Annotated in this window: 122 protein-coding genes, 1 other RNA gene and 2 riboswitches (1 of these 125 running past the window's edge); of the genes, 14 read left to right on the top strand and 109 right to left on the bottom strand. The window is 49.8% G+C overall.

The window, feature by feature from the left end:
• The 6 genes from ACZ5FK_RS02015 to ACZ5FK_RS01990 form a co-directional block, all read right to left on the bottom strand.
• Positions 1-867, bottom strand: the 5' portion of a protein-coding gene (locus tag ACZ5FK_RS02015) for a Y-family DNA polymerase (RefSeq protein WP_464806249.1). The gene continues 384 nt to the left of window position 1, outside the view; only the first 867 of its 1,251 coding nucleotides appear in the window; its start codon is at positions 865-867; the stop codon falls past the left edge of the window.
• Between the two features lie 31 nt (positions 868-898).
• Positions 899-2,881 carry an IS1182 family transposase gene (locus tag ACZ5FK_RS02010; protein WP_464806248.1) on the bottom strand — a complete coding sequence of 661 codons (1,983 nt, stop codon included), beginning with the start codon at positions 2,879-2,881 and terminating at the stop codon, positions 899-901.
• Between the two features lie 205 nt (positions 2,882-3,086).
• Positions 3,087-3,317 (bottom strand): hypothetical protein, encoded by a 231-nt coding sequence (locus ACZ5FK_RS02005; protein WP_464806247.1) that lies wholly within the window; start codon positions 3,315-3,317, stop codon positions 3,087-3,089.
• 145 nt (positions 3,318-3,462) lie between these two features.
• On the bottom strand, positions 3,463-4,251 hold the full coding sequence (locus tag ACZ5FK_RS02000; RefSeq protein WP_464806246.1) for a DUF6612 family protein: 789 nt from the start codon (positions 4,249-4,251) through the stop codon (positions 3,463-3,465).
• A 98-nt stretch (positions 4,252-4,349) separates the two neighbouring features.
• A complete protein-coding gene (gene menC, locus ACZ5FK_RS01995) occupies positions 4,350-5,462 on the bottom strand; it encodes an o-succinylbenzoate synthase (RefSeq protein ID WP_464806245.1) in 1,113 nt (370 codons plus the stop codon).
• Positions 5,452-5,634 (bottom strand): hypothetical protein, encoded by a 183-nt coding sequence (locus tag ACZ5FK_RS01990; RefSeq protein WP_464806244.1) that lies wholly within the window; start codon positions 5,632-5,634, stop codon positions 5,452-5,454. Before ACZ5FK_RS01990 ends, menC begins: the two co-directional genes overlap by 11 nt.
• A 107-nt stretch (positions 5,635-5,741) precedes the next feature.
• On the opposite strand from ACZ5FK_RS01990, the gene ACZ5FK_RS01985 reads away from it, so the two are divergent.
• The gene (locus ACZ5FK_RS01985; protein ID WP_464806243.1) at positions 5,742-6,290 is read left to right on the top strand and encodes a 3H domain-containing protein; all 549 of its coding nucleotides are present in this window, start codon (positions 5,742-5,744) and stop codon (positions 6,288-6,290) included.
• A 22-nt stretch (positions 6,291-6,312) separates the two neighbouring features.
• Here the strand turns inward: ACZ5FK_RS01985 and ACZ5FK_RS01980 are convergent, their stop codons facing one another.
• Together ACZ5FK_RS01980 and ACZ5FK_RS01975 are read right to left on the bottom strand one after the other, a co-directional pair.
• Entirely contained in the window at positions 6,313-6,693 is a 381-nt protein-coding gene (locus ACZ5FK_RS01980) for a hypothetical protein (protein WP_464806242.1), read from the bottom strand.
• Positions 6,674-7,312 (bottom strand): HD domain-containing protein, encoded by a 639-nt coding sequence (locus ACZ5FK_RS01975; protein WP_464806241.1) that lies wholly within the window; start codon positions 7,310-7,312, stop codon positions 6,674-6,676. The genes ACZ5FK_RS01980 and ACZ5FK_RS01975 overlap by 20 nt, the downstream gene beginning before the upstream one ends.
• 137 nt (positions 7,313-7,449) lie before the next feature.
• Here ACZ5FK_RS01975 and ACZ5FK_RS01970 point away from each other — a divergent pair, with 137 nt between their 5' ends.
• A complete protein-coding gene (locus ACZ5FK_RS01970; RefSeq protein ID WP_464806240.1) occupies positions 7,450-7,659 on the top strand; it encodes a cold-shock protein in 210 nt (69 codons plus the stop codon).
• A 55-nt stretch (positions 7,660-7,714) separates the two neighbouring features.
• Here the strand turns inward: ACZ5FK_RS01970 and ACZ5FK_RS01965 are convergent, their stop codons facing one another.
• The gene (locus ACZ5FK_RS01965; protein WP_464806239.1) at positions 7,715-7,903 is read right to left on the bottom strand and encodes a zinc-finger domain-containing protein; all 189 of its coding nucleotides are present in this window, start codon (positions 7,901-7,903) and stop codon (positions 7,715-7,717) included.
• 121 nt (positions 7,904-8,024) lie between these two features.
• Here ACZ5FK_RS01965 and ACZ5FK_RS01960 point away from each other — a divergent pair, with 121 nt between their 5' ends.
• Positions 8,025-8,408, top strand: coding sequence for a reverse transcriptase-like protein (locus ACZ5FK_RS01960; RefSeq protein ID WP_464806238.1), 384 nt, complete (start codon positions 8,025-8,027; stop codon positions 8,406-8,408).
• A gap of 58 nt (positions 8,409-8,466) precedes the next feature.
• On the opposite strand, the gene ACZ5FK_RS01955 is transcribed toward ACZ5FK_RS01960, so the two are convergent.
• From ACZ5FK_RS01955 to ACZ5FK_RS01940, 4 genes are all read right to left on the bottom strand, one after another.
• The gene (locus tag ACZ5FK_RS01955; RefSeq protein ID WP_464806237.1) at positions 8,467-9,054 is read right to left on the bottom strand and encodes a metallophosphoesterase family protein; all 588 of its coding nucleotides are present in this window, start codon (positions 9,052-9,054) and stop codon (positions 8,467-8,469) included.
• A gap of 7 nt (positions 9,055-9,061) precedes the next feature.
• On the bottom strand, positions 9,062-9,877 hold the full coding sequence (locus ACZ5FK_RS01950) for a sulfurtransferase (protein WP_464806236.1): 816 nt from the start codon (positions 9,875-9,877) through the stop codon (positions 9,062-9,064).
• Positions 9,878-9,893: 16 nt separating this feature from the next.
• On the bottom strand, positions 9,894-13,475 hold the full coding sequence (locus ACZ5FK_RS01945; RefSeq protein WP_464806235.1) for a dynamin family protein: 3,582 nt from the start codon (positions 13,473-13,475) through the stop codon (positions 9,894-9,896).
• 145 nt (positions 13,476-13,620) lie between these two features.
• The gene (locus tag ACZ5FK_RS01940) at positions 13,621-14,004 is read right to left on the bottom strand and encodes a hypothetical protein (RefSeq protein WP_464806234.1); all 384 of its coding nucleotides are present in this window, start codon (positions 14,002-14,004) and stop codon (positions 13,621-13,623) included.
• Between the two features lie 134 nt (positions 14,005-14,138).
• Here ACZ5FK_RS01940 and ACZ5FK_RS01935 point away from each other — a divergent pair, with 134 nt between their 5' ends.
• A complete protein-coding gene (locus ACZ5FK_RS01935; RefSeq protein WP_464806233.1) occupies positions 14,139-14,597 on the top strand; it encodes a chemotaxis protein CheX in 459 nt (152 codons plus the stop codon).
• Positions 14,598-14,683: 86 nt separating this feature from the next.
• Here the strand turns inward: ACZ5FK_RS01935 and ACZ5FK_RS01930 are convergent, their stop codons facing one another.
• From ACZ5FK_RS01930 to ACZ5FK_RS01890, 9 genes are all read right to left on the bottom strand, one after another.
• Positions 14,684-15,037 (bottom strand): DUF2200 domain-containing protein, encoded by a 354-nt coding sequence (locus tag ACZ5FK_RS01930; RefSeq protein WP_464806232.1) that lies wholly within the window; start codon positions 15,035-15,037, stop codon positions 14,684-14,686.
• A 451-nt stretch (positions 15,038-15,488) separates the two neighbouring features.
• A complete protein-coding gene (locus tag ACZ5FK_RS01925; RefSeq protein WP_464806231.1) occupies positions 15,489-15,827 on the bottom strand; it encodes a hypothetical protein in 339 nt (112 codons plus the stop codon).
• A 446-nt stretch (positions 15,828-16,273) separates the two neighbouring features.
• The gene (locus ACZ5FK_RS01920) at positions 16,274-18,181 is read right to left on the bottom strand and encodes an ATP-dependent DNA helicase (RefSeq protein ID WP_464806230.1); all 1,908 of its coding nucleotides are present in this window, start codon (positions 18,179-18,181) and stop codon (positions 16,274-16,276) included.
• A 99-nt stretch (positions 18,182-18,280) separates the two neighbouring features.
• Positions 18,281-19,408, bottom strand: a complete 1,128-nt coding sequence (locus ACZ5FK_RS01915; protein ID WP_464806229.1) for a THUMP domain-containing class I SAM-dependent RNA methyltransferase — start codon at positions 19,406-19,408, stop codon at positions 18,281-18,283.
• Between the two features lie 139 nt (positions 19,409-19,547).
• Positions 19,548-19,933: RNase P RNA component class B (gene rnpB, locus ACZ5FK_RS01910), an RNA gene on the bottom strand.
• A gap of 59 nt (positions 19,934-19,992) precedes the next feature.
• The gene (gene gpsB, locus ACZ5FK_RS01905; protein WP_464806228.1) at positions 19,993-20,283 is read right to left on the bottom strand and encodes a cell division regulator GpsB; all 291 of its coding nucleotides are present in this window, start codon (positions 20,281-20,283) and stop codon (positions 19,993-19,995) included.
• Positions 20,284-20,355: 72 nt separating this feature from the next.
• The gene (locus tag ACZ5FK_RS01900) at positions 20,356-21,648 is read right to left on the bottom strand and encodes a ribonuclease H-like domain-containing protein (protein WP_464806227.1); all 1,293 of its coding nucleotides are present in this window, start codon (positions 21,646-21,648) and stop codon (positions 20,356-20,358) included.
• A 313-nt stretch (positions 21,649-21,961) separates the two neighbouring features.
• Entirely contained in the window at positions 21,962-23,401 is a 1,440-nt protein-coding gene (locus ACZ5FK_RS01895) for a DHA2 family efflux MFS transporter permease subunit (protein ID WP_464806226.1), read from the bottom strand.
• 192 nt (positions 23,402-23,593) lie between these two features.
• Positions 23,594-23,911 carry a DUF3889 domain-containing protein gene (locus ACZ5FK_RS01890; protein WP_464806225.1) on the bottom strand — a complete coding sequence of 106 codons (318 nt, stop codon included), beginning with the start codon at positions 23,909-23,911 and terminating at the stop codon, positions 23,594-23,596.
• A gap of 140 nt (positions 23,912-24,051) precedes the next feature.
• Between ACZ5FK_RS01890 and ACZ5FK_RS01885 the strand changes: the two genes are divergently transcribed.
• Positions 24,052-24,216 (top strand): hypothetical protein, encoded by a 165-nt coding sequence (locus tag ACZ5FK_RS01885; RefSeq protein WP_464806224.1) that lies wholly within the window; start codon positions 24,052-24,054, stop codon positions 24,214-24,216.
• 41 nt (positions 24,217-24,257) lie between these two features.
• Here the strand turns inward: ACZ5FK_RS01885 and ACZ5FK_RS01880 are convergent, their stop codons facing one another.
• The 3 genes from ACZ5FK_RS01880 to ACZ5FK_RS01870 all read right to left on the bottom strand — a co-directional run bounded on the left by ACZ5FK_RS01880 (position 24,258) and on the right by ACZ5FK_RS01870 (position 27,250).
• Positions 24,258-24,455, bottom strand: a complete 198-nt coding sequence (locus ACZ5FK_RS01880) for a hypothetical protein (protein ID WP_464806223.1) — start codon at positions 24,453-24,455, stop codon at positions 24,258-24,260.
• 165 nt (positions 24,456-24,620) lie between these two features.
• Positions 24,621-26,888, bottom strand: coding sequence for a DEAD/DEAH box helicase (locus ACZ5FK_RS01875; RefSeq protein WP_464806222.1), 2,268 nt, complete (start codon positions 26,886-26,888; stop codon positions 24,621-24,623).
• The gene (locus ACZ5FK_RS01870; protein WP_464806221.1) at positions 26,885-27,250 is read right to left on the bottom strand and encodes a YppE family protein; all 366 of its coding nucleotides are present in this window, start codon (positions 27,248-27,250) and stop codon (positions 26,885-26,887) included. Before ACZ5FK_RS01870 ends, ACZ5FK_RS01875 begins: the two co-directional genes overlap by 4 nt.
• A 216-nt stretch (positions 27,251-27,466) precedes the next feature.
• Here ACZ5FK_RS01870 and recU point away from each other — a divergent pair, with 216 nt between their 5' ends.
• Positions 27,467-28,105 (top strand): Holliday junction resolvase RecU, encoded by a 639-nt coding sequence (recU, locus tag ACZ5FK_RS01865; protein ID WP_464806220.1) that lies wholly within the window; start codon positions 27,467-27,469, stop codon positions 28,103-28,105.
• Positions 28,102-30,858, top strand: coding sequence for a PBP1A family penicillin-binding protein (locus ACZ5FK_RS01860; RefSeq protein ID WP_464806219.1), 2,757 nt, complete (start codon positions 28,102-28,104; stop codon positions 30,856-30,858). The genes recU and ACZ5FK_RS01860 overlap by 4 nt, the downstream gene beginning before the upstream one ends.
• Before the next feature lie 82 nt (positions 30,859-30,940).
• Here ACZ5FK_RS01860 and ACZ5FK_RS01855 read toward each other — a convergent pair whose 3' ends face one another.
• The 15 genes from ACZ5FK_RS01855 to ACZ5FK_RS01785 all read right to left on the bottom strand — a co-directional run bounded on the left by ACZ5FK_RS01855 (position 30,941) and on the right by ACZ5FK_RS01785 (position 45,584).
• Positions 30,941-31,237, bottom strand: coding sequence for a YpoC family protein (locus ACZ5FK_RS01855; protein WP_464806218.1), 297 nt, complete (start codon positions 31,235-31,237; stop codon positions 30,941-30,943).
• Positions 31,227-31,880, bottom strand: coding sequence for an endonuclease III (gene nth, locus ACZ5FK_RS01850; protein ID WP_464806217.1), 654 nt, complete (start codon positions 31,878-31,880; stop codon positions 31,227-31,229). Before nth ends, ACZ5FK_RS01855 begins: the two co-directional genes overlap by 11 nt.
• Before the next feature lie 8 nt (positions 31,881-31,888).
• Positions 31,889-32,596, bottom strand: coding sequence for a DnaD domain-containing protein (locus tag ACZ5FK_RS01845; protein ID WP_464806216.1), 708 nt, complete (start codon positions 32,594-32,596; stop codon positions 31,889-31,891).
• 24 nt (positions 32,597-32,620) lie between these two features.
• Complete coding sequence (gene asnS, locus ACZ5FK_RS01840; protein ID WP_464806215.1) at positions 32,621-33,916, bottom strand: asparagine--tRNA ligase; 1,296 nt, start codon at positions 33,914-33,916, stop codon at positions 32,621-32,623.
• Between the two features lie 107 nt (positions 33,917-34,023).
• On the bottom strand, positions 34,024-35,214 hold the full coding sequence (locus tag ACZ5FK_RS01835; protein WP_464806214.1) for a pyridoxal phosphate-dependent aminotransferase: 1,191 nt from the start codon (positions 35,212-35,214) through the stop codon (positions 34,024-34,026).
• A 26-nt stretch (positions 35,215-35,240) separates the two neighbouring features.
• Complete coding sequence (locus tag ACZ5FK_RS01830) at positions 35,241-35,720, bottom strand: cell wall elongation regulator TseB-like domain-containing protein (RefSeq protein ID WP_464806213.1); 480 nt, start codon at positions 35,718-35,720, stop codon at positions 35,241-35,243.
• A 56-nt stretch (positions 35,721-35,776) separates the two neighbouring features.
• Positions 35,777-38,551, bottom strand: a complete 2,775-nt coding sequence (gene dinG / locus ACZ5FK_RS01825) for an ATP-dependent DNA helicase DinG (protein ID WP_464806212.1) — start codon at positions 38,549-38,551, stop codon at positions 35,777-35,779.
• A gap of 239 nt (positions 38,552-38,790) precedes the next feature.
• The gene (gene panD / locus ACZ5FK_RS01820; RefSeq protein ID WP_464806211.1) at positions 38,791-39,171 is read right to left on the bottom strand and encodes an aspartate 1-decarboxylase; all 381 of its coding nucleotides are present in this window, start codon (positions 39,169-39,171) and stop codon (positions 38,791-38,793) included.
• 5 nt (positions 39,172-39,176) lie between these two features.
• Entirely contained in the window at positions 39,177-40,022 is an 846-nt protein-coding gene (gene panC, locus ACZ5FK_RS01815; protein ID WP_464806210.1) for a pantoate--beta-alanine ligase, read from the bottom strand.
• A 5-nt stretch (positions 40,023-40,027) separates the two neighbouring features.
• Positions 40,028-40,858 carry a 3-methyl-2-oxobutanoate hydroxymethyltransferase gene (gene panB, locus ACZ5FK_RS01810; protein ID WP_464806209.1) on the bottom strand — a complete coding sequence of 277 codons (831 nt, stop codon included), beginning with the start codon at positions 40,856-40,858 and terminating at the stop codon, positions 40,028-40,030.
• A gap of 263 nt (positions 40,859-41,121) precedes the next feature.
• Complete coding sequence (locus ACZ5FK_RS01805; RefSeq protein ID WP_464806208.1) at positions 41,122-42,108, bottom strand: biotin--[acetyl-CoA-carboxylase] ligase; 987 nt, start codon at positions 42,106-42,108, stop codon at positions 41,122-41,124.
• The gene (locus ACZ5FK_RS01800; protein ID WP_464806207.1) at positions 42,086-43,279 is read right to left on the bottom strand and encodes a CCA tRNA nucleotidyltransferase; all 1,194 of its coding nucleotides are present in this window, start codon (positions 43,277-43,279) and stop codon (positions 42,086-42,088) included. The genes ACZ5FK_RS01805 and ACZ5FK_RS01800 overlap by 23 nt, the downstream gene beginning before the upstream one ends.
• On the bottom strand, positions 43,276-44,412 hold the full coding sequence (bshA, locus tag ACZ5FK_RS01795; RefSeq protein ID WP_464806206.1) for an N-acetyl-alpha-D-glucosaminyl L-malate synthase BshA: 1,137 nt from the start codon (positions 44,410-44,412) through the stop codon (positions 43,276-43,278). Before bshA ends, ACZ5FK_RS01800 begins: the two co-directional genes overlap by 4 nt.
• Before the next feature lie 36 nt (positions 44,413-44,448).
• On the bottom strand, positions 44,449-45,246 hold the full coding sequence (gene dapB, locus ACZ5FK_RS01790) for a 4-hydroxy-tetrahydrodipicolinate reductase (RefSeq protein ID WP_464806205.1): 798 nt from the start codon (positions 45,244-45,246) through the stop codon (positions 44,449-44,451).
• Positions 45,243-45,584, bottom strand: a complete 342-nt coding sequence (locus ACZ5FK_RS01785) for a nucleotide pyrophosphohydrolase (RefSeq protein WP_464806204.1) — start codon at positions 45,582-45,584, stop codon at positions 45,243-45,245. The genes dapB and ACZ5FK_RS01785 overlap by 4 nt, the downstream gene beginning before the upstream one ends.
• Before the next feature lie 110 nt (positions 45,585-45,694).
• Between ACZ5FK_RS01785 and ACZ5FK_RS01780 the strand changes: the two genes are divergently transcribed.
• Positions 45,695-46,567: a YitT family protein gene (locus tag ACZ5FK_RS01780; protein WP_464806203.1), complete on the top strand. Its 873-nt coding sequence runs from the start codon at positions 45,695-45,697 to the stop codon at positions 46,565-46,567.
• Positions 46,568-46,613: 46 nt separating this feature from the next.
• Here ACZ5FK_RS01780 and ACZ5FK_RS01775 read toward each other — a convergent pair whose 3' ends face one another.
• From ACZ5FK_RS01775 to ACZ5FK_RS01585, 39 genes are all read right to left on the bottom strand, one after another.
• On the bottom strand, positions 46,614-47,282 hold the full coding sequence (locus ACZ5FK_RS01775; protein WP_464806202.1) for a zinc metallopeptidase: 669 nt from the start codon (positions 47,280-47,282) through the stop codon (positions 46,614-46,616).
• 62 nt (positions 47,283-47,344) lie between these two features.
• A complete protein-coding gene (lhaT, locus tag ACZ5FK_RS01770; protein ID WP_464806201.1) occupies positions 47,345-47,932 on the bottom strand; it encodes a lipoprotein heptaprenylglyceryl N-acetyltransferase LhaT in 588 nt (195 codons plus the stop codon).
• Positions 47,933-48,036: 104 nt separating this feature from the next.
• Complete coding sequence (locus tag ACZ5FK_RS01765) at positions 48,037-48,804, bottom strand: c-type cytochrome (protein WP_464806200.1); 768 nt, start codon at positions 48,802-48,804, stop codon at positions 48,037-48,039.
• Between the two features lie 42 nt (positions 48,805-48,846).
• Positions 48,847-49,521 carry a menaquinol-cytochrome c reductase cytochrome b subunit gene (gene qcrB / locus ACZ5FK_RS01760; protein WP_184206442.1) on the bottom strand — a complete coding sequence of 225 codons (675 nt, stop codon included), beginning with the start codon at positions 49,519-49,521 and terminating at the stop codon, positions 48,847-48,849.
• Positions 49,522-49,543: 22 nt separating this feature from the next.
• Entirely contained in the window at positions 49,544-50,047 is a 504-nt protein-coding gene (locus ACZ5FK_RS01755) for a Rieske 2Fe-2S domain-containing protein (protein ID WP_464807338.1), read from the bottom strand.
• A gap of 222 nt (positions 50,048-50,269) precedes the next feature.
• Positions 50,270-50,719 carry a YpiF family protein gene (locus ACZ5FK_RS01750; RefSeq protein WP_464806199.1) on the bottom strand — a complete coding sequence of 150 codons (450 nt, stop codon included), beginning with the start codon at positions 50,717-50,719 and terminating at the stop codon, positions 50,270-50,272.
• A 139-nt stretch (positions 50,720-50,858) separates the two neighbouring features.
• Positions 50,859-51,410 (bottom strand): ReoY family proteolytic degradation factor, encoded by a 552-nt coding sequence (locus ACZ5FK_RS01745; protein WP_464806198.1) that lies wholly within the window; start codon positions 51,408-51,410, stop codon positions 50,859-50,861.
• 1 nt (position 51,411) lies between these two features.
• Entirely contained in the window at positions 51,412-52,668 is a 1,257-nt protein-coding gene (locus ACZ5FK_RS01740) for a tetratricopeptide repeat protein (protein ID WP_464806197.1), read from the bottom strand.
• A 46-nt stretch (positions 52,669-52,714) separates the two neighbouring features.
• Positions 52,715-54,010 (bottom strand): 3-phosphoshikimate 1-carboxyvinyltransferase, encoded by a 1,296-nt coding sequence (aroA, locus tag ACZ5FK_RS01735; protein WP_464806196.1) that lies wholly within the window; start codon positions 54,008-54,010, stop codon positions 52,715-52,717.
• A 16-nt stretch (positions 54,011-54,026) separates the two neighbouring features.
• Positions 54,027-55,139: a prephenate dehydrogenase gene (locus ACZ5FK_RS01730; RefSeq protein ID WP_464806195.1), complete on the bottom strand. Its 1,113-nt coding sequence runs from the start codon at positions 55,137-55,139 to the stop codon at positions 54,027-54,029.
• Complete coding sequence (hisC, locus tag ACZ5FK_RS01725) at positions 55,129-56,232, bottom strand: histidinol-phosphate transaminase (protein WP_464806194.1); 1,104 nt, start codon at positions 56,230-56,232, stop codon at positions 55,129-55,131. Before hisC ends, ACZ5FK_RS01730 begins: the two co-directional genes overlap by 11 nt.
• 26 nt (positions 56,233-56,258) lie before the next feature.
• Complete coding sequence (aroH, locus tag ACZ5FK_RS01720; protein WP_464806193.1) at positions 56,259-56,624, bottom strand: chorismate mutase; 366 nt, start codon at positions 56,622-56,624, stop codon at positions 56,259-56,261.
• Positions 56,587-57,723: a 3-dehydroquinate synthase gene (gene aroB, locus ACZ5FK_RS01715; RefSeq protein WP_464806192.1), complete on the bottom strand. Its 1,137-nt coding sequence runs from the start codon at positions 57,721-57,723 to the stop codon at positions 56,587-56,589. Before aroB ends, aroH begins: the two co-directional genes overlap by 38 nt.
• A 2-nt stretch (positions 57,724-57,725) precedes the next feature.
• Positions 57,726-58,907 (bottom strand): chorismate synthase, encoded by a 1,182-nt coding sequence (gene aroC / locus ACZ5FK_RS01710; protein ID WP_464806191.1) that lies wholly within the window; start codon positions 58,905-58,907, stop codon positions 57,726-57,728.
• A gap of 127 nt (positions 58,908-59,034) precedes the next feature.
• Entirely contained in the window at positions 59,035-59,805 is a 771-nt protein-coding gene (locus tag ACZ5FK_RS01705; protein WP_464806190.1) for a CheR family methyltransferase, read from the bottom strand.
• 167 nt (positions 59,806-59,972) lie between these two features.
• Entirely contained in the window at positions 59,973-60,419 is a 447-nt protein-coding gene (gene ndk / locus ACZ5FK_RS01700; RefSeq protein ID WP_464806189.1) for a nucleoside-diphosphate kinase, read from the bottom strand.
• 95 nt (positions 60,420-60,514) lie between these two features.
• Positions 60,515-61,489, bottom strand: coding sequence for a polyprenyl synthetase family protein (locus ACZ5FK_RS01695; protein ID WP_464806188.1), 975 nt, complete (start codon positions 61,487-61,489; stop codon positions 60,515-60,517).
• A gap of 25 nt (positions 61,490-61,514) precedes the next feature.
• Positions 61,515-62,210 (bottom strand): demethylmenaquinone methyltransferase, encoded by a 696-nt coding sequence (locus tag ACZ5FK_RS01690; protein ID WP_464806187.1) that lies wholly within the window; start codon positions 62,208-62,210, stop codon positions 61,515-61,517.
• A 6-nt stretch (positions 62,211-62,216) separates the two neighbouring features.
• Positions 62,217-62,960, bottom strand: a complete 744-nt coding sequence (locus ACZ5FK_RS01685) for a heptaprenyl diphosphate synthase component 1 (RefSeq protein ID WP_464806186.1) — start codon at positions 62,958-62,960, stop codon at positions 62,217-62,219.
• Between the two features lie 46 nt (positions 62,961-63,006).
• Positions 63,007-63,228 (bottom strand): trp RNA-binding attenuation protein MtrB, encoded by a 222-nt coding sequence (mtrB, locus tag ACZ5FK_RS01680; protein WP_464806185.1) that lies wholly within the window; start codon positions 63,226-63,228, stop codon positions 63,007-63,009.
• A 67-nt stretch (positions 63,229-63,295) separates the two neighbouring features.
• The gene (gene folE, locus ACZ5FK_RS01675) at positions 63,296-63,862 is read right to left on the bottom strand and encodes a GTP cyclohydrolase I FolE (RefSeq protein ID WP_464806184.1); all 567 of its coding nucleotides are present in this window, start codon (positions 63,860-63,862) and stop codon (positions 63,296-63,298) included.
• Between the two features lie 175 nt (positions 63,863-64,037).
• A complete protein-coding gene (locus ACZ5FK_RS01670; RefSeq protein ID WP_464806183.1) occupies positions 64,038-64,310 on the bottom strand; it encodes an HU family DNA-binding protein in 273 nt (90 codons plus the stop codon).
• A 198-nt stretch (positions 64,311-64,508) separates the two neighbouring features.
• Entirely contained in the window at positions 64,509-65,987 is a 1,479-nt protein-coding gene (gene spoIVA / locus ACZ5FK_RS01665; protein WP_464806182.1) for a stage IV sporulation protein A, read from the bottom strand.
• Positions 65,988-66,080: 93 nt separating this feature from the next.
• Positions 66,081-66,803 carry a hypothetical protein gene (locus ACZ5FK_RS01660; RefSeq protein WP_464806181.1) on the bottom strand — a complete coding sequence of 241 codons (723 nt, stop codon included), beginning with the start codon at positions 66,801-66,803 and terminating at the stop codon, positions 66,081-66,083.
• Positions 66,800-66,988, bottom strand: a complete 189-nt coding sequence (locus ACZ5FK_RS01655; protein WP_464807337.1) for a DUF2768 domain-containing protein — start codon at positions 66,986-66,988, stop codon at positions 66,800-66,802. The genes ACZ5FK_RS01660 and ACZ5FK_RS01655 overlap by 4 nt, the downstream gene beginning before the upstream one ends.
• Positions 66,989-67,131: 143 nt before the next feature.
• On the bottom strand, positions 67,132-68,148 hold the full coding sequence (locus ACZ5FK_RS01650; RefSeq protein ID WP_464806180.1) for an NAD(P)H-dependent glycerol-3-phosphate dehydrogenase: 1,017 nt from the start codon (positions 68,146-68,148) through the stop codon (positions 67,132-67,134).
• 20 nt (positions 68,149-68,168) lie between these two features.
• A complete protein-coding gene (der, locus tag ACZ5FK_RS01645; RefSeq protein ID WP_464806179.1) occupies positions 68,169-69,479 on the bottom strand; it encodes a ribosome biogenesis GTPase Der in 1,311 nt (436 codons plus the stop codon).
• 94 nt (positions 69,480-69,573) lie between these two features.
• Positions 69,574-70,713 carry a 30S ribosomal protein S1 gene (gene rpsA / locus ACZ5FK_RS01640; protein WP_464806178.1) on the bottom strand — a complete coding sequence of 380 codons (1,140 nt, stop codon included), beginning with the start codon at positions 70,711-70,713 and terminating at the stop codon, positions 69,574-69,576.
• A gap of 112 nt (positions 70,714-70,825) precedes the next feature.
• Positions 70,826-71,407 carry a lysophospholipid acyltransferase family protein gene (locus tag ACZ5FK_RS01635; RefSeq protein ID WP_464806177.1) on the bottom strand — a complete coding sequence of 194 codons (582 nt, stop codon included), beginning with the start codon at positions 71,405-71,407 and terminating at the stop codon, positions 70,826-70,828.
• Positions 71,404-72,081, bottom strand: a complete 678-nt coding sequence (gene cmk / locus ACZ5FK_RS01630) for a (d)CMP kinase (RefSeq protein WP_464806176.1) — start codon at positions 72,079-72,081, stop codon at positions 71,404-71,406. Before cmk ends, ACZ5FK_RS01635 begins: the two co-directional genes overlap by 4 nt.
• A gap of 102 nt (positions 72,082-72,183) precedes the next feature.
• Complete coding sequence (locus ACZ5FK_RS01625; protein WP_464806175.1) at positions 72,184-72,825, bottom strand: flagellar brake protein; 642 nt, start codon at positions 72,823-72,825, stop codon at positions 72,184-72,186.
• 80 nt (positions 72,826-72,905) lie between these two features.
• Complete coding sequence (locus ACZ5FK_RS01620) at positions 72,906-74,192, bottom strand: PepSY1/2 domain-containing protein (RefSeq protein ID WP_464806174.1); 1,287 nt, start codon at positions 74,190-74,192, stop codon at positions 72,906-72,908.
• A gap of 48 nt (positions 74,193-74,240) precedes the next feature.
• On the bottom strand, positions 74,241-74,975 hold the full coding sequence (sleB, locus tag ACZ5FK_RS01615) for a spore cortex-lytic enzyme (RefSeq protein ID WP_464807336.1): 735 nt from the start codon (positions 74,973-74,975) through the stop codon (positions 74,241-74,243).
• 183 nt (positions 74,976-75,158) lie between these two features.
• Positions 75,159-75,842, bottom strand: coding sequence for a glutamic-type intramembrane protease PrsW (gene prsW / locus ACZ5FK_RS01610; RefSeq protein ID WP_464806173.1), 684 nt, complete (start codon positions 75,840-75,842; stop codon positions 75,159-75,161).
• Between the two features lie 123 nt (positions 75,843-75,965).
• A complete protein-coding gene (locus tag ACZ5FK_RS01605) occupies positions 75,966-76,934 on the bottom strand; it encodes a YpdA family putative bacillithiol disulfide reductase (protein ID WP_464806172.1) in 969 nt (322 codons plus the stop codon).
• A 30-nt stretch (positions 76,935-76,964) separates the two neighbouring features.
• A complete protein-coding gene (locus ACZ5FK_RS01600) occupies positions 76,965-77,738 on the bottom strand; it encodes a metallophosphoesterase (protein WP_464806171.1) in 774 nt (257 codons plus the stop codon).
• Between the two features lie 93 nt (positions 77,739-77,831).
• Entirely contained in the window at positions 77,832-78,605 is a 774-nt protein-coding gene (locus ACZ5FK_RS01595; protein WP_464806170.1) for a LysM peptidoglycan-binding domain-containing protein, read from the bottom strand.
• A 79-nt stretch (positions 78,606-78,684) separates the two neighbouring features.
• On the bottom strand, positions 78,685-80,118 hold the full coding sequence (locus ACZ5FK_RS01590) for a RecQ family ATP-dependent DNA helicase (RefSeq protein WP_464806169.1): 1,434 nt from the start codon (positions 80,116-80,118) through the stop codon (positions 78,685-78,687).
• Positions 80,115-81,155, bottom strand: a complete 1,041-nt coding sequence (locus ACZ5FK_RS01585) for a YpbB family protein (protein ID WP_464806168.1) — start codon at positions 81,153-81,155, stop codon at positions 80,115-80,117. Before ACZ5FK_RS01585 ends, ACZ5FK_RS01590 begins: the two co-directional genes overlap by 4 nt.
• 105 nt (positions 81,156-81,260) lie before the next feature.
• Between ACZ5FK_RS01585 and ACZ5FK_RS01580 the strand changes: the two genes are divergently transcribed.
• The gene (locus ACZ5FK_RS01580; protein ID WP_464806167.1) at positions 81,261-81,515 is read left to right on the top strand and encodes a ferredoxin; all 255 of its coding nucleotides are present in this window, start codon (positions 81,261-81,263) and stop codon (positions 81,513-81,515) included.
• A gap of 52 nt (positions 81,516-81,567) precedes the next feature.
• Here ACZ5FK_RS01580 and ACZ5FK_RS01575 read toward each other — a convergent pair whose 3' ends face one another.
• The 12 genes from ACZ5FK_RS01575 to ACZ5FK_RS01520 form a co-directional block, all read right to left on the bottom strand.
• The gene (locus ACZ5FK_RS01575) at positions 81,568-82,149 is read right to left on the bottom strand and encodes an ECF transporter S component (protein ID WP_464806166.1); all 582 of its coding nucleotides are present in this window, start codon (positions 82,147-82,149) and stop codon (positions 81,568-81,570) included.
• A gap of 203 nt (positions 82,150-82,352) precedes the next feature.
• Positions 82,353-82,483, bottom strand: a riboswitch (FMN riboswitch).
• A 79-nt stretch (positions 82,484-82,562) separates the two neighbouring features.
• On the bottom strand, positions 82,563-83,768 hold the full coding sequence (locus ACZ5FK_RS01570; RefSeq protein ID WP_464806165.1) for a hypothetical protein: 1,206 nt from the start codon (positions 83,766-83,768) through the stop codon (positions 82,563-82,565).
• Positions 83,769-84,296, bottom strand: coding sequence for an RNA polymerase sigma factor SigX (locus ACZ5FK_RS01565; RefSeq protein ID WP_464806164.1), 528 nt, complete (start codon positions 84,294-84,296; stop codon positions 83,769-83,771).
• Positions 84,297-84,359: 63 nt separating this feature from the next.
• A complete protein-coding gene (locus ACZ5FK_RS01560; protein ID WP_464806163.1) occupies positions 84,360-86,141 on the bottom strand; it encodes an ATP-binding protein in 1,782 nt (593 codons plus the stop codon).
• Between the two features lie 172 nt (positions 86,142-86,313).
• Positions 86,314-87,069, bottom strand: a complete 756-nt coding sequence (locus ACZ5FK_RS01555; protein WP_464806162.1) for a response regulator transcription factor — start codon at positions 87,067-87,069, stop codon at positions 86,314-86,316.
• A gap of 133 nt (positions 87,070-87,202) precedes the next feature.
• Positions 87,203-88,387, bottom strand: coding sequence for a c-type cytochrome biogenesis protein CcsB (ccsB, locus tag ACZ5FK_RS01550; RefSeq protein ID WP_464806161.1), 1,185 nt, complete (start codon positions 88,385-88,387; stop codon positions 87,203-87,205).
• The gene (locus ACZ5FK_RS01545) at positions 88,384-90,048 is read right to left on the bottom strand and encodes a cytochrome c biogenesis ResB family protein (RefSeq protein ID WP_464806160.1); all 1,665 of its coding nucleotides are present in this window, start codon (positions 90,046-90,048) and stop codon (positions 88,384-88,386) included. The genes ccsB and ACZ5FK_RS01545 overlap by 4 nt, the downstream gene beginning before the upstream one ends.
• Positions 90,049-90,060: 12 nt before the next feature.
• Positions 90,061-90,594 (bottom strand): thiol-disulfide oxidoreductase ResA, encoded by a 534-nt coding sequence (gene resA, locus ACZ5FK_RS01540; RefSeq protein ID WP_464806159.1) that lies wholly within the window; start codon positions 90,592-90,594, stop codon positions 90,061-90,063.
• Between the two features lie 96 nt (positions 90,595-90,690).
• Complete coding sequence (locus tag ACZ5FK_RS01535) at positions 90,691-91,422, bottom strand: pseudouridine synthase (RefSeq protein WP_464806158.1); 732 nt, start codon at positions 91,420-91,422, stop codon at positions 90,691-90,693.
• A gap of 188 nt (positions 91,423-91,610) precedes the next feature.
• A complete protein-coding gene (locus ACZ5FK_RS01530) occupies positions 91,611-92,609 on the bottom strand; it encodes a D-alanyl-D-alanine carboxypeptidase family protein (RefSeq protein WP_464806157.1) in 999 nt (332 codons plus the stop codon).
• Positions 92,606-93,220 (bottom strand): SMC-Scp complex subunit ScpB, encoded by a 615-nt coding sequence (gene scpB / locus ACZ5FK_RS01525; RefSeq protein WP_464806156.1) that lies wholly within the window; start codon positions 93,218-93,220, stop codon positions 92,606-92,608. Before scpB ends, ACZ5FK_RS01530 begins: the two co-directional genes overlap by 4 nt.
• Entirely contained in the window at positions 93,207-93,971 is a 765-nt protein-coding gene (locus tag ACZ5FK_RS01520; RefSeq protein WP_464806155.1) for a segregation/condensation protein A, read from the bottom strand. The genes scpB and ACZ5FK_RS01520 overlap by 14 nt, the downstream gene beginning before the upstream one ends.
• A gap of 54 nt (positions 93,972-94,025) precedes the next feature.
• On the opposite strand from ACZ5FK_RS01520, the gene ACZ5FK_RS01515 reads away from it, so the two are divergent.
• Positions 94,026-94,538: a DUF309 domain-containing protein gene (locus ACZ5FK_RS01515; protein WP_464806154.1), complete on the top strand. Its 513-nt coding sequence runs from the start codon at positions 94,026-94,028 to the stop codon at positions 94,536-94,538.
• Here the strand turns inward: ACZ5FK_RS01515 and ACZ5FK_RS01510 are convergent.
• From ACZ5FK_RS01510 to ACZ5FK_RS01455, 12 genes are all read right to left on the bottom strand, one after another.
• Positions 94,535-94,897, bottom strand: a complete 363-nt coding sequence (locus ACZ5FK_RS01510; RefSeq protein WP_464807335.1) for a GNAT family N-acetyltransferase — start codon at positions 94,895-94,897, stop codon at positions 94,535-94,537. The two genes, ACZ5FK_RS01515 and ACZ5FK_RS01510, sit on opposite strands and share 4 nt — an antisense overlap.
• Positions 94,898-95,085: 188 nt before the next feature.
• Complete coding sequence (gene lysA, locus ACZ5FK_RS01505; RefSeq protein WP_464806153.1) at positions 95,086-96,414, bottom strand: diaminopimelate decarboxylase; 1,329 nt, start codon at positions 96,412-96,414, stop codon at positions 95,086-95,088.
• 81 nt (positions 96,415-96,495) lie between these two features.
• Entirely contained in the window at positions 96,496-97,950 is a 1,455-nt protein-coding gene (locus tag ACZ5FK_RS01500; protein ID WP_464806152.1) for a spore germination protein, read from the bottom strand.
• A 4-nt stretch (positions 97,951-97,954) separates the two neighbouring features.
• The gene (locus ACZ5FK_RS01495) at positions 97,955-98,752 is read right to left on the bottom strand and encodes a SigF/SigG family RNA polymerase sporulation sigma factor (protein WP_464806151.1); all 798 of its coding nucleotides are present in this window, start codon (positions 98,750-98,752) and stop codon (positions 97,955-97,957) included.
• Positions 98,753-98,755: 3 nt separating this feature from the next.
• On the bottom strand, positions 98,756-99,202 hold the full coding sequence (gene spoIIAB, locus ACZ5FK_RS01490; RefSeq protein ID WP_464806150.1) for an anti-sigma F factor: 447 nt from the start codon (positions 99,200-99,202) through the stop codon (positions 98,756-98,758).
• Positions 99,192-99,542, bottom strand: coding sequence for an STAS domain-containing protein (locus ACZ5FK_RS01485; RefSeq protein WP_464806149.1), 351 nt, complete (start codon positions 99,540-99,542; stop codon positions 99,192-99,194). Before ACZ5FK_RS01485 ends, spoIIAB begins: the two co-directional genes overlap by 11 nt.
• Positions 99,543-99,782: 240 nt before the next feature.
• Positions 99,783-101,087 (bottom strand): pyrimidine-nucleoside phosphorylase, encoded by a 1,305-nt coding sequence (locus tag ACZ5FK_RS01480; RefSeq protein ID WP_464807334.1) that lies wholly within the window; start codon positions 101,085-101,087, stop codon positions 99,783-99,785.
• A gap of 10 nt (positions 101,088-101,097) precedes the next feature.
• A complete protein-coding gene (gene deoB / locus ACZ5FK_RS01475; RefSeq protein WP_464806148.1) occupies positions 101,098-102,291 on the bottom strand; it encodes a phosphopentomutase in 1,194 nt (397 codons plus the stop codon).
• 97 nt (positions 102,292-102,388) lie between these two features.
• Entirely contained in the window at positions 102,389-103,282 is an 894-nt protein-coding gene (gene xerD, locus ACZ5FK_RS01470; protein ID WP_464807333.1) for a site-specific tyrosine recombinase XerD, read from the bottom strand.
• A 111-nt stretch (positions 103,283-103,393) separates the two neighbouring features.
• On the bottom strand, positions 103,394-103,852 hold the full coding sequence (gene fur / locus ACZ5FK_RS01465) for a ferric iron uptake transcriptional regulator (protein WP_464806147.1): 459 nt from the start codon (positions 103,850-103,852) through the stop codon (positions 103,394-103,396).
• Positions 103,853-103,938: 86 nt separating this feature from the next.
• The gene (locus tag ACZ5FK_RS01460) at positions 103,939-104,454 is read right to left on the bottom strand and encodes a hypothetical protein (protein ID WP_464806146.1); all 516 of its coding nucleotides are present in this window, start codon (positions 104,452-104,454) and stop codon (positions 103,939-103,941) included.
• A 61-nt stretch (positions 104,455-104,515) separates the two neighbouring features.
• Positions 104,516-105,049, bottom strand: coding sequence for an NUDIX hydrolase (locus tag ACZ5FK_RS01455; protein WP_464806145.1), 534 nt, complete (start codon positions 105,047-105,049; stop codon positions 104,516-104,518).
• A 112-nt stretch (positions 105,050-105,161) separates the two neighbouring features.
• On the opposite strand from ACZ5FK_RS01455, the gene ACZ5FK_RS01450 reads away from it, so the two are divergent.
• Complete coding sequence (locus ACZ5FK_RS01450) at positions 105,162-106,067, top strand: aldo/keto reductase (protein ID WP_464806144.1); 906 nt, start codon at positions 105,162-105,164, stop codon at positions 106,065-106,067.
• Between the two features lie 124 nt (positions 106,068-106,191).
• Positions 106,192-106,407, top strand: coding sequence for a hypothetical protein (locus tag ACZ5FK_RS01445; RefSeq protein WP_464806143.1), 216 nt, complete (start codon positions 106,192-106,194; stop codon positions 106,405-106,407).
• 56 nt (positions 106,408-106,463) lie between these two features.
• Here the strand turns inward: ACZ5FK_RS01445 and ACZ5FK_RS01440 are convergent, their stop codons facing one another.
• On the bottom strand, positions 106,464-107,783 hold the full coding sequence (locus ACZ5FK_RS01440; protein WP_464806142.1) for a nucleobase:cation symporter-2 family protein: 1,320 nt from the start codon (positions 107,781-107,783) through the stop codon (positions 106,464-106,466).
• On the bottom strand, positions 107,780-108,367 hold the full coding sequence (locus ACZ5FK_RS01435) for a xanthine phosphoribosyltransferase (protein WP_464806141.1): 588 nt from the start codon (positions 108,365-108,367) through the stop codon (positions 107,780-107,782). The genes ACZ5FK_RS01440 and ACZ5FK_RS01435 overlap by 4 nt, the downstream gene beginning before the upstream one ends.
• Before the next feature lie 144 nt (positions 108,368-108,511).
• Positions 108,512-108,613, bottom strand: a riboswitch (purine riboswitch).
• 274 nt (positions 108,614-108,887) lie between these two features.
• Between ACZ5FK_RS01435 and ACZ5FK_RS01430 the strand changes: the two genes are divergently transcribed.
• On the top strand, positions 108,888-109,190 hold the full coding sequence (locus ACZ5FK_RS01430; protein WP_464806140.1) for a KGG domain-containing protein: 303 nt from the start codon (positions 108,888-108,890) through the stop codon (positions 109,188-109,190).
• 63 nt (positions 109,191-109,253) lie between these two features.
• On the opposite strand, the gene ACZ5FK_RS01425 is transcribed toward ACZ5FK_RS01430, so the two are convergent.
• Entirely contained in the window at positions 109,254-110,024 is a 771-nt protein-coding gene (locus ACZ5FK_RS01425; RefSeq protein WP_464806139.1) for an exodeoxyribonuclease III, read from the bottom strand.
• 25 nt (positions 110,025-110,049) lie between these two features.
• Positions 110,050-111,165 (bottom strand): NAD(P)/FAD-dependent oxidoreductase, encoded by a 1,116-nt coding sequence (locus tag ACZ5FK_RS01420; RefSeq protein WP_464807332.1) that lies wholly within the window; start codon positions 111,163-111,165, stop codon positions 110,050-110,052.
• 183 nt (positions 111,166-111,348) lie between these two features.
• Here ACZ5FK_RS01420 and ACZ5FK_RS01415 point away from each other — a divergent pair, with 183 nt between their 5' ends.
• The gene (locus tag ACZ5FK_RS01415; protein WP_464806138.1) at positions 111,349-112,443 is read left to right on the top strand and encodes a branched-chain amino acid aminotransferase; all 1,095 of its coding nucleotides are present in this window, start codon (positions 111,349-111,351) and stop codon (positions 112,441-112,443) included.
• Positions 112,444-112,478: 35 nt separating this feature from the next.
• Here ACZ5FK_RS01415 and ACZ5FK_RS01410 read toward each other — a convergent pair whose 3' ends face one another.
• Positions 112,479-112,580, bottom strand: a complete 102-nt coding sequence (locus ACZ5FK_RS01410; protein WP_464807331.1) for a Spo0E family sporulation regulatory protein-aspartic acid phosphatase — start codon at positions 112,578-112,580, stop codon at positions 112,479-112,481.
• Between the two features lie 198 nt (positions 112,581-112,778).
• Positions 112,779-113,480, bottom strand: a complete 702-nt coding sequence (locus ACZ5FK_RS01405; protein WP_464806137.1) for a YhcN/YlaJ family sporulation lipoprotein — start codon at positions 113,478-113,480, stop codon at positions 112,779-112,781.
• Positions 113,481-113,500 lie beyond the last annotated feature (20 nt).

Below are 113,500 nucleotides of genomic sequence, written 5' to 3'. Positions count from 1 at the left end.
TTCGCGCGCACGCATGGCGACATCCTCGCACATTTCAAGCAGGACGGCGAGGATCTCCTCGCGCTTTTCATAATCGCGGAACAGCACCTGCCCTTTGCCGAAGCTCACTTGGCCTTCGACGAGCGGAGGCGTGCCGACATCAGAAAAGTCAAGCCCGTGGGCATGGTGGTAAAGCTGGTTGCCCATGATACCGAATTTCTCTTCCAGCTGCTCGAGTGGTGCGCGGGCGAGGTCACCGACAGAGAAGATGCCCATATTGTTAAGTTTTTTCTCAAGACGGCTGCCAATCCCCCACATTTTGCTGAGGGGAGCGACAGGCCACAGTTTTTCGGGAACGTCTTCGTAGGTCCACCGGGCGACGCCCTTCTTTTTCGCCTCGAGATCGAGCGCCAGCTTCGCGAGCAGCATATTCGGTCCGATGCCGCAGGCGGATGGCAGCTGAAATTGATCGGCCAATTCGTCCTGGATGCGCCGCACGGTCTCTTCAGGCGGTCCCCATAACCGCTCCGTGCCCGTCAGATCGACGAAACTCTCGTCGATGCTATACACGTGGATCGCCTCTTTCGGCACATAATTGTTCAAGTGGCGGGTGATTGCCATGGAAATATCAAGGTAGAATTGCATCTTCGGCTCGATCAGCCGGATTTCATCCGGCACTTCGAACAGCCGCATGCCGGTCCTGATGCCGTAGCGCTCTTTCAGCGGCGGCGAGGCTGCCAGGATGACACCGCCCTTGCGCTCTTTATTCCCCACGACGGCAATCGGCGTCTCCATTACATCAAGCCCTTCGATTGCAGCCGCACAGCTTGCGTAAAAACTCCGCATGTCCAGGCAGATGATCGTCCGGTCCGGCAGCTTGTCATGCATATCGCATCCCTCCTGATCAAGAACAATTGTTCTATTCCCAGTATACCCAGAACACATGTTCATAATCAACGTTGACTTTTTCCAGTTGTGTAAGAAGTGGAATAGAGATGCATTGTTTTCCAAAGAAAAAGGGGCTGTCCAATAAGTCCCTAAAATAAAACAGGTGGAGAAAAACGAATCGTTTTTCTCCACCTGTTTTTGGTTTTCCATCCGGTCCTCCTGAAAGCGGCTGGCGGATGCCAGCCACTTTCAGGAAGTTGTGGGCCAGTGCCACGATCCCGAATTCCGCGTTGACCTTCTCGAGGCCTCGCAAGAGAAATCCGCGGAACGACCGATTGCCCTTGATATGACCGAACACACTTTCGACCTCCACTTTCCGTTTGGCGTAGATGTCTTTGTTCGTCTCACATTCAAGGGCTGTCTTGGCTTTCGCTTTTATTTCTTCGTAGATTGGATTCCAATGGACCTGCCGGTTGCCTTTCGCTTTTGTACACTGCGCTTTAAGAGGACAGTCGGCACAATCTTCACATTCATAGATCTTATAGCTCTGCACAAGGCCGGATGCATTCTTCCTGTCCTGGTATTTCTTGAAGGGGACACGGCGTCCCTGCGGACAGATGAACTGGTCGGCCGCTTCCTCGTAGGTCCAGTTCTTCGCATTCTTGATGTCTTTTTTGTACTTCCGCGTCTGCTCCTTCAGATACGTGGAATAGGGGATCAGGAAGTCGAAACGGGATTCCTTCTCCTCGCCGATGGCGTATAGATAATTCTCTTCACTGCCATAGCCGGCATCGGCCACCACACGTGTCGGCATCGGAAGCCGGGATGCCGCAAGTTTCTCAAGATGCGGGACGAAACAGCGGGTATCGGTCGGCCGTTGATGTATCGTATAGAACACGATGAACTGATTCTCGGTCGCCATCTGTACATTATAGCCAGGCTTCAGCTGGCCGTTCTTCATATGGTCCTCTTTCATCCGCATGAACGTGGCGTCCGGGTCCGTTGTCGAGAAGCTGTTGCGATCACCGAAGAGGTCATGATGACGGGCATACTTCTGTAGACGCGGCAGGAAATCTTCCCGGATCAGTTTGGCTGGCTTCCGTAGGAGACTGCGTCGACTGCGAAGCGCTTTGCGATCGGGGACCGACTCTGTCTTCTCAATTTCCGCTGTCAGGATGTCCACCTGTTCCTCCAGTCTTTCCGCCAGCTGCTGGAGCTCTTCCGGTTTCGCTTCTTCCTTGGGGAATTCGCCAAGTTCCATGCCCTCTGCCTGCGCGATTTCATGGATGGACGCGAGTGTCTCCTGGATCTTCTCCTTCAGTTTCCCTTCGTACCGCTCTGTCGACTTCTTCCAGACGAACGAATACTTATTGGCATTGGCCTCCATCTTGGTGCCGTCCAGGAAATAGTTCTCCATTGTGATATAGTTCTCCTCGATCAGCTTTAGGATCATCGTCTCGAATAACTCATCCATCATCGCGGCCATGCGTACACTCCGAAACTCATTGAGCGTCCGGAAGTCGGGTGTCTGACAGGCGGCCAGCCACATGGCAGGCAGGTTCTCCTGGATCAGCGTCTCGATTTTGCGGCTGGAGTAGACTTTCTGGGAATAGGCGTAGAGGATGACCTTAAGCATCATCTTCGGGTGGAAGGGGCTTCTCCCTCCACCGGAGTAATAGGCGAAAAGCTGCTCGTCCGGGATGGATTCGATCATCTCATCGACCACTCGCGCGACATGATGTGCCGGAATAAGTCCCTCGACATCGAAGATGGCGAATGCCTGACGGTTATTGTAGGGTTTGAACGTCCGTGTACGTACGCTTGATTGCGGGGAAATAGGTTCTGTCTCTTCAATGGAAAAGTGGAGTTGTTTTGTGGTATACTCATCACAAGTAATCTTCGGGTTACACATAAGAATCGTCCTTTCTTTGATGGGTTGTGGTGACTTCATCTTACTAGAAAGGGCGATTTTTTTGTAGTCTTTTACACGGGTCGCCAGTTGCTTGGAGTGCAAGGCGGCGACTCCTTGGGGATCAGCGTGTCAGGTGAGACCCCGCAGGAGCGCAGCGACGAGGAGGCTCACCGCACGCCCCCAGGAACGCGTCCGCCTGGAACGGAAAGCAACGGGTTCGGAGAGCTCTCGTCGGGTAATCGTTTCAACAAGAAAAGGGCTGCCACAGAAACTCAGTTTTCACTGACTTTCTGGACAGCCCCGTTCATTAAGATGATGTTTTAACAACGTTGCGCTGAAATTGCGGCAGGATGAACGCAAGCGCATTCAGCAAGAGTGTAACCGATAGAAGTACAAATGCAGCAAATACTGTAGCCTGCATCGTATCCATCAAAGCTGACCAGTCCTCAATCGTCACGAGATGATGGGCGTAGGCCAATTGAAAAAATAACGAGACGGCACATGCAGTGATGCTGGCAGCGGAAAGAAAAATCCGCATGCCGGACTGCCCCTGATGCAGGCGGATGAGTATGACGACTGGCAGGATCCAGGCAAGAAGACCTAACACGAAACTGCCGACATTGAGCCAACCGATTAGAGACGCCCCCCTTTAAACCATGGAATGCCGCGGCAGCTGGATTTGCCTATGGCATGATGCTTTCAGGAACCGTGAAATCATCCACATCATTGAAATAGCTATAGACTGCATTCATCTTCTGGCGGGCGCGGTATGAATTGCCGCCTTTGTAGGATGTCATGTCCGCTGACATTTTGAAGCTTGTGACATAGTTCGTCTTTTTATTGAATGTGATGACGAGCTCCATTTTATCGACAAGGCGGAAGCCATCCACCGCGGGTCCGATGTCCGGGATCTGTTCCTTGAATTCCTCCACCTCATGGCGGTCAAGATTCAGATGAAGCGCATAGCCGTATTCGATCGGCTTTAGTTCAAAATCATCGATGAATGGTTCGAAGATGGTTAGATCGAGTGCAGGCACGGTGCGGTCGACAAGCGTGCCGAACAATTCCTCAAGCGAGCCGGACGGACTCTCTTCCCACTTCTTCGAATGCTCGTCGTTGACGAAGACGCGATCATCCTTCTTATACAATTGCCCTTTGTACGGTGCAATGCCGCGCGGCTGGATGACAAGATCGCCTTTGATCTTCTGCGGTTTCAGGAACGCATCGATCTGCATATCATATTTTGTTTTTTCCTTCTCCGGATTCTCCAGATCCCCGTCGATGACGGTCACTTTATAATCATCATAGACGACATGTGAATGGACCGCCTCAAGCGATTCCTCTGTTGCCGTTTTCGATTTCTCAAGCAGGCGGGCAGGCGTCAGCTTCTCCTCCGTCTTGCCTGTCTGACTGCAGGCCGCTAGCGCAAGGACGAGTGCGCCTGCTGCGGCCAGTTGTATAATCTTTTTCACTTGTAAACTCCCTCTCCTCAAAAACCTATGTTCATTCTACTGGAAATGAACCGCTCTATCAATGGTAGGACGGCAATCAGAGGGATTTGTTGCGTCTTTCATTTGTTTCGGACTGTCCACTGTTCGACTGTGAACCGATCAATCAACGAAAAATCGGGTGCAAAGCCGATGCCTGGCCCTCTTGGCACTTTGATATACCCTTCTTCCACGATGACTTCAGGTTTGATGATGTCTTCATGCCAGTAATGGGCGGAGCCTCCGATGTCGCCAGGCAGTGTGAAGCCCGGGAGAGAAGCAAGCGCAATATTCTGCGCCCTTCCGATTCCCGCTTCCAGCATGCCGCCGCACCAGACGGGGATCCCTTGTTCCCGGCAAAGATCATGAATGCGCTTTGCCTCCGATAAGCCGCCGACACGGCCCGTCTTGATGTTAATGATGCGGGCGGCTCCGATCTCAATCGCTTTTCGGACATCGCCAAGGGAATGGATGCTTTCGTCCAGGCAGATCGGTGTTTCGATTTCCCGCTGCAGCGTCGCATGGTCGATGATATCGTCATGCGCAAGCGGCTGTTCAATCATCATCAGATTGAATTCATCAAACCGCTTGAGAAGCTCAAGATCTTCAAGCGTATAGGCAGAATTTGCATCCGCCATGAGCGCGATATCCGGGAAGGCTGCGCGCACATCCCGGAGCACGCTGACATCCCTGCCCGGCTTGATCTTCACTTTAATCCGCTTGTAGCCTTCCTTCAGATGCCTGCGGATTGCCTCGTTCAGCGCATCCGGATTGTCCTGAATTCCAATGCTGATGCCGGCTTCGACTGCCTGCCGCGTGCCGCCGAGTGCTTCGGACAGCGATATGCCGTTTCGCTTCGCATACAGATCCCACAGCGCCCCTTCAATTGACGCTTTCGCCATGCGATTGCCCCGGATCCGGCTGAACAGCTTGCCGGCATCATCCGGATGATCCAGCTCTTCCCCCACAACTAGCGGCAGGAGGAAATCGTTCAGCATATGCATTGTCGTACTGACCGTCTCTTCCGTGTACCAGGGTGCCTCAAACGCTACAGATTCGCCGTAGCCGATATTTCCCAGCTCGTCCTTCACCGCAAGGAGCAGAAACGGCTTGTCTTGCACCGTCCCGAAACTTGTCAAGAACGGATGCTTCAGACGCATGACGAGACGGCGGACTGTCACTTCCTCAATGCGCATGGGCCGCCCCCGCGATGGCGCACCAGCCGGAAGAATCTTCCCGTTCGCCGGCCTGGAGGCCCGTAATCTCTTCATAGAGCCATTTCGCTAATGTGACGAACGCAAGTCCTGCTGGAGCGCATTTATCTTTCGGATGTACAATCCGTTCGATGATCAGTTCCGAATGAGTCATGGATGAAGCCCCCTTTTTGAATTGGTTCGTTCCATTATACACATATTGCTGGTTCACCGCAGGAATGGCCATCTATGCTACAATGAAGAAAAAAGGAGGGATGGGCTATGGCAACCGAGCAGCAGGCCGGCCGGAAAATGACAGGTGAGGAACGCCGGAAATTCCTCCTGGAACAATTGCAAAACTCGCCGACACCGCTCACCGGCAAGGAACTTGGCGAATTGGCTGACGTCAGCCGGCAGGTGATCGTAGGAGATATCACCTTGCTGAAAGCGAAAGCGGCGCCGATCCTTGCGACGAGCCAAGGGTATATGTACATGCATGAAGACGCAGCACGAAAAACGGAGCGCATCCTCGTCTGCCGGCATGCTCCGGGAGATACAGAAGAGGAGCTGAACATCCTGGTCGATCACGGCTTGACGGTAAAAGACGTTAAAGTCGAGCATCCCGTCTACGGCGACTTGAATGCCTCCATCATGGTGAGCAATCGCCGGGATGTGAAAGAGTTTCTTCGAAGGGTCGATGAAGCGAATGCCGTCTATCTCGCGAACCTGTCCGAAGATGGTATTCATATGCATACGGTAGAAGCGGAATCGGACAAGCAGATCGAGGACGCGATGGAAGAATTAAAAAAAGCAGGCATCCTCGTGGAATGAGGATGCCCGTTTACAGAGTACTCTATAATTCAAGCTCTATCAGTGCCAGTTCAAACGCTTTAATCCGCCTTTCAAGCAGCGTTCGTTGCGGGCTTCTTTCTGCTGATTTCTCAACCATTTTCCGCAAAGACGGAAGCAAGTCCAATAAAAGCGCGTGTGCACATTCTTGCTCTTCTGCTGAATAGGGCGACGGGACATTCCGCCATGCTCTCTCCAACCCCGCGGCACCAACACGCAAGGCGAGCAGCCGCTTTTCCACAACAATCGCATTGGCACCCTTGCTTTTCATTTGTTCATATGCTTTTTCAGTTTTCCGTATGGCTGATTGAAAGGCACGCAGCGATTCATTCTGTAGATCTTCTTTCATTTGCTGTCGTTGCCCCTTAGTCAATTGAAAATCCAACCTCTCGATTTAGTTGTGCCAGGAAGTCCACCATGAAATCATGCCGGTCTTTCGCCATGAGCTTCCCTTCCTCTGTGACCATCAGATCCTTCAGCAATAGCAGTTTCTCATAAAAATGAGTCACGGATGCAGTCCCTTTTCCCCGGTATTCCGCCTCGGTCATGTTCGTGCGGACCGTCTCCTCTTTGTCATAAAGTTTCCGTCCCTTAGCGCCGCCGAATGCGAACGCTCTCGCGATGCCGATGGCGCCGATCGCATCCAACCGGTCAGCATCCCGTACAATGGCACCTTCAATCGACGTCAATTCTTTTGACTGGCCGCCGCTGAACGAAACGCTGTCGATTGCCGATTGGACTTTCTGGATTGTTTTTTGATCTGCTCCAAGCCGCGCCAGCAGATGTGAGGGCGTCTCGGATTGTTCTGTCCGGTATTTCGGGTCGTCGATGTCATGGAGCAGGACGGCGAGCCTGACAATATCACTGTGAGCCTCAGGAAGTGTGATGAGGATTGCTTCCGCGTTCCGCATGACCCGCTCAATATGGTCAAAATCATGGCTCGCGTCAAAGCGGCCATAGATAGCGCGCACTTCCAGTTCACATTGTTTCAGCAAATCATTCATTTTAATTCCCCCGATGCAATATAATAAATTTTCAAGTCAATCCGACTTTTCATTGACCTTGTTTGTCGATTCATGTATAGTTAGGACATCCATGCACAAAATGGAAGGGATAGCGAAACGCCGAGGGAGGAATGGTCATGTACCAAGGTAAGGTGAAATGGTTCAGCAATGAGAAAGGGTATGGATTCATCGAAACGGATTCCGGAGAAGACGTATTTGTCCACTACACAGGAATTATTGCGGAAGGTTTTAAGACCTTGGATGAAGGACAGGCGGTTTCATTCGAAATCATCGAAGGCAACCGGGGCCCCCAAGCGGCGAGTGTGTTGAAAATCGAAAACGCGTAACAAGAGCTTTCCCGCCGAATGCATTTTCAGGCGGGTTTTATTATATGCAGAACCATCATTCGGTGTATTTATTCATTTCGTTTCCGAGGAAACGCAAGTGCTCGCCGATTGTGCAGCCCTCGATACAGAACTGGTGGGCTTTCGCCTTGCCATGTTCTTTTGCTAGCTGTTGCTTGACGAAACAGCCCTCGCAATACTCATCGAGCATCTCATTGATCTCAGTGATGACTGTTAATTTATTCATACGTACCTCCACCTGTGCAGCCTATGGACTGCCAGTTTTGTGTCATTTTCTTGATTTAGTATGTCCTTCATTTTAGTATGGTTTCATAAGGAATGCAACTTGAAGGAAGAGGAGTGTTTCAATGATCGAATTGTATGTGGACGGCGCGAGTGCGGGCAATCCGGGGCCGAGCGGGATTGGAATATACATAAAGGGCGAAGGCCATGCGGTGAAGTTTTCAGAGCCGATTGAGCCGACGGATAATCATACTGCGGAGTTCATTGCGCTTCTCAGGGGCCTGCAGGAAACAGCAAAACTGACAAACGGGATTGTGTCAGTGCGTTCTGATTCGAAAGCCGTCGTCATGGCAGTCGAAAAAGAATTTGCACGAAATGACGTACACAAGGCATACCTGAAGGAAATCTTACAAATCGCCGAAGGATTTGATTACTTTTTCATAAAATGGATACCCGATTCAGAAAACAAAGCGGCGGATATGCTGGCGCGGCAGGCGATCCGGCGGTGACAAATGAATACAAACAACCCGCCAATAGTAATTGCAATACTGGCGGGTTGTTTGTATTTTAGTCCGCTTTCATGAACCGGACTGTTTGTGCGAGACTGTCATACAGCACCCATTCACGGTTGTCGATGACAGAGCCGACATTGACGAGGGTCCGTCCGCCCCCTATTTCATACTGCGCGCCAAAGACCGGTGTCTCAGGCATTGCGCTGCGATATAGCTCTGATCGGTGCGTATGGCCGAAGAAGACGAGTTGTCTGTCTGCCGGCAAGAGGTTCCATGGATTCTCACCATAATTCCACTGATGGCCGTGGATGACCAGCGCGCCCTCTGCTTCCATCTTTTCTGGAAGCTGCGTCAGTTTTTCGCGAAGCGGATCATCTGTCTCCGTGATGTAGACAATTCGTTCTTCCTGATTGCCGCGTATAGATGGGAAATCGATCAGCGGCCCAAGTTCATCCGGCAAAAGCATGACGTCTTCCATGGCAGTGAATTTGTGGTCTGTGATGTTTTTCTTGCTGATGATGCATTCATACAAGTCGCCTGTCCCGAGCAGCTTTGCACCAGGCGCCGTCATTTTGATCTGCCAAAGGACGGCGGAGAGGTCCGGGACACTTGAATGAATATCTCCTAGAAATGCATATTCCACTGGAAGGTCACTCCCCTGTACTGACGTCTTCTGTCGAGATCCAATCACTGTAGCTGCCAACATATAAACGGACATTGTCATATCCTGCATGTTTCAGCAAGGCGTACAGTGGAGAGGCCGTTACGCCGCTGCCGCAGTAAACGGCAACTTCCTCTCCGGGCTTCACTACAGATGCCAGCTCTTGTTTCACACTGTCATCCAAGCGGAACCGCTGACCGTCCTTCAATTGTTCCCAATCAAAGTTCCGGGCTCCGGGAATATGGCCTGCTACAGGATCGAGCGGCTCCATGTCGCCGCGATAGCGTTCTGCTGCCCGTGCATCCAGAAGCACATGCCCTGTATTGCCTTGTACTGTGTCTTTTACAAACTCCTTTGAGGCGTATAGCTGTTCATTCCATATAGGCGTTACATCAGAGCGAACTGGAGCAGGACTCGGCGATCCGGCTGGAAACCCGGCCTTTTTCAGCGCATCAAATCCATCCGCCGCTATGAAAGCTTTCGTGAATCCCGCATACTGCAGCATCCACCAGGCGCGTGCCGCAAATGGACTGCCACCGTCATCATAAACGACGATTTCGTCATCCAACTGCAGCCCGCTATTACGAAGCAGTTCTGTCAACGCTTCTTTGTCAGGCATTGGGTGCCGGCCGGAAGCCTTCGTCATATCCGACAAGTCCTGTTCCAGATCCCAGTACACAGCACCGTTGATATGCTCGGCATCATACGCCCGTCTCCCTGCGCTGCTGTCGTTCAGTGCAAACCGCGCATCAATCCACTTGACGTCTTTCCCTTTCAGTTCTTCCGAATTCATGAACACCTTCATGCCCGCAATTCCCCTTTCACTTAATAATTGAATAGATATCGCGCCATTCTTCGAGCTGTTCGTTGCCGGACAAAAGTGAACGCTCCGACTCGATTTGCTGCAGGCCGCCGTTCAATAGGTGCTGACGCAGCCCTTCCGCTTCCGAAGCGATCCAGTTTTCTGCCCAGCGGTCCATCCGTTCCTTCTCATTTCCAAGATAGTCTGACGCATCGGCTTTGAGGAGCTCCTCAAGTGCATCACCGAGCTTTACACGCTCCCCTTTTTCGAAGAAAGCTTTCTGGTTGCGGAACAGTTTGTTGACGGACCTGTAGCGCGATGGATCGGAAAACGGCTGCTGGAATGACAGCATATCCGCTTCCTTCGGCTCATATGGCGGCAGTTGGATGGAAGCGTCCTCTTCGGCAAGTTTCCTTCCTTCGATGCGCTCACGTTCTTTCAGCTGCTTTTTCAAGAAATTCAGCATGCGCAAATTCGTCACTTTGAGCTCTTGCGAAATATCGAAACCAAGCATCGCGACCGTCTCTTCAAGTGCAAGCTTCAGGGCGGTATCCGCGGGGTGTTTCGCGAATACGGACGGGCTGTACCCTTCCTTCAGGAAATCGCCGTAACGAAGGAATACGCGCTGCAGCAAATAGAAGATCAATTCATTCAGCTCGCTTCGCGCCGCACGCTCGATCACCTCGGAGAATCCATTCGCATACCTTTCCCGGATATCCCGCTCGAGTCGGTCCAATTCCTGCATCCGCTCAGCTTTCCTGGAACGGTTTGTTTCCACGCGGTCAATGAGTGCAGCGAGACGGCTCACCGTCTTTTCGGTCTCTTCGCTGAGCGCAGTGCTCGCAATCCCTTTCAAGTCGTGGTCAAGGAACCGGAAGAAGCGCGTCTCGAAGTCTCCCATGGACGGGTCCGTTGCGCCCTGCTGTTTCGATTCAAGCGCCTTGAGGCTGGAGATGCCATAGACACGCGGATGACGGATGCCGAACGCTGTAAGTTCGCCCGCGACAAATGATTTCACAGCTTCAGCTTCCTCATCGTCCGTAGCGAGGTCGATTGCGTTCACGATGAAGAACATCTTGTCGAGTTCGAACGCATCCTTCACCCGGCCTAGCTGGATGAGGAATTCCCGGTCTGCACGTGCGAATGCGTGATTATAATAGGTGATGAACAGGATGGCATCCGCATTGCGGATATATTCAAACGCGACATCTGTATGCCTTGCATTGATCGAATCGGCTCCCGGCGTATCAACAAGCGTGATGCCGCGCCGCGTGAGCGGACAGTCGAAATAGAAGTCGATCGCATGTACGAAGCAGCTTCTTTCTTCATTCGCTACGAATTTCGTGAATTCATCTTCCGGCACATTGAACGTCTCGCCGAGTCTCTTGCCAAGCAATTCATAACCGCTCGCAAATGCTTTGATGAACGTCTTATGGATATGAAGGCTTTCTTCCGCTAGATCTTTTTCAATAGCGGCAGGCGCTTTATCAAAAGCTTCCGTGATGGAACCTACAGGAATGTCGAGGGCCCCGAAAGAAAACGCCAAGTCTTCGAACATTTGCGTCTCCGTCTTCAAATGGATATCTGCTGTCCGGTCCTCTTTGCCGCCGGAAACAGGCTTAATGCGGTTGATGGCAGCAGTCGTCGGGTTCGGCGATACGGGCAGCACACGGTCGCCCATAAGTGCATTCGAGAAGGATGACTTCCCTGCGCTGAACGCACCGAACAACGCGACGGTGAATTCCTGGTCTGTCAGCCGGTCCGCTTTAGTCCGCATATAATCGGCCGCTTCCAGAAATCCAGGGATTGCCTCCACCTCGGCAGCGACAAACCGCGCCCGCTCGATGACGACGGATTCCTCAGGATGATCCGCTGAGTCTGTTTCTAAAGATGATGAGTCTTCGATTGTGACAGCGCCGGCTTCTTCTCCATCCGACGCTTCATATTCCATCCTCTTCAGTTCAGGCTTTTGGCTCCACTTCCCTTGCAGCGTATCCGCCTGTTTCAAGAGCTGGGGAGACGGGGCTTCCATCTCCTTCTGCGTCCTCTGTATCATAGATTTGATGTCGTCGACCTGGCCGATTGCAGCCACTTTTTCATCCAGGATACGGATCGCCTGCATGAGCGGTTCAGCTTTTTCATTGCCGGAAGAGGCGGCGAGCTTCGTCATTTCTTCTTTCCAAGGATCGGTCATCTTGCGGTAAATGGCATGGATAGCGCCCCGCATCTGTTCCGAGACATTCAGGACCGTATCGCCCGTCACCGTATCAGTTGCCGGCAGAACTGCGTCTACTTCTTCGAATGGCAATGACAGTTCCATATTGTCAATATCGATTGCCCGTTCGTCTGTCAGCAATCCCGCATTTTTCAGGGAAGTCTTCATCAACAATTTCAAGTGAGTGACAATTTGCAGGGTCACCGTCTCTGCAAGCTGCTCGAAAAACTGTTTTTTCCTGCGGGCTTTCTCCTCCGCTGTCTTTTTAGCGCCGAAAAGAATGCCGACCTTGAAGCGCGGCGATTTGGATTCCAAATAGGACGTAAGAAGTTCACGAACTTCAAACGGTGTGATGGTGGCGTTATCAAGCAGCTTCTGTCGATCGTTTGCAAAACGGAGTGCAAACTCGTCGCCTGATAAAAGTGCAAGCTCTTGGCTCCGTTCCTCGGCCTCTTCCTTCAGTGCGGCACCTTGCTCCCATTCTTCATCAGACACAACGGCAGAATATGTATTTTTTCGTTCCATCAATTCGTCGTTCAGGTAACGGAGATGCTCGTCCATGAGCTGGCGCAATGAATTGCCCGCATTCTCAGCAAGCCGGCCCTCCATTTCTCTTGTTGCAGTTTCGACGATCTGTTTCACTTTCGGAAAATCGTTATTTGGATTTGCCGGGTCGCGCAGCGATGTATAAAAGATCCCTTTTGGCTTGACGCCCCATAAAGCGAACGATTCCTCAACGGAGCGCTTGAACGCGTCGAACGGCAACTCCTGGTCACGATGCTTATCGATCTGATTGATGATCAGGTAGACGTTTTCGTTATACTTCATCAATTCCTTCGTGAACGTAAAGTTCAATTCCGATTGGACATGATTATAGTCCATCGTATAAAAGACGAGGTCTGCTAAATGCAGCGCAGACTCGGTTGAAAGCCGATGTGCGTCATCCGTCGAGTCGACGCCCGGTGTATCCATGACCGTTATGCCTTCCGGCAGCTCGGACCCCGCGTGACCGATATCGACGGAAGCAATCGATCTGCCGTCTTTGCTGAATGCTTTAATGGCATCGGAGAAATCCTTGCCCTCATATAAAAAAGACTCCCCGTCCGCCTGGTGGATGATGGCATAGTCGGTGTCCGCCTTTTTCACTTTAACGATATTGGCACTTGTCGGAATGGGGCCCGATGGCAATAGATCAGTTCCGACAAGGGCATTGATCATCGACGATTTGCCTGCGGAAAAATGACCTGCGAAGCCGATGGTGAATTCCTTATCATGAAGTTTACGGGCAAGCAGGCGCGCTTTTGCAAACCGTTCCCCGTCGTCATTCTCTCTGAACAGCGTTCCGTAGACCGCCGCTTGTTCTATGTATTCTTGTACGTCTGGCATATTCTTCGATCCTTCCTTGCAGTCTGCCCCTATCATACCATTTTTCGAATGGCAGGATGTGATTACTTTTGAAAAATGTTGGCTTGCCTTAGTTGAAGACTTCAATTCATTGAAGGGAAACAAAAAACGGAACGCCATTGCCCTTTCAATGCATTCCGTCCATCAGTGATATGAAATAGGATTCAATGTCCTCAGGCAATTCCTCGATCGCATGGATTTTCAGGACATGTGTGCCTGGAGTAGTCAGTACGACATATGTTTTGCCCGTGTACTCAAAAAGTGAGAATTGGCTGAGCCCGACAGCAGAATGCTCTCTCATGTAAGCTAAATCATCTTCGTTGAAAGATCCTGTATCACCAGTCAGGAATTGTTTGGCAACCTGTTCGAGATTGTCTGCAAAAGTTACAGTCTGATACAGTTCAAGCGTATTTTTCGGCTTTACAAAGGCATGTTCAAATGTACGGTACAGAGTTATGGCCAGTATCATGACGAGCAGTACGTTCACGGCCTTTATGGTCCATTTTTTCATCCCAATTCCTCCATTCCAATCAACAAGTCTATTTTCTTATCAAACTTTTAAAATCTCCTACTTTTTATATACATCTAGTAATCCTATATGCTATCATAGGACTAACAGAATGATCCGAAAGGCAGGAATATGAGATGGAACCCGCAACAAAAACGATTCAACAGATACTGAATGGCGCCATCACATCCCTGACAAATGTGCTGCCGATGCGGTTTGACGTGCTGGCTCCGATTCTCGTCACCCAGCCGTATGAACAGAAAGAGCTTGGCGTCCTGATTGGCCTTGTTGGTGACGCATCGGGACGATTAATCATCGATACTACTTTGGAAGTCGTCAGTTCGGTCGGCGAAGCGATGTTCGGAATGGCCATCGAGGGTGAAATGGTTGAGTCGTTCGCCGGAGAACTCGGCAACATGGTGGCCGGTAATTTGTGCATTGTCATGGAGAAAGAGGAAACGGTCATCGACATTTCGCCGCCGACAGTGATGAAAGGCGAAACAAAAATTTACGGATTCCAGCATGCATTCAAACTGCCGATCCGGTTTGAGAACGGCACGATGCTGAATGTGCTGCTTGCATTGGACGAAAAGTAAGAGGGAAAGCCGCCTGCAGTCCGGCGGTTTTTCTTTTGCTTTTTAACATTTGGCGCTGGCATTCAATTTGCCGCCCCTGGCTCTCCTTAGGATTCACGCAGTATCTTTTCCATTGCCTTCCCTTTAGCCAGCTCATCAACAAGTTTATCCAAATAACGGATCTCCTGCATTAACGGCTCTTCGATCTCCTCTACCCGGACGCCGCAGACGACCCCCTTGATCAAGGAGCGCGAAGGATTCATAGCCGGAGCCTGGGCAAAAAAGGTTTCCATATCAGATCCGTTATTCTGCTGCTGCTCAATTTCCTCCCGTCCATAGCCGGTCAGCCAGCAAATGATCTCATCGACTTCCGATTTTGTCCGGCCTTTCCGTTCCGCTTTCGCAACGTAAAGCGGATATACTTTTGCAAAACTCATAGAAAAGATTTTATGGCTGCTCATATTTTCTCCTTGCCTTCTTGGATAAATTGATTTTGTCTACGACTGGCAGCCTTGCATCAGACTGCCTCTTTTACAGATCTCCACTTTTTGTAATTGTTGGCAATTTCAAGCACGTTGATTGCTAGCACTAGCCAAAAAAACGGGTTTTCAAATGAGATTCCTGTCTGAGAAACGCCTCCCAGCATGCTAAACACAAAGATGACAGTAAGCAGATATACACATATGCCAAGTTGCCATCGGAATATGCTGAAGGAGTCCTTATCTGATCGGTTGCCTCTCAACCTAAAAACTAAAATGAGCAGCATGCTTCCAATCAAGACTGACTTCGGCAAAGATAATATGCTTTGCCATGCTGGAAAAAAATTATACGCCAGCAGCAAGGTGAATAGCGTGAGTGAAAGTCCTGTCAAAACTCGTTGTTTCATCGTTTGCTCAATCCCTTCCTGAAAGGTTAACCGATATACTGCCTAATAAGCCACATCATGCCTACCAGCAGTCCTAATAAGCTTGCTTTGATGTTCGACGGGTGGTTCTTCTTATTGGCCCGGAAGAACAAAAAGATGAACAGGAAGCCGAACGGAAACCATAGAGTGAAACTGGTATGTTCTGTTGAGTGCGTGTACAGGGGTCCCATATAAGTGCTGACAAAGAAATATAGGAAAACCCGGAAACGGTGAGTTCCCGCCTGTTTGCTCCACTTGATCAGCAGATAAGTCACCGCCGAGATGCAAATCAGGACCGGAACAGAAGGCAAAAGGAGCGACACCCCATTTCCCATACTGATCTCCATCCTGCCACCACCCCTTTCTATCAACCCTTCCATGACACTTGTTATATGTCTATTCAGTATATCTCGAATGTCCATACAATGCTATGACTTCATAGATTTTTCAATGGATTTAGAAAAACACTATGGGCTGTCCAGAAAGCACAAAATTTATTGCAAGGATTTGAAGAAATATTTTTTCAAGAGGATATAAAAATCGCCAGAAACGGACGACTCCTGCGGGGACAACACGAGTCTCAAGACCCCGCAGCGAAAGCCGTTACGTAGAACGGCTTTTGCGAGCAAAAGCGGAGCGTTGGGAGCACAGAGAGGATGCCTTAATTTCTGAACAAACCTCAGAAATACGGCAAATCGGACCCTGCGCTGTCCAATTGGCTTGAGCCGTGCCCGCGGAAAGCGTGCCGGTTCTGGCGATTTTTGTCTTTTAGAACAACTCTATGGCGTTTCCATCATACAGTCAATTCGACTTTCACAGGGAAGACTTTTTCAATTTCAGGCAACAATTCGGATTGTCCCGGCTCCATGAACACATGAACAGTTCCATAATCCTCAGATGTGCGGATCAGTCTGCCCGCCCCTTGGCGAAGGCGCAGCAGCATGAACGGCAGGTCGACTTCCCGGAAAGGATCGGCTGCGTGATTTCTGCGTGCTTCGAAAAGCGGATCATGGGGCGGAAATGGCAAGTCGTAGATGATGACACGTGTGAGCGAATCATTCGGGATGTCAAGCCCTTCCCAAAGATGGTAGGAACAAAGGACATTGATCTTTTTCTGCTGGAACTCGCGGATGACCGACGACAGTTCACGGTCCCCTTCAAAAGCAATCCCTTCCGGCTCCTCAAGCAAACTCGCCCGGAATTCATTCATCGACCGCTCGGAATTGAAAAGGATCAATGTCTGTTCTCCGCTCTTCAGCATTTCTTGTGTACGTTCCGCCTTTTCTTCAGGCGATATAGCGGCGGCACAGATCTCCATCACTTCTTCATAGTCAAACGGAGATTCAACTGAGAACGATGAGAAGTCGTCGATACCAAGACTGTCTTTGAGATAAGAGAAATCCTTGCCGACTGATAAGGTTGCGGATGAGAAGATGATCGGCATTTTTCTCGTGAACAGGTTCTCTTTCAATATATCGGTCACCAGCCGCGGCATAATGACTAAAGTCCATTCGCCGTCACGATTTTCAAGCCAATCGACCGCATCGCTTCTGTTCGTAAAGAGCTCCATAGAATAGATATATTGTTCGAGATACTCCTCGACCATTTTCAGATCATAATCCGGAATCGTATACATTTCGCTTTCAAAAACGAACTCCTCCAGCAATGCATTCGAAAGGACGATCGTTTCCTTGCCGACTTGCACGAGATCATCCACTTTCTCGATTTTCATCCGTTCTTCCTCGCCAGAAGCGTGTTTCTTCAGCAACGTGAAGAAATCGTTATGGGCATCGACAAGTCTTTCCATCAGCTGCAGCGTCTCCTCGCGGACGCCATCCACCATAACGCGCTCCAGCAGATCCAGCAACGTGCTGTTTTGCACTTCATAGGTGAGGGCGCGCTGCGCTGAATACTCGAGCAGGTGTCCCTCGTCGAAAACAATCATCGAAACATCCGGCAGTAACGGCAGATGTCCTTGGCGCTGGCGGGAGTCCTTCGTCCAAATATGCTCCATGAAAAAGTCATGGGAACAGATCAGAAGATCAGCGGTCTCACGATTTGCTTTCCGGTGGATGATCTGGCCGCAGCGATTACGGAGATCGCACGCTTCGCAGTGCATGGCCGGATGGAAGTTGACCGCACTCCACTCCGCGTCGCTGATCGCCGGGTAGTCCGAACGTTCACCGTACGGATGCATCTCCTGCATGGATTTCGCCGTATTTTTCACGAATGACGGCAAGCTCTCATCTATGTCGTACATATAGTCATCGCCGACCGTATCAACCGCTTCTTCAAGCCTTTTAATGCAAAGGTACTGGCTGCGCGCTTTTGCAAGCCGCACATCGATATCGAGTCCAAGCGCATCACTGATCTTCCGGATGTCGCCTTCTTCCTTGACGAGCTGGTCGATCAGCGTCTCGTCAGCACAAGAGATGAGGGCCGGCTTTCCGGTATATCGGGCATATGCCACAGCAGGCAGAAGATAGGCGATCGTCTTGCCGGTTCCGACTCCCGCTTCCGCGAGCAGCACGTTTTTCTCCTTGAGCGCCTGCTCGATCTGAAAGGACATGAAGATCTGTTCATCTCTGCAATCAAACCCCTTGTCGGGAAGCTCGTCATACAGGACATCCCCGACCCAGTCGCTTAATGATTCGTAGAAGGACTTCTCTTTTGATAATGAAAATGGTATTTTCCTGCTCATTGCCTACCCCTTTCTAGTGCACACAAAAGGAAGAGGCATTGGCCTCCTCCGCTAAAATGTTGATAATGATTTATTTTGTAATTCAGCTGCCTTCAGGCTTTACATCTTCTTCCCCCAAAACTGGAAGAGATCCGTCCGGATGTAGCCGTTGTATAGTTTCCGTTTTTTGGTCGCCTTCTTGCCATACATTTCTTCAAAGTTTTCAAGGGATGAAAGAAGATAAACCGACCACGATGGATGGCCTTCCATTATATGCCCGATAATGCGGGTTAACGCCTCAGCTTCCTCAATTTCACCGAGCCGTTCTCCGTACGGCGGATTGCCAAGAAGGACACCGTTGAGCCCCTCTATGGCAAGGTCGCGCACGTCGCTCTGCTGGAATGTGATCAAGTCCATGAAACCTGCTTCCACTGCGTTTTGCGCGGCGACTTTCACCATCCGGGCATCTACGTCATAGCCTTTGATATCCAGCGGCTGGTCGTAATTTGCAAGATCTTCCGCTTCCTGTTTCACCTGGTCCCACACGCCGGAACTCATGAATGGCCAGCTCTCGCTGGAAAACTCCCGGTTGTATCCAGGAGCTATGTTCTGGCCGATCATGGCCGCTTCGATCGGGATCGTGCCCGAACCGCAGAACGGATCGACGAAGGGTCGGTCGGGATTCCAGCGGGTCAACTTGACAAGCGCTGCAGCGAGCGTCTCTTTCAGCGGTGCATCGCCTTGTCCCGTACGGTAGCCGCGTTTATGGAGACCTGCGCCGCTTGTATCAATGGTAAGCGTCACTTTATCTTTCAAAATGGAAACTTCAATTTTAAAAAGAGGGCCTGATTCATCAAGGAAGCCTGTCCGCCCATATGCCGTTTTCAGCCGCTCGACAATCGCCTTCTTCGCAATCGCCTGGCAATCCGGAACACTGTACAATGTCGATTTGACGGATTTACCCGCGACCGGGAATGCCGCATCGACAGGCAGATAGCGCTCCCACTCGATGTTCTTCGTTCCCTCGAATAGTTCATCGAACGTGCGCGCAGTGAATTCGCCTGCAACAAGGCGCACGCGGTCAGCTACGCGGAGCCACATATTGGTGCGGGCAATCGCTTTTTCATCGCCTGCGAAATAGATCTTCCCATTTTCAGTCCTCGTGTCGTAGCCGAGCGCTTTCACTTCATCTGCGACAACCGATTCCAGTCCAGCCGCACTTGTCGCGACTAGGTTGTATGTGCTCATATTGTTTCTCCCACTTTCGTTTAAGACGGCTGAAAGCCCGTCCCTAGTATGTACATGCAAGCTTATTTTTCATTCATAATGAAGAAATGCCCTCCGTTAGCAAGGAGGGCATCTAGTTTACGCGATTAGCCATAGAATATTCGATAAGCCATGTTTTGTTCCCGTGTACTCAAACGGCTCGCGCCTCGTACTTAGGGTGGTAATCATCTATCTACAGACAGTTGTCTGTCCCTTCGTCCGTTCAATTCCTTCCGAAGAGCGCCCCTACCATAATTTGGGTTTCTCGCTCGTGGGGTTTACCTCGTTCCACCCGCTCCGTTTCCAAAGCGGCTCCGTCACTGTGGCACTTTTCAGGGAATGTCATCCATATCCGGCAAACCGGACGTAGGATTTCTTCCCGCCGTCAGCGCACTTGGCGCTGCCCAGGCTTATTTTTTCGCCTGGCACGAACACTACGGCCGTCTCAGGACCGTGCGAGCATGGACTTTCCTCTACAACCCGAAGTTGCAGCGATTACCTGAAGTCTTCATATGGTTTAATCAGTATACCTGTTTTATCGACAAATTTCAATGGTATTGCCTGGTTTACTCGTACAATTTACTGCCGAAAACATGCTTCTCCAAGTTGGAAATGCGCTTCAAGATATCAAAGTTCGTGGTCCCCTGACTTTGAGCAGCCGGCCGTTTCTGGGCCGATTCCAGCTCTTCTTTCAGTTTCTCATTCTCCGCGCGCAGCTCAGCGATCGTCTTCTTGAACGCTTCATAGTCCTGGATGACCGTATCAAGGAAAAGATCGACCTCTTCCTGATTGTAGCCGCGCATCCCCGTCTTGAATTCTTTTTCCAATATCTTTTTAGAATCAAGTTTTATTTCCATGCAATGACGCCCTTCCATTCGTGTTTACGTACCGACAGTATAGCATATTTTGTCCTTCCGTGTCTTTTGTTATCACGGGCCAGGCACGTATTTTGTCGCTTGTTGCGCTTGCCCGGGAAATAGTTTGCGTTCAAGTCTCATTTCCCGTTTTCTAAACGCATCTTTCATTCTTTCCCTGAACTTCCGCGGCAGCTCCTGCTCTTTGTTAAGCAATAACAGCGCACGGTCCGTTACTGCAAGTGCCCGCTTCAGGTCACCAGTGTGGTGTTCGCAGATTTTTGCGACTTCCTCAAGGGCGACGATCCGTTCCCTGCCTTTAAGTCCCACAGCTGCAGTGGAAAACGCCTCAAGGGCAGCAGAATGGGCTTTGTCCTTTTTCAGAGCGTAGCCATAATGGAAATGAGCAAGCGGATGAGCGAGACCATGTTCAGCGATGACGCCGGCAAGCAGTTCACGGCTTCTGTCAAATGCCTTCAGGTCGTAATACCATTTTCCGATGTTAGAAAGAGCAGCGGCGCTCTCTCCTTCTGCTTCCCGCAGCAGCAAATCTGTCGTGCGAATGTACAGGGTTACGAGCGATAAGATGTCCCATTCGTTATGCAGCAGCACTTTCATAAGCAGTTCAGGATTGCCGCTTTTTACCGCGTCCTGATAGACAATCGGCGCCATATGGCCTGGCATATCTCCGTATCTGTAAAATCCAAGCTGCTCCTGCTCGATCTGGGTCAGTTTGAACGAACCCATTTCCCCTTTCCAGATGCGCCGTGATCCGTGAAGCAGATCAATTTGCGTATGATCCGCGATTTTAGGAAGCGATTCCCTGTTCATCGTCCATCGTGTCTCGACTTGCGGCATATCAAAACTCTTCCCGTTATACATCACGAGTGATGCAGGCTCGCCATGCATCGGAGTGGCGTGCAGGAAGGCGGCCTCGTGGTCGGGTCCCGGAAGGACATATTGGGTCAGCTTGAATGCGTCCCCTTCCTGTTCGATAAAACCCATCAGGAAGATGAGCGTACCAGCCCCCTTCAGACCAGTTGTCTCTGTATCAAAGAAAAGGATCGGCCGCGCGAGATCCGGACAGAGCGGATGAATGCCATCAAAACGCTCCCATTGCTCCATCGCCTGCTTAAGCTCGGAAAGCGTAAAGTGGCCATGTTCATAGCTTCCCGGATACCTGACAACCCGTTTGTAGACAACACCCAGCTCATTCTCCTCTTTTTCAAGCCCAGCTGCCAGCCAATTCTCCTCGTACGAAGGAGAGGGTGGGACCGGTCGTTTGACGGGATCTGCTTTTGTTTCGGCTTCCGGTTCCTTTTTCTTCAGCAGCTTCTTCATCTGCATCAGTTTCTGTTCATAGCTCATGGCATTGCCCTTCCTTGAAGACACGAATCTTAGGAACTTTATATAATATGAAGGATTGTACGATTTTAATAGTACCACCTCGCCAAATTGCGTAGACTTTCACTTGTCGCGCCTTTCATTATAGTGGACGCTCCGCCTAAGTGCCAATTGAAAGATTCAGACGTAAACCTTCATTTCCCGGGAAAGAATTTTCTAACTAGTCAATAAAAATCATGATAAGTACCTGCTGGACTGCGGCGGTTTTCCTTCTGCGAGCCAATTGAAAAGAGCGCCGTCCACTCGATTTGGACAACGCTCTTTAGTTGAGCAGCGGTTACCCTTCAGGAAAGTCCACTTTTAGCCGTTTGATGAACAACCCTACAATAATACCGATCACTGCGACGACAATGCCGAAGATGAACGCATCCTGGACGCCTGATGTGAAAGCGAGCAGCTGGTTCTCCGGATTGTCCGGATTGCTGACGGTCGCTAGATACCTGCCCGTGCCAGCGGATAGGATCGAAATGGCGACAGCCGTTCCAATTGCGCCTGCCACTTGCTGTAATGTATTCATGATCGCTGTACCGTCAGGGTATAGTTCTCGAGGCAATTGGTTCAGTCCGTTCGTCTGTGCCGGCATCATGACCATCGAGATCCCGATCATCATAAGGATATGCATCGCGATCAGGAATCCCGCAGACGTCTCAGTGCTGATCGTGGAGAAGCCAAGGAGAGATGCTGTCGCGATCACGAGCCCGGGAATTACAAGCCATTTCGGTCCGAATTTATCGAACAGGCTGCCCATCACAGGCGACAGCAGTCCGTTGACAATACCGCCCGGCAACAGCAGCAGGCCAGCAGCAAAGGTTCCTAGTGCCAGCGAATTCTGCAAGTAGAGCGGCAGCAGAATCATCGAGGATAAAATGACCATCATACAGACGAGCACAAGCACAAGGCCTACTACGAACATCGGATATTGAAATGTCTTGAGGTTCAGCATCGGCTGCCTCATTTTCACTTGGCGAAGGCAGAACAACAGCAGGCCGATAATGCCCAATAATATCGATGTGATGACTAGGGAATCTGCCCAGCCATGTTCTCCCGCATTGCTGAAACCGAAGACAATTCCGCCGAATCCGACCGTAGAAAGAAGAAGCGACAAGACATCAATTTTCGGCTTTGTAGGCGTAGAGACATTTTGCATATAAAACAGGCCAAACACGAGTGCCGATATTAGTACAGGAAGTGATATCCAAAAGATCCAGTGCCATGTAAGAGTGTTTAATATCAAGCCGGATACTGTTGGACCGACTGCAGGTGCAAAAGAGATGACCAGCCCCATGACACCCATTATTCTCCCCCGCTTATAAGGCGGAATGATTAATAATATCGTATTGAACATAAGGGGGAGCAGAAGAGCCGTCCCAATCGCCTGCACAATACGTGCAACCATTAGAAACTCAAACGTCGGAGCGACTGCCGCAGTCAGCGTCCCTATAATGGAAAACAGTAAAGACGTCGTAAACAACTGACGTGTCGAGAACCATTGTAAAATAAGTCCGGATACAGGGACCAGTATCCCAAGCGTCAGCAAGTAGCCCGTCGTCAGCCATTGGACTGTCGTTTCATGCACGCCGAAATCAACGATCAGAGTGCCCAGTGCCATATTTAGCGCGGTCTCGCTGAACAACCCTATGAACCCGGCGATCAGAAACGAGGCAATGATTGGAACTACATTCAATTGCCGCGAATCCTGTTGTATTGTATTATTCATATATACCCCCATTTTTTGACAACTAAAGTATCATTTTAGATGGATTTTCCACTACGTTATCATACGGGATATTTATCTTGATTCCTAACAATAAGATCGGAAAAACTGTCTGTTGGATCGCTTTGGATTTAAAAGTGCCTGCAAAGCTTTCAGGAGCACAGGCGGAGAGTGGGCAATTTCGAATTACTTAATTCAGCGATCGGTTTCCTTCCATTCTATGGATAGAACATCTTCTGTTTCCGTTCGAAATGATATCGATACAAACAGCCCGAACTCGCGGTTTCCATCCTTTAGCCAAAGTTTAAACCGTTCAATCGTGACCCCGGAAGAAGACTGCGCTCCTACATGCAGAAAATCGACAATATCGGCATGCGGATACTTTCTTTTAGCCTCTGACAAAGCCAATCTGCTCCACTTTGAATACTCTGGTGCTTCAGCTGCGGCCGGTTCGGTATGCAAAGGTGCCGCCCAAATCGTTCCCAATATAACTGCTATTACGACACGCTTCATATCTTCCACCCTCCTTTTTACTATTAAGCTGTCCTGTTTTATAAAAGGAATCCGCGAAAACCCAATTTCCTTGCTGTTATGTTTTCACATGGGTATCAAGCATCTTCCGGGATATCCTATTGGAAAAGGAAGCGGCCTGCATGCACCTCATCCGAGTCCTGCTCATCTTATCCGTCCTGCTTCCTTCCTCTGTCACTTATGCGGAAGCCCAGACAAAAGCGATTTTTATGCGGGAGGGATATTTGTGGATCCTGACAGAAATGTTCGGAATTCACGACCCGAAGATCGAAAACCAGATTGACTGAGCCGGAAAAGCCAGCCCTCGACACATGCGGGGGCTGGCTTTCTATTCCTGTTCAATGATAATGCTCCATGATATATTCAGCTCCCGCTCGACCCATAAACGGAAAACCCGTTCGATTTCTTTCTTCAATAGAGCCTCCTCTTCTATTCCCTCTAATCCAAGCTCCTTAAGTGTAAATGTTTCTCTTGCCTTTACTGCTTCATGACGATCACTTTCAAATGAAAAAGTAACAGAATTCACTAGTCTGCCTCCCCCTCTTTGATGACAGTATAATTCCCATAAACCCGCCGCAATGCATACATATTCTAACCCATCCCTTACACAAAGGATGGGTTAGCAGTAAATACTTTATAGTCATCTATGCATGAAGCCGGCAAGCACAGCCAATATTGAAGCCTCTGCTGGTCATCTCAATTCTTGCAGCACTTGAAACGCCCGTTCCTTGCCGCCCTGAACCCCGGATTCCTGGGCGCCGATACAGACTGGACAGCCATTTTCACATGTACAGGTTTTCACATGCTCAGCTGCTAGACCTAGCAGTTCATTCCACTTATCATATAGCTTTTCACTCAATCCGATGCCGCCCGGATAACTGTCGTAGATGAAAATCGTCGGTTTGCCGGTATGCACTGCCTTCACTTGCGGAACTACATGGATGTCCTGCCGGTCGCATCTGACAAAGATCGGGATGAATGACTCCAGCGCATAGGCGGCTCCCGTCATGGCATCTGTCAGATCAGACTCCTTCCAGCCCTCCGGCACGTCGAATGACAGCCATGTGGAAGAGGTATGCAGTTCTTCGGCAGGCAATGAGATCAGACCTGAGCCGATGTTGTCGTGGGTATCAAAACGTATTTTCTTGAAGATGGTAGGAATCGCCAGCACCGCGATATCGCCGTACGCGACAACCGCCCCTCCGCACTTCTGCAGCTTGTCCTCACTCATCACCTTCAGCTCCACCGCTAAATTCGCGTCAGTGAAATAATCGACGTCGACTTCCCGTACATATGCCTTCTTTTCATCCCAATCGAGCTCTTCAACTTGATACTGTGTCCCTTGATGGATATAGATCGCTTCTTCATGCAGCAAGGTCATCGCGCTGTAGCGGTCCATCTCGCCGATGACGGTCGTATTTTTAGGCACCGACTTGTCGATGATGACGACGTTCTCCTGGGAGGCGCTTCTCAGACTGATCTCCCCTGCCGGAAAACGGTCGGTCATCCAGTGCCACTTGTCGCTTGTCTTGACGAGGACGCCTTCCGCTTCCAGAAATGCAAGCAGCTCCTGCACTTCGAACTCACCGTATGTCTCTGTCAGCGAGAATGGCAGCTCGAACGAGGCGCATTTCAGGTGGTCCATCAAGATTAGCATATTGTCCGGGTGGATATGAGCTTCTTCCGGCTTCTGGCCGAGGAGATAATCGGGATGGTCAATGATGTACTGGTCCAGCGCAACGGACTGGGCGACATAGATGATCAGTGCATCGTCCTGCCGGCGTCCTGCTCGTCCCGCCTGCTGGAAGGCGCTGGCAATATTGCCCGGATAGCCGGTCATGATGCAGGCCTGCAGCTGGCCGATGTCGATGCCGAGCTCGAGGGCATTCGTGCTGACGACGGTTTTGATGTCCCCCTCTCTCAAGCCTTTCTCGATCGTCCGACGCTCGCTCGGCAAATAACCGCCCCGGTAGCCCATGATCGTCTTGTCGAACAGCTTTTTCTTCGTCAATTCTTTCATATACGTGACGAGCATCTCGACGCGGACACGGCTTTTCGCAAAGATGATCGTCTGGATGCCGCTATTATAGAGGAACGCCCCGAGATCCCGCACTTCAAGGACAGCACTTCGCCTTATGCCGAACGTCTTGTGGACGACTGGCGGATTGTAGAAGAGGAAGTGCTTCGTCCCGGCCGGCGCCCCGTTATTCGCAATCAAAGTCATGTCCGTTCCGGTCAGCGCCTCTGCCAGCTCCTGCGGGTTGGCAATCGTTGCGGACGTACAGATGAACACCGGGTCGGCTCCGTAATAGTTGCAGATCCGCTTCAATCGCCTGAGCACATGCGCGACATGGCTGCCAAAGACTCCTTTATACGTGTGCAATTCATCAATGACAATGTATTTCAGATTCTCGAACAGCGATACCCATTTCGTATGATGCGGCAAGATGCCTGAATGCAGCATGTCTGGATTTGTCAGGACGATATGGCCGCTTTTACGGACTTTTGTCCGAAGGCCCGGCGCTGTATCTCCGTCATAAGTATAGCTGAGGATCGTCTCCCCGCTCGCTTCGATCAACGCATGCAGATCCGCCAGCTGATCCTGCGCAAGTGCCTTTGTCGGAAATAGATAAAGGGCTCTTGACGAGTCGTCCTCCAGAATGCTCTGCAGCACGGGCAGATGATAGCAGAGCGACTTGCCCGAAGCAGTCGGTGTCACTGCGGTGAATGAATTCCCTCCTGTCCCGAGATCAAACGCTTCCCGCTGATGGCTGTATAGGTTGCCGATTCCTTTTGAAGCCAGCGCCTTTACAATGGATGGATGCAGCCGCTCGGGAAACTCCGCATACACCGCTTCCTTTCCTTTCAGGATGCGGTGATGTTCAATATTGCCGCCGAGCAGCGGATCTGCTTTCAGCTGGGAAATCGCATCTGGGATCGACAGTTTCCCTTGGATCATTGCAGGCCGCCTTCTTTCCGCAGTTCATCCAGTATGGTCTTCAATGTATAACGGGCCGATTGGATGGACTGCACAAACCGTTTCTTCCCTGTCTTCTGATAGAACGACTGGACAATGAACTGTTTCATCATCTCGTCCAGCGAGTCTATCTGCTGCTGGTGGACATACTTCGGGCGTTTTTCCCTGATGAAGGACTCCATCTCTTCCTTCCAGCTGTCCAGAATGGCGAAATGTTCATCCGCGAACGGCTTCACTTCTGTGAAAAAGTCGGGGTCCCTGTCCTCCTCGCGCATTCGCGCATGACGGTTCAGGCACTGCTCACATACCGATAGCAGCTGCTCCGTCTTCTTTATAAGTTCCATCTCTTTCATCCTTCCTCTATCAAAAGCGCATATGGCGCTACACTCTCTTCAGGCATGCATAATTCCTATTTATAGTCTACCAAATACTGTCCCCCAAGACCACTATAGCCGAACAGGCATTCCTTTGACTTGTCACATTTCATTTATTGGAAGCAACTTTTCCACCACTACTCCGTCCAATCATTATGGTATGATAAGGAATGCGAGGTGGTAGGTTTGACGATACGCTATCCAAACGGAAAAACTTATACTCCGAAGCCTTCCGTCCAGGCTGAGAAACGGACCAATCCTTCCTTCTCCAACCGGGGCAAGACGCTCGAGGATGAATTGAATGAAACGAATGAATACTATCTGGCAAACGGCATCGCGGTCATCCATAAGAAACCCGTTCCTGTCCAGATCGTGAACGTCAAATATCCAGCCAGAAGTGCTGCCGTCATCACAGAAGCCTATTTCAGGACTCCTTCGACAACCGACTATAACGGTGTCTGGAAGGGGCGTCATATCGATTTCGAGGCGAAAGAGACTAAGAGCAGGACATCATTCCCGCTCCAGAATATCCACGAGCACCAGGTCGACCATATGAAGCAAGTGCATGAGGCAGGAGGCATCGCCTTCCTTCTCATCAATTTCAGTGCACTGGACCGCTATTTCATCATGCCCTATGCGTATTTTGCGGAAAAGTGGGAAAGAAAGAATGCAGGCGGCCGTAAATCCATCACATTGGCAGAAGTCGAGGAAATGTCCATTGAGGTCAGCCCAGGCTACAGGCCAAGGCTCGATTATGCATCAGCATTGCCCTTGCTGGTCGATCAACTACAGAAAGAAGTTACCGAAAGGCAGGAAATGGAATGAGCGAAGAATTTAATACACGATCCGCCCGGCGAAAACAGCTGGAAGCGGAAAAGAAAGGGACGCGGGGCAAAAAGGCCGGCAAAAGCCCAAAAGGCTGGAAAAAAGTCGTAAAACGCCTTCTGCTTATTGCCGTGCTCGCCTGTTTTGCCTTGTTTGTTGCCGGAGCAGGTCTGTTTGCTTACTATGTAAGCTCTGCGCCTGATCTGGATGAGAATTTGCTGAAAGATCCGCTGACGAGCGATCTTGTCGATATCGAAGGAAATGTATTCTATAAATTCGGGTCAGAGAAACGTGAATTTGTCCCTTATGAAGAGATACCGCAAGAGATGATCGATGCGATCCTTGCAACAGAAGACGTGCGGTTCTTCAAGCACCACGGCATGGACTTCTACCGTCTCGGCGGTGCAGTCCTGGCAAACTTCAGAAGCGGTTTCGGCTCGCAGGGGGCTTCTACGCTCACCCAGCAGGTCATCAAGAACTCCTTCTTCAACGAAGAGAAGACACTGAAGCGGAAAGCGCAGGAAGCTTGGCTCGCGTTCAAGCTGGAACGGGAATATAAAAAAGAAGAAATCTTCGAGATGTATTTCAATAAAATCCTGATGTCCGGCCGAATTTACGGAATCGGGACAGCTGCAGATTATTTCTACGGCAAGAAGCTGGATGAACTGGAATTGCCGCAAATGGCCTTGCTCGCAGGCATGCCGCAATCACCGAATGGCTACAACCCCCTGAAAAATCCGGCACGGGCGAAAAAACGGCGGAATGTCGTCCTTCATCTTATGTATAAACATGACAAGATCACGAAAGAAGAGATGGAGGCTGCCATAAAATCACCTGTCACTGGCGGGCTGATCACTGACGAAGAGCGGGAGAATTTCGCGGTTTCGAAATATCCGGCCTATGTGGATATCGTCCTTGATGAACTGGAAGCTGCCGGCATGTCGGATCGACTGTCTGAAGGAATCACCATCCACACGGCGCTAGACCCGAAAGCCCAGCAAATCGTTGAAAAAGCGATTGATAACGATTCGATCTACGAGTCCGCGGAGATGCAGGCGGGGATGACTGTCCTTGATACGAAGACGGGTGCCATCGTTGCAATCGGCGGCGGACGGGATTACTCCGGACGCAATACGAACTTCGCTTCGTCTGATAATATCCGGCAGCCTGGATCAGTCATTAAACCAATCCTTTCATACGGTCCGGCTATAGAAGAATTCAGCTGGTCGACTGGAACAACAGTAGTGGATGAACCCTATAAATACAAAGGTACTAATAAGCAAGTGAATAACGTTGATGGCGATTATAAGGGACCTATGACAATCCGCGAAGCACTTTATCGGTCACGGAATATCCCGGCAATTAAAGTCTTCGAAGAAGTCGGGACGAAGAATGCGGGAAGCTTTGCTGGAAAGCTTGGTCTCAAGTATGATCATTCAGATGAACGATTGAGCTCAAGCCATGCTATCGGAGGAGGAGGATATGAATTCTCAACAATCCAAATGGCTGGCGCCTACTCAGCATTCGGCAATGGCGGTATATATACGAAACCGCATGCTGTGACAAAAATTGTTTTCCGGGACGGCAAAACGGAGAAGAACATGGTACCGGATCCGGTCATCGCGATGAAAGACTCAACAGCTTATATGGTGACGGATATCCTTCGTGATGTCATGACACTTGGCACAGGCAAGGTGGCCAATGTCACCGGTCTTGACATCGCCGGGAAGACAGGCACGACCAACTATCCCGCCTCTTTCATAAAGGATAATAATTTTAAGAACACCTACGTGCCAGATACTTGGTTCACAGGCTATACGACAAACTATACAATATCCGCTTGGGGAGGATATGCAAAATACAAAGATCCGATTAAAACGTATGAAAAAGGACGCGATGTCCCGAAAGTCCTTTTCCGCACTGTCATGGGTGAACTTTCTGCAGGCAAAGAGACAGCCCGCTTCAAGCAGCCAGGCTCTGTGGAAGAAGCAGCAATCGTTAAAGGCTCCAACCCGCTTGTCCTCGCGAACGAGTATATGCCAAGCAGCATGACGAGCATGGAACTGTTCGTAAAAGGCACACTTCCGAAAGAAGTGGCGAAACCGGAAGTGACTGAGCTGGAAGCACCATCCGGCCTATCTGCCGATTATGATTCCTCATCGGATTCCATTACGCTCAGCTGGTCGCATAATCCGCCGGACAGTGATATGTTCGACGAAGAGATCCAGTTCAAGGTAGCCGTCTCTGTCGATGGATCCAGTCCGGAAGAGATGACGACAAGCGAACGTTCCGTCACGTTCTCAGGCGTTGAAACGGGCAGGACGTACGAATTCTCCGTAACGGCAATCGCGGGCGACTTGACGAGCAGCCCGGCGACCACTTCCCTGTTCATAGAAGATCAGCAGGAAGATGAGGGAACTGTAGACGAGGACGACGGATATGACGATGAATCTGGCAATGACGGCCAGAATGATGACGGCCAATATGATTCAGAAGGCCAGGACAATCAGTGGAACAATGGAAATAACAATGGAAACAATAATAACGGCCAGAACAACGGCTGGAACAACGGCAACAATAATAATAACGGGAACAATAACGGGAACAACAACGGTGACAATGGCGGCAGTGGCAGCCAAGGCAATAACGGAAACAATGGAAATAACAATTGGAACAACGGCGGGCAAGGTGGATCGTCCGCTGACAATCAAGGATCCCCGAATCAAGATGATGACGAGGATGACGGCGATTGAATCGAAAAGCTGTCCGGAGATTTCTCCGGACAGCTTTTTTCTCGGGAGATCTATATGTAAAAAAGACCGGTCCGGAAACATATCAGTTTCCAGACCGGTCTTTCATTTCCCGCCGGACAGAAAGGCTTGCGCTCTTCTTGACCAGCTCTTGAAACAGGGCGTTCAGCTGTCGGGCAGCGTGGCGGCTTCCCATATGGGATTTCACATAATCAAGCCTCTCCTCACCATTTAATGGGTTGAGTGATGCTCCTCCTTCTCTGATGAGCTGTTCAAAGAACTCAACAGCTTCTTTCATCGCAACGCCTGTTTCAATATCTTTTTTTCGCAAGCTCCATCCTTCAGCTGCACGTTCTGCAATGGATCGCCATTCATTTTTCACGTGCTTTCATCCGTTTCTTGCCTTCCCGGCACACATCGAGCAGCGGACACTCAGGACAATTCGGTTTTTGAGCTTTACAGTGGTAGCGTCCGAAAAAAATGAGCTGATGATGTACATCGCACCAGCGTTCCATCGGTGTCCAGCGCATGATCTTCTCCTCCACCGCAAGCGGCGTGTCTTTCCAGCGGTTCATCGCAAGGCGTTTCGCGACCCTCTCGACATGCGTGTCAACGGCAAGAGCCGGGATTCCGAACGCATTCGATACGACGACATTCGCCGTTTTACGCCCGACTCCCGGAAATGTCGTCAGCAGATCACGGTCAGCAGGCACTTCCCCTCCATGTTCCTCGATGAGAGTACGTGAAAGCGCCTGAATGTTCTTTGCCTTATTCCGATATAGGCCGATTGAACGGATATCAGTCTGCAATTCTTCCAGACTGACAGCCAAATAATCTTCCGGAGTTTTATATTTCTGGAAGAGCTCTCTCGTCACCCGGTTCACGAGGACGTCGGTGCACTGAGCGGAAAGCAACGTTGCAATGAGCAGTTCAAACGGATTCCGATGGACAAGCTCACAGTGGGCATCCGGGAACATCTTGGCGATTTCATCCAGGCAGAATTCCCATTGCTTTTTCGTCAACATATGTACATCTACTCCCGTTCTTCCAGCCAGTTATAGAAATGAATTTTCCCTGCAGCCGCCACTCCCTGCTTCGGCTGAGGTCTGCCGATCGACGTGCGGAAGGAATTTGCAGTCCGCTCTACATCGTTCAACGTCTTGATATTTTTCTTTTTCCATTCAAATAAGATCCTGTCGATATAACGGAGACTGAGCTTCTGTGCAAGCACAGCCTCTTTCAAGGCAGCCCGGATGATCTCAGTGGAATGACCGTCTTGATCGAACCACATCGCAATTGTCTCGCATTCCATCGGGGAGAGCAGACGCCCGAATTCCTGCTCGAACAACGTAAAGATTTCACCCTCCTCTTTCGCCTTATCACACTCATTTGCCGCTGCCTTTTCAGATGCAAGCAGTTCGAACAGGCGTGTCCAAAGGGGCAGCAGGCTGAATGATTCATTCAGGATGCCATTTGCGTCTTCGCTTTGTTCTATCGAGAGGAAGCCGCGTCGCATCAGGTGCTGAAGAATATCGGTCACTTGGTTTTCTGTCATATGCATTCGCGAGGCGATATCAGAAGGGGTCGGAAACGGAATGCCCGCTGTCTGGAAGGAGATCATATGCATCAGCAGCATTGCGTCGACATCCTTTATGTCGAGACGCTTGTAATGCTGAAAAAAAAGCTGGGAAACTGAAACGTTTCCCTGCTCGATCCAGACGCGGAGTTCTTCTTGAAGCATTTGTCAGAACACCTCTTTCATTCATTAAGGGTACAGCCGGTTCAAAAGACGCGGGAATGGAACTGATTCCCGTACGTGCTCAGCGCCGGAAATCCAAGCGACCGTCCGCTCAAGGCCCAGTCCAAATCCGGAGTGTGGAACTGCACCATATTTGCTGAGTTCCAAATACCATTTATAAGCTGCAGGATCAAGGTTATGTTCCTCAATGCGCTGTTTCATCAGTTCATAGTCATGGATCCGCTCAGATCCGCCGATAATTTCGCCATATCCTTCCGGCGCAATCAAATCAGCGCAAAGAACGACATCGTCACGCTCAGGGTGCGGCTGCATGTAGAACGGCTTGATACCGATCGGATAGTTCAAGATGAACACTGGCTTATCATAATGCTCGGCGATCGCAGTCTCATGCGGTGCACCGAAGTCATCGCCCCACTGGATATCGTCGAAGCCATTTTCATGAAGGAATTCAATCGCTTCATCATATGTAATTCGCGGGAACGGTGCCTGCACTTTCTCAAGTTTGGAAATGTCGCGTCCCAGGCGCTCCAGTTCTAGTTTGCAGTTCTCAAGAACGGATTGCACGATATGCGTTACGTATTGTTCCTGGACTTCCAGGCTTTCCGCATGCTCGACAAATGCCATTTCCGGCTCGATCATCCAGAATTCGATCAAGTGGCGACGTGTTTTTGATTTTTCAGCACGGAATGTAGGTCCGAACGAAAATACTTTTCCAAGTGCCATCGCGGCCGCTTCCATGTATAGCTGTCCAGATTGCGAAAGGTATGCATCTTCATCAAAATATTTTGTATGGAACAATTCGGATGTTCCTTCTGGAGACGATCCTGTCAAAATTGGCGGATCAATTTTCACAAATCCATTCATATGAAAAAACTCATACGTCGCACGGATGATTTCATCACGCACTTTCATGATCGCATGCTGCTTGCGGCTGCGAAGCCATAGATGGCGGTTGTCCATAAGAAATTCAGTTCCATGCTCTTTAGGTGTGATCGGGTAGTCGACCGCTTCGTGAATGATATCGAGGGCTTCGACTTGAAGCTCAACACCGAAAGATGAACGCTCATCTTCAGTCACTTTTCCAGTTACATAGAGGGAGCTCTCCTGCGAGAGTGATTTCGCCTTGGCAAAAGCCTCTTCGCCGATCTCTTCCTTCACCACGACGCCCTGGACAAAGCCGGACCCGTCACGCAGCTGCAAAAACGCAATTTTACCGCTGGATCGTTTATTGGCGAGCCATGCACCGATACGTACTGTTTCCCCGACGTGGTCGGGCATTTCATGAATCATGATTGTTTTCATAATGACCTCCAAGTGTTTGTGCTATTTAAGTGATTGGATGCTGCTTCTCATGCTTGTCTTTCTTGTCTCTAGGCGGACCCTTCGGCATGAATCCGAAGGGAGCCCCGTCAAGCCTGCTTTGATGCGACAAAATCCTTAATGCGGCGGATTCCTTCTTCCAGCTGATCGATCGAAGTAGCGTATGAAAGCCGAATAGTGGCAGGAGAGCCAAAACCGGAACCCGGTATGACGGCCACTTTCGCTTCCGTCAGTAAATCCGATGCGAAATCGCCGACATTTGTATAGCCACACGCTTCCATCGCCTCTGTTACATCCGGCAGCAAGTAAAATGCCCCTTGCGGCTTTCTGATCTTAAAACCGGGGATCGCTGCAAGCTGCGGGTACACTTTATCAAGCCTTGATTCAAAATCTTTCCGCATAATCTCGACGGCGTCTTGCGGTCCGTTGTACGCTTCGATAGCCGCATATTGGCTAGTCGTTACAGGATTTGACGTCGAGTGGCTTGCAAGGTTTGTCATCGCGGACACGACCGTCCTGTCGCCAGCAATGAACCCGATCCGCCAGCCTGTCATGGAATGGGATTTCGAGACGCCATTAATGATAAACGTCCGCTCTTTCGCATCTTCAGACAGCTCGGCGATGGAAGTATGCTGAGCTTCTCCATAAATCAACTTCTCATAAATTTCATCTGATATGATCCAGATGTCTTTCTCTTGGCAGACGGCGGCAATATCCCGCAGTTCATCTTCCGAATAGACCATGCCCGTCGGATTGCCTGGGGAGTTGAGAATAACCGCTTTCGTCCGCTCTGTGACCGCTTCTTTGATCTGCGAGGCGGTAACTTTTAAGTCCGCTTCCGGTGCGGCCTCTATAAAGACAGGGACGCCCCCCGCAAGCTTGACCTGTTCTGGGTAACTTACCCAGTATGGTACGGGGATGATGACTTCATCGCCAGGATCGATGATCACCTGGAAGAGTGTGTAAAGGACATGCTTGGCACCGACACCGACCATGATTTCGCTCCGGTCATAGGAAAGCTTCTGATCGCGCAGCAATTTCCCGATGATCGCATCTTTGAGCTCTGGCAGGCCGCCTGCCGGGGTATATTTCGTTTTCCCTTCTTCCATCGATTCATACGCCTTGCGCAGAATGTTTTCAGGCGTGTTGTAATCCGGCTCGCCAGCTCCGAGACCAACGATGTCGATGCCTGACGACTTCATCTCCTTCGCTTTCGCTGTGATCGCAAGTGTTGTAGACGGTGATAAAGTGCTCACCCTGGACGCAAGTCTCTTTGTCAAGTTCATTCGCTCCCTTTTTTGCGTTCCTACAGATTTAAAATACGTTTCCACCACTGCCCGTTCTCGAAGAAGATATATACGTAGTTCAGTTTGCCGTTTTCGCTTCTGAACGCCACTTCCCAGATCGGATGTTCCTCTTCAATGCCAAGATGAGCATGGAGTATTTTTTCAACCTTCAATTCTTTCTTAACGACGTCAATCGCCGCTTGCCGGGAGATGCCGTCTTTCAGCAGCGCCTCGCCAAGAACGTCGTCCGTCTTCTCATCCAGGAATACCGCCTTTTCCTTTCCATCTTCTCCAGTACCATATACGGTCACCATCTGGCGTGTGCCGTTATACACTTCCGCTCTGTCCACTTTCACCAATGCACCTGAAGCGACGGCGGCATCTGCCCCTTTTCCTTCGGCAGAGGCAAAAGGCGTATGGGCATTGTATAGAACGATGACTGTAATTGTGATGCCAAGAGTGACCAGGAAAACGGCGAGGAATTTAATCCAATTCAGCATAGTCTTTCACATCCTGTCTTGGCAACTAAATATGCTAGCCCCATGATGGTGCTTCGTCATTCATTATAACAATGTTCCAGCTCGTTCACCATATGTGCAAGGGACACTTTTTTCACTGGCACATCCGGAAGTGAGGCAAGGAATCGTCTGCCATACGACTTCGTCTCTATGCGGCGGTCCAAAATGATGAAAAAGCCCTTGTCGGTGGATGTGCGGATCAGCCTGCCAAAACCTTGCCGCAGCCGCATGATCGCTTCGGGGAGTGCGAATTCGGTGAAAGGGTTCATGCCCTGTTCACTCAGCCGCAAAGCCCTTTCTTTAAACACGGGTTCATCTGGAGAAGTGAACGGCAGGCGCACGACAATAATTGCTGTTAATGCCTCGCCAGGAACATCGACACCTTCCCAGAAACTGTTTGTGCCGAATAGGACGGATTTCTCAAACTGCCTGAATGATTTTAACAGCTTCATGCGGCTGCCTGAACTGATGCCCTGGGCGATCATCGCATATTCCGTGAGGAGCTCGCTATCCATGATAAGTTCATATGTCTGCCTGAGCATCTCTTGCGAAGTGAATAAGGCAAATAGACGGCCGCCCGTCGCAAGGACTGTTTGGACGATTGCGTCGGCGACAGCAACGATATAATCACTTTGCTGCACTTGCTGGATATCCGGCATGTCACTGACGATAAAGATATTCGCCCCATCATAAAAGTGCGGCGGCGCTTCGAAAGTGACAAGCGGGACGCTGTCATCTATGCCGAGCCGACGCGTGACGAAACGGGGATCCTGCTGTACTGCAAGCGTGCCGGAAGTCCAGATGATGCCCATTTGCTGTTCTTTCATCCTTCCGATGAACCCCTGGATGAGACGGGAACCATCTACCGTACGCTGGACGACTTGCAGGCTGCCAGGAATGCTGCGCTGGTCCTTTTCGACCCATGTCGCGGAGTAACTGTCTTCTGCATCTAGGAAGATATGAACCCACTCCCCAGCCTTTATGGCAAGTTCCCGCACCCAGTATTGCCATTCCGCCAAGAAAGCACGCTCTTTTTTCGATAATCGTCCAGCATCTGTCTCAAGCGCTTGGACGTAATGCTCTGCATACTCATAATAAGCACGCAGCGACTCTGCGGTGCGGGCGAACGGTTCTCTGCTCTGACTAAGAGCGCTGAGCGGCATCACTGTCCGGTTGCCTTTTCCGGAAGTTTGTCCGGTGTATTGATTTCCGGTCAGCTGGTGGACCGCATCGTCGAAATCAGACAAAAATTGTTCGGATAGCTGCGATAGTTGCAGTTTCGCCTGCTTATCAAATACATGATGCCGGCGTTTCAGCCGGTCGATCTGATCGAGCAGCTGGCCCTCCGCTTCGCTGCTCAGCTGGCCGGCCACATATTTCCATGTTGTATAGGCGAAAACAGTCTCTTCAGCAGAATCCGCTGCATTGATCAGCTGGTGCGCTTCATCGATCACCAGCCCGCCTGCATCCTGGAAAACCGATTCCTCTCGCTGCATGTCAGACAGCAGTGCCTGGTGGTTTGTGATGATCACATTCGAGCGCTTGCAGGAACGGATTGCCCGCAAATGAAAATCTGCTGCTTGTTCATCACCATATGAAGCTGCATGTTTGCGGACCCGGTCAACGAACAGCTGGCCGCCTCCTGAAACGTTCAATTCATTCAAGTCGCCCGTCTCTGTTTCGGTCAGCCAGACGAGAATCTGCAAAATGGTGAATGTCTCGTCATATGATTCGTCAATGATGCGCATCAGTTCCTCTAGCTTGCGGAGAGAAATATATTGTTCCCGACCTTTCAAGACAGTGGCACGGAGCTTGATGCCTAGAGCATCTCCCGCCCGCTTCACGTCAAATTCCGTCATCCGGTCGATCAAATGGTTCGTATATGTACTGACGACGACCGGTTTTCCGGAATTGATCGAATGGACTGCTGCAGGCAGCAAGTAGGCGATCGTCTTGCCGATGCCCGTCGGAACTTCTGCCGCCACTTCCGTCTTCGCATTCAACGCAGACATGACCGTATCCATGAAGCGGAATTGTGATTCCCGCTTTTCCACATCGCTGAAAGCCCTGTTCAGGAATGCCATCTTTTCTTCGGTGGTTTCCGGATACTCGGCATGTCCTGCCAAGCTTCCCGGCAAGCTATCCGGACGCTTGTACGGAATACCGCGGAATTCCGGGAAATCTTCCCGAGCTGCGGATAGCCGAGCGGCGTTCAGGGCGCTAAGAAGAAGCATCGAGATATCAGAACGGAGCGAGAACGATCGTTTATGCAATAAATGCAAAGTCCTCGCCGGCAAATAACGCATTTTGTCCAAGCACGCCAAAAAAAGATGGGCAGTCGCTTTCGCGTCATCATCCGCTCGATGCGCTGCAGGCAAGGCGATATCCAGTTCTTCCGCCAGATCTTGCAGCCGGTAGCTTGGAGATGTCGGAAACAGGATCTTTGACAGCTCCACCGTATCAATCTTCTTTCCAGTCCATTTTGAAACGCCGCAACGCTTGAATTCACTTTGGAGGAAAGACAGATCGAAATCCGTATTATGAGCGATGAACACGCAGCCTTCCAGCAGTTCCGCCACTTCGCGCGCAATCGCCTCGAACGGCAGCGCATCGGCTACTTCCTCATCAGTGATGTTCGTCAGCTGCTGTATGAAAGCAGGGATCGGCCGCTCGGGATTGACGAACCGGGAATAGGTGCGGAGAACTTCACCTTCTTCAATAAAAACAATGGCGATCTGGATAATCCGGTCTCCGCGCGAAGGCGAATGGCCCGTCGTTTCCAGATCAACAACCGTATATGTATGTTCATTCATTCGATCATCATCTTCCTGTTAGGATACTACAGTGGATTGTATCACATTCCGCCGGGCAGGAGACGGATTAACGCGCCAGGCGGAAAAAAAAGAAGGCTCTTCCCTGCAGGGAAGGCCTTCGGAAAGATATACGGCTGCTGGCTGGAACGACTTGCAGCCGCTTTGATAAAGAGATCAGCCGGCGGAACGATTCGTTTACCAAATTTTTCAATCCCATCAGCCGCTGCACATGGCATCCATCACATCACGACGCCAGGCAGTTCCTCAATTTTTTCTTTGATACCGTTCTTTTCATCCATTAGCAGGACGGTCGGGACGTGGGTCCGTGCTTCGTCGTCGGAGACGTATGCATAGGAGATGACAATTATGATGTCACCGGGCTGGACAAGCCGGGCGGCGGCGCCATTGACACACATCTTGCCGCTTCCTCGCTCTCCGGCGATCGTATAGGTTTCGAAACGTTCGCCATTGTTATTGTTGACGATTTGCACTTTTTCATTTGGCAGAATACCAGCTGCATCCAATAGGTCGCTGTCAATTGTAATGCTGCCGACATAGTTCAGATTCGCTTCGGTTACGACGGCACGGTGCAGTTTACTGTTCATCATCATTCTGTACATGTTGATCACCCTTTAGTTGACATAATAATATTATCTATCAATCGTGTTCGTGAAAATTTAACGGCGCACGCTAAAATGACAGTTTTTGTTTTCTCGGTCGGCTCCGCAAGTTCGGGATATGAGAGGACGCTGACATAATCAATCGTTCCGGACGTCTCTCGCTCGATCATTTCAGCTACATGCCGCTCGACCTCATGGGTAGGAAGTTCACCGATCTGACCCGCCCCATATACAAGTGCTCGCTGAATTATCGGCGCTTCCCGGCGTTCTTCGGCAGTTAGGTTGACATTCCGGGAACTCTTCGCCAATCCGTCCGCTTCCCGGACAATCTGAACGCGCCTGATTTCTGTCCGTAAATTGAAATCCCTGACAAATGTCTCGATGATGGCAAGCTGCTGCGCGTCTTTCATTCCGAAATAGGAACGGTCTGGATCGACAATATTGAAGAGTTTCAAGACAACCTTCAGCACACCGTCGAAATGGCCGGGACGCGAGGCGCCGCAAAGCGCCTCCGCCTGGCTGCCCGGCAGGATGCGGATTCCGCCGTCCATAGGATACATATCATCCGCACTTGGATGGAAAATGATATCGACGCCTGCCTCTTCCGCCAGCTTCCTGTCCCTGTCAAAGTCACGCGGGTATGCTTCAAAGTCCTCTCCTGGGCCGAATTGTGCCGGATTGACGAAGATGCTCATGACAACGATGTCATTCTCTCTCCTCGCATGAGCCACAAGGGAAAGATGCCCTTCATGAAGATAGCCCATTGTGGGAACGAATCCTACCTTCCTGCCCTCGCGCCGGAGACGTTCCGTACTGTCTCGCATTTCTGTTAGTGACGTGATGACTCTCATCCAATTCATCCCCCATATAGACTTGCAAGTTCTTCCTCTTTCATCGTAAAACGATGCCGTTCCGCCGGGAATTCACCCTTCCTGACGGCATTAGTATAGTCCGTGAGCCCGACCTTGATCGATTCACCCACATTGGCATATGCCTCGACAAATTTCGGTATATGATGGTTGCCATATAGGACCGTGTCATGGAAGACGAGCACTTGGCCATCGACTTCCGCGCCGGCACCGATGCCGATTATTGGAACTGATACCGCTTTCGCCATCTCCGCTGCAAGCTGGTATGGTATACATTCCACAACAATCATGAAGGCGCCCGCCGCTTCGCATGCTTTTGCGTCCTCGATGAGCTGTTGGGCAGCATCCGCGGTTTTCCCCTGGACCTTATAGCCCCCGATCACCGCTGCAGATTGCGGCAGCAGGCCGAGATGGGCGACTACTGGAATCCCCGCTTCTGTCAGCATCTTGATCTTGCCGATCACCCTGCCCGCACCTTCCAGTTTCAGTGCATTCGCACCGGTCGCTTGAAACAGGCGGACGGCTTGCTGAAGCGCTGATCCATCAGAACCATGATACGAGCCGAATGGCATGTCGACCGCAACGAAAGTATTCTTCGCGCCCCTCCGTACCGCTTTTCCATGATGGATCATATCCTCGACTGTCACATATGCTGTCGATTCATACCCTAGCACGACCATGCCAAGCGAGTCTCCGACGAGCAGGATGTCGAGTCCCGCTTCCTCCGCCAAGACGGCGGATGGATAATCGTATGATGTCAGCATTGCGATCTTCTCGCCTGCCGCTTTCATTTTGATGAAATCCGATGTGCTTTTCATTCCAACAACACTCCTTTTGCCGTGTGATGGAAAGCCTTTCCCCTTGATGCACAATCGCAGAAGAAAACCAAAAACCCTTCTGTCCCGAAAAAAGGACAGAAGGGTGGTGTGGTCATAAGTTCAAAGGTTTCCTCCGTCCCTGTCCCGTGCGAGATCAAGGCAGAACATATTCAAAAATAATAGGCTTTCAACTTGTGGTGCAGTTCGCATTTGATACTGCCCATAGCGTTACTATATCAAACTGATAATGCATTGTATAGAGTTCATTCTTCCGGCTGGATATCTGCAGAATAGATGCCTCTCAATGTCCCGTCATCGAGCCGCATCTGAAGAAGCCCCTCTTCCGAAATCCCTTCCGCGACCCCTTCCACCGTTTCGTTCAGCATGACGGCACGAATCCGTTTTCCGATTGTCGATGAATATCCTTCCCAGAGCAGCTTGATAGGGCTGAACCCATGCTTTTCGTACATGCCCGTGTACAGCTCCAGATAATAAAGGATCTGCGCGACGAGGTGCGCCCGATCAACCTGTTTGCCTGATGCGATGCGGAGCGATGTCGCAATGTCCGCAAGTTCAACAGGGAAATCGCTAGCTTCTTGGTTGGCATTCAAGCCGATACCGATGATCAGCGCTTTAATGCGGTCCATATCAGCCTGCAATTCCGTCAGGATCCCCGTCACTTTCTTGCCGCCGACGAGAATGTCGTTCGGCCATTTGATTGCTGGCGCAAGGCCTGTCACTTCCTCGATCGCCCGTACAATGGCGACCGCCGCAACAAGCGTCATCTGAGGGGCCTGTTGAGGCGAGAGCCGCGGCCGGATCACGATACTCATCCACACGCCTTTAGCTGCCGCTGAATCCCATGCCCTTGAGAGCCGTCCGCGTCCTGCCGTCTGTTCCTCCGCAATGAAAAGCGCCCCGTCTGGCACGCCGTTCTGCGCCTCATCATGAGCGATCGTCTGCGTCGAAGGACAGCTGTCAAAATGAACGATATGCCGGCCGTACCGCTTCGTCTCCAAATGTCTGCCGATTGCCGCCGCATCCACAGCATCCGGCGCGCTGACCAGGAAATAGCCCTTCTTGCGGATCGTGCCGATTTCATAGCCCTCCGCCTCGAGCTCTTTCATGCATTTCCATACTGCAGTTCTTGATACGCCAAGAGCGTCCGCCAGCTCTTGGCCGGAGATGGGCGCCTCCTCGTTGCTTGCGAGAAGCCGTCCAGCCACTTTATCTTTCAAGCTTAAACTCATTTAGAAACCATTCCTTTATCGCTTCTTTGCTGTTCGGGCAGTGTCCAAGCACAACCGCCCGCTCGATCCGCTCCAGCCATTCCTTCGTCCAGCTGCCTCCGCGGATGCCGGCCCACTTAAGCAGATCGCTCCCTGTCATGGCTAGTTCCCGCTTGCTGGAGATCGGCAGGCGTGCTTTTCGAGCCTTTATCTCCTCAATCGGAATCTCTTCAGTCCCTTGCTCTACACATCGATGGATCCTTTCAGCGGCTAGTAAGACACCTGTCTCAAAGAGGTAGTAATCCATTGCCTGGAATCCTTCTTTGCGTGCGCTGTATGCGCCACTCACGGCTTTGAGCCATTGCTTCTCGCGATTTGACATCTTATAGCCGCCAGCAAGCTTTGAATAGTCAAGATTGCCTGCGATCATAAGAAACGCCCAGCCAGTCGGCGCATCGGCAAATGGGGCACCGCAATCCCGGCATTCGGGAGGAAGCTGTTTTGGATAGCAAGGCAGATATACGCCGATCCCGGTCTCTTCAATATACCGGAAAGCCCTCCAAGGATCCTTGCCTGCCAGCAGTTTATCCCACTCTGCCTTCAGCCGCTCGACCGCAACAAACCGGATTTCGCCGGCTAGTGTCCGGATGGCGGACAGCGTCTCGTGTTCCACATCAAATCCGAGAACAGAGGAGAACCGGATTGCGCGGAACATGCGCAGTGCATCCTCTCCAAATCGCCTGGCCGGATTCCCGACTGCTCGGATCTGCCGATTCTGCAAATCATCCATTCCGCCGAACGGATCGATCAAATCGCCTGCAAGCGTGATCGCCATGGCGTTCATTGTAAAATCGCGACGCCTGAGATCTTCTGTAAGCGACCGGACAAACTCCACCTGATCCGGCCGTCTATGGTCGGTATAGGTGCCTTCCGTCCGATATGTCGTCACTTCAATCGGCTCGCCTTCTGATAAGACAAGGACGGTGCCGTGCTCGATGCCGATATCGACTGTCTGGCCGAAAACATTTTTCACTTCACCCGGCATAGCAGAGGTTGCAATATCGATATCGGAAGCCTCTTTTCCAAGGACCCGGTCGCGCACAGCGCCTCCGACGAACACCGCTTCATAGCCCGCATCCTCAAGCCTCCTGATGACGTTCCTGCTCGCATGGGTACCGAACTTGTCCGTCATTTCCGCATCCCCGCTAAATCATAATAGAGCGCTTCATAATCTGCGACGATGCTCTCGGACCCGAATTTTTCGGGGACTGTCTTCAGTGCGCCCGCTCTCAGCCTTTCGTGCAGCTCAGGGCTCTTCAGCAGTCGCACAGCCAGTCTTGCCGCCTCCTCTGAATCACCCAGTTCAACAAGAAAGCCATTCTCACCGTCTTCGACCACTTCCGGAATCCCGCCGATCTTTGTAGCGATCGCCGGCACGCCGCATGCGAAACCTTCCAGCAGGACTAGGCCGAACGCTTCCTTTTCAGAGAGATGAAGCATGCAGTCGCTGATTGAGAGCAGTTCAGGAAGATTGTCCCGCTTGCCTGTGAAAATGATACGGTCTTCAAGCCCGAGCTCTTTGGCGAGTTCTTTCATTTCCAGTTTCTCTGGGCCCTCTCCGACAAGCAGCAGTTTTGCCGGCGTTTCAGCAGCGATATTTCGGAAGGTCTCGATGATATCTGGGATCCGTTTCACTTCCCTGAAGTTCGAGATGTGAATGAGCACCTTCTCACCAGGCAAAATGCCAAGGTCATCGCGCAATGTGCCTGGATTGACGGGCCTATATCTCTCTTCATCTATGAAATTATAGATGGTCAATATTTCCTGCGCCGGATCGATCAGTTCGATGGTCTCCTGACGGAGGGAATCCGAAACTGCAGTTGTAATATCCGACTTATCGATTCCATATTTCACCGTGTTACGGAGAGCCGGGTCGTGCCCAAGCACAGTCACGTCGGTTCCATGCAATGTCGTGATCACACCGATGGATGAGCCGGCCATGTCTTTCGCAAGCGCAGCCGAGACGGCATGAGGGACAGCGTAATGGACATGAAGCAAGTCCAGTCCCTCCTCCTCGATGACAGTAGCGATCTTATTCGCGAGCGCTATATCGTATGGGGGGTATTTGAAGACCGCGTAACCGTCGATTTTCACTTCGTGGAAATGGATATTCGGATGGATGTCGAGCAGCCTGAACGGTTTACTCGATGTAATGTAATGCATTTCATGGCCTTTCTGCGCCATTTTCAGGCCGAGTTCTGTCGCTACGACACCCGAGCCTCCAAGTGATGGATAACAGATGACACCGACTTTCAATGGTTTCATTGACGGGCACCCCTTTCTATATGTGATAGCTCTCGCTTACTCCATGATTTCCTCGAGTCCGTAGACCAGGCCTGTGCACCCTATGACGCTTCGAATCGCCATCATGATGCCGGGCATGAAGCTGTTCCGGTCAAAGGAGTCATGGCGGATGGTGAGAAGTTCCCCTTCCCCGCCAAGCAGCACTTGTTGATGGGCGAGCAGTCCCGGAAGCCGGACGCTGTGTATTTTCATGCCTTCGACGTCTCCTCCGCGAGCGCCAGGCAAGTGTTGCTGCTCCTCAGGATGTCCCTGGATATGCTGAGGACGCACTTGTTTGATCATGTTCGCTGTCTTGACGGCCGTTCCGGACGGCGCATCCAATTTCCTGTCATGATGCATCTCGATGATCTCCACATCGCCCAGGTACCGTGCGGCCTGCTGCGCGAATTTCATCATCAGTACCGCACCGATCGAAAAATTCGGAGCGATGACAGTACCGACGCCTGTCCTTTTGACGGTTTCCTCGATGCCTGCAAGTTCTTCATCGGTCAGCCCCGACGTTCCAACGATAGGATGAATGCCAAGCGACAGCGCCTCTTGCACGTTCTTATAGACTGCGTCCGGATCAGTCACGTCCAGCAGCACATCCGGCGCCTGCTCTGCTGCCAGCCTGGCAAGCGATGTGTATACCGGTATTCCAGACGGGCCTTCGGTGATTTCCCCATCGCACCAAAACTTACCGTCGTATTTATAGTCCAGTGCGCCGACTACTTCAGCATCTGCCGCTTCTTCGATCGCCCGAATGGCCGTCGTTCCCATACGGCCCCGTGCGCCCGCGATCGCAACTTTAATCATTCTGTTTCCTCCCTCTTTTTCGTCCAGCGATCTTTATCCCGCTCTTTGAATTTCGCAAGGACCGTTTCGAGGGCATCTGTCATGTCGATTCCCTCCGCGTTAGCGAAGCATAGCAGAACGAAGAATAGGTCTCCCGTCTCCTCTGCAAGCGATTTCACAGCTTCACTGCCCTTTTTCTTTTTCATGCCGTAGACATGCTGCACTTCCCTCGACAGCTCGCCGAGTTCTTCCGTAAGCCGCGCAAGCAGCTCCATTGGCGGGAAATACCCCTCCTCAAAACCGTTTATGTATGAATCGACATCCTGTTGCAATTGTTCCAATGTTTTTCTTTGTTCCATTTGCGATTACTCCCTTCATTTGTTATCGTATTTGTTCGGGGGCTTGTTGTCAAAAATTGAAGAATGGTTGATACTGTGAAGAGTATTCAATGGGAAAGGCGGGACGAGTGTTGTTTGCCGGCATAAAAATAAAAAATATTATTTTCATTCTTTTAGGAGCCGCGATTTTCAGTTTCGGGCTCGTGCACTTTAACATCCAGCATCAACTGGCAGAAGGCGGTTTCACCGGTATCACGCTGATTCTCCTTCATGCTTTCAACTGGGATCCCGCGGTCATGAACCTTGTGCTCAATATACCGATGTTCCTCGTTGGATGGAAGCTGTTAGGACGGAAATCTTTCATTTATACACTGATCGGCACCGTAGCCGTCTCTGTCTTTTTGAAAGTTTTCATGAAATACCAGTATAATATCCATCTCGAAGGCGATATGTTCCTCGTCGCGCTGTTTGCAGGCGTATTTATCGGCGTAGGGCTTGGCATCATCTTTCGCTTTGGCGGCACGACAGGCGGCGTCGACATCATCGCGCGGCTCGGCCATAAGTTCAAAGGGTGGAGCATGGGCCGGACGATGTTCATGTTCGATGCGGGCGTCATCCTGCTCTCCTGGATCACATACCTCGATCACCGGTCGGTCATGTATACGCTTGTCGCCCTGTTTGTCGGTGCTCGCGTCATTGATTTCGTACAGGAAGGGGCATACGCGGCGAGAGGTGCATTCATCATTTCCGATCACCAGGATGCCATCGCAACAAAAATAGCAGTCGATATGGACCGAGGCGTGACCGTGTTCCGCGGATATGGGCATTTCACAAAATCGGACCGGCAGATTCTCTATTGCGTCGTTGGCAAAAACGAACTGATGACCCTCAAGACCATTGTCACTTCTGTCGATCCACACGCGTTCGTCTCTGTCACGGAAGTACATGATGTTCTGGGTGAAGGGTTCACCCTCGATGAGCAGAAACAGCCGCTTGAGCGGTAAAGCGAAAAAAAACCGTCTTTACATTGTAAGGACGGTTTTTTGTATGTTAATCCCTGTTCGTAAAAATCAATACAAGACGAAGCAGTTCCATGACTGCTACCGCTGTTGCTGCAACATATGTCATCGCTGCTGCGCTCAGGACTTTCTTTGCATGCGGCTCTTCTTCGTTGCGAATGATGCCAAGCTCCACAATCTGGTTCATTGCGCGGCTGGAAGCATTGAATTCCACCGGCAATGTGACAATTTGGAATAGCACACCGACAGCCATCAGGACGATTCCAATGCCAAGCAACGAATTCATACTGGAAAAGATCAGGCCGATCATGATGAAAACCCATGATGCATTCGAAGTGATGTTCGCAACAGGCGCCAGCCGGTGACGGAATCTGAGGAATGCATACGCTTCCTTATCCTGGATTGCGTGGCCGACTTCATGGGCTGCTACTGCAGTGCCGGCAACTGAAGCTTCCCGGTAGTTCTGCGGTGATAATGCGACAATTTTAGTGACAGGGTTGTAATGGTCACTCAAAAAGCCTTGGCTTTCCACCACTTTTACGTCATGCAGGCCGTTATGATCAAGGATCATCCGGGCAACCTGCGCACCGGTCATGCCGGAAGTGGAACGGATTTTCGAATATTTGTTATACGTGCTTTTCACTTTGAACTGAGCATAGATTGGCAGCAAAATGATGATGCCCAGATAGATCAAAAACATCTTCGTTTCCTCCCTTGTCTCTCTACTTTTATTTTAATGGACCGCCGGGTTCCTTGCAACATTTAGCACTCGTGCTGCTCTTCTGCCAGCCGTTTTCGGACTGAGTAGAATGCGAGCAGAATGCACCCGATCGACAGCCAGAATGTGAAGTAGCCAATTTGGTCGATATGTTTCATAAGGTCATAGTAGATCGGCATCTGTCCGAATACATAATCGATGACGACATCGTGCAGTGTCCAGATGGCGGCGATGGCCGCATGCCAATAACGGAACTTATAAAGCGGCATGTAGAGAACCGCCTGGACAGCCATAAGGGCATGTGACGCGACGAGCATCCAGCCCGTCCCTCCGATTTCTCCGACTTCCGCGAGCGTCAGCAAGTTCATGACGACAGCCCAGACGCCATATTTCACAAGCGTAATGAGGGCTAGCGCTTCGATTAACTTGAAATTTCGGCCAAGCAGCCATCCGATAACGGCGAGGGAAAAGAACAGGCTTGCCGTAGGACTGTCCGGAACAAAGATCCAGAATTTCGGATCCGTGATTTCGAGCTGCCACATATACCAGTCATATCCGTAGACAGTACCGATAATATTGACGAACAGCAAAATCCATAAAAACGATCTGCTCGTAAGGATGATCCACAGCATGGATAGAAATGAACGCAGAGCGCATCTCCCCTAACGTGTTGGAATGTATGTAATAGGGTAAATAAGTATGTAAAAAGAGAGCCAGTCGCCTGACTCTCTTTCTGTTAGTCCTGATTCAAGCCTTCGATGAATTCGGCCAGCACTTGCAGGTCCTCGTCGGAACCTTGCCATTGCCCTGCCGGCATCGTGCCGATCCCGTTATGGGCGATATCTATGATCTCTTCAGCAGTGAGTCCTGTGTTGACAAGCGGATGGCCAAGGCCGCCTTGGAAGGCATCCCCGTGACATCCGATACAGGATGATGCTGCATAAATCTGGTATCCTTCAGCATTTTCATCAAATTCGACTTCCTCAACGATCGCACCTTGCGCTTTTGCCTTTTCCCAGTCATGGTTCACGACAGATTCCCATGTCAAGTAGAAGATCGCAGCAAATGCGAGAAGCATGAAGCCTGTCGGAAGCGGGCGCTTGAATGGACGGCGCTCTTTTGATGTGTCCATGAACGGCACTAGCATAAGCGCACCGATTGCAAGCCCTGGAATGATGATCGCGCCGACCACGTTATATGGACCGGAAGCGAATTCATACTTGAGCAATTGGTACATGAAAAGGAAATACCAGTCCGGAACCGGGATATATGTCGTATCCGTCGGGTCAGCCTGTCTCTCAAGCGGAGACGGATGCGCGACAGTGACAATCAGATATCCGATCAGGAAGATTGCACCAATCATCCATTCCTTCAGCAGGAAGTTTGGCCAGAACGCTTCCGTCTTGCCCGGATACTCAGAATAGTCCTTTGGCACGTTCGCCATCCGGCCTGTAGCCTTGATACGCGAATCGCCAACAAATTTCATACCTTTTCCGCGATGCATGTTGTCCCCTCCTTATTCAAATTTCGGGAGTCCATTGCACTCTTACAATGGTCCGGAAATACCTTGTCTTCTGATCATGATAAAGTGTGCTGCAAGCAACCCAAGCAAAGCAGCAGGCAGGAAGAATACATGGATCGCGAAGAAACGCGTCAGCGTCTGGGCACCGAGGATCGTCGAATCCCCCGCTAGGAGAATCTTGATCTGCTCACCGATAAACGGAACGGATGCCGCGATTTCGATACCAACTTTTGTCGCGAACAATGCTTTCATATCCCATGGCAATAGATAACCTGTGAAACCGAGACCGAGCATGACGACGAAGATCAATACGCCGACAATCCAGTTCAATTCACGAGGTTTCTTATACGAGCCTGTAAAGAATACACGCAATGTATGTAGGAACATCATGACAATGACAAGCGATGCTCCCCAGTGGTGCATCCCACGCACAATCTCACCGAATGCAACTTCATTTTGAAGGTAGTAGACGGACTTCCACGCATTTTCGATATCCGGTGTGTAATACATAGTAAGGAACATACCGGATAAGATCTGGATGACCGTTACGAAAAATGTCAAACCTCCGAAACAGTAGATGAATGCAGAAAAATGGTGTGCAGGGTTTACGTGCTCAGGTACTTCGTGGTCAGCAATATCACGCCAAATCGGGGTGATATCGAGCCGTTCATCAACCCAATCATAAATTTTGTTCAGCACTTTGGTCGTACCCCCTTACATTTTAAACTAATGTGTTTGGAACTGTTTTTCCAAGGTAGACAAAGCCGTCCACGACTTGCACTTGAAATTCATCAAGCGGTCCGAGCGGCGGTGTTCCAGGGATGTTCTTCCCGTTCTTCTCATAGCGGCCGCCATGGCAAGGGCAATAGAACTCGTTCTTATGGCCCTCCCCTTCCCAGTTCACCGTGCATCCAAGGTGTTTGCAGACAGGGGAAAGTGCGATGATCTGATCGCCATCTTTGTAGACCCAAGCAGTATTTGAGACGTCTGACTTGTACCAGGCATCTTTCCGATCCTTGATCGTGAAGTCAACACGTTCAGGCGTTTCCGTAACGGCATCCGCCTTCTGCGGCGTCGGGACGAACTCTCCTTCGCCTTTCGGCTGCAATACCGGGTCGACCGCGAAGCGGACCATCGGCATCAATGTCGCCGATACCATGAAACCGCCGACACCCATCAATGTATAGCTAAGGAATTGGCGTCTTGACACTTTGCTGCTCATCAGTTTCCCTCCTCTTACTCCAAAATCGGTCCAACGGACATACTTTTGCTAATTGTAATACTAGGACATATCTATGATATATCAATACAACGGTAAATTCAATCATCCATTCGATGAGCCGGGCACTTTGTGAACAAATGATGAATTTTGAAAAACGGAAAAGAATGCTGCCGCTGGAAAAGCCTCCGGCCGGTCAGGACAGCAAGGTGCCGGATTCGCATGCGGTCACGCGGATGCCCATTTCGCGGTGAATTTCGGGAGCACTTGCCGCAGCTGGTCTTCAAGGATCGTTCTTCTCAGATCTGCATCCATGCTTTCCAGCGGAATGGACGGCAGCCAGATCAGCTCGCCCTTTATATCCGCTTGGGTCCACGCCGAATCAGTCGTCAAAAAGAATAGATGTTTGAACGGCGCTTTGCTGAAAGCGGCAAGCGTCTTCTCCGCCATTTCGCCGATGGCTGTATCAGCTGTGTATGAAAACGGCGGAGCGAACATCATGCGGCCTTTGAATTGCATCTCGATGAGCGAAGCGAGCAGCATTGTGAATTCCGCGGAAGACGCGCTTGTTTTCATCATTTCCAAAGTAGGCTCCACTTTAATCAGCGGCACGACAAGAGTATCGATATAATCCTTTTGACTCAAATATGTATCCATGTCTTTCCCTGTCCAGTTCATGGCCTTCCCTCCCAGGTTTCTAGTCGACGGTTCCATTCTATCTGAAAAGGACGGAAGAAACAATTGCCATACACGGACGCCTCCGTCGCGCTTAAAAGTCCTGGAACAGTATAATGACCCCACCCGGAGGATGGAGTCATCAAGGTCGTTCCGTCTTCATCTCATTGAGCATGGCGGACAGGACAAGGAACTGTTCCCTGTCATTTTCATCGAGGGCTTCGTCAACCCTTCTCATGAGAATCTCCAGCGACATCGTCGCAGCACTCTCTTCAAGCAGCTGCTCCGCGATTTTACGGTCACGTTCACTAACTTGCAGTTCGGCAGGCAGAAACGGGTTCTCTTCCCGTACCATCGCATATTCCGGACAGGCATGGCTGTTCGGGAAATTCAACTGGATGTACATCTTCTCTTCCGGATGCAGCCGGAGATCATGGAATGATTTCTCGGCATCTGCCGTCATCAGGTTCCCTTTGTAGAATCGGAATGGGATGCTTTCCGAACTCGTTGTCGATATGACCATCGCCCGCGGACAATAATGCGCCTCATCCGTGAAATGGACATTTTCAAGAAGCTGCTCATGGCTAAGTAGATAATTTAAAATCCACACACATTCCCGGCGCTTTAATTTGTAGCGCTTTAAAAACCACCGTACAAAATCCTTCTTGGCAGCGACAGGAACCATGGCTGTCATATCACACCTCCTCATCATTTGACAATTCAAGAAAGGCGGCCCACTCATCATCATGCGCCAGACTCAGCAGCTCCTTGACTATTTCGATGGCTTCCCCGCGTTTTCCTTCTTCCAGTAAAAACTTGGCGTACCGGTCAAGGAACGCGGGATCTTCTTTCATTCCAGCATATGCCTCAACATAAGATGCGTATGCATCCTTGTAAAGTTCCAGCCCCTCCTGTGCATAGGCACGGAACGCCGCAAGCATCGGGATATCAAGCTGGACGGATGCCAGTGCCTCTAGCACTTCCTCATACTTCTCTTCCTGATTGTACAGGGAGACAAGCGCCATGAGAGCATCGATGTATTCAGGATCTAACACGAGCGCTTCAGATAGATGCTTCTCCGCTTCCTGGGTCAGTCCCAGTTTCAATGCGGATTTGCCTGCCGCCAGCCGGAGCTGCTTATCGTATTCATCACGCTTGATGCCCCGCGTGAACAAGTCATACGCCTTCTTGTCGTCGCCTGTACGCGCAAAAGCCTGTCCCGCCAGCATATAAGCTGAGAAATAATCGGGATCTATGTCGAGAAGCTGCTGCGAAAGGGCTGCGGCCCGCTCTACACGGCCTGACTGGAAGCAGGCATACGCTGCGCCGAATAACGTGTCCGGCAGAATGGAATCCTCAAGCATCTGCTCGTAATACGGAATCGCCTCTTCAAACGCGGCTCCGCTGCTATACGTCTCCGCCAGGCGGGAAATGAGAGTGATGCCGCCAATTTCATCATTTCCTTCCTCCTGAAGCTCCTCATAGATCGCTGCAGCCTCCACATACTTGCCTGAAGTCAGCAGCAGTTCCGCATATGCAAATCGGATGACCGGATTTTCCGGCATCAAAAGAAGCGCTTCCCTCACTTTAGCAACCGCTGTTTCGAGCATCCCTGTCATTTGATAATAATCCGCTAGTACGAGAAGGGCCTGTACGTATTCTTCGTCTTCGGGCGTGATTTCTGTCAGAAGGAGGAGCGCCTCATCCTCTTCGCCGAGTTCCAACAATGCGGATGCGTGATCGATCTTCAGTTGCGCTTCATCAGGGAGATGTTCGAGGAGTGTTTTGTAAATCATGTCGGCATGGCCGATGAAACCGTACCCCATGAGCATGCCGGCCGCCTCGTATAGCATATCGAAATCCGCCCTTGCAAGCGCGTTTTCAACGAGGTCGTCAAGCCTCCCTGTATCACCTTTCGCAATGGCTTGTTCGATTTCTTGTAACTGACCCATATTTTCACCTGTTCCTTTGCTTTGTATACATGACGCCATCCAAACTTTACGCTTGTGTGACAAGTTTTTGTAAATCTTCGAAGAAGGTCGGATAGGAGATGGCAATGCATGCGGAATCTTCAATCTGGATATCTCCATCTGCACAAAGCGATGCGATTGCTGCCATCATCCCAAGCCTGTGATCCCCATAGGAGGAGAGTGCGCCTCCAGTCAAACGGGCCGGCCCATTGATGATCATGCCGTCTTCCGTCGCTTCGATATCCGCACCGAGTTTTTTCAGTTCTGTTGTGACTGCGGCAATCCTGTCTGTCTCTTTCACCCTAAGTTCTTCAGCGTCCTTGATCACAGTCCTGCCTTCCGCCTGCGTCGCCAGCAGTGCGATGACAGGCAATTCATCAATGAGCCGAGGGATGATTTCCCCGGAGATTTCTATGCCCTGAAGCTTAGCGCTTTCAATCACAACTGTCCCCAACGGCTCGCCTCTGCCAGTGGATTCCTCGGTCACTGTAACTTTTGCGCCCATCTGTCTTAGACAATCGATGATTCCCGTCCGCGTCGGATTAAGACCTACTTCGTTGAATTTGACTCGGCTGCCTTCCACCATCGCAGCGGCGGCCATGAAAAATGCCGCAGACGAGATGTCACCCGGAACGGCAACGTCCGCCGCATGAAGCGTTTGACCGCCGCGTATGCGTACACTCTGTCCATCCACAGTTAGTTCCGCACCGAACTGCTGAAGCATCCGTTCCGTATGATCGCGTGAGATAGATGTCTCGATCACTTCCGTCTCCCCTTCAGCCCGCAGGCCGGCGAGGAGGATTGCCGACTTCACCTGGGCACTCGCAACAGGCATCATGTATCTATACCCTCTTAGTTTGCTCCCTTCAACAGAAAGAGGCAAATACCCCGCTTCATCAATGGCTGAAATGGATGCGCCCATTTCGGCGAGGGGTGCAATGACCCGTTTCATCGGCCGCTTTGTCAGCGATTCGTCGCCGGTCAGGACGGATGTGACGGATGAACCCGCGAGGATGCCAAGCATAAGCCGTGCTGTCGTTCCCGAATTGCCGGCATATAACTCCCCGGCAGGCGCCGTCCAGCTGTCCATACCCGGACTGTCGACCGTCACGCGGTCCCCTTCTTGCTCAATCGTGACGCCAAGTTTCCGGAAACAGTCTATCGTTCGCAGGCAGTCTTCACCTGCAAGGAATCCCGTGATCTCCGTCTTCCCTTCCGCCATAGATCCGAACATGACGGCCCGGTGGGAGATTGACTTGTCCCCAGGCACTTTCAATTCGCCCCGTAAAACCGGCTGCGTAAATCCAACTGTCTTGCTGTCCATTCCTAACGCCCCCTTATCAAAGTGTATGCATGCTGTAATCAGTCGCCGCTTCCAGCGCAAGGCGGGCCTTCTCCCTGTCGTCAGCCGTCTGAAAACTGACGACCAGAATGCCATATACGTCTGTTCGTGTTTCAACAATCCGTATATTCGTCAAACTGATTCGCTCATCCGCAAGGATTTTAGTGATTTCCGAGATGACACCCGGGTGGTCGGGCACATCGATATGTAAATCAAATGTCATATAGAGGGCCCCCTGGGCAGCCCCTTTCGTTGTCGACGGCAGGTTATCCCTGTACTCTTTTGATTCCGCGAAAAAACCATGGATCTTATCCGGTTCATCCCCGGCAATCAATACCCTGACACGTTCCATCTCAAGCAACCAGTCGTCCAGTTGTTTCAGCAGTTCCTCTTTATTTTGGATGGTAATGTCCCGCCACATATCAGGGTCGGCAGAAGCGATCCTTGTTAGATCCCTGAAGCCCCCGGCAGCCAGCCGTTTAACAAAGGGCTGGCCTTCTTCTTGGCGTGCAAGCATCGCGACCAGCGACGAAGCGACAATATGCGGAAAATGACTGACAATCGCTGTCATGCGATCATGTTCATCCGCTTTCAGCACAACGATCTTCCCTTTGGTCGGAGCTATGAGTCCCTTTAGCCGATTGATGTCGTCAGCAGAAACACTTTCCGCGGGAGTCAATATGTAATAAGCGTTTTCGAACAGATGCTCTTTCGCCGCGCTGACTCCGCTTTTATGCGATCCTGCCATCGGGTGCCCGCCGATTACGGCAATCCCCTTATCCAGCAGGCCTTTTGCAGCTTCCATGATCGGCCGCTTCGTGCTCCCGGTATCGGTGATGATCACGCCGTGTTTCAATTCCCAATCGACCGCTTCCTTCAGCAAGTTTGCCGTCGTATTCACGGGTGTCGCGAAAATAACGAAATCCGCCTGCTCACAAGCGGATTTTGCGGATGGTGCGATGGAATCGATGATGCCTCTTCTGTATGCTTCATCCGCCGATTTATAGGATCGGTCAAAGCCGGTCACATGAACATCCTGACTGCGTTTCAGGGCGAGCCCGAGAGAACCGCCGATCAATCCAAGACCGATGATCGCTACATTACTCTTCATGGGAATCATCCTTGCCAAGCAGTGTCCCGAACGCCTTGAAGAATCCATCATTCTGTGATGACGTACCGACCGTTACACGGATGTGCCCAGGCGTTCCAAGTGCATTGCCGCTTCTGACGATATAGCCTTTTTCCAGAAGCAGCTCAGACGCTTCATCCGCGTCCATTGGCACTTCCATCAGCACAAAATTTGTCTCCGAATCATAGATATGAAGTCCATTCGCTTTGGCATAGTCGAAGAAACGGTCGCGCTGCTGCTTGTTCAGCGTCCTGCATTCCGCAATGAATCCTTCGTCCTCAAGGGCACGTTCCGCTACGAGAACCGCGAGGGAATTCGTGTTAAACGGATTCCGCACCTTATTGAGAGGCTCGATGACCGATGGATCCGCGATTGCATACCCCAGGCGCATCGAGGCTAGACCATATGCCTTTGAGAAAGTCCGCAGGATGATGATGTTCTTATAGTCGTTCAGCATGCCGACTGAATCGGCGTGATCTGGATCTGTGACATATTCGAAATACGCCTCGTCCAGGACAACAAGAACCGACTCGGGAACCTGGTCCAAAAAGCGTTTAAGTTCTGCCTGCGGAATGAGATTGCCGGTTGGGTTGTTTGGATTGCACACCCAGATGATGGCAGTCTGGTCAGTTATGGCATTCAGGAAGGCATCCAGATCATGGCGGCCATCCACAAGCGGGACCTCTTCAATATCTGCGCCTTCAATTTTGGCATTATGCACATATTGCGGAAATGTCGGGGTCGCCATGATCGTATGGACCCCACTGCTGAGAAGGGCCCGGCAGATGATGGTGATCAGATCGTCCGAGCCGTTGCCGAATAGAATTGCAGTTTCTTCTACGCCATGCTTCTCGGCAAGTTTTTTTCGAAGTCTGGAAGAATGGCCATCCGGATAAAGTTCGTACTGCAGCGGACTCTCCCTCAGCAAGGCCGTAACACTTGGGGAAGCCCCATAAGGATTCTCGTTTGAAGCTAGCTTGACGACCTCATCAAGACCGAATTCCTCCATGACATCGGTTATCGGCCTGCCTGGTTTATATGGTTTCATGCTTTCAAGTGCTGTTTTCCACTTCATATGTATCCCTCCGGTTCGCCCGCTTGTCATTTTTTCAAGTCCGGGCGCAATTTGATCGCATCATTATGGTAAACATGTGTGACTTCCTTCTGAGGCAAATCGAGATTTACGTGCATCATAACACGGATGCACATCGGCAAACCGCCTGGAACATCCATTTCATGCGTACACATCACGGGTACGTATTTCCAGCCTTCGATTGACCGGACCGCTTTCGCAGGGAAGACACACTTCAAATCAGGCGTCGTCGAGACGATGACCGAAGCAATCTCCTCCGGGTCAAATCCGTTCTTTGCGGCCATATCAATCACCAATTCCTCCGTCGCCTGAAGCACCGCTCCAGCTTCGTCTTTCTCAACAGTCGTCGCGCCCCTCACTCCTCTGACACTCATATCCATTTCCCCCTGTTCTCTTTTTCAGTTCCTCAAATGCCTTTTCACATACCGAATCGCTGACTTCCTGGACGTATGGCTGTCCCACTTTTTCAAGCAGGATGAAATTCAGTTTGCCAAAAGACGCTTTTTTATCTTTCCGCATATAGGCGAGAAAATCACTGAATGGATGTTCCTGAATCGGATCGAACGTATAGCCGTTACGCCGGGCGGCCTGTATAAAACGATCGGTCCAATCCCTCGTAACCCCTCCTGCCGTTTCGCTCATGATCAAGCTGTACGCCATGCCGATCATGACGCATTCGCCGTGGCTGAGCCCGCCGAACCCGCATACCGCTTCTACGGCATGGCCGAACGTATGGCCGAAATTGAGGAATTTACGGGAACCATACTCGAATTCATCTTCCGAAACGATTTCCGCTTTTACCGCAATCCCCTTCAACAACTCTGCCGCAAGCCATTCGGGGGAAGGCGATATGAATTCTTCGCTCGCTAGCAGTTCCTCCGTCCATACGAGATCCGAGATGCATGCATGCTTCAAAAGTTCCGCCATGCCGGAGCGGATCTCTCGTTTGGGAAGCGTTTCAAATACCCCGTTTTCAAAAAGTACGGCTGCTGGCTGATGAAAAGAGCCGACCATGTTTTTCCCCTCCGGCATGTTAATGGCCGTCTTGCCGCCTACTGCGCTGTCATGCGCAAGAATTGTCGTCGGACACTGGATGAACGGGATGCCGCGCATGAATGTCGCGGCAACAAAACCCGCCAGGTCCCCGGCCGCTCCCCCTCCGAATGCAATTAGCAGCGACTTGCGGGAGAAGGAATTTTGGAGCAAGAACGATTGACATTCCAGATAGACATCTGCCTTTTTGCATGCTTCTCCAGCCGGTACGGTCAAGATCTCCGGTTCGATGCGAGCTTCTTTCAAAGCAGCCAACAGTTTCGGCATATGCAGCTCAGCCGCCGTCCGGTCCGCAATAATGCCGACCCGATCAGCCCCTTCCAGCATGGAAAGGTACCGCGACGTGAATAATCCATATGTGCCATCCCCGATATGTACGTCGTACTCATGGCCGGGCACCCGGACTGTCAATTCCCTCATCTTCAAAACCCCTTCACATATTCTCTATACTCATCCAGCTCATGCCGAAGGCCATCCATCGTGAATGATCTGAACTCCTCCATGATCGCTTTCGCGAGTTCAGTTGCGATGACATGCTCTGCGACGACTGATGCAGCCGGCACCGCGCAAGGGTCTGAACGTTCGATGGTGGCGACAAACGCCTCTTTCGAATCAATATCGACACTTTCAAGCGGCTTGTACAGCGTCGGGATCGGTTTCATGACGCCGCGCACAACGATTGGCATCCCAGTCGACATACCACCCTCCAGGCCGCCCAGCCTATTCGATTTCCGGTAATAACCACGTTCTTCGCTCCATGCGATTTCGTCATGCACTTCACTTCCCGGTCTTCTAGCCATCTCGAAGCCGAGACCGACTTCCACGCCTTTGAACGCATTGATGCTCATCATTGCTCCTGCAAGCTTTCCATCAAGCTTCCTGTCAAATTGCACGTAGCTCCCGATTCCGGGCGGACATCCTTCAATGATCACTTCAACGACGCCTCCAAGCGTGTCGCCCCGCTCTTTAATGTCATCAATCGCCTGGACCATGCGACCGGAAGCTTCAGGATCCGCGCAGTAAACTGGATCCTCTTCGACAATTTTACGCAGCTCCTCATGGCCGAGCCCTTCGTAGGCAGCCGGATCCGTCTTGACACCGCCGATTTCAGTGACATGGGAGACCGTATGTATTCCAAGCTCCTTCAAGAATTGCTTTGCCACTGCCCCCACTGCGACACGCATCGTCGTCTCGCGAGCCGAAGAACGTTCGAGGACATTACGAAGATCCCGGTGTCCATATTTCATGCCGCCGACAAGGTCTGCGTGGCCTGGGCGTGGCCTTGTAATCCTGCGTTTGATGCTTCCTGGATCTACATCTTCAGGAAGCGGCTCGATACCCATGATATTCGTCCAATGTTTAAAGTCGTTATTGACGACAGAAAGCGTAACAGGCGATCCGAGTGTCTTACCGTGCCGTACCCCTGAACTGATCACGACTTGGTCTTTCTCGATCTGCATGCGCCTGCCGCGGCCATGCCCTCCCTGCCGTCTCTTCAGTTCTTTATTGATCATTTCGGCTGTCAGTTCCATTTGGGCAGGCAGCCCCTCGATGATGGCCGTCAATTGCGGTCCATGCGACTCGCCAGCAGTGAAAAATCTCATTTCAGATGCCCTCCTCTTTTCTCTTCCCCTTCAGGATGTTCACTATCCGTTTATAGCACTTTACCAAAAGAAAGCTTTTTTGACTATGGGAATAATGAAAAATATCCGGTTTTTCACCGGATATTCATTAGACTTTCTTATAAAAAAACGTATCTTCCGATTCAAATCCATATTTTGACGGGTTGAAGATTTGTTCGGTGCTGCCGACGAACAAGATGCCTCCCGGCCGCAGCGCCTTTGAAAAGTTCATGTAAATCTGGTCTTTCGCCTCTTCTGTGAAATAGATCATCACATTGCGGCAGACAATCAGATCATGATCGGACCCGTATGTATCTTTTAAAAGATTATGCTGTTTGAATGTAACCGTCCGCTTGATGTCATCTTTCACCTGATAGAACTGCCCTTCATTGACAAAATGCTTGTCGATCACCTGTTTTGGCACTTCCTTCAGCGATCGGTCAGGATACAGACCGACCTTTGCCCGCTCAAGCACCCCTTTGTCGAGATCTGTCGCAAGGATGGAAATGTCGGACAGCGGCACATGGCCGCTCAAAACCATTGCGAGGGAATATGGCTCCTCCCCTGTCGAACAGGCCGCACTCCATATTTTCAGGCGCTTCCTCGTTTTCAGCAGTCCCGGTAAGATCTTTTTATCGAGGACACTCCATCTTTGAGCGTTCCGGTAAAATTCCGAAACATTGATTGTCATGCGGTCCAGAAACTCATCCAGCAGTTCGGGATCCGTGCTGATCGCCTTGTAATATTCGGAGAAGTTCCGAAACCCATTCTTCTCATAGAGCGATGTGAGCCGGCGTTTCATTTGCGCTTCTTTGTATAACGACAGATCAATTCCTGTCTTCTTTTTAATATTCGAAATAAATTCCGCATAATCCGCCAAACCAGGTTCCCCCTAAATCGATGTTATCCCTATTATACCGGATGTCTTCCGCTGTTTGGCGAAAACCCGAAAGATTTAAGGATTTTTCACAAATAACAATTGTAACCGCTTTCTCCTGACAGCAAAAAGCAGCCATGGCACTATTTGCCCGGCTGCTTGTAAGTGGATCAGTTGATCCAGCTTGTCATTGTTTTTTCGTAAGAAACAAGTTCTTCATCCTTGAAGAACAATCCGATCTCACGCTCAGCGGATTCCGGAGAGTCCGAACCATGGATGATGTTCTTGCCGACTGTTACCGCATAGTCGCCGCGGACAGTTCCTGGAGCGGATTCTTTCGGGTTTGTCGCCCCCATCATAAGGCGTGCAGTGGAGATGACGTTTTCACCCTCCCATACCATCGCGAAAACAGGACCAGATGTGATGAACTCAACCAATTCACCGAAGAATGGGCGTTCTTTATGTTCACCATAGTGCTGCTCCGCAAGTTCTGTAGGAATTTGCATGAGCTTCGCGCCTGCAAGTGTGAAACCTTTCTTTTCGAAACGGCTTACAATCTCACCGATCAAGTTACGTTGTACGCCATCTGGTTTTACCATCAAAAATGTTTTTTCCATGTGTAGCACTCCTTTTATCCATATAGGTATGTAGGAAATATTCCTAACTGATCGTACCATCACGATCCAAATCTTTCAACTGCGAACTGTGCAGATCAGAAATTCCGCTTGCCGATGAACTCCGCAATCTGCAGCAGCGCACGTTTCGCATCGTTTTCCGGAAGTCCTTTCAGCTCAGCGACCGCTTTGTCCAGGTACAGGTCGCTGACGGCCTGGGCGCGTTCAATGGCGCCAGAAAGCCGGACATAGCTGAGCATCTCATTCCTCTCTGCTTCTGTCATCGTTCCATCGAACGCTTTATCGATGTATGGCCTGAATGCCGGCTCGTCTTTTATGTACAGGATTGGCAATGTCACATGGCCGTTCAGCAGATCGCTTCCCGCCGGCTTCCCGAGCTGCTTGTCGGTCGCTGTCAAGTCGAGGATGTCATCTACGATCTGGTATGCCATGCCGGCGAAATAGCCGAATCTGCGAAGCCTCCGCACAACAGCAGGATCCGCATCCGACACAAGCGCCCCAAGTTCACAGCTGGACGTGAGAAGGAGGGCGGTCTTACGCTTGATGCGCCGTAGATAGTCGCGGAGCGATTGATCCGTATTTTGCTGGTAATCTATTTGAATCATTTCGCCTTTGCATATTTCCAGCATCGTCTCCGCGAGCAGCTGGTGGACGGCCGCCTTTTCGATGCCGCCGATCGAGATGAGCGCCCTGGAAAAGATGAAATCGCCCGTGTACATGGCGATCCGATTATCCCATTTCGCCTTGACTGTCTCATTGCCTCTTCGCATATCCGAGTTGTCGATGACGTCATCATGGACGAGCGAGGCCATATGGATCAGTTCTAAGGATACAGCCACTCTGGATACGTTTTCTAAAGAGTATTCCCCGAATTTCGAAGCCAAGATGACGAAGATCGGCCGGATCCGTTTGCCTCCTGCGCGCAATAGGTGGATGGATGCATCCCGGATGATCGGCGACGAGGAATCCAGAGACCTCTCAAGTTCCTTCTCAATATAGGCAAGATCCTTCCGGAAATCCGCATAAAGCGATAATAACTTCAATTTCTCCACAACGATTACCTTCCTACACTCAATTTTATTTATAGGCGATGTGCCCCGCTGCCGCGCCGCCGCTATATTTCTTATAGGAGACTTCCCGGAAGCCTGCATCGACGAATAGCTGTGCAAGCTCTTTTACACCCGGAAAATCGTCAGCTGATTCCTGCAGCCAAGAATATTCGTTATAGCTTTTCGCGAACAGTTTTCCAAGCATAGGCATGATATTGTGGAAATAAAATCGGAACAGCTGGCGATAGACCGGAATCTCCGATTGGGATGTCTCCAGGCATGCCGCCATGCCACCCGGTTTGAGGACACGCCGCATCTCTCTCAGCGCCTGCTCGTAGTCCGGTACGTTCCGGAGGCCGAAGCCGATGGTCACGTAATCGAATGTATTGTCTTCAAACGGCAGCTCCATCGCGTTGCCGTGCACAAGGTCGATTGTCTGGAAAGGAGCAACTTTCGGTTTCGCATTTTCAAGCATGCCTTCGCTGAAATCCAGGCCGATCACTTTTCCGGAAGGACCTGCCTGTTTTGCAAGCGCAACCGTCCAATCTGCAGTGCCGCAGCAGACATCAAGACATGCGGCTCCCTTCTTCACATCCATGCGGGCCATGATATCTCGCCGCCATTTCTTGTGCTGATTGAAACTGATGACGGAATTCATCTTATCGTAATCGTCTGAGATTGCTTCAAATACATTATGGACTCTCTGTTCTTTCGGTGTTGCCATTCTCGTTCATCTCCTATTCAGGTCCGCGTTTCTCGCTTGCATGCCAGCAAGAAACCCGAGTTCCTCGGAAAGCTCCGGCTGCAGGAATCCGGACGCCTCGATTACAGTCTGCACCTCTTCAAGCAAGGCGGCGTGCGCTTCTTCCATAACACTGCGGTCGATCTGCCTTACAAGGACATGGGCTTCATCATCAGGATTGTCCGTCAGCCTGTCCCCCAGCCAGACAAGCGGCAGGAGGGATCCGGCAAGCGGCGCATACTGCTCAAATCCGAACGCCCCATAGAAGCGTACGATCAGGCTGGATTCGATATCCCTTACCATTTCAATCAGTATGCGGGCTTCCTGAGGCGGTGTTTTCATCATGGCGGTCTTCGTTTCGTTGACGTTGCCGATCGCCTCGGACAAAGAACGGATGAAAGCGAAATCCGGCAGAGATGCGAGAAGACGATAATGGATTCCGCTGAAATGGTCGCCTGAAAGGACGAGAAGCTGTTGTCCCTTCGGCGACGCATCTGTCAGATTGATACGGTCATGCACATCGAATGCCGCATGCATGGCCCCTACAGCGACCGCAGATACATCATACCGGCCAGGCCATTCCTCCCCGTTAAAGGACGGCAGCAGCAGCATGAACGCCTTCCTTTCATCGACTGGCACACACGGGATCTCCTTGCTGACAATCGGTTCGTAGATGGACCGTTTCACTTCGTCCGTATATTGTTTTACAAGCTGCTTATAATCTCTTTCCATCATTGAATCTCCATTCATGGACGGCCATGCATCACACTGATCGGATTCACTCTTTTCCGCTGCTTTCGACGACGCCGTGCGCTGAATGAATTTCGGCTTTCCCGCGTATTTTCATGGCCGAAGTATGTTCGGTGAATTGGGCGATCATCACTTCACCCTTATCGAGTTTCTCGGTATGGTGGAACTTCGTGTCATTGCCCCTCGTAAGTCCGATGACGTTCACACCATCCTCCTTCGCTTTAATGATGATAAAATCAGGCTGTGCCATTTTGCCACTCCCCATTTCCAGTAAGGTTTATCATATCATAGAAACAGATGCATCCGCAAAGGCGCCATCAGGATTTGATGAGCGACAGGATCTCTGCCCTTTTCACATCATCATGCTCATAGATGCCTTTCGCGACCGTCGTCACTGTCTTCGCTCCCGGCTTCTTGATGCCGCGCATCGTCATGCACATATGTTCAGCTTCAATGATGACATAGACACCGACCGGATTGAGCATTTCCATCATCGCATTTGCGACGGTCGAAGTGATCCTCTCCTGGAGCTGAGGCCTTCTCGCTGTTGTTTCAACCGCACGTGCCAACTTGCTTAAACCGGCGACAACGCCGTCTCTTGGTATGTATGCGATATGTGCATGGCCGAAAAACGGTACAAGATGATGTTCGCACATGGAATGGAACGGTATATCTTTCACGAGCACGACTTCCTCATGGTTCTCATGGAAAACCGTCTCAAAATATTCTCGCGGGTCTTTATGTAATCCTTCAAACGCTTCTGCGTACATGTTCGCTACTCGCTTCGGTGTATCGATCAAGCCTTCACGCGCCGGATCCTCTCCGATCGCTTCAAGGATCATCGTCACTGCCTGCTCGATTTTTCCGTGATCAACTTCCTTCATGACGTAAAACCTCCTTACTCAAATAGCGTACTTCCCTTATCAGATAGTAGCACACTCCTATGTATCCGTACAGTTCCGCAATCCGCCGCGAACCATGCTCGCATATAGAAAGGAGCCCGGCCTCCCGCATCTAACGATAGTTGCAAGTGGACGGACTCCTATGTAAACCTAAAGATCACTTTACAGCGTCTTTAAGCGCTTTACCCGCTTTGAATGCAGGGACTTTGCTGGCAGCGATTTCGATTTCTTCGCCTGATTGCGGGTTGCGTCCTTTACGGGCAGCACGCTCGCGCACTTCAAAGTTACCAAAACCGATCAATTGCACCTTATCACCATTTGCAAGGGCAGATTGGATTGTATCGAATACAGCTTCCACCGCTTTTGTCGCGTCCTTCTTTGTAAGGCCAGCGGATTCAGCTACCGTGTTGATCAAATCTGTTTTGTTCACACCATTCACCTCCTCTCAAAGGAAATGTAACTGCTTTCACACCTTGGTCGGCACTGATAGTAGAGTAACACACTAAAAACCGCGGTGCAACAATATTCTCGGCGTTTTTCGGCACGCAGGCCGCCTTTTCGACAAAAAAAGCAGAATGACCCGTCCGAAGCGGATCATTCTGCGTATTTTCGCTGTTTTGAAGCTGTTTTATACAATGAATGTGATCATTCCTTTGTTGCCGTCATTGACCATCTGTTCAATCGTCTCCCGCAGCCGTTTACGTGCACTTGGCGGTACGGAAGATGTCTTGAACCTTATGCTTTCCTTCAAGACCTCATGGAGCGGCGTGCCGAAGAGCTGTGTCTGCCACAAGGCGTCCCGATCATGGAGGTATGCGTTCTTCAGTTCCTTCAGCAAATGATGGCTATGGAACTCCGAGCCGATCAAAGGAGAGAACTCAGCATCCATGTCAATCCGGATGATATGGAGTGAAGGGGCGGACGCCTTCATCCTGACTCCGTAGAAATTGTCTTGTTTGATCAATTCCGGCGGTGACGGCTGGAAATCCGCGATTGTCGGCAGCGCCACGCCGTAACCGGTCTGTTTCGCAGCATCGATCGCCTCTGCGTACATATCATAAGACTTCTTCGCCTTTACGGCATCCTGGATAAAAACGAGCCAATCCTTCTTCGTTCTCATCTCCTTCTGCATGATCGTTTCGCACACTTCCTGGAATGCCCGCTCATCCATTTGGATATTGACGGTCGCCCTTCCTTTGCCCGCATCCACTTCGACGACTTCTGCGTGCTTCACATACTTTTCTTCTTTCAGCTTCTCCGCAAGTTCTTGCACTTTGCGGATCTTGGACACTTCCAGGAAACCTTCATTGATGACGTCATCAATTGATTTATTCAGCTCATGGTCGCTTCCGAGGACATCCATCCAATCCGGTTTCTGCAGATCGATATGGGTGATAGGGAATTCGAACAGCGCTTCTTTTAAAATCAACTGGATTTCCTGGGCGTTCAATTGGTCTGCGCTGATCGCGATGACTGGAACACCATGCTTTTCATGCAGCTGCTGTTTCAGCGCAACCGTGCGGTCATGCGCCGGCATTTTCGAATTGAGGACGATGACGAAAGGCTTGCCGATCTCCTTCAGCTTGGCGACGATGTCCTCTTCCGCTTTTTCAGCAGCCGTCCGGGGGATGTTGTTCACCGTGCCATCCGTCGTCACGAGAATGCCGATGGTGGAATGGTCACGGATCACTTTGTCCGTTCCGATCCGTGCTGCCTCCTCAAATGGTATCGGCTCATTATGCCAAGGGGTATGAACATATTTCGGTCCGTCCTCATCCTCATACCCCTTTACTCCATCAATGACATATCCAACACAATCAGCGAGCCGCACTTGGAATGAGAGCTCCCCTTCTCCGATCGAAACGGACGTTCCTTGCGCCGGAACAAACTTCGGCTCGGATGTCATGATAATTGGCCCCGGCGAGCTTTGAGGCAATTCATCCTGTGCCCGCGCCCGGTCTCCGGGATCCATCATATTCGGGATGACCACCTCTTCCATCACCCGTTTTACAAATGTCGATTTTCCGACACGGACAGGGCCGACCACTCCTATATAAATATCCCCATCCGTTCGTCTAGCCAGGTTTTCATACAATTCTTCTTTCATATTCGTAGCCCTCCTTTTCTTGCGCATTTCAGTTTATGTAAATGAAAAACGTTTCATGCTAAAAGCATGAAACGTTTTGTCCGAATAGCTGATTCACTTCTGTTTTTCCATGAAAACGACATTCCCCTCGTCATCTACCGTATACGGCAATGAATATGCAGGCAGGATTGGATACTCATCCGAAAGCAAATGGCGGATATCCTCCCCAGGCTCTACATCAGGCTTTTCATTTTCCAGGATACGGCCAAGGTCGATGGAATAATCGATATAGAAATTACCGTCGCCTGCAATGACAAGCGGCAGTTGTGTGTCTGAATAAGGGCTCGCAATTTTAATCGGCTCCTTGAAGCCCATTCTTTCAAAATCGATTTCGTAGACGTTTTTACCGACAGCATCCTTAAAAGGGACATTGCCATTTACCGTCTTTCGTAAATTAAGTTCGCGGATCCGTTCCGCCACCCTAAGATCCACCAGCTTCACCTTTGGATCATCCTCGACATCCACAAGGACATACTGATAGATGCCTCCTGTTTCATAGGCGTTAGCCGGGATCTTCTCCATGAAGGCAGGAGCGATTTTCGCAAAGTCAATCGGGTATTTGATGAACAAGTCCGTCTCCTGTTCCCGCGTTTTAATCGGCAGCAAGCCGCCATTGGCCGTCCGGAAACTGTCTACCGCCTTCTGGACAGAAACGACCTGTTCCTCGTACGGGTTTTCTTTTGCGGCTTTCTCATCACCGGGATACATGCAGCCGGAAAGCAGCAGAATCAGCGATACAACTAGAAAGAGGCTTGCGCCTTTCCCAAGTCCCTTCATCTCGCACCGCCTGTCGGTCCGCTGAATACGAGATAGATAATCGCGAAAAAGCAAAATAACAATAAAGCATATGCGATAAGGGCGGAAATGATTTTGAGCAGTCTGTTTTTCAATTTGTGGCGGCTGACGTGTATCAATCCCATTGATACGACCATAAAGCCCATCGCATAGAACGACAGCCACATTTTATCCAATGAGGACAAGATGGATCATCCTTTCAACATCCAATTGGCCCGCACCCCTATTGGCCGGGTCCCATTTCCCTAGGTATTGCTGTCTCAGATCGAGGAATACATCCAGGTATATATGCTTGCGCGGAAAGCGCCCATTATCCGAATATATCCTCGATCTCATTTTTCTTCATCCGGTTCATCAAATGATCGACCGCTTCCTTCGGCGGCACTTCTTCAAACAGAACTGAATAGAGCGCTTCGGTGAGTGGCATGGAGACGTCCATTCGTTCTGCCAGCTGGTGTGCCGCTTTCGTCGTTCGCACTCCCTCGATCACCATGCCCATGCCGGAAACAACTTCATCAAGCGTCTTGCCTTTTCCAAGCATGTTTCCCGCTTTCCAGTTTCTCGAATGGACGCTCGTACATGTGACAATAAGGTCTCCGAGACCAGTCAACCCTGAAAACGTCAGCGGATTTGCTCCCATCTTGACGCCAAGCCGAGTAATTTCAGCCAGCCCCCGTGTGATCAAAGCCGCTTTCGCATTATCTCCGTACCCCAGACCGTCTGTAATGCCTGCAGCGAGTGCGATGACATTTTTCAAGGCGGCTCCAAGTTCCACTCCAAGCAAGTCATTGTTCGTATACACACGGAAATATTTGTTCATGAACAGATCCTGCACATGCTCCGCCGCCTCCATGTTTTCAGAGGCCGCTGTAACCGTTGTCGGATGGCGAAGAACTACTTCCTCCGCATGGCTCGGTCCTGACAATACAACTACCGCTTTGCGCTTTTCTTCGCTGATCTCCTCTTCGATCATTTCGGAAATCCGCTTGAGCGAATCCGGCTCTATCCCTTTCGATACATGCACAATGAGTTTCGGCTCAGTAGACAGAGTGCTGATTTCTCCGCATATATCACGGATTGCTTTTGTCGGCACCGCTATGATAAGCGTCTCGGCGTGCCCGACAGCACAGCCTAAGTCCGATGTCGCTTTTATGTTTATAGGCAGATGGACACCAGGCACGTATCGTTCATTTGTATGGAAGCTGTTGATCTCTTCCGCCTGGTCCTCTCTGCGTGACCAGATAAGACAATCGTGGCCATTCTCTGCTAGGACAAACGCAATTGCAGTTCCCCAGCTGCCTGCCCCGATGACAGTGACCTTTTCCACTCGTTCCACCTTCTTTCCAATCAGGTTCTCGCGCGTGTGATCAAGCGGATTGGCGTGCCTTCAAAACCGAATGCTTCGCGCAGCCTATTCTGAAGGAAACGCTCATAAGAGAAGTGCATAAGTTCCGGATCATTCACAAAGACGACGAAGACCGGCGGCTTGACCGCAACTTGTGTCACATAATAGATCCGCAGCCTGCGTCCTTTATCTGTAGGCGCAGGATTCCGAGCTACTGCGTCCTCGATGACTTCATTAAGGACACTGGATTGGATCCGCAGTGCGTGATTTTCACTGATTTCCTTAATATAGTCGAATAATGTGCGCACCCGCTGTTTCGTTTTTGCGGAAACATAGGCGATCGGCGCATAATCAAGGAACTGGAATTCTTTACGGATGTCTTCCGTAAAGCGGTTCATCGTTTTCTCATCCTTTTCGACTGCATCCCATTTATTGACGATAAACATGATGCCTTTCCCCGCCTCTTCGGCATATCCTGCAATCCGCTTGTCCTGTTCGCGGATCCCTTCTTCACCGTTCAGGACTATCAAGACAACATCTGATCTGTCAATCGCTTTAAGCGCACGCAGGACGCTATACTTCTCTGTGCTTTCATACACTTTCCCTTTTTTACGCATGCCGGCGGTGTCGATGATCTTATATTCCTGTCCCTCGTACTCATATGTCGTGTCGATCGCATCTCTCGTCGTGCCCGCTATATCACTTACAATAACGCGCTCTTCACCGAGCAGCGCATTGACAAGGGATGATTTCCCGACATTCGGCCTTCCAATAAGGGAGAATCTGATGACGTCATCATCCTCGTCTTCCGGAACCGGCTCTGGAAAATGTGCGCATGCGGCATCCAGTAAATCGCCGAGGCCTGTCCCGTGTGCACCGGAGATCGGATATGGATCACCAAAGCCAAGGGCGTAAAAGTCATAGATCATATCACGCATATCAGGGTTATCGATTTTATTCACTGCGAGCACGACGGGTTTTTTCGTCTTATACAGCATTTTAGCGACGACATCGTCAGCATCTGTCAAACCTTCTCGTCCATTTGTCAAGAATATGATGACATCCGCTTCATCGATCGCTATTTCCGCCTGCAAACGGATCTGCTCCAGAAACGGTTCATCACCAATATCGATGCCTCCTGTGTCAATCAGATTGAATTCATGCGTCAACCAGTCTGCTGAGCTGTATATCCGGTCACGCGTCACACCAGGAACATCTTCCACGATTGAGATCCGTTCTTCAGCAATCCGGTTGAAGATGGTCGATTTACCGACATTCGGTCTACCGACGATGGCTATTGTTGGTTTCGTCATAATTTAAAAACATCCTTCCGAGACTATCTTTAGACATTATACAAAAAAAAGATGATGATGCCTATAAAAGCACCATCATCCAGCCTGATCCGAATCACTCGGAGAACTTTTTCAATTGATCACCGATCACATCGCTCAAGGAGAAGCCGGTCTCCTCTTTCATCTCATAGCCGTCGTAAGATACTTCCTCATTCTTATCGACCAAGTCTTTAATGCTGAGCGAAATGCGTTTTTCATCAGGGTTCACGTCAAGTACTTTCACCTTCACTTCTTGGCCTTCACGAAGCACTTCGTGAGGCGTGGCGATATGCTCATGTGCAATACGTGAAATGTGAACAAGGCCTTCCACGCCCGGGAACACTTCGACAAATGCACCGTATGAAACAAGGCGCTTCACTGTGCCGTCAAGCACCGAGCCGACTGGTGCTTTCTCTTCAATATTTTCCCACGGTCCTGGCAGCGTATCTTTGATCGACAAGGAAATGCGTTCCGCATCACGATCTACGCCAAGCACCTTCACCTTTACTTGATCGCCTTCTTTGAGCACGTCAGACACTTTGTCTACGTGGTCGTGGGAGAGCTGGGAAATATGGACAAGACCGTCCACACCGCCGATATCGACAAATGCGCCAAATGAAGCGATTCGCTGCACGGTGCCGTCAAGTACCTGGCCTTCCGCAAGACCTTCAAGCACTTCGTCTTTCTTCTGGGATTTTTCTTCTTGGATGACTGCACGGTGTGAAAGGATCAAGCGGTTCTTCTCCTTGTCCATTTCTACGATTTTAAACGTCATCGTGCGGCCTTTATAGTCGTCGAATGATTCGACGAAATGATCTTCTACGAGTGAAGCCGGGATGAATCCGCGGACACCAAGGTCGACGACAAGTCCGCCTTTGACGACATCCTTCACTTCCGTCTCGATCGTTTCATTGTTTTCGAATTTCTGTTCCAAGTCGCCCCACGCATCTTCCGCATCGACTTTGCGCTTGGATAATACGTAATTGTCGTCTTCCACTTTCGTAATGATGAGTTCAATCTCATCACCGACCTCTACGGCATCTCCTGCCTTTTCAATGTGAAGGCTGGACAACTCGCTGATCGGAACGACGCCGTCGAATGGCGCGCCGGGAATTTCCACCGTTACGGATTTATCTTCGATTTTCGTCACTTTGCCGGTGACACGGTCTCCCTCCTTGTATCCATCCATTGCGTCCAAATTCATCTCTTCAGTCATATGTAGTCCTCCTCCATAATGAATCCTATCTCTATATTATTCGAATCGCCGAGTAAAAACAAAAAATTGCTCTTATCTAACTGGATTTCCTTGCTGAATGGCTGATGCCATCTCACTTGTGCTTCTCTTGCAATTCACGGATCGCTTCCATGATCACTTCTGTAGCTTCTTCCGCAGAGGCTTTCCTCTCACGGTACGGTTCCATATCAATAGGCTCGCCGTAAACGACCAGCAGGCGCTTGAACGGCTTATAAGGCCCGATAATTGCACAAGGCACCACTTTGGCATTGCCTTTTAGTGCAAAAAATCCTGCACCGGCCAGTCCTTTGCCAAGTTCACCCGTCTTACTTCTCGTCCCTTCCGGAAAGAGGCCTACCACTTTATCTTCCTTCAGCAGTTTCAAGGTTGTCCTGAACGCTTCCCGGTCGCTCATACCGCGTTTGACCGGATACGCTTTAACCCTAGGAAGGATCTGCTTTAGAACAGGCGCTTTGAAAAGCTCCTCCTTCGCCATAAAATGGACAGTCCGCGGACAAGTGATGCCGACAGTCGGCGGATCCAGGTTATCAATGTGATTCGCGCACAGCAGCACCCCGCCCTCTTCTGGGAAGTTTTCTTTACCGATCACTTTGATTCGGTATAAAGGGAAAAAAATCGTACTGACTAGAAATTTGCCAAACGGATATAAATTCATCGCACAATCCTCTCCTCAGCCAGCCTGATGATCCGGTCCGCCACTTCCTCGATTGTAAGCGAAGTCGTATCGACCACGATGGCGTCATCCGCTTTTTTAAGCGGCGACACTTCCCGTTCACTGTCTGCACGGTCCCTGTCCATGATCTCTTTTTTCAGCTGTTCAAGCGAAGAGTGGATGCCGCGCCGTTCATTTTCAGAATGCCTGCGGACGGCGCGTTCCTCCGCAGAAGCGGTCATGAATATTTTAAGCTCGGCATCAGGAAGTACAGCAGTGCCGATATCTCTGCCGTCCATGACAACGCCGGCTTTGTCCGCAAGTCTCTGCTGCTTCCACACCATTAATTCACGCACATGCCCGTGGGCGGCCACTTCAGATACATTCGCCGTAACAATCGGCAAACGGATCGCTTCTGTGCAATCGACTCCATCGACGTATACGACCTGACCTTCCGGTGACGGCTCAAGATGAAGATCCGTCTCTGCCAGCAAATCTGCAAGCTCCCTGTCACTAGCCAAATCTATGCCCACGGCAAGCGCTTTATGAGTCAGCGCCCGGTACATAGCGCCTGTATCGATGTATGTGTAATGCAGCCTTTCGGCAATGCGTTTCGCTATTGTGCTTTTCCCTGCTGCAGCAGGTCCATCAATTGCAATCTTTATCCCTTTTACCATATCTTCTACCCCCGAATTCAATTCGAAAACATTGTAACATAAGCAAGTGGGAAAAGTCCTTTTGAAAAGGGCTTTTCCCACCTAGGTGAACCTATAGGTCTGTCACGCTTCCTTGCGTTGCTGAAGCTGCCTTTCAAAACTGAATCTGACGATATGCTGGCGGTCCAGGTCAGCGATGTTCCTGAACTGGAGGGAAGCAAGCCGCTTTCCTTCTTTTTCCCATAGCCTGACCGCTGTGGCTTCTGCCTTTACATAGGTGACATCGCCATTTGCATAAGGCAGGGCAATAAAGACGGTCACACTGTCATTTTCATCAAAAGGATCTTTGTTACCAAGAATCACAGCGATTCCGCCTGCACTGATATCCATCGCGACAAATTGGTCATAGCCATGCCCTGCGTCAACTGCGACGTCAATAGGCGTCTCCACCCGCACAAATTCACGGCGCTGGATTTTAATCAGCTGCGAGTCGCCAGGATAGGAGATCTTCAGCATGGGAATCCCCCTGTTGAGTCTCCCTTTCACTTCACTCCTGAACGCAAAGGACATTTTCTGCTTATCGACAAATGTGATGACAAGTTCAGTTCCATCCATGAAGAACGCCGTTCGCTCCGTCTCAAGATGTGTCGGATAGTCGATCATCACATGATCGTCTCCTATATCGACAACCCTGCTTTTGTACCTATCGCTGTTTTCGGTTGAATCCTTGTCTATTATTACGGAAGTACCGATCGAAAGTCTCATCTTTTTCTAACACCTGCCATGTACGTATGTTCTTTTTATTATGGCATGACCGGAACAAAAATCCAACCCATTTCGTCGAGTCAGAACAGTTTATCGGTCTTGATGACTTCTTTCGTTTCCGTGTCGACAATGATATGGTAGGTGCCCGTGCTGCCATGCTCCTCATTCGTCACTGTCAGAAAATATGCGAGCCGCTGCTTCATCTCCTCATTTTCCACGTAGGCCAATTCCACTTTTTCGACTTTTACGCCTTCATTAAAGAACTTTTTCCAATCAATCTTGACAATCGGCTGATCCTGAAGTTTTTCTTTTCGTATATACTCAGCTGCATTCAGACCGACGATCTCGCCTGTATCCTTTGCCACCTTCAGATGGATGACATCGGAAAATACTTTCGCATTATGCATAGGCTCAATCCGAACATAGACGAAATGCCAGGCATTTGAATTCTCTCTTGCCTCTTCGTACACAACGTCATTATACCCTGCATCTTTCAGGAAACGGTCGGCCTTCAGCTTAGTATCTTCAAATGACATGGCAGCCTCGCCAAAAGAGCGGTCCGCAAGATAGGAAAGCGGATGGCCGCCTCTTTCGGTAATGTCAATGTAGCCGACCGACTGGTTGCCCGCAAACCGGATGTGGTAAAACGGATACGGTGCTCCCGGCTGGCTCTTCTCTACGCCGATCACATCATTCGAGACGCCAGGAAACAATTTTTTGAACGTGGAAACCGCTTCTTCTTGGGAAACTTCAGGGTCTGCGATATCCTTCAAATCTTTTTTCTTCATAGCGTCCGACTCGCTAGCAGTGAGCGGAAAGTCGCTTTCCGTGTATTGTTTGACAGAGTGACCCATCTTCATCCACTCGATATCCGGATTTGTGGCATCCATCCGGTTTGTCCATTCATCGAGTGAATAGCGACCGTCGACCAGACCTGTCGTGGCGTTCTCCCAATCACTTGTCATCGTCTGCAAGTTTCCGGAAGCTCTCTCCATTACTTGGTAAAACTGCTTCGGGTCGCCTTCGTGGCCGGTCTGTTTCGCATAGCTTCCGATCCGTCCCAAATAATTGTTCCAGGACGTCGAGAAACTTGCATCCAGCGGAAGGGCTGCAATTGATTTTTTTATATCGGAAGATAGTCTCCAAATATCTTCCCTTGCTTTTTTTGAGCCGTCCGACTCACGGAATAACATTGATTTCTTAATAGCTGTATCCAGCTCCCCGAGCTTTTCCGAAGCATCGGCCATCTGGCTGGCATATTGCGCACTGAGTGCCAGCGACAGTGCGTCATTTTGTTTTGACTTGTCATAGGAGTACACAGCAAGCGCGACAATTGCAAAGGACATCAGAAATAATATTTTCTTCATAGACTGGCAAACCGCATGAAAGGCTCGCCCTACCTCCTTATCGGTAAATTAATGGCAGAAGATGTGCATGCCGATCTTTTTGACTTGCGGCCTGGACCAGATCCATTTGCTTGTCGCAGTGACCGGATTGAAATAATAGATCGAGTTTTCACTCGGGTCCCATCCATTCAGCGCATCGAGCACCGCTTCTTTCGCCCGTTCATTTGGCGTCAGCCAAATCTGTCCATCTGCAACAGCTGTGAAGGCGCCAGGCTGGAAGATGACTCCGCTCACCGTATTCGGGAAATCTGGATGTTCGACACGGTTCAAGATAACGGCCGCAACAGCCACTTGCCCTTCATACGGCTCGCCTCTGGATTCTCCGTAAACAGCATTCGCAATCAGTTTCAAGTCTTGCTCTGTATACTTGGAAGGCAAATGCATATTTTCCGCCTTTCCACTGCCTTTCTTCACCTGGGATGCTAACGGGGTTCCTCCATAATGGGTGAATACATTCCCTTTTTTCAAATTATCCATTACAAACTTCTCGTCGTAATCTGATACGGCTATTAATTTCCTTTTTGTTGTATTTCCGGCAATGCCATCAACCGGCATTCCGTATTCCTGCTGAAAATCGCGAAGCGCCCAATACGTACCATATCCGAATTTGCCGTCGATCTTTCCTTTATAAATCCCGATGTATTGCAGTCGTGCCTGCAGTTCAATCACGTCATCCCCTGTTGCTCCTCTTGCCAGATCACGCGTGCTGAAGGCAGATGTCCTTTCCGCCATTGCATGCTGCATGCTGATGAGTACAAGAAGGGCAACGAGGATTTGCAAGATAGTCCGTTTCAACTTCCATTCCTCCTTTCACTCAGTGTGAACAAAAAGAACGGATTTATTTCCTTCCGTCCTAATTTATGAGTGAAGAAAACAGAAACAGGCCATGGCAACTATCAGCCGCCATGGCCTGTTTGGTACTATACATTATTTTTTCACGAGTTTGGCCTTTTTCCGAAATTGCTGCATCGCAAAGGTGTGCGCATATTTGACACGTGTCAGGCCGAACCACCAAAGGAACAGCATGAAAGGGATGATCAAATATAAAGAAAAATCATTGACCGCCAATATGCCATTATAAACGGCATGAAGGGCAAACGGCGCAAAGAACGCAAAAAACAGCATCCCTTTCTTGTTTGACAGGACCGCGAACTTCGCCTTGCCAAAATAATACCCCATGACGACGCCGAAAAGCGCATGGCTGGAGACGGGCAGCAGGGCACGTAAAAACGCGGTATCCACGCCGAAGGAAAGCAGATACAGTATATTCTCAACCGTAGCAAAGCCGAGTGAAATGCTGGCACCGTACAGAATGCCATCATACGTATCTTCAAACTCTATATGTCTGTAAATGGCGATGAGCAATATGAACCACTTGAAAAATTCTTCGAGCCCGCTTGTAAAAATGGTGTTTCTGAAAAACTCGTTTTGGAAGACTCCTTCCTCTTCGAATACATGCTGCATGAACAAAATTGGAAATGTCATGACAGCACCATAAATGAAAGTGTGGAACAGTGTCTTTGACGGTTCACTAGCAATTTGTTTCCGTAAATAGAAATAGCTAAAGAGCGCCAGCCCCGGCGCAATCGCAACAGTCAGCAATATGAACACGGCAGCGGCCCCCTTTCCCGCCATTATACCACGTTTTACAAGTCGCGATAAAGGAGACTTACAGAATTTTCATGATCAATCCAGAAGTCTCCCCAACCTTTTTCCTATAGGCAACATTTACAATCAGCTCATCAAACGTTGAACATGATCTGCGATTAAGCCGCCGTGCAAGCGCCCATTCTCGATGAAGATTTCATTGGCATTATTTCCGGCGGCAATGACGCCCGCTATGTAAAGGCCTTCCACATCGGTTTCCATTGTTTCAGGATTATATAGGGGGCGTCCGCTCGCATCGTCGATCCCGATGCCTGCCTCTTTCAAAAATTGGTGATCCGGATGGTAGCCGATCATCGCGAACACATAATCATTTGGTATAGTTTTCTGTTCACCTGCTTCTTCAAATGTCACGGAGTGTTCATCTATCTTAGTGACGCACGAATTGAAATGCATGGAGATCTTTTCATTTCTCACCAGGCTTTCGAATCCCGGTAATATCCAAGGTTTTACGCTCGGTGAGTACGATGCACCCCGGTAGAGCACGGTTACATTGGCCCCTGCGCGCTGGAGCTCAAGCGCGGCATCCACAGCTGAATTCTTGCCCCCAATTACAACGACATTCTTCCCATAATACGGGTGACCCTCTTTAAAATAATGATATACTTTCGGCAGATCTCCGCCCGGCACATCCAGCCTATTCGGGTTATCGTAGTATCCAGTTGCCATAATGACATATTTCGCCTCGTATTCGGCCTTGTCTGTCGCGACTTTAAAAGCAGGCCCATCTTTCTGCACAAGCCCGACTTTCTCCCCTGTATGGATGTCCAGACCAGTCAATTCCGCAACTGTCCGATAATAGACAAGTGCGTCAAGACGTTTCGGTTTATCTTTTGCCGTGATGAACGGGATATTTCCGATCGACAGTTTGATGCTGGTACTGAAGAATGTCTGATGCGTCGGATAATGAAATATGGAATTGACGATAGCACCTTTCTCGATAACGAGTGTATCAAGTCCGATCTTTTCAAGCTCAATTGCAGCTGACAGACCGCATGGACCCCCTCCTATAATAATGGCATCCTTTTTGTTCGACATGAAACACATCTCCTTTTGACACTGTTATTTTCAATAGTAAATTCGAATGATATGACTTTCCGGCGCCGCACCTAAACGCAGCGGCAGGAGGGACGTTCCGTATCCGTTGCTGATGAGCCTGGCCCGTTTCCCATCAAAAATGAATGACCCCAAATCATGCAAACCGAATGGACCAAACCGAATTTGTCCGCCGTGAGTATGACCGGCCACGCTGATATCCGGCTCGCGGATTTCATCCACTTTACGGAATAAGGAAGGTGTGTGGACAGCGGCAAACAAATACTGATAGTCGCCCACTTCTGACAGAGCAGCCTTTACATCAACGTTGTTGCTCGAAGGATCGTCGGTGCCGGCAATGCACCAGGAGGGATGGCCTGGAACACCGGTGCTGCAGTTATCGAGGATAAAACCGCCATGATCCGTGATGATGCGCCGGATTTCCGCCTCACCGATTTCCCTGTCGTTGTTGCCCCAAATATAAAACAGCTCTCCTAATGAAGAAAGCCGTCCCACGTTTCTTCTCACCCTTTTTTCCGGCACCCCTTTTTCAGCAAGGTCCCCTCCAATGATGACAATATCTATGCCGCTATCTTGACGGACTTTTGCCAGCAGCTTTTCGCTGATATTTCTACGATGGATATCCGATATGAAAAATACGGTCAGCAGCCTGCCCTCTGGGTTCTTCTCTGCCAGCCGGATTTCGTGCCGGATGACATTCTTCCTTTTCGCAAGCAGCGCCATATGAAGCAGTAACCCGCCTGCCATCATCAGTACGGCTCCGCCAATTTTTATCAATGCTTTCATTTCACACCTGCCACGGGAAAAAGGCAAAGCGATTCAACTTTGCCTTTTCTCCTTTTTTAAGATGATTGCCTAATTCTATTACATGCATGCCCTTTACGGAATGATCAGCTTTTGACCTACTCGGATTTCATTTGATGAAAGGCCGTTTGCTCTTTTGATTTTCTCGACGCCAATATCAGAGCCGTAATAATTCACAGAAATCCTGTACAGTGTCTCATCCTGTTTCACAATATGGGATTTCTGCCCCTGATTTGCGGATGGCTGCTTGTTCTGCTCAGGTTTTACCTGTGGCTTAGGCTGTGGTTTAGGTTGTGGTTTAGACTGCGGCTTGGACTCAGGTTTCGTCTGTACAGCTTCCGTTTTTTTCGGGGGCTGAGCGGCTGCTTGGTTCGCCGGTGTTTTATCGCCTTTCGCTTGACCGGAATCCGCACTCGCCGTCTGCTTGGTGTCCTTTAATGCAGAGTCAGTTTCTTTCTTCCCTTCCGCTTTCGACTTGCTTCCATTCACCGAACCGTCCGATCCTTTTTGATCTTTTTCGTCATCCACGATGGCTGCATCAACCGTTTCAGGTTCTGCCGATTCAACTTCGACTTCAACTCCCGGATGTTCGATTTGAGCGCTGTTCGAATCATCTTTCCCATTGTAAAAATTGTAAATCACATACGAAAAAATAAGAACGGGAATGAGAGTGAATACGGCGAGGATCGTGTTAATCAGCGTGTGGCTTGAACGGCCGCCCGTACTTCTCCTCTTTTTCCCATGAAGTTCCGTCCTGGAAGGAAGCTCGTCAGTGTAGTCGTCATTATCGATATCAATCTCTTTGCGATGCTCTTCAAATTCATATTGGTAGTCCTTTTTTTTGTTCATCGACAATTCTCCTATCGCTTCGTGCTCTTCATTCTATTATGACGAATCCTGTCGGAAAAGTAAATGTACATGAGAGTTTTCAGCCAAGAAGAATACCAAGCCGCTTTTCCCAATTGATAGAATGCGGCGGCGCTTCGGCCAACCTTCCTTTTTCAAGCCAAGGCATTTCACCAAGGCCGCAATTGGAGCAGCAATCTTGCTGCCCCTTGGCATGGATTTCGCCGAACAGGGCCAGAATTTCCTGCCGCAAACAACGGTCAGTACGGATGAGGCTCGTCATCCTGGCGAGTTCCTGATTCTTCTCTGCACTCAGCTGCTCAAGACGCTTGACGATTTCATCTGGAGCCATCTGCCGCCTATAATAATCAATAATTCTCTTGCTTGTCTCTGACAGGCCTGACAGGGCAGCGGCATCCACCATGGAGATGCCCTCCCGCAGATTCTTATCGTACTGGAATATGCTTTCAGGGGCAGGCAAATCGCTCTGGATGATGAATCGTGTCATTTGCTCATCCTCTTCCGCGTAAAGAAGAACGGCGATCGCGGGCTCGCCGTCCCTTCCTGCCCGGCCCACTTCCTGGACATAGGAGGAGATGGAGGAAGGCATATGCTCATGTATGACCTGCCGAATATCGTCCTTATGTATCCCCATTCCAAAAGCGTTCGTCGCGCAGATCCACTCGATTTCGCCGCGGATGAACTGCTCTTGCAGGAGAGCCCTGTCCTCCTGCTCCTTGCCGGCGTGGTACGATTGCACGGAAATCCCTTTCCCGCTAAGTACAGCGGCCAGTCCATCAGCCCGTTTTCGTGAAGATACGTAAATGATGCCTGGTCCCGTTGTATCAGTCAGCCTTTTCTCTATCCAGTCCGTTTTGGCGTTCTCTGACTCAACACGCTCAATTGAATAGGCGATGTTCGGCCTGTCCAAAGACTGCCTTTCAACGATCGGCGACACCAGGCTCAGGTAATCCTTTATATCATTCAACACTTTTTCATTCGCCGTCGCCGTCAGGGCAAGGACGGGAGGCCGGCTGCCTTTAAGGAACTCCCCGATCCGCAAATAATCCGGCCGGAAGTCAAACCCCCATTCGGATATACAATGTGCTTCATCGACAACGAGAAGTGACAGGGAGAGCCCTTTGAGTTTTCGTGCAACCTTTTCCTGCGCCAGCATTTCCGGCGATATGAAAATGAAACGGTACATGTGAAGCGACGATAAAATACGTGATTTCGCTTCATACTGAAGGAATGAGTTCAATGCCACGACACGCTTTTCCCCGTTCCTTCTCATGGAAGCGGCCTGATCTTCCATTAAGGAGACCAGCGGCGAAATGATCAGGACAGGGCCGTCCAGCATATAACCGGGCAGCTGATAGCAAAGCGACTTGCCGGTCCCCGTAGGCAGAATCGCAATCGTATCCTTGCCTGATAAAACGGAGCGGATGACTGCTTCCTGGCCCGTCCGGAAACTGTCAAATCCGAACTTTTCTTTGAGCATGCCATGCAATGTCATTGCCTTCCACCTCCCGTTCTAGCGCCCAAGATCAAACGCAGCTGAAAATAACTGAGCTCCTCGAATTCTTTCTTTAACATCCGTAATCTTCTAGTCCCCAATTCTTCCGCTCTTGAAACGACTTTTCGGGACTCTTGCAGACTTACAAACTGATGCAATGGAAAATCCGGAACATTAATGGCCATTTCCACAAAATGATCCTCGATCGTACTTTGTTTGAGCCGTCTTGCCATGGAGATTTCATCCATTGTCATACCGGATTCGAACATCCGTCTTGTCCGCTCCGCAGAATCCGTCAAATATGTGACCGCCTGAATATCTTTTGAAAGTCTGGCGAGGAAAGGGTATGAACGTGAAGCTCGAATCGTATCGAGAAGTTTATGCAGCCCTTCCGTGTATTGAAGGAATAAGGATAATGGGGCTGTCCCCCATATAGCAGCTAATTGGTCCCACGTCCGTCCTGTCAGGTCAAAACCTGAGAGCCTTCCTGCCACTATCTCTTTTTGGATTTCCGTCATGCCGCTCTCTTCCATCGCTCCTTTTAATTCATCACCCAGCTTTTTCGAAAATGACCGGTCTCCAATCGGCTGGCCCGCCAGCATGTTTTTGACGAACAGCTGGATTTCGCGATCCGTTTGGACGGGAATGAAATTCAGGTTCCCTTCCTTTGCATTTGACAGAGTCTGAACTGCGAGTGACAGTCGAGCAAAAAAGACCGATTCCCTGCCGCGGTACTCCCATCCGTTAAAGCGAAACTGGCGAATACCGCTAGTTTTTTGCCAGCCGGATGGCGTCACAGATATAATCGACTCTTTTTCCAATATGAAACCTTCCGCTTTCAATAAATCAACAGATGCCCGGTATACCGCTTCATCGAGCTTTGGAATAATAGAGAAAAACGGCTTCAGGTTGAAGTATTCGACATCCTGAAGCGTCTGGCCTGAACGTTTGCCTCTAAGGATATGCAAGCATGCGCTGGCGGAGCGTTCACCATCCATTTTGGAAATCATGAACATTATGACATCAGAAAGGTCCACTATTGTCCCTCCTTTAATGTTTTATTGTTGAAAACTGCCCCGAACAGATTTAGAATGGTATGGGAACATTGCTAGAAAGCGCGGAGAAAAGAGGAGAGAACATCAATGTGCAAGAAATACACAATTGTTGATCAAGATACATGTATCGCGTGCGGGGCATGTGGGGCGGCTGCACCCGACATCTATGACTATGATGATGAAGGGATTGCATACGTTATTCTTGATGATAACATGGGGAATACGGAAGTTCCAGAAGAACTGCTGGAGGACATGGAAGACGCATTCGACGGCTGTCCAACAGATTCAATCAAAGTCGCGGATGCTCCTTTTGAAGGGGATCCTTTAAAATACGAAGACTGATGCAACTATCAAAAACCGGCTGCAGCGGACTATCCGCACAGCCGGTTTTATTTTATAAGACAAGTGATTTACGCTGTTTTACAATCCATTTCTCCATGCTCTTATACAGCAGCAAGAAGACAGCCATCAGAATAAAGCCTTTTATCATATTGAACGGCAGAATCCCTTTTACGATCACATTGAACATCTCGTCGCCTACATATGCAGGCATATTCAAGAAGTACGAATACATTGGCAGGAATACAAGATAGTTCAGCAAGCTCATGCCTACTGCCATCGTCACTGTTCCTGCGATCAGGCCGCTAGTGAGACCCTTTGTCGTCTGCACCTTCTTAGAGATGAAATAGATCGGCATGATGAATAGGATGCCGGTCACAAAGTTCGCAATTTCACCGACTGGAACACCAGTCGGACTTCCTGACATGAACCAGTGCAGCACATTCTTCAATAATTCCACCATGATGCCCGCAACTGGACCCATCGTCATGATTGCCATCACAGCTGGAATTTCACTGAAATCGATTTTCAGGAATGGCGGCAGTGCCGGCAGCGGGAAATTCAGCTGCATCAAGACAGTCGAAATACTTCCTAGCATTGCGATCAGAATCATCCTGCGCAATTTTTTGTTACCCATTTGTTCCTCTCTCCTTTTGCGATTCACTTCACAAAGAGGAAAGGCCATCCGTCCAACTGTCGTCAATAAAAAATCCCCTTTTGCAAACGCATCAGGGGAAGGCATGTTTAAATAAGGCGTCGGCTGCAGTTTTGAAAAAACAAACCGGTCTCCGCACTTAATAAGCCTGCTTTTTATGGACAAACACAAAAAGACGGCTGTACCTTCACCTTCTCCCATCCAGACTATACTGTCGGCTCCGGAATCTCACCGGAATCAGCTGTTAGGCTCGCGGGCTCGGAAGTCTCCTTCCATTACCGCCGGTCGGGAATTGCACCCTGCCCCGAAGATGAATCAATATTATTTTACAATTCTAGTATAAACGAAATGACGCGCATTGTAAACCACTCTGTTTACAAGCGCGCCAGTTATGATCAATGTCTGAAGAAATACTCAGGATTTGCGCCTGCCGGCAAGGGAAGCGGCACAGAAAGATCATATTTGCCGAATATTTTCTGGACAGTATTATCCAGAACCACTTGCTTCCCGAAGCTGCCGGCGGTCAGCATCAACCCTTCTACCAAACCGGAGGCGTCGAACGGATCCATTCCCTCGAGATCTAGGGCCTGATTAAAAGTTACCTTCACATGATCCTCATCTTCTGTCACTGTGAAATCCACATCTTTTGGTATAAGGCTTGCCACGATATCATTCTGGGGTGTGATCATAGCGTTAATTGCATCTTTGCAAGTAGCCGCCTCCCCGTTCTCATACGGAACCAGATACATGCGGCCGTCTGGCATCGAATATTTGAAGTAGGGGAGCTTGCGCGATGTAGCGACCGGCCTTGAGATGCCGACGTGATCAAGGCGGGCGGCATTTCCACTGCTGTCAGCAGCAAGGAAATAGGCATGGTCCTTGAAAGTCTCTTTCGCTGTGTTGTAATAAGCGTAAAGGGAAGCTGATGAAATATCGTATCTTTGGTCTTCCGGCAACTCATTCACGACGGTATCCCCTTCCGCCTTTATCTGTCCCTGATAGGGATGATACGGATCGAAGCCCATCTCTTCTTCCGGGATAAGAGAGGCAAATTTGTTATAGAGAGCGACACTGTCTGGGTCTTTCCCCGGAAAATCACCTTCTTCCTTGGGGATAAGGAAGGTCACGGGCACGATATTCGCTTCATGCACCAAGCCGACCGGCCATATATACATGCCCGTTGCTTCATTTTCAAGAAGCACATGGCTTGGGGGCATGCCCATCGCCGTGTTAATGGAATAGGACGCAGCCTCCTCCTGATTCTCCGATTCTGCAGCACTATCAGCAGCGGATTCCTCATCTGCCCTGTCCGCATCCATCGTTCTCATCCTGTCCTGAGGGGCAGCTTTCTCAAGAGAGCCCGTATCCGCACTCTCATGTCCCCGTAGCATGCTTGATGCGAGCAATGCCAGCAGGACAAGGGCGGCTGCAGCAACTGCGGACGGCAGCCATTTCATTTTACGACGGCGCTTTGGAGAATCCAGTCTAACGTCCTCTTTGAGACGCTTCAAAATAGCTTCCGGGGGGCGTTCGTCTATTTTTTTCGGCAGGGAACGCAGCATTTCCTCTAGCTCTTTATCTTGGTCTTCATAGTTCGCCATTCATCTTCCCCCTTCCGCCGAGATCGCCTGCATTTTCTTCTTCAGCGCTTTGATGGCGCGATGTTGAGTCGTCTTCACTTTACCTTCCGTGAAGCCGAGTGCCTCGGCTGTCTCGGCAATGGAAAAGTCCTGAAAATACCGCATGATAACAACCATTTTCTGGTCGCCTGTACATGCATCCAGTGCCTGCAGAAGCGTCTTCATCTCATCATTCAGTTCAGCCCACTCTTCGGGGGAACGTTCGGCAGAAGGAAATTCAGCCTGCTGCCAGTCAAATGATTCAGCGAGCCTTTTTTGTCGTACGCCTTTTTTTCTGAAATGATCGATGGCCACGTTTTTGGCAATGGAAAAAAGCCAAGTCTTTTCTGAACTCTTCCCTTCAAAACCGGCATAGGCTTTCATCACCCGCACGTACACTTCATGCATCAGGTCTTCTGAGGAAGTACGATCTCCCGTCAGATAGATCAGGAAGTTGAACACGTCTTGGTGGTATTGCTCATACAGCCGGTGGAAAACGGAGTCATCCACGAAATCCCCCCGTTCAAATGATTAGTCGTTTCGCTTAGTGAAAAGTTACAACCAAGGGCCCCCTTACAATGAATCAGAGGTGCCGGTCGGCAATACGCAAGTGAACACCGTGCCGCCTTGTTCACCGAGTCTGGCGCTAATATGCCCGCCATGGGAGTCGATGATGTTCTTCGCTATCGCAAGGCCAAGGCCTGTGCCGCCTTTCCCCCGTGTCCTTGCCTTATCCGCTTTGTAAAAACGTTCAAAGATAAATGGCAGATCCTCTTCAGGAATGCCCGAGCCTGTGTCGGTGACAGTAATTTCGGCTGACTGCCCGATCTTTTTGACATGGATGGCCACTCTTCCTCCGTCGGGTGTATGCCTGATGGCGTTATCGATCAGATTGGTGAACACCTGCTCGAGACGATCCTCATCCGCGCAGATTTCGACATCGTCTGAAGGCGTAATTTCAAGAGCGACATGCGCATCCTTCGCCACTTGCATGAACTTCGCGACAATCCGCTCCATGAAAAGAAGTGCGGAGAAGTCATTTTTGTATAGACGCATATGACCTGATTCCATCCGAGCCAGGTCGAGAAGATCGGTGACCAGCCGGCCCATCCGCATGGACTCGTCATGGATGATCTGCACCATTTCATTTCTCTCTTCATCACTTTCCATGACCCCGTCGATGATCGCTTCGCTATATCCTTGCAGCATTGCAATCGGCGTCCTGAGTTCATGGGAGACATTCGCAATGAAATCGGATCTCAGTTTATCCAGCCTGTGCTGCTCTGTCATATCGCGCAAGACGGCTACCGCCCCTCGTATGCTGTTCCCGCTGTACAACGGGCTGATTGACACGCCGTAAAACTGTCCGCTCAAGCCGATTTCGTCCTCGACCTCTTCTGCGAAAGTGATGACATGTTCCAGCATATGAAAAATTTCCGGGGGCAGCGTGTGATCTGCTGATCCATTCATGTAATACCATTTTTGCAACAGCCTTTCCGCCTGCGGATTGCTGAGCAAAATCGTATAATCCCTGTTGAATGTGATGACCGCGTCTGTCATGGATGTCAAAATGCTCGAGAGCTGCTCCTTCTCCTGTTTAATCAGTTCCACTTGGAATTTCAACTGCTTGCCCATCTGATTGAAGGCAATCGCAAGTTGGCCGATCTCGTCATTTTGCATAACTGGCAGCCGTGTATCGAAATTCCCTTTGGACAACTCAAAAGCCGCCTGTTTCATGCCGCGCAGCGGAGAAGTGATTTTCGTCGAGAGGAAGAATGCGAAAAAGGTCGTCAGGATAAAAGCGATGAATGCAGACAAGAAGACGATATGCGTCGTTCTTTTCGTCGTCCTGTGTACCGCATCCAGGCTCTGGTACATGATGATCGATTGCTTAACCCCATCCGCTTCGTGGAAAGGATAAGCAAGGACTAGAAATTGTTCCATCACATCCTTATCAGTTAAAGAAGGAAGGATCATCTCTTTGACAATTTTATTGTTGACCCGCTGGTCAGTGAAGAATTTAGGTTCAGCCACGATCTTCTTTTCAATCCGATCCTCATTCAAGCCCTCATGGAATGAGTAAACGATGTTCTTATCCGAATCGACGATCATCGCGTTTGTATCGTCGCCGAGTATGTCTTGGACAATGAGCCGCATCGCCGTTTCGTCTTGATGGTCATTGACGATTTTCCCGATCGTTGTCGCTTCCCTGCCCAGTGAATCCTCTGCCTGTTTCGTATGGAAATTATCAAGGAATTCAAGAAGCAGGACGGTGACGATGAACAGGACAAAGGAAACGAGAAGCAAAATGGTCGCCCACAACTTCCCGACGATGGAGTTCCATAATCGATTCACGCAATCTCCCCTTACTGTATCTTCTTCATTTTTCTCCTTGCATTATATCATAATGAATATGGAAACAGCTTCCCGGGTGCAGCTGCTTACCCTGCAACTATGCAATAAAAAACACCCTTACGACAGCACAAGATAGGCTCCCTGCGCTGTCTTAAGAGTGATCAGAATGCTATTACTCCACGGGCACCTCGAATTTATAGCCGACGCCCCATACAGTGACAATCATTTTAGCAGCTTGTTCCGACACACGGCTCAATTTTTCCCTGAGACGCTTCACATGTGTATCGACAGTCCGCAGATCCCCGAAAAATTCGTAATGCCACACTTCCTTCAGCAATTGCTCCCGGTCAAAGACCTTATCCGGCGATTTCGCCAGGAAATATAGAAGCTCATACTCTTTCGGCGTCAGGTTGACTTCCTTCCCGTCAGCGGTGACACGATGCGCATCATGGTCGATTGTCAGCTGCGGAAAGACAACAAGATCCTTGGATGTTGTTGTAGAAGGTGACGCGGCATTGATGGCGGCTCTTCTCAATATGGCTTTTACCCGCAGGACGACTTCCCTTGGGCTGAACGGCTTGACGATATAGTCATCGGCGCCCGTCTCAAAACCGGTGACACGATCCGCCTCTTCCCCTTTCGCCGTCAGCATGATGACAGGGGTCATATTTTTGCGGTCACGCATCTCCTGCAACACTTCAAAGCCATCCTTGATCGGCATCATTATATCCAGAAGCACACATTCATACCGGTTCTGTTCCAGAAGGTCAAGAGCCTGCTCCCCGTCGGTCGCTTCATCGATCTCGAAACCTTCCCTCGATAGATACATTGAGAGCAGCCGGCGTATCCTGTCTTCATCATCAACGACTAACAACCTAATGTTTTCTTCCACTAGCAAAATCCCCTTTCCACTTGCTCCTCTACCCATTGTACAGGCGACCGTTCGAAAAGAAAAGCTGTCAAGCCGGAAGTGCACCTGCTTGGTCGTAGAGTACAATCGCTGTTTTTAAAAAAGCAGGGGATGGAATGCCGCGCATTCTTCCCCTGCTTTATTTTGAATGTTACGCGTACGAATGCAATCCGGCGATGATCAGGTTGACCGCGATCAGATTGAACATGATGATGATAAATCCGATCAGCGCGAGCCATGCGGATTTGCGTCCTTCCCAGCCGCGAGACAAGCGCAAGTGAAGGAAAGCTGCGTAGAACAGCCAAGTGATGAGGGCCCATACCTCTTTCGGGTCCCATCCCCAAAAACGCGACCAGGCTTCATGTGCCCAAATCATAGCGAATACAAGCGCTCCAAGTGTGAACACCGGGAAACCGATCAACACGGAGCGATATCCGACTTCATCCATCAGCTGGGAGTTCGCTTTTTTGGCGAATGGCTGGAACAGCATTGCCAGCGGCTTCCTCACAATCAGGCGGAGTATCAAATACAGGATCGTCCCGAAAATGACAGACCATACAAAAGAGGTCAGCGTCTTCGCATTGACGATCGGCGGCATTTGGGCAAGCGGCGTCATTGCATCAGGAGTGAGCGCTTCGTATTCATTCATGCCGAATAGCGGCGGATAATTATACGTAACTTCCGCAGGTTTCCCCTCTTTATCGATATAATTGAAATCCGCTTCATATCCGATGGCACGGAACACGGTGGATGAAATGACGAAACCGATTACGATGACAATGACGAACATGACTGCTTCCAGCCAGAAACGTTCTTTCGATTTCTTCGTCAGATCCACATTTTTCATAAGATAAATTAATCCTGCTACCGCACTGATGGCAAGGATCGCTTCTCCAAGCACTACAGTGATGACGTGGATCGTAAGCCAGTGGCTTTGTAGAGCCGGTATCAGCGGCGTCACTTCTTTCGGGAACATGCTGGCATAAGCGATGATCACAAGTGCGATCGGCAAAGCGAACAGTCCGAGAGACGGCGTGCGGTAGATGAAATAGATCAGAATGAACGCACCGACCAGCGCCATTCCGAATGCGGTCGTGAATTCGAACATATTACTTACCGGAGCATGCCCTGAGGCGATCCACCGTGTGATGAAATACCCTAGATGGGTGAGAAAGCCGATAATGGCAATCGTGATTCCGATTTGTCCCCATCTGTTATTGCTTTTCTTCGCTTCCGATTTCGACCCTCTGACGGCCCCGCCAAAAAAGACGGTTCCGATCAGATAGGCGAAAAATGAAATCTCAAGAAGCGTTGCGCTGATGTCTGCTAAACTCATTTCAGCGTTTCTCCTTCCTCTTTCCCTCCGTCGGATTCCTTATCCTGCCTGTCTTGATAGTCCGGCAAATCGGAATCAGTCTTGAGTTTATCAATCTCCTTTTTCAAGGAGTACCAGTTTTTATTCGTATGGGCGGCGATCATCATTTTGCCGTCCTCGCCTTTTTGAAGCCAGATTCTGCGATGATGCCAGTAGGAACCCTGGATGACGCCGATCATGAAGATCAATCCGCCGAGAAGGAGGATATACAGTGTCTTGTCTTTACGGACCGTAAGACCCGAAATATTCTTCGTATCCGCGCTGACAAACTTCACTTGATATGCGTTCTCTTCTGTCTCAAGTGTGTTCCGTATTGCAACAAAGCTCTTCTCCCCATTCGGTTTGTCAGGCGTTGTCATCTTGAAGATAAACGCAGGGTTGTTCGGAATAGGGGACTTGGACCATGGTTCACCGTCTTTAATGCCGTCATAATCAGGATAATAGTCGAGAAGCTGCACTTTCGCACCGTCTTCGAGCTCATATGTCCCTTTTGGATCGTCCAGTTCGATCGTGAATTCACCGAATGATTTACCTGTCGATTTCTCGATCAACTTCATTTTCATCGCTTTCAGTTCATTCATCCTGTAATCCATCTGGAACACGCTGTATCCGTCGAATTTCAGCGGCTTATTGACGATGATCGGGTAGTCCTTGACGACTTCGAGGTCATCAGATCCAGGCAATGCCCCCTCTTTCTCTTTATAGAGAGTGACATCCGTCTCATATGATTTGACGATGGCACCGACCCTGTCCAAAGCCTCCCCGAATACTTCACTGGCTTCATCCTTCGAATACATTTCGACTTGGAACTGGTTGCTTTTCAGGAAGTAACCCGGCGCTCCTGGAATTGCACGCAATTCCCCTTCCCGGATCCACATCTGTTCATCGACATAGAATCCAGGCAATCCTCGTAAAAGAACACCAAACAGGAAGACGATCAGACCGAGGTGGTTAACATATGGGCCCCACCTGGAAAATCGGTTTTTCTCTGCAAGGATCGCTCCGTCTTCTGTCTTGATGTTGTATTTCATCTCTTTCAGCGATTGTTCAGCTTTCGTCAGAGACTCATCGCCGTCCTTAATGGTCCCTTCCCCGAAAATGCGCTGGCGTTTCATGAAAGAAGGGTGCCGCCGTGTCCGTTGCCTTTTCAATGATTTGTAAAGAGGGACGACGCGGTCGACACTGGCGATGATGATGGACGCGCCGAGCATTCCGACAAGCGTCTTGAACCACCAGCTGTTGTACATATCATAGAATCCGAGCTGATAATAGGCTTTTCCGATGAAGCCATACAGCCTTTCGTAATAGGCGAGATATTCTGCCTCCGCTGCGTTCGGTGAACTGACCGGCACATACAGCTTCTGCGGGAACAAGGTCCCGATCGCGGAAGCGACGAGCAAGATGACGATCAGCCAAACGCCGACTTTGACGCTGGAGAAGAAATTCCAGATCTTATCGATGATCGACTTGTTGTATGTCTGAGATCTCCTGGCCGCCCCTTCATATCGCATATCGACGACTTGGCTTTTCTCCGCATCTTCCGTCAGTGGACGGCCGCATTTTTCGCAAAGGTTCGTGCCGTATGGATTTTCGTGGCCGCATCTGCATTTCATTTTACTCATTTAACGTACTCCTTACTTAGGTTGGATGCTTTCCATGAAAGATTTGATTTCCCCTTCCGACATTTCGGTAATAATGATCTTTTCGATTTTGCCATCGCCGTTGATCAGGAATGTCGTCGGCAGCGGCTGGATATTATACGCTTCCTTCACGCTTTTGGTTTTGTCGATCAAAATCGGGAACGTCAGTCCAAATTGATCCCGGAATGACTGGACTTTCAAATTGGATTCTGCCATATTCACAGAAAGGACATGGACGCCCTTATCTTTGAATTCATTATACTGGTTCTCGATATAGGGCATTTCCTTCTTGCATGGAGGGCACCATGACCCCCAGAAATTTAAAAGCACGCCTTCTCCTTCATAGTCGGATAAACGATGCTTATTCCCTTCAAGATCCGTCAATTCGAAGTCCGGCGCTTTGTCTCCGACGGCGAGCACTTTCACCTTATCTTTCGAGGCGATTGATAAGATGATGGCCCCAGCTAATGCGATGAGGACGATGGCACGGATGATCGAGCGTTTTTTCTTCTTGTCCACCTTGGCCATTAACACAGCCCCCTAACAATAAAATTAATAATAAATTACAATAGCAGACGGATAGGACTCATCTTTTGCAATACATACGCTTACCCACAAGGCCGATCAGCCAATCTTGCCGGTTTCCGCAAGCACTCGGAGCTGTTTCACTTCGTGAGTGGTAAGTTCACGAGCTTCGCCGGCATTCAGTCCATGGGTCGTCAGCACGCCGAATGTTTCCCTTCTCAGTTTCATGACGGGACATCCGATGAAATCGAACATACGGCGCACTTGCCGGTTTCTTCCTTCATGGATGGTGATTTCGACGATTGCCGTTCCCGTTTTCTTATCGGCGGATTGCAGTTTCAACTTCGCCGGTGCAGTCATCCCGTCTTCAAGCTTAACGCCGCGCTCCAATTTCTTGAGCGCCTCGCGGGTTGGGATTCCTTTCACTTTCGCGACATATTTTTTATGTACGCCATGCTTAGGGTGGGTCATCAGATAGGAAAAGTCGCCGTCATTCGTCAAGATGATGATGCCTGACGTGTCATAATCCAGCCTTCCTACCGGAAATACTCTTTCCTCCACATGCGGCAATAGATCCAGGACTGTTTTGCGTCCTTTCTCATCCGCCACAGACGATATATAACCTCTTGGCTTATAGAGCAGATAATAGACATGACGCTCTTTCACAAGCTCCACGCCTTCCACTTCCACTGTATCGGCTTTTGTAACCTTTGTTCCAAGCTCGGTGACAACTTGACCATTCACTTTCACTTTGCCTTCCAGTATTAAAGCTTCCGCCTTCCTGCGAGAAGCCACACCTGCCTGCGCCAGTACTTTTTGAAGTCTTTCCACGACTCGTCACCTTCTTTCCTTTGCTTGCCGCGATTCATTCATCGCACGTATAACTGTGCATTCCACAAAAAATTATTGCATACTTCCAGTCAAATGAAAAGAAGACTGTCCCACTAAAGGCAGTCTTCCCCGATTTGTCATATTTCGGACGTATTTTGATCACAAAAGCTGTCGAAATTCAAAATTATTCACTGGTGGATCAAGACTTCTGTTGAAATGATCGGCTGGTGATCGAATGACACGGTCCATGTGCCGATGCTTGTCTTCTCTTTTCCACGTGGGATGCGTACGATATGGGAGATCTTCCCCTTTTCCTCCGGTTTAAGCAAGACACGGATCGGCGTCTCAAGCCGGCCTTCTACGCCTGGCAGGATATCATATGCCCCTTTTTTTGCGACGGTGACGAGATCATATTTTTTAAACGTCTCGTTAGCGAGGTCTGTATGGTCTTTCCAGTCGTTTCCGTCATTCAGAGTCACGATGATAATCCGTTTGCCGTCACGTTCGAAATAGGTCGCAAGCGTCCTCCCTGCAACTTTCGTAAAGCCCGTCTTCCCAGCTTTTGCATCTGGGTTCGTATGGATCAGGCGGTGTTTGTTGCTCCAGCTCCTTACAACCTCTCCGCCGTTATATGTGTATGATTTTGAGGTGGCGATCTTTTCGAATGCCTCATTCTGCATTGCGAAATAAAGCATTTTCGCTGTATCGTATGCAGTTGACAGATGTTTTTCATCATGTAGGCCTGATGGATTGGCGAACGTTGTATCCTTCAGACCATACAAGAGAGCCTTGTCATTCATCATGTCAACAAAGCCTTCCAACGATCCGCCCGCGTGCTCTGCAAGTGCATAGGCAGCATCATTTCCTGATCTCAGCATCAGCCCGTACAACAGTGCCTCTGCCGGCATTTCGATGCCTTGCTGAAGGTATATGGAAGACCCCTCCGCCATGGCAGCTTCCGGTGAAATCCTTACCGATTCTTCTGTAACGCCGCTCTCAAGATAGGTGAGAGCTGTCCACATTTTTGTCAGGCTGGCAATCGGCAGTTTGGCATTCTCATTGTAGCCGGAAAGCAATCTCCCTGTGTCAGCATCGATGACCGCCCACGCCTGGCCGGAGGCGGCTTCTTTCGGAAATCCTGTGAATAGGACAGTAAGAAATAATACGACAGCGACGGCTCGCCTCAATCCATGATTCCTCCTTCATCATTTTCATCCATATTGAACGCTTCCTGGAATTTGGTCATGAACAAATCTTGATCGGTACCATCCTCATCGTCATCCTCTGCAAGCTGTGGAAGAGATTCAATTGACTCGAGTCCAAACCGATCGAGGAACATCTCAGTCGTGCCATAAAGGATCGGCCTTCCTGTCCCTTCTAATCGCCCTTTTTCCATTACAAGCCCTTTTGCGACAAGCTTTTGCAGCGGCCCTTCCGATTTCACGCCACGCAGATCATCGATTTCAACGCGTGTTACAGGCTGCTTGTAAGCGATGATCGCAAGCACTTCCATTGAAGCCTGCGTCATCGATTTCGGTGAAGGATTCTCAAGCATCTTTGCGATATCACCCGCAAATTCACCTTTTGTGACAAGCCGGTACCGGCCTCCGTATTTCCGAAGCAGAATGCCCGCATCTTCCCGTACCTCATACCGCCTCGCCAATAATTCCAAAATCTCTTCAGTCTCTAGCCTGCTTTTTCCAACAAGGTCAGACAGCTGCTCTATGGGCAGCCCGTCATCCCCTGCCACGAACAGCAGACTCTCAATCTTTCCAATTAATTTTTCATCCGTTTCCATGATGTATTTCCCCTTGCCCGGCTTTAATGACAAGCCGCTCAAAATTCCCATATTGAAGGACATCTATATCCATCCGCTTCATCAGTTCAAGAAGTGAAAGGAATGTGACTACCAGTTCTGCCGTGTCACCTTCTTCAAAGAGGTCTTCAAAATCACATTCGCCGCCCCGCATTTCGAGTAACGACATGATCGAATCCATCTTTTCTCCGATGGATAGCTCCGTTTTTGGTATACTGGCGGTAAGAGGGACACGGCGCCGTTTCCGTTCAAGCATTTTCTGGAATGCAGCTATCAAGTCGAACACATTCAACGCTTCATCCGTCACCGTCTCGGCGAACTCTCCGTATGGTGAGGGATCAGCAGGATCTTTTGTATAATGGACGGCCCGTTCTTCGGCTGACTCCTTCAATTGGTATGCCGCTTCTTTGTACTTTTTATACTCAATCAGCTTTGCGACGAGTTCCTCCCTTGGGTCTTCCTCGTATCCATATTCATCATGATCATCCGGCGCATCCTCCTCATGTACAGGCAGCAGCATCTTGCTCTTGATTTCAATAAGAGTCGCTGCGAGGACGAGATATTCGCTCAATTCATCGAGTTCAAGTACGCGCATTGCATGCAGGTGCTCGATGTATTGGTTCGTCAGCTCGGCCATCGGAATGTCGTATATGTCGATTTCCAGGCGGTTGATCAAGTGGAGGAGGAGATCTAACGGGCCTTCGAATATATCAAGCTTCACTTTATAGGTCATCTGTTCACCTATCCTATGTATCGTATTTCTTCGTTTATGAAAGGAGTTTCATATATGCATCCGTACCACCAGCAGCCATTCATCCATTTTATTGTGTATTTCAATCAGAATCAAGATTACTTCGAATGCCATGAGGAGCTGGAGGAGTATTGGAAATCGATTCCCGGTGCTGACAAAACTCATCCGCTAACCGCCTACATACTTCTCGCGACGGGCATGTACCATTGGCGGAGAGGGAACGAACGCGGTGCGCTGCGAACTATTCGCAGCTGCGAGAATAGATTCCGGCTCATTCCTGACAGGTATCCTGATTATCTAGGGGAGATCGACTTTCCTGGGCTTATGAGGAAGATCAGGACAGCGCTTGATCGCATTGAAAACGGCGAGCCGTTCATCCCCTTCAAGATTGGCGTCACTTCCCTTGCACTCGCCTCCCTGGTTGAGAAAGCGGCCGAACGGATCGCCTTATTGCCCGCCACGAGCGATGCAGTCATTCATAAACATATGCTTAGGGATCGGACTGATATTCTGCTTGCGCGCGAAAAAAAGAAAAGGGGCGGATGTTAATCCGCCTCCTCTTCTTTGCACATGCATTTCCTCAAAAATGGTTCCGTCTCTTCCGTGCTCATGCACGCCAGCGACGGGTATAATTCCTGAAGTTTCGAAACCATTTCGGTTCCTACGCCCTCTCCTCGGAATGATGGGTTGACGGAAAGGTGCCTGACAATATATGCATCATCTGTCAGTTCTATGCCGACAATACCGATGAAATCTTCGCCCTCTTTGAGCAGATACAGTTCAAAGCGTCCATCCGTCTCATACCTCTGCATCGTCTCTTGGAGCTTTTTCACCGATTTTTCACCAGGCATATATGAGAGCAGCCCCATCGCAATTTTTTCATATGCTTTCTTGTAACGTAAGAGCACCAATTGTATCCCTTCTTTTCAAAATCAGTACTGGATATTGTTATGGTACAGTAACATTCCTGTAATTTCAATAAGCGGGAACGTTCATTTATTCGGCCCGACATGAGGGGCTATAAAGTACCAGTACAGAACTCCCCATATGACGGCCAGCGCAATGATGATGATGAACAGCGTAATGTTGCGCTTCCTCATATCCTCTCCCCTTTACGGACTTTCTGCAAAGGGATGTCCAGACTGATAATATCCTCATACGTCTCCCTGCGGACCACCAGCTGATGCTCCCCATTTTCACAGAAGACGATAGCCGGTTTCGGGATCCGGTTATAATTGCTTGCCATGGAGTACGTGTAAGCGCCTGTACAGAAAATAGCGATAAGGTCTCCTTCCGCAGGCTCGGCGATATATGCCTCCTCTATGAGCTTATCACCCGACTCGCAGCATTTCCCCGCAATGGTCACCTTATCAGTATGCGGCTCCAGCATTTTATTCGCGGTGGCTGCTGAGTATTTCGCGCCATACAGGGCAGGACGGATATTGTCGGACATGCCGCCATCCACCGCCACATAAGTCCTCGTGTTTGGAACTTCTTTCATGCTGCCAAGCGTATAGAGTGTCGTACCGGCATCACCTACGAGCGAACGGCCAGGTTCAATCCATACCTCAGGCATTGGATAGGAATGTTCGCGTGTCATCTTCAACACGACCCGTTCCATTTCTTCGACATATTCAGCTGGCGCAAGAGGGGCATCCTCTTCCGTATAGCGGATGCCGAATCCGCCGCCCAGGTTCAAGACTGAGCATATGAAATGGAACCGTTCACGCCATTCCACCATTTTTCCCATAAGGGCTTCGGCGGCAAGGCGGAACGCATCCGTTTCGAATATTTGGGAGCCGATATGGCAGTGCATCCCTAGCAATTCGATATACGGATGATTATGTAACTGCAGGAACGCCTCCTCCGCCTGTCCATTATTCAAATCAAAACCGAACTTGGAATCTTCCTGGCCTGTCGTGATGAAATCATGCGTAGAAGCATGTACACCCGGCGTTACCCTGATCAGTACACTCATCTTCTGCTTCCTGGATTCCGCAATTTCCTTCAGGAGTCCGATTTCAGCAAAATTATCAACAACGATACAGCCGATCTTTTCATCGAATGCGAATTGCAACTCCGTATAGCTCTTATTGTTGCCATGGAAATGGATCCGCTCCCGAGGGAAGTCTGCAGCAACTGCCGTATATAGCTCTCCTCCCGACACTACGTCAAGAGACAGCCCGAGGCTTGCTGCGACTTCATAGATTGCAATCGAAGAAAACGCTTTGCTTGCATAGGCGACCTGCGCGGGAATCCCCATCTCTTTGAAAGTATCCCGGAATGCCGCTGCGCGTTCTTTAAATAACCCGATATCATAGACGACGAGCGGCGTTCCGTAAATATGCGCAAGATCGACCGAATCCACGCCGCCGATCGTCAAGTGCCCTTTTTCGTTGACAGATTGAGTACCATATAGATGCATCTTTTTTCCTCCCACTCGTTCCAGCCTATAATAAGTCCTTACGTATGACTTTATCATATGGTTAAAGCGAATGGCAATCCGCTACGATAGCCTGTTCCGGTCAGGCGAATCTGTAATGAATGGACGTGGCGCATCGATTGTCATAGGATACCTGATGATGATCCTTTTCATGGCAGCCGGGAAAAACGGGACAAGCGGCCATAGATATGGCACTTTCATCGGATGCAGTGAGCATAGGTAATAGAAGATGACCGCTGATCCGACAAAGAAGCCGGGTGCTCCTAGAAGCGCAGTCGCCATCAGAAGAAGCAAACGGAAAATTTTCGTCGTTATGCTCAATTCATAGGATGGGATTGCAAACGTGAAGATGGCTGAGACTGCCACGTAGAGAACGACTTCCGCGGTGAACAAACCGACATCGATCGCCACTTGCCCTATTACGATGGCAGCGACAAGACCCATTGCCGTTGTCAAAGGGGATGGTGTGTGGATGGCGGCCATCCGCAGCACTTCAATCCCTAGATCCGCAATCAATATTTGAAGGAATAACGGGACTTCCCCCGGATCATTCGGCCCTATATAACTTAAGTACATCGGCAAATAATGCTGCTTCGTCGCAATAAGATACCAGAACGGCAAAAGGAACAGACTCATGAAAGCACCGGTTAAGCGAAGCCACCTGACGAATGTTCCAATGAACGGCGCCTGCCGGTATTCTTCCGCATGCTGCAGATGATGAAAGATTGAAATCGGGACTAAGATTACAGACGGCGACGTATCGACGATGATCGCGATATGCCCTTCCAGGAGATGCGCCGCACATATGTCCGGCCGTTCCGTATACCGTACGAAAGGCATCGGGTGGAACCGCTGTTTAAACAGGAACTCCTCGAGCGATTTGTCTGTCATCGTCAGGCCATCGTGTTTGATATCATCCAAACGGCTCCGTATATAATCCAGATGTTCCGGACTGACAGCCCCTTTGATGAAAGCGATGGCAACATCCGTCCGTCCATTCACAGTCGTGTGATGCATTTCGAATCGGAGATCCGGCGTCCGGAGACGTCTGCGGACCAATGATGTATTGATGATGATATTCTCTGTGAAGCCGTCCCGCGAACCGCGGATCACCTTTTCGGTATCAGGCTCCTCAGGCTGTCTGCCCGGGTAGTGCCGGATATCTGCAATAAAGGCGAAACCGTCAGGCATGATGAACCCGACTTGGCCGCTTAGAACCGCAGTGAGCAGATCATCCCGTCTTTCAGCTGCCGTAAGTGCATAATATGGAAAATAGTTCAGGAATTCTTTCGGATTATCCTTGAAACTGAAATCCTCATCCGGCCCGTAGCTTTCCTGCATCTCGGTCAATAAAGTCGTGATAATCTGCCCATCCACAAGTCCATTGATGTATAGAAGCATCGCGGGCATACCCCAGAGATGGATGGTCTTAGCCGACGCGTCGAACGTTTCGTCTTCGCCGAACAGCTCTTTAAACCACTCTTCCCCATCTTTTATCGATTCGAATAAATTCTCCATATGGCTAATCCGCCCTCACTTTGCGCTCGTAGTCCCCCATTTCCCCAGAATTTGCTGACCCCATCCAATGTTTCAATTGGGCGAGTATCTTTTTCTCTAGCCTGGACACTTGCACTTGTGAAATCCCGATCCGCTCAGCAATATCACTTTGAGTGCAATCCAGATAATATCTCATGTAAATGATGGTTTGGTCCCGCTTGCTCAACTTTGAGACAACGTCGCGCAACGGTATATGGTCAAAGACCCTTTCCGAACGGTCATCACGCAGCTGATCCATTAGCGTAAGACTGTCCCCTTCGTTCTCATACAACTGTTCATGCAGGGAAGCAGGATCCCGCAGTGCATCGGAAGCGAGAATGACTTCGTCGACTGTCACTCCGAGACTGTCCGCGATATCCGAGATGGACGGTGATTTCCCGTGGTTTTTAATATAATCATCGGTCGCATGGCGGATCTTGAAACTTAATTCCCGGATGGACCTGCTCACTTTCACCATGCCGTCATCCCGCAGGAACCGCTGAATCTCCCCCACAATCATCGGGACTGCATATGTCGAGAATTTCACGTCATATGATAAATCAAACTTGTCAATGGACTTCATCAGCCCGATGCATCCGATCTGGAAAAGGTCTTCAAGATCTGCGCCCCGGGACGCGAATCTCTGGACAATCGACCAGACAAGCCGTGTATTGCCTTCCACCATGAGACGTCTTGCTTCCTTGTTTCCATCTTGCGATTCTTGGATAAGCTCGCGCATCTTTTCCTGAGTGAGCAATGCTTCTTTTTCAAGGGATACGTCCATAGGTCACCTCAAACTGCTTGCTTCCGTCACCGGAGAAAATGTTTTTTCGAATTTGACGACCGTTCCAAAACCGATAGTCGACTCTACCGACAGATTGTCAGAGAAGCTTTCCATGATTGTAAAGCCCATGCCAGACCGTTCCATCATCGGCTTGGTCGTGAACATCGGCTCCATCGCCTGTTCCACATCGAAAATTCCGTTCCCTTCATCGCTTACCGTCATCGATACTTTGTTTTCGTCAATGACCGCATGGATGGTGACCAAACTTTCCCCATCACATTCATATCCATGTATGATCGCATTCGTTACAGCTTCCGAGACTATCGTCTTGAACTCGGAAATCTCCTCAAGTGTCGGATCCAGCGGAGTGATGAAGCAGGTCATCGCCATACGGGCCAGCGCTTCGTTCTCCTCAATCGCGACAAAAGATAATGTCATTTCATTTCTCATGTACAACCCCTCCGATTTCACCAATTGCAGTTTCGGCCGAACAATGCCTGATCATCGAACCTAGTCCAGAAAAATTAAAAATCTTTTCCATTGTCGGCGACGGGTTCAATATGACGGTCTCCCCGCCCGACGGCGCCAAATCGCGCATCCTTCCAAGAATCAGACCAATTCCCGCACTGTCCATGAATCCTAGCCGGGCAAGATCCCAGATGACTGCTCTGACCCTTCCCGTAAAAATTGCATTTGAGATGGCATTCCGGACCCGGTTCGCCTCATGATTATCCAGTTCCCCTGCCAACGTGACTACGATAATTCCATCATGATTCATAATTTCTGCCATGCTGAATCCCTCCCTATGGCGGAACATTCAACATCTCTGCGGGCAACTCCTTCTGCACCGACAAAACTAGTCATACTACTGCTTTACTTCTCACTTTTCGACAGTACGCTATACTTTTGTCAGCATAACCAACTTGTATTTCTTTTACACATCCAACCGGATGGCCAAGCTGTGAAAAAAGGAATGCAGCCAATAAAAAAAGCCGGCCCCAATGAGCGGGGCTCAGCTTCTGATTACATGTCATTCAGTGATCGTGTCATAGATGAGCGGAGACCTTTCAGCATGATCCGATCCGATATGGATGTGGCTTAGCAGCATGTCAGCCGACTGTTTGACTTCCTCTGTATTTGAGTGGATGGTTGCGAGGGATTCCCCTTTTTCTACGCGGTCTCCGATTTTTTTGTGGAGTGTAATACCGACGGCAAGATCGATCTCATCATCTTTCGTCGCTCGGCCGGCGCCCAAAAGCATGGCCGCGACTCCGATCTCATCTGCTTCCATCTTCGTAATGTACCCGCTTGAAGAAGCGGGTACCTCGATATGATAGGACGCTTGTGGCAACAGGGACGGGTTATGGACGACGTCCGGATTCCCTCCCTGGGCCTCAATGAGTTGTGCGAAAAGCTCAAGAGCGGAACCGTCTGCAATTACCGATTTCAGCATTGCTTCGGCTTCTTCAGTGCGTTCAGCTTTTCCACCAGCGATAAGCATTTTGCTGCCAAGCGCAAGGCATAGATCGGTCAGATCCTCAGGTCCTTCCCCGCGGAGCGTATCGATTGCCTCCTTCACCTCGAGTGCGTTGCCGATCGCATAGCCAAGTGGTTGATTCATGTCAGAAATGACCGCAATTGTTTCACGGCCTGTCTGTTTGCCGATTGCAACCATGGCCTTCGCAAGAGCCTTCGCGTCGTCAAGGGTCTTCATGAATGCCCCTTCCCCAGTTTTCACGTCGAGGACGATGGCATCCGCTCCGGCAGCGATCTTCTTGCACATGATGGAACTGGCAATCAGCGGGATGCTGTCCACCGTCGCGGTGACATCACGGAGCGCATACAGTTTTTTATCCGCCGGCGTCAAGTTTCCGCTCTGTCCGATCACAGCCAATTTGAAGTCGTTCACTTGCTTGACGAATTCGTCTTCGGTCAGCTCAATATGGAACCCTTCTAGTGATTCCAGCTTATCCAGCGTGCCGCCTGTATGGCCTAGGCCGCGGCCGCTCATCTTAGCGACAGGGACGCCGCATGCAGCGACGAGCGGTGCAAGTATGAGGGTCGTCGTATCTCCGACGCCGCCAGTCGAGTGTTTATCGACTTTAATCCCTTTGATGGCGGAAAGGTCAATCGTATCCCCGGACTCCACCATCGCCATCGTCAAATGGCCCATTTCCTCAGGAGACATCCCTTTGAAGTAAATTGCCATAGCAAGCGCGCTTGCCTGATAGTCCGGGATGTCGCCTTTCGTATATCCATTTATGAAGAAACCGATTTCCTCTTTAGTGAGTGGTTCTCCGTCCCTCTTCTTTTCAATGATATCTACCATTCTCACCATTTCGCCATCACGCCTTTTCAAGTAATAAAGATAAGAAACTCTCTCCGAAGTCAGGCCTTTTCACATCGAAGTTTTCTGCAATTGTTGCCCCGATATCGGAAAATGTCTTTCTAAGAGGCAACTCTCCGCCTGATGTAAATTTTGGAGAATAGGCAAGCAATGGCACATATTCCCTAGTATGGTCGGTTCCGCTATGGATCGGGTCATTCCCGTGATCCGCCGTAATGATGAGCAGATCCTCCTCTTGCATCACACTGATGATTTCAGGCAATCTTGCATCAAAATCCTGAAGCGCCTCGCCATAGCCGATCGGGTCGCGTCTATGTCCGAACAGCGCGTCGAAGTCGACGAGATTCGTGAATGAAATACCATTGAAATCTTTCTTCATTTCTTCAACCAATTTATCGACGCCGTCCATATTGCTAGTTGTGCGGACTGCTTCTGTAACACCTTCGCCATTGAAGATATCTGAAATCTTGCCGACTGCGACGACATCATAACCCGCATCCTTCAGTTCATTCATGACGGTACGGCCGAATGGCTTAAGGGCATAATCGTGCCGGTTCGACGTGCGGACAAAATTTCCCGGCTCTCCAACGAACGGCCGTGCGATGACCCGTCCGACCAGATATTCGGGTTGAAGCGTAAGCTCCCGTGCAATTTCACAGATCCGGTATTGCTCATCAATCGGAATAATCCCTTCATGGGCCGCAATTTGAAGAACCGGGTCTGCTGAAGTATAGACGATCAAAGCGCCTGTCTTCATATGTTCTTCGCCGAGTTCTTCAATGATGGCAGTGCCGCTTGCCGGCTTGTTTCCGATCACCTTTCGTCCGGTGCGTTTTTCCAATTCATCGATCAATGACTGAGGAAAGCCTTCCGGATATACTTTGAATGGCTTGTCTATGTTAAGGCCCATGATCTCCCAGTGACCAGTCATTGTATCTTTCCCGACGGACGCTTCCTGCATTTTCGTATACATCGCAGAAGGCTGGTCCGCTGCTGGGACACCTTCGATTTTTTTAATATTGGACAGACCCATCTCTGCCATGTTCGGCAATTTCAAGCCGCCCATCCTCTCGCCTATATGACCGAGTGTATCGGCACCGACATCACCGAATGCCTCCGCATCCGGCGCCTCTCCAATCCCGACCGAGTCGAGGACAATAAGGTGAATCCGTTTAAATGAGTTGTTTTCCATTTTCTTGCCTCCTAAAGATCATAATTTCCTTTACATACCCGCTCAGCTCCACTTTATCATTACCAGGTTTGGAGCGATAGCGAAATGACATGATAACTCATGCTCTTGGATGGAATTGTACATATACATCCTTCAGCCTGGTTTTGCTCACATGAGTATAAATCTGCGTCGTAGAAATGTCGGAATGACCGAGCATTTCCTGAACAGCGCGCAAGTCTGCACCGTTCTCGATCAAATGCGTCGCAAATGAATGCCGCAATATATGAGGTGTCAGCTCTTTATGTATACCCGCTTTCAGCGCATGTCCTTTGAGCAATTTCCAGACACCTTGCCGGGTCAGCCGGGAACCGCGCATGTTTACAAAAACAGCTTTGCTCTGCTTTCCTTTCAGCAATGAATGACGGACCGCCAGATACGTCTCGCACGCCTGTATGGCGCCTCCGCCAAGCGGGACGATGCGTTCTTTGCCGCCTTTACCGAAAATCCTGACAAACCCCATTGAAAGATGCAGGTCTTCCAGGTCAAGCCCGATCAGCTCACTGACACGCATACCTGTGCCATAGAGAAGCTCGAGTAATGCGATGTCCCGAATCCCTTGCGGAGTCGTCCGCTCTGGTGCACCGATCAACCGATCTACTTCATTAATGGAGAGGATCCTCGGCAACTTCTGTTCCAGCTTGGGCAGCTCCAGATGTACAGTCGGGTCATGCTGTGCGACCTGATCTCTTAAAAGGAATTGATGGAAAGAACGGATGGATGAAATATGCCTTGAAATCGTCCTCGAAGACTTCCCATCTTCCTTCAGCCGGGCCAGATACTGCAAAATTATAGCCTGATCGACTTCCTGCACCGACTCGACCCCTTGCTTTCCCATCTCGGCGATGTAACTAGTCAAATCCCGCTCATATGAAGCAATCGTGTTCTGGGCAAGCTGGCGTTCTACACGGAGAAAGTGCATATAATCCTCAAGTGCAAATAATGCATCTTTCATAACGGCCTGATTATCCTCTTTTTCCATCCTCATCCCCCGCTCCTGATTCTTCAAGCGCATCAAGTGACCGCGATAAAAAAAGAAATAGGACAGCAACGTATGCCGTCCTCCTTACTTCTTTTTATCAGCAGTGCTTTTGCGGCAGCGCTCGCAAATTCCGTGAAATGTCAGCCAGTGATCTTTCACATTAAATCCATAACGGCTCTCAACGATTTTTTCGACATCGCCAAGAAGATCTTCCTGGATCTCATCCACTTTTCCGCATTCCAGACAGATCAGATGATGATGGAACCGCGAAGCTCCTTCCTGCCTAAGGTCGTACCTTGATACGCCGTCTCCAAAGTTGATCTTATCGACTATTTTCAACTCTGTCAGAAGCTCCAGCGTCCGATAGACTGTAGCCAGCCCAATTTCAGGCGCTTTTTCTTTTACGAGCAAAAAAACATCTTCTGCACTTAAATGGTCCTTCTCATTCTCAAGAAGAACCATGACGGTCGCTTCCCGCTGTGGCGTCAACTTATAGCTGGCCCCGTGCAGTTGCTTTTTTATCCGATCCATCCGGCTTTCCATATGACGCCCCCCCTGCTACTGAACCTATTATATCAAATGGCTGTTCCGCGTGACAACAGAAAGGGACGCCGCTTGTTTCCAGGCGGTCACTTGACGAAAATATGAAAAACGATGACTTCCATCAACTGCAAGCAAGTGAAACAAGCAAGGAGGAACGGCAAAGGGCGTAAGTTCCTTTTCTTGCGTCTTTGGCTCATTCTATCAAAGTATGGCGGCCCTAGCACTGAACAGTACAGCAAGAGAAGAAAGCAGAAGACAAACTGGAACGGAAACCACCAGATTGAATAATCGACCATGCCTGTCCCTTCGGCCAATAAATAAGATGAGGAAAGTCCGAAGAGCACTCCTTTCAAAGCACCGATCAGCAGTACAAAAAATCTCGTTTGCCGTTTGATGGACAATGCATAGGCGCTGATGAGGAAAATACCCATCATCATCAGCGACCAGATGACAGAGGAATCTCGATCAACGACTCGCCTGTCGACAAATTGAAGGACGGTTTCTGTATCATGGACATCGATGATTCGAAACAATATAGCTCCGCCTATATAACTTACAGCTAATATGACGAACACATGATAGAGCGATAGGGAACGGACCATAAGCTGCACCTCCCGAGTCTTTTGTACAACCTATGCTCGTCCGCCCGTATATAGCCCATTACTAGATCATTTTTGCAAGCATTACGCCGATAGCCGTTTTCGCATCGAAAATACGCCCATCAGCCATCATTTGCTCTGCTTCCTCCACGGTGCACTCCATGATATTGATGAATTCATCCTCATCACCAGCAGCCGGGTTCTCAACCTTTTCCAAATCGCGTGCGATATATAAATGAATGATTTCATCAGCAAAACCAGGTGACGTGGCAAACGACTGGCAGTAGCTGAATGACCCGGCCTTATAGCCGGTCTCCTCCTCAAGCTCCCGGATCGCCGTCAATTCCTTATCCTCGCCGGGTTCGATTTTCCCTGCAGGTATTTCAACAAGTGTGCGCTCAAGGGCTTTACGGAATTGCTCTACAAAAACGATCTTGCCCTCATTTGTGATCGGCAGGATTGCAACAGCGCCAGGATGCTTTACCAGTTCACGCTTCGCTCTCTGTCCGTCCGGCAATTCGACCTCATCGACCCGCAATGAGATGACCCTTCCTTCAAAAATCGGCGTGCTTCCGACAGTTCTCTCTTCAAATTCCATTTACATGCACCTGCGCTTTCCCATTAATATAAATGAAGGAGGCGGCTGTAATGCAGGCCGCTTTCACTTTATCCGGCATCATTGTACCATGAACTAAACGGAGGTGCTTATTATGGAAAAACGCGAACTGGGAACGAGCGGGATTTACGTCTCTGAAATTGGACTTGGCTGCATGTCTTTGCCGGATGACCGGGCGGAAGCTGAAAGAATCGTGAATACGGCAATCGAAGGCGGCATCAACTTCTTTGATACAGCGGATCTTTACGACGGCGGGACAAACGAGGAGCTGATCGGGGATTTACTGAAGGAACATAGGGAGAAAATCATTCTGGCTACAAAAGTCGGAAACCGCCTGAAACTGGATCACACTAGCTGGCACTGGGATCCATCGAAAGACCATATCATGCAGGCCGTCAAGGAAAGCCTGCGCCGCCTGGGAACTGATTATATCGATTTGTATCAGCTGCATGGAGGTACAATGGAAGACGATGCCGATGAAGTGATCGACGCCTTCGAAACATTGAAGAAAGAAGGAGTGATCCTGCAGTACGGCATCTCTTCCATCCGGCCGAATGTAATCGAGAGATTCCTGACAAAAAGCAATGCGGTTTCGGTCATGATGCAATACAGCCTCCTAGACAGACGCCCTGAGGAATGGTTTAGAATGATCCAGCAACATGGCGCTTCCGTCATTGCTAGGGGTACACTTGCAAAAGGGTTATTGACACTCGAAGGGGAAAAGCGCGCTGCCAGGGCAGACGGCTTCAGCACTTATTCCGGGGACGAACTGAGAGAGACCGTTGAGAAACTGGCGGCCGAGTCAGAAGACCTCCATGCGGATGCCATCTCTTTCAATCTATCGGAAGAAACGGTCGCTTCTGCGCTTGTCGGGGCAAGTTCAGAGAAACAGCTTCTCGACTCGATTCTGGCCTATGAAAAGCACGTGGATCGAACCAGAATCGAGGGGTTGAAAACTGTAACCAAGCAGGATGTGTATAAGGACAACCGGCCCGGCTAAAGATATTGTCAGTTTCTGTAACCAACCCGCAACATATTTGTAATGATTATGGGCTCTAGCAAGGGGTAATGAAATAATAGTACCAGCTGCAGCAAGAATAATCACAAATATGGAGGAGATTACAATGAATCTTACAGACGATAAGAAATGGTTGAAAGTCGGAGCGGCGGCCCTGTTGTCCGTCACAGTACTTGGAGCTTGCGGAGATAAAGACGATGACACCAATTTGGACGTGAACAATCCGCCAGCTGATGTTGATGTGGATAACGACATGGATACTGATACTGACGGTATGGATACTGAAATGGACGGCACTGGAACTGAAGACAGCGGCAAATAAACAATCCATATGTGAAAAAGCCCCGTTGCGATAATAGCATCGGGGCTTTTCTGCGTTTATATATGGACTGCTTCCTTCTTCTGTTCTGTCACAGAAAAAGCAGGATCAGCAGCTTTCTTCTTTTTTCGTTTCGGAAGCATGTTGAACAAGATGTTCAAAGCGATGGCTGCCAGGCTTCCTGTCACAATGCCATTACTTGTTAAAATCTGTACATTTTCAGGAAGCGCCGCGAATAGGTCAGGTACTACTGACACGCCAAGGCCTATGCCGACTGAGCATGCGATGATCATCGCATTTTCCTGCGATTCCAAGACGACTTTGCCAAGCATCTTGACGCCTTGAGAAATCACCATGCCGAACATCGCAATCATCGCACCGCCAAGAACGGAAGTTGGGATGACCGTTGTCACCGCAGCGACCTTAGGCATCAGGCCAAGGCCGATCAGCATGAATGCCGTTATGAATATGACTTTCTTCGATTTGACGCCCGATATTTGAATCAACCCTACATTTTGCGAGAAAGTTGTATACGGAAAGGCATTGAATAGTCCGCCGAGCACCGAGGCCAATCCTTCTGCACGATACCCTTTCGCCAGGTCTGTCTTTGTAATCTCCTTCTCACATATATCACCAAGCGCAAAATATGTTCCCGTCGATTCTACGAGCGAGACCATGGCGACAAGGGTCATGATCAAAATCGGAAGTACATGGAAACTCGGCATGCCCAGTTTAAACGGCTGTACAACATGGACATAGGACGCTTCATGGACAGCCGAAAAATCGACGAGTCCCATAAACATGGCAGCGACAGTACCTAAGACCAGGCCTAACAAAATGGAAATGGAGCGGAGAAACCCAGTTGAAAACTTATAGATAAGAATAATGGATAGAAGTGTGCCGAAAGACAATATAATATTCGCGCCCGAGCCATAATCCGCCGACCCTTGTCCGCCTGCCATATTATTGATGGCTACCGGAATAAGCGTCAATCCAATGATCGTAACGACAGATCCTGTCACGACAGGCGGGAAAAATTTCACAAGCAGCCCGAAATAACGGCCGATCAGCATAATGATTGCGCCTGACGCAATGATTGAACCATAGATGGCTGATATACCATAGCTATGGCCGATCGATATCATCGGTCCGACTGCAGTAAAAGTGCAGCCGAGCACAACAGGCAGCCCGATGCCGAAAAAGCGGTTCGTCATGACTTGCAGCAGTGTCGCAATCCCGCACATGAAAATGTCAATGGACACGAGATAGGTAAGCTGCACGGGAGTGAGCCCGATTGCTTCCCCGACAATCAGCGGAACTAAAATGGCACCTGCGTACATCGCAAGCAAATGTTGAAAACCTAGAAGTGTTGATTTCATATGGCTGCCTCTTCTCCGGCAAAGGTCACTTTACCGCCTTCAAGAGATTCCACAATCGCTAGCGACTCCACCCGGATCCCTTTTTCGCGAAGCGCATTGCCGCCCGGCTGGAACCCTTTCTCTATGACAATGCCGATTCCCGCTAGCTCTGCCCCCGCTTGCTTGCATATGTCCATCAGACCAAGAGCAGCCTCTCCGTTCGCCAGGAAATCGTCGATCACAAGAACTTGATCGCCTTCCTTGATAAATTCTTTAGAGACGGAGATCTGATTCGTCTCTTTTTTTGTATAGGAATAGACATCAGCTTTGTATAATTCTTCGCCCAGGGTGAGAGACTTGCGCTTCCTAGCAAAAACGACCGGAACGTCAAGCAACAGGCCGGCCATAACCGCAGGAGCGATGCCGGATGATTCGATGGAAAGGATGCGTGTCACACCTGATTCCTTAAAGCGTTCCGCAAACTCTTCGCCGATTTCCCGCATAAGAGACGGGTCAATTTGATGGTTCAGGAACGAGTCCACTTTCAGCACTTGATCTGATAATACATTTCCCTCTTTCACAATACGTTCTTGCAGTCTTTTCATATTGGTGCCTCCCTTGTGAAATCCACGACCACAGGGCACTAAAAAGCCCGGATGACCGTGCATCCATTCATGTCATGAGTGGAGCAAGATCATCCGGGCTGAAACATTCCGAATGGATACGAAAGAGACGCCTGTATTGGCATCCTTTTCGCCTGCGTCCATCATAGTCAATCTGTTTACGGCAGATCGGTAGAAACTTGCAGGCCATATCCCTGCGATTATATGAGTGGATGTGTTATTTGAATGGTATTAGTATAGCACGCATTCGACATATTTCAACAGCGCAGAAGTAGAAATACCATTACCTTTTTTCTGATAAATAATGCAAGCATATCTGCCCTCTTTGTTTCCTCCCGTACGCATAGCTAGTTAAACATTACGAAAATATGACGATTGTTTCAAACTGGAAACGCCTGTTACTTTCAAAGAATTTACATGCAAAAGAGTTTAAGACTATGGATATCGGTTATATAAGGACTGTAAGCAACAACAATATTAAAAACAAAGGAGACGATTCAATATGGCTAACAGAAATGAAAACAATGACAACCGAGGAAAAATGTCACTAGAGGAAGCAGGCCGCAAAGGCGGAGAAGCTACTGCTAAGAACCATGACCGCGATTTCTACGAAGAGATCGGACGTAAAGGCGGAGAAGCGACTGCCAAGAACCACGACCGTGATTTCTATGAAGAGATCGGACGTAAAGGCGGAGAAGCGACTTCTAAAAACCACGACCGTGATTTCTACGAAGAGATCGGGCGTAAAGGCGGAGAAGCCCGCGCAAAACAAAGCGATGACATGAATGACAACAACAATCGCTAATAATGCTGAATAACCTGACTAGGAGCCATTCCTAGTCAGGTTTTCTTTTTTTATAAATGATTATCATTTTTTATTAAACCCTAAGTCTATATCCAATACAACCGGGCAGTGATCACTCCCAAGGATATGGCAATCAATTGATGCGCCTGCAAGGCAAGGTTCAAGCTGGCGGGAAGCGAGAAAATAATCTATTCTCCACCCGATATTACGTTCCCTCACTTTATTCATATACGACCACCATGTATAAGCTCCATCCTCTTCCGGATGAAAATGTCTGAAAGTATCAATGAAGCCTTCTTCGAGGAGGGCGTCCATGGAAGCACGCTCCTCATAGGTGAATCCCGAATTGCCGATATTTGTTTTGTAGTTGCGTATGTCAATCTCTTTATGCGCAACATTTAAGTCCCCGCAATAAATGACAGGCTTGATACGATCAAGCGCAGTGAGATGCTGGCGAATCTTATCTTCCCACTCAAGTCGGAACGGGAGCCTTGCCAAGTCACGTTGCGAATTCGGCACATATGCATTCACGAGAAAAAATTGTTCATATTCAAGTGTCAGGATCCTGCCCTCCTTCTCGCCTGGCTCCTCACCGATTCCGTAGTAAACCGCCACCGGCTCTTTCTTAGTGAAAACAGCGGTTCCTGAATACCCTTTTTTCTCAGCATAGTTCCAATACTGAAAGTAACTTTCCAACGGCAGATCTAGCTGCCCTTCCTGCAACTTAATTTCCTGAACACAAAATATGTCAGCATCCACCTCATTGAAATATTCAAGAAACCCTTTTTTGATACAAGCCCTCAAGCCATTCACATTCCATGAAACAAGTTTCATTGCCATTTCCCCTCTTTTTCTGCGATCAATTCATTGTGTTTGAGACGTCATAGAGCGCTTCGTCAATCTCAAGTTCCTCACCGAGGGCAAGCTTAGCCAGCTGACGCCCCAAAAACGGCCCGGCTGTCAGTCCGGATGCCCCTAGCCCATTTGCAAATAGCAGCCGCCCCGCACCATGCACCTTTCCGATGACGGGAAGAAATCCTTTAGTGAATGGCCTGAATCCAACACGCACTTCTTCGATCTCCGCCTGGCGAAGTCCAGGAGCAACCGCTAGCGCCTTGTCGAATACTTCATGGAGCCCTCCAACTGTGATGCTCATATCCCCTTCCAGCTCGTTTTCGTGAGTCGCCCCAACAACTACTTTGCCATCTGCGAATGGAACGATATATTGATCGTTCGGCGGCATGATGACCGGCCAGGCTCCTGTCGTCCTCTCCTTTATATTCAGATGGGCGATCTGCGCTTTCTGCCCTGTTACGGTTAGCGATATGCCAATATCACGAAGCAACTCACCTGCCCAGCATCCCGCCGTAACCAGTACTTTCCGTGCCTTTATAAACATGCCGTCAACGAAGACACCTGTAACTTCATCTCCTTCGCGGCAAAGCCGGGCTGACCCATCAATGATTTCAGCGCCATGGGACTGTGCGCCAGTGATCAGCGCTTGTCGCAGTTTCCTTCCATCCACACGTGCTGCACCGGAAACGTACAAGGACGAGAATTCGTCAGACAGGAGTGGAAAGAGTTTCTTTGTCTCCTGTGGCGACAGAATTTCCACGTCGCCGATTTCGGGGGCTTCCTCCCGTTTTTTCAAGGTCCGGCCTTCCATCTTTGCGAGCTTTTCTGCCTCTGTGTGCAGACTGACTGCACCAGCCATTTCATAACCGGTATCAGTCTGGCCATCTTTTTCAAGGGCAGAGATCAAATCAGGATAATAGGCAGCTCCTTTTTTGACAAGATCATACCACGCTTTATTCCTTCGTTGAGATAGCCAAGGGCATATGATCCCCGCAGCTGCATCTGTCGCCCTTCCTTCATCTTTACGGTCGATAAGTGTAACTGGCGCGTCTTTCATCGCCAAATGATAAGCGGCCGAAGCTCCGAGAATCCCTCCGCCGACTATGATGATCCGATCCAATGTAAACACCTTTTCCAATCGTTTTCTTCCAGTGTACGACTTCGCTTAGCAGAGGACAAACGTGCAGGCTTATGCAAGCGCTTTCAAAAATAATATAATTTTTAAACTATTTACACCTTTCATTTTACAACAAGCCATTGTATAATCGAATTATCAGATTACATAATGAGGAGCTTGGTATACATGACAACTTTGCCGATTCAGATTAGACAATGCGAAGCGAAAAAAGAAAAGCCGGATCCCGAAACACTTGTATTCGGCCGCAATTTCACTGATCATATGTTCGTTGCAGACTATGAAGAAGGGAAAGGATGGCACAGCCACCGTATTGTCCCCTACGCCCCGATCACAATGGACCCGGCGGCAATCGTCCTCCACTACGGACAGACAGTTTTCGAAGGTTTGAAGGCATTCCGCTGCGAGGATGGGAACATTCGGCTGTTCAGGCCGGAGGAGAACATGAAAAGGCTGAATCAGTCCCTAACCCGTCTCTGTATGCCGAAGATAGATGAAGAGATGGCTCTTCACGCGCTGTTTGAATTGATCCGGATTGAAAAGGACTGGATTCCTTCTCTACCGGGCACCTCCTTGTACATACGCCCTTTTGTCATCGCTAATGAGGCATATCTAGGAGTCGCTCCTGCGAAAAAGTACCAGTTCTATATTATTTTATCGCCTGTCGGTTCTTACTATAAAGAAGGAATCAGCCCTGTTAAAATACTCGTTGAGAATGACTATGTCCGGGCTGTCCAGGGCGGGACAGGAGGCGCTAAAACTGCGGGCAACTATGCCGCGGGATTGAAGGCGCAAGAGACTGCCGACCAGCTAGGATATTCCCAAGTGCTCTGGCTTGACGGCGTGGAAAAGAAATACGTAGAGGAAGTCGGCAGCATGAATATCTTCTTCAAAATCAATGGAGAAATCATCACGCCAGCCATCAATGGGAGTATATTAGAGGGGATAACCCGCAAATCCATCCTGCAACTGCTTCGCCACCAGGATGTTCCAGTTACGGAAAGACAGATCTCCATGGAGGAAATACGCACAGCATATGACAGCGGGATACTTGAAGAAGTATTCGGCACAGGAACAGCCGCCGTCATCTCTCCTGTCGGTGAACTGAATTGGGACGGCTATAAAATGATTGTGAACAACGGGGAAACTGGCCAAACCGCAAAAAGTCTTTACGATACGCTCACCTCCATCCAGACCGGCCACTTACAAGATCCGTTCAGCTGGGTAACTGAATTGAAAGAGCGTTATGCAAAGTTGGCATAATCAAGAATGGCGACGGAGTTTTCCGTCGCCTTTTCTTAACTGATATTTTGAATCCGATTCAGTAAATTGTCCAAATCCTGACTGCATGATACGACCTCTGGATGTGTGAAGCCATACTGTTTAGCTTTCAGATACATGAGCCGCCGCTTCACCTGGATCCTTGTGGATAATAACTGTTTCATCTGTTCCTTACACAAGATCATTGCCTCCAACAAACTTATTCGTTTTCTGCCAACTTTACCTATTATGAAGGCAAATGATTAAAAAATTTGTCGTATTGCGTTCTGTTATTCACTTGTCACAAAAGATTCACATTTACACTTCTGCTTCATGTATTATCTTGCATTCGGGAACATACGGCCAAGCGCATCTGTGAATTCGTCGAAGAATCCCTCAACCGATTGACCCCCTCGGATCCGGTTGCCATAATCACTGAACTGCATGGCTGCATCCGGATTCATCGATACATATACATTATTGTAGTTTTTCCCGTTTTTGCGGACTGTGTCAGCGATTCGATCTTCTAGTGCTTTGTCACTTTTCACGCCTTGTTTCAATTTAACGGCAATATACGCGTTATTGTTCGTCACGAGGACGTAGGCATCATCTACATCATCCAAGCTCTCGACTTTTCGGGCCACGTCATCCGCATTCTCAACGTTTCGGTTAGTATTGCTTGTTCCTTTCCCGTTTCCATTGCCTGAGTACATGCCGCCATTATTATCACGCTGGACATTGCCGTTCATGCCGTTTGTCTGATTGCCGGCAAGTCCGTCATTGCTGTTGTCGATGCCGCCCATTCCGCCAGTTCCGTTATTATTCCCAGTATAGGACTCGTTCGTTCCGGTAATCGGTCCATTGCCCATATAAGAGTCATTCCGCTCCGTGATCGGGCTGGTGCCGTCCCTGTAGGATTGGTTTGTACCCGTAGTCCCGTTCTTGTCCGTGCCTGTCGCGTTATTGTCACGGTCGGTTCCACATCCTGCAAGAGCTATTGACAGTAAAGACACAGTTGCAACGTACGCCAGTTTCTTCAAAATATCTTCCTCCTTTTCAA

It is taken from the genome of Sporosarcina sp. GTC18466 (assembly GCF_055389225.1).
The sequence above is the reverse complement of the archived record's forward strand: the minus strand, read 5'-3'. Positions and strand labels throughout refer to the sequence as shown.

Bases quoted from the DNA above. Each gene is read 5' to 3' on its own strand.
- ACZ5FK_RS02005 (WP_464806247.1), bottom strand. From the start codon at position 3,317: ATGCGGATTTTTCTTTCCGCTGCCAGCATCACTGCATGTGCCGTCTCG.
- menC (WP_464806245.1), bottom strand. From the start codon at position 5,462: ATGCGCATTGAGGAAGTGACAGTCCGCCGTCTCGTCATGCGTCTGAAG.
- ACZ5FK_RS01990 (WP_464806244.1), bottom strand. From the start codon at position 5,634: ATGACTCATTCGGAACTGATCATCGAACGGATTGTACATCCGAAAGAT.
- ACZ5FK_RS01985 (WP_464806243.1), top strand. From the start codon at position 5,742: ATGGCAACCGAGCAGCAGGCCGGCCGGAAAATGACAGGTGAGGAACGC.
- ACZ5FK_RS01975 (WP_464806241.1), bottom strand. From the start codon at position 7,312: ATGAATGATTTGCTGAAACAATGTGAACTGGAAGTGCGCGCTATCTAT.
- ACZ5FK_RS01970 (WP_464806240.1), top strand. From the start codon at position 7,450: ATGTACCAAGGTAAGGTGAAATGGTTCAGCAATGAGAAAGGGTATGGA.
- ACZ5FK_RS01965 (WP_464806239.1), bottom strand. From the start codon at position 7,903: ATGAATAAATTAACAGTCATCACTGAGATCAATGAGATGCTCGATGAG.
- ACZ5FK_RS01960 (WP_464806238.1), top strand. From the start codon at position 8,025: ATGATCGAATTGTATGTGGACGGCGCGAGTGCGGGCAATCCGGGGCCG.
- ACZ5FK_RS01950 (WP_464806236.1), bottom strand. From the start codon at position 9,877: ATGAAGGTGTTCATGAATTCGGAAGAACTGAAAGGGAAAGACGTCAAG.
- ACZ5FK_RS01945 (WP_464806235.1), bottom strand. From the start codon at position 13,475: ATGCCAGACGTACAAGAATACATAGAACAAGCGGCGGTCTACGGAACG.
- ACZ5FK_RS01940 (WP_464806234.1), bottom strand. From the start codon at position 14,004: ATGAAAAAATGGACCATAAAGGCCGTGAACGTACTGCTCGTCATGATA.
- ACZ5FK_RS01935 (WP_464806233.1), top strand. From the start codon at position 14,139: ATGGAACCCGCAACAAAAACGATTCAACAGATACTGAATGGCGCCATC.
- ACZ5FK_RS01930 (WP_464806232.1), bottom strand. From the start codon at position 15,037: ATGAGCAGCCATAAAATCTTTTCTATGAGTTTTGCAAAAGTATATCCG.
- ACZ5FK_RS01925 (WP_464806231.1), bottom strand. From the start codon at position 15,827: ATGGAGATCAGTATGGGAAATGGGGTGTCGCTCCTTTTGCCTTCTGTT.
- ACZ5FK_RS01920 (WP_464806230.1), bottom strand. From the start codon at position 18,181: ATGAGCAGGAAAATACCATTTTCATTATCAAAAGAGAAGTCCTTCTAC.
- ACZ5FK_RS01915 (WP_464806229.1), bottom strand. From the start codon at position 19,408: ATGAGCACATACAACCTAGTCGCGACAAGTGCGGCTGGACTGGAATCG.
- gpsB (WP_464806228.1), bottom strand. From the start codon at position 20,283: ATGGAAATAAAACTTGATTCTAAAAAGATATTGGAAAAAGAATTCAAG.
- ACZ5FK_RS01900 (WP_464806227.1), bottom strand. From the start codon at position 21,648: ATGAGCTATGAACAGAAACTGATGCAGATGAAGAAGCTGCTGAAGAAA.
- ACZ5FK_RS01895 (WP_464806226.1), bottom strand. From the start codon at position 23,401: ATGAATAATACAATACAACAGGATTCGCGGCAATTGAATGTAGTTCCA.
- ACZ5FK_RS01890 (WP_464806225.1), bottom strand. From the start codon at position 23,911: ATGAAGCGTGTCGTAATAGCAGTTATATTGGGAACGATTTGGGCGGCA.
- ACZ5FK_RS01885 (WP_464806224.1), top strand. From the start codon at position 24,052: ATGCACCTCATCCGAGTCCTGCTCATCTTATCCGTCCTGCTTCCTTCC.
- ACZ5FK_RS01875 (WP_464806222.1), bottom strand. From the start codon at position 26,888: ATGATCCAAGGGAAACTGTCGATCCCAGATGCGATTTCCCAGCTGAAA.
- ACZ5FK_RS01870 (WP_464806221.1), bottom strand. From the start codon at position 27,250: ATGGAACTTATAAAGAAGACGGAGCAGCTGCTATCGGTATGTGAGCAG.
- ACZ5FK_RS01860 (WP_464806219.1), top strand. From the start codon at position 28,102: ATGAGCGAAGAATTTAATACACGATCCGCCCGGCGAAAACAGCTGGAA.
- nth (WP_464806217.1), bottom strand. From the start codon at position 31,880: ATGTTGACGAAAAAGCAATGGGAATTCTGCCTGGATGAAATCGCCAAG.
- ACZ5FK_RS01845 (WP_464806216.1), bottom strand. From the start codon at position 32,596: ATGCTTCAAGAAGAACTCCGCGTCTGGATCGAGCAGGGAAACGTTTCA.
- asnS (WP_464806215.1), bottom strand. From the start codon at position 33,916: ATGAAAACAATCATGATTCATGAAATGCCCGACCACGTCGGGGAAACA.
- ACZ5FK_RS01830 (WP_464806213.1), bottom strand. From the start codon at position 35,720: ATGCTGAATTGGATTAAATTCCTCGCCGTTTTCCTGGTCACTCTTGGC.
- dinG (WP_464806212.1), bottom strand. From the start codon at position 38,551: ATGAATGAACATACATATACGGTTGTTGATCTGGAAACGACGGGCCAT.
- panD (WP_464806211.1), bottom strand. From the start codon at position 39,171: ATGTACAGAATGATGATGAACAGTAAACTGCACCGTGCCGTCGTAACC.
- panC (WP_464806210.1), bottom strand. From the start codon at position 40,022: ATGAGAGTCATCACGTCACTAACAGAAATGCGAGACAGTACGGAACGT.
- panB (WP_464806209.1), bottom strand. From the start codon at position 40,858: ATGAAAAGCACATCGGATTTCATCAAAATGAAAGCGGCAGGCGAGAAG.
- ACZ5FK_RS01805 (WP_464806208.1), bottom strand. From the start codon at position 42,108: ATGAGTTTAAGCTTGAAAGATAAAGTGGCTGGACGGCTTCTCGCAAGC.
- ACZ5FK_RS01800 (WP_464806207.1), bottom strand. From the start codon at position 43,279: ATGACGGACAAGTTCGGTACCCATGCGAGCAGGAACGTCATCAGGAGG.
- bshA (WP_464806206.1), bottom strand. From the start codon at position 44,412: ATGAAACCATTGAAAGTCGGTGTCATCTGTTATCCATCACTTGGAGGC.
- dapB (WP_464806205.1), bottom strand. From the start codon at position 45,246: ATGATTAAAGTTGCGATCGCGGGCGCACGGGGCCGTATGGGAACGACG.
- ACZ5FK_RS01785 (WP_464806204.1), bottom strand. From the start codon at position 45,584: ATGGAACAAAGAAAAACATTGGAACAATTGCAACAGGATGTCGATTCA.
- ACZ5FK_RS01775 (WP_464806202.1), bottom strand. From the start codon at position 47,282: ATGTTTTTGATCTATCTGGGCATCATCATTTTGCTGCCAATCTATGCT.
- lhaT (WP_464806201.1), bottom strand. From the start codon at position 47,932: ATGCTGTGGATCATCCTTACGAGCAGATCGTTTTTATGGATTTTGCTG.
- ACZ5FK_RS01765 (WP_464806200.1), bottom strand. From the start codon at position 48,804: ATGCATCGCGGAAAAGGTATGAAATTTGTTGGCGATTCGCGTATCAAG.
- ACZ5FK_RS01750 (WP_464806199.1), bottom strand. From the start codon at position 50,719: ATGAACTGGACAGGGAAAGACATGGATACATATTTGAGTCAAAAGGAT.
- ACZ5FK_RS01745 (WP_464806198.1), bottom strand. From the start codon at position 51,410: ATGACAGCCATGGTTCCTGTCGCTGCCAAGAAGGATTTTGTACGGTGG.
- ACZ5FK_RS01740 (WP_464806197.1), bottom strand. From the start codon at position 52,668: ATGGGTCAGTTACAAGAAATCGAACAAGCCATTGCGAAAGGTGATACA.
- aroA (WP_464806196.1), bottom strand. From the start codon at position 54,010: ATGGACAGCAAGACAGTTGGATTTACGCAGCCGGTTTTACGGGGCGAA.
- ACZ5FK_RS01730 (WP_464806195.1), bottom strand. From the start codon at position 55,139: ATGAAGAGTAATGTAGCGATCATCGGTCTTGGATTGATCGGCGGTTCT.
- hisC (WP_464806194.1), bottom strand. From the start codon at position 56,232: ATGAAGTGGAAAACAGCACTTGAAAGCATGAAACCATATAAACCAGGC.
- aroH (WP_464806193.1), bottom strand. From the start codon at position 56,624: ATGAGTGTCAGAGGAGTGAGGGGCGCGACGACTGTTGAGAAAGACGAA.
- aroB (WP_464806192.1), bottom strand. From the start codon at position 57,723: ATGAGGGAATTGACAGTCCGGGTGCCCGGCCATGAGTACGACGTACAT.
- aroC (WP_464806191.1), bottom strand. From the start codon at position 58,907: ATGAGATTTTTCACTGCTGGCGAGTCGCATGGACCGCAATTGACGGCC.
- ndk (WP_464806189.1), bottom strand. From the start codon at position 60,419: ATGGAAAAAACATTTTTGATGGTAAAACCAGATGGCGTACAACGTAAC.
- ACZ5FK_RS01690 (WP_464806187.1), bottom strand. From the start codon at position 62,210: ATGGCAACACCGAAAGAACAGAGAGTCCATAATGTATTTGAAGCAATC.
- ACZ5FK_RS01685 (WP_464806186.1), bottom strand. From the start codon at position 62,960: ATGGAAAGAGATTATAAGCAGCTTGTAAAACAATATACGGACGAAGTG.
- mtrB (WP_464806185.1), bottom strand. From the start codon at position 63,228: ATGGCACAGCCTGATTTTATCATCATTAAAGCGAAGGAGGATGGTGTG.
- folE (WP_464806184.1), bottom strand. From the start codon at position 63,862: ATGAAGGAAGTTGATCACGGAAAAATCGAGCAGGCAGTGACGATGATC.
- spoIVA (WP_464806182.1), bottom strand. From the start codon at position 65,987: ATGAAAGAAGAATTGTATGAAAACCTGGCTAGACGAACGGATGGGGAT.
- ACZ5FK_RS01660 (WP_464806181.1), bottom strand. From the start codon at position 66,803: ATGAAGGGACTTGGGAAAGGCGCAAGCCTCTTTCTAGTTGTATCGCTG.
- ACZ5FK_RS01655 (WP_464807337.1), bottom strand. From the start codon at position 66,988: ATGTGGCTGTCGTTCTATGCGATGGGCTTTATGGTCGTATCAATGGGA.
- der (WP_464806179.1), bottom strand. From the start codon at position 69,479: ATGACGAAACCAACAATAGCCATCGTCGGTAGACCGAATGTCGGTAAA.
- rpsA (WP_464806178.1), bottom strand. From the start codon at position 70,713: ATGACTGAAGAGATGAATTTGGACGCAATGGATGGATACAAGGAGGGA.
- ACZ5FK_RS01635 (WP_464806177.1), bottom strand. From the start codon at position 71,407: ATGAATTTATATCCGTTTGGCAAATTTCTAGTCAGTACGATTTTTTTC.
- cmk (WP_464806176.1), bottom strand. From the start codon at position 72,081: ATGGTAAAAGGGATAAAGATTGCAATTGATGGACCTGCTGCAGCAGGG.
- ACZ5FK_RS01625 (WP_464806175.1), bottom strand. From the start codon at position 72,825: ATGAGACTTTCGATCGGTACTTCCGTAATAATAGACAAGGATTCAACC.
- ACZ5FK_RS01620 (WP_464806174.1), bottom strand. From the start codon at position 74,192: ATGAAGAAAATATTATTTCTGATGTCCTTTGCAATTGTCGCGCTTGCT.
- sleB (WP_464807336.1), bottom strand. From the start codon at position 74,975: ATGCAGCATGCAATGGCGGAAAGGACATCTGCCTTCAGCACGCGTGAT.
- ACZ5FK_RS01605 (WP_464806172.1), bottom strand. From the start codon at position 76,934: ATGTCGAACAAAAAGGATGCCATTATTATAGGAGGGGGTCCATGCGGT.
- ACZ5FK_RS01600 (WP_464806171.1), bottom strand. From the start codon at position 77,738: ATGAAAGCATTGATAAAAATTGGCGGAGCCGTACTGATGATGGCAGGC.
- ACZ5FK_RS01595 (WP_464806170.1), bottom strand. From the start codon at position 78,605: ATGAACAAAAAAAAGGACTACCAATATGAATTTGAAGAGCATCGCAAA.
- ACZ5FK_RS01590 (WP_464806169.1), bottom strand. From the start codon at position 80,118: ATGACATTGCATGGCATGCTCAAAGAAAAGTTCGGATTTGACAGTTTC.
- ACZ5FK_RS01580 (WP_464806167.1), top strand. From the start codon at position 81,261: ATGTGCAAGAAATACACAATTGTTGATCAAGATACATGTATCGCGTGC.
- ACZ5FK_RS01575 (WP_464806166.1), bottom strand. From the start codon at position 82,149: ATGGGTAACAAAAAATTGCGCAGGATGATTCTGATCGCAATGCTAGGA.
- ACZ5FK_RS01570 (WP_464806165.1), bottom strand. From the start codon at position 83,768: ATGGCGAACTATGAAGACCAAGATAAAGAGCTAGAGGAAATGCTGCGT.
- ACZ5FK_RS01555 (WP_464806162.1), bottom strand. From the start codon at position 87,069: ATGGGTAGAGGAGCAAGTGGAAAGGGGATTTTGCTAGTGGAAGAAAAC.
- ccsB (WP_464806161.1), bottom strand. From the start codon at position 88,387: ATGAGTTTAGCAGACATCAGCGCAACGCTTCTTGAGATTTCATTTTTC.
- ACZ5FK_RS01545 (WP_464806160.1), bottom strand. From the start codon at position 90,048: ATGAGTAAAATGAAATGCAGATGCGGCCACGAAAATCCATACGGCACG.
- resA (WP_464806159.1), bottom strand. From the start codon at position 90,594: ATGGCCAAGGTGGACAAGAAGAAAAAACGCTCGATCATCCGTGCCATC.
- scpB (WP_464806156.1), bottom strand. From the start codon at position 93,220: ATGGAAACGGATGAAAAATTAATTGGAAAGATTGAGAGTCTGCTGTTC.
- ACZ5FK_RS01520 (WP_464806155.1), bottom strand. From the start codon at position 93,971: ATGACCTATAAAGTGAAGCTTGATATATTCGAAGGCCCGTTAGATCTC.
- ACZ5FK_RS01515 (WP_464806154.1), top strand. From the start codon at position 94,026: ATGCATCCGTACCACCAGCAGCCATTCATCCATTTTATTGTGTATTTC.
- lysA (WP_464806153.1), bottom strand. From the start codon at position 96,414: ATGCATCTATATGGTACTCAATCTGTCAACGAAAAAGGGCACTTGACG.
- ACZ5FK_RS01500 (WP_464806152.1), bottom strand. From the start codon at position 97,950: ATGGAGAATTTATTCGAATCGATAAAAGATGGGGAAGAGTGGTTTAAA.
- ACZ5FK_RS01495 (WP_464806151.1), bottom strand. From the start codon at position 98,752: ATGGACGTATCCCTTGAAAAAGAAGCATTGCTCACTCAGGAAAAGATG.
- spoIIAB (WP_464806150.1), bottom strand. From the start codon at position 99,202: ATGAGAAATGAAATGACATTATCTTTTGTCGCGATTGAGGAGAACGAA.
- ACZ5FK_RS01485 (WP_464806149.1), bottom strand. From the start codon at position 99,542: ATGGCAGAAATTATGAATCATGATGGAATTATCGTAGTCACGTTGGCA.
- deoB (WP_464806148.1), bottom strand. From the start codon at position 102,291: ATGGAAAACAACTCATTTAAACGGATTCACCTTATTGTCCTCGACTCG.
- xerD (WP_464807333.1), bottom strand. From the start codon at position 103,282: ATGAAAGATGCATTATTTGCACTTGAGGATTATATGCACTTTCTCCGT.
- fur (WP_464806147.1), bottom strand. From the start codon at position 103,852: ATGGAAAGCCGGATGGATCGGATAAAAAAGCAACTGCACGGGGCCAGC.
- ACZ5FK_RS01460 (WP_464806146.1), bottom strand. From the start codon at position 104,454: ATGGTCCGTTCCCTATCGCTCTATCATGTGTTCGTCATATTAGCTGTA.
- ACZ5FK_RS01455 (WP_464806145.1), bottom strand. From the start codon at position 105,049: ATGGAATTTGAAGAGAGAACTGTCGGAAGCACGCCGATTTTTGAAGGA.
- ACZ5FK_RS01450 (WP_464806144.1), top strand. From the start codon at position 105,162: ATGGAAAAACGCGAACTGGGAACGAGCGGGATTTACGTCTCTGAAATT.
- ACZ5FK_RS01445 (WP_464806143.1), top strand. From the start codon at position 106,192: ATGAATCTTACAGACGATAAGAAATGGTTGAAAGTCGGAGCGGCGGCC.
- ACZ5FK_RS01440 (WP_464806142.1), bottom strand. From the start codon at position 107,783: ATGAAATCAACACTTCTAGGTTTTCAACATTTGCTTGCGATGTACGCA.
- ACZ5FK_RS01435 (WP_464806141.1), bottom strand. From the start codon at position 108,367: ATGAAAAGACTGCAAGAACGTATTGTGAAAGAGGGAAATGTATTATCA.
- ACZ5FK_RS01430 (WP_464806140.1), top strand. From the start codon at position 108,888: ATGGCTAACAGAAATGAAAACAATGACAACCGAGGAAAAATGTCACTA.
- ACZ5FK_RS01425 (WP_464806139.1), bottom strand. From the start codon at position 110,024: ATGAAACTTGTTTCATGGAATGTGAATGGCTTGAGGGCTTGTATCAAA.
- ACZ5FK_RS01415 (WP_464806138.1), top strand. From the start codon at position 111,349: ATGACAACTTTGCCGATTCAGATTAGACAATGCGAAGCGAAAAAAGAA.
- ACZ5FK_RS01410 (WP_464807331.1), bottom strand. From the start codon at position 112,580: ATGTATCTGAAAGCTAAACAGTATGGCTTCACACATCCAGAGGTCGTA.